The organism is Actinoplanes sandaracinus, assembly GCF_030009775.1.
GTDB classification, from domain to species: Bacteria; Actinomycetota; Actinomycetes; order Mycobacteriales; family Micromonosporaceae; genus Actinoplanes; species Actinoplanes sandaracinus.
This window is the reverse complement of sequence record NZ_JASCTH010000024.1, coordinates 1-115343: the sequence shown is the minus strand read 5'-3', so window position 1 is coordinate 115343 and position 115343 is coordinate 1. Positions and strand designations below refer to the sequence as shown.

General features: G+C 71.0%; 95 protein-coding genes, 6 tRNA genes and 2 pseudogenes. 61 read left to right on the top strand and 42 right to left on the bottom strand.

What is annotated here, in order from left to right; genetic code table 11:
* Window positions 1–83 precede the first annotated feature (83 nt).
* Window positions 84–635 carry a hypothetical protein gene (locus tag QLQ12_RS31980; protein ID WP_282764249.1) on the bottom strand — a complete coding sequence of 184 codons (552 nt, stop codon included), beginning with the start codon at window positions 633–635 and terminating at the stop codon, window positions 84–86.
* A gap of 1212 nt (window positions 636–1847) precedes the next feature.
* Here QLQ12_RS31980 and QLQ12_RS31975 point away from each other — a divergent pair.
* The 3 genes from QLQ12_RS31975 (at window position 1848) to QLQ12_RS31965 (ending at window position 4282) form a co-directional block, all read left to right on the top strand.
* Complete coding sequence (locus tag QLQ12_RS31975; RefSeq protein WP_282764248.1) at window positions 1848–2195, top strand: histone-like nucleoid-structuring protein Lsr2; 348 nt, start codon at window positions 1848–1850, stop codon at window positions 2193–2195.
* A 66-nt stretch (window positions 2196–2261) separates the two neighbouring features.
* Window positions 2262–3002: an SDR family NAD(P)-dependent oxidoreductase gene (locus tag QLQ12_RS31970; protein WP_282764247.1), complete on the top strand. Its 741-nt coding sequence runs from the start codon at window positions 2262–2264 to the stop codon at window positions 3000–3002.
* A gap of 203 nt (window positions 3003–3205) precedes the next feature.
* Window positions 3206–4282, top strand: coding sequence for an NAD-dependent epimerase/dehydratase family protein (locus tag QLQ12_RS31965; RefSeq protein WP_282764246.1), 1077 nt, complete (start codon window positions 3206–3208; stop codon window positions 4280–4282).
* Between the two features lie 185 nt (window positions 4283–4467).
* Here QLQ12_RS31965 and QLQ12_RS31960 read toward each other — a convergent pair whose 3' ends face one another.
* Window positions 4468–7497 carry a putative bifunctional diguanylate cyclase/phosphodiesterase gene (locus QLQ12_RS31960; RefSeq protein ID WP_282764245.1) on the bottom strand — a complete coding sequence of 1010 codons (3030 nt, stop codon included), beginning with the start codon at window positions 7495–7497 and terminating at the stop codon, window positions 4468–4470.
* An 83-nt stretch (window positions 7498–7580) separates the two neighbouring features.
* Between QLQ12_RS31960 and QLQ12_RS31955 the strand changes: the two genes are divergently transcribed.
* Window positions 7581–8210, top strand: coding sequence for a class I SAM-dependent methyltransferase (locus tag QLQ12_RS31955; RefSeq protein WP_282764244.1), 630 nt, complete (start codon window positions 7581–7583; stop codon window positions 8208–8210).
* Between the two features lie 159 nt (window positions 8211–8369).
* On the opposite strand, the gene QLQ12_RS31950 is transcribed toward QLQ12_RS31955, so the two are convergent.
* The 4 genes from QLQ12_RS31950 to QLQ12_RS31935 all read right to left on the bottom strand — a co-directional run bounded on the left by QLQ12_RS31950 (window position 8370) and on the right by QLQ12_RS31935 (window position 12116).
* Window positions 8370–9086 carry an HAD family hydrolase gene (locus QLQ12_RS31950; protein ID WP_282764243.1) on the bottom strand — a complete coding sequence of 239 codons (717 nt, stop codon included), beginning with the start codon at window positions 9084–9086 and terminating at the stop codon, window positions 8370–8372.
* 44 nt (window positions 9087–9130) lie between these two features.
* Entirely contained in the window at window positions 9131–9889 is a 759-nt protein-coding gene (locus QLQ12_RS31945; protein WP_282764242.1) for an ROK family protein, read from the bottom strand.
* 56 nt (window positions 9890–9945) lie between these two features.
* A complete protein-coding gene (gene bioD / locus QLQ12_RS31940) occupies window positions 9946–10653 on the bottom strand; it encodes a dethiobiotin synthase (protein WP_282764320.1) in 708 nt (235 codons plus the stop codon).
* A 329-nt stretch (window positions 10654–10982) separates the two neighbouring features.
* A complete protein-coding gene (locus QLQ12_RS31935) occupies window positions 10983–12116 on the bottom strand; it encodes an 8-amino-7-oxononanoate synthase (protein WP_282764241.1) in 1134 nt (377 codons plus the stop codon).
* Between the two features lie 84 nt (window positions 12117–12200).
* Here QLQ12_RS31935 and bioB point away from each other — a divergent pair, with 84 nt between their 5' ends.
* Entirely contained in the window at window positions 12201–13196 is a 996-nt protein-coding gene (bioB, locus tag QLQ12_RS31930) for a biotin synthase BioB (RefSeq protein ID WP_282764240.1), read from the top strand.
* Window positions 13196–13366: a biotin synthase auxiliary protein BsaP gene (gene bsaP / locus QLQ12_RS47415; protein WP_456049091.1), complete on the top strand. Its 171-nt coding sequence runs from the start codon at window positions 13196–13198 to the stop codon at window positions 13364–13366. Before bioB ends, bsaP begins: the two co-directional genes overlap by 1 nt.
* 56 nt (window positions 13367–13422) lie before the next feature.
* Here bsaP and QLQ12_RS31925 read toward each other — a convergent pair whose 3' ends face one another.
* Together QLQ12_RS31925 and QLQ12_RS31920 are read right to left on the bottom strand one after the other, a co-directional pair.
* Entirely contained in the window at window positions 13423–14463 is a 1041-nt protein-coding gene (locus tag QLQ12_RS31925; RefSeq protein ID WP_282764239.1) for a GNAT family N-acetyltransferase, read from the bottom strand.
* Window positions 14464–14593: 130 nt separating this feature from the next.
* A complete protein-coding gene (locus tag QLQ12_RS31920) occupies window positions 14594–15304 on the bottom strand; it encodes an ACT domain-containing protein (protein WP_282764238.1) in 711 nt (236 codons plus the stop codon).
* A gap of 316 nt (window positions 15305–15620) precedes the next feature.
* Here QLQ12_RS31920 and QLQ12_RS31915 point away from each other — a divergent pair, with 316 nt between their 5' ends.
* From QLQ12_RS31915 to QLQ12_RS31845, 15 genes are all read left to right on the top strand, one after another.
* Window positions 15621–16376, top strand: a complete 756-nt coding sequence (locus tag QLQ12_RS31915) for a pyrimidine reductase family protein (RefSeq protein ID WP_407651655.1) — start codon at window positions 15621–15623, stop codon at window positions 16374–16376.
* A 131-nt stretch (window positions 16377–16507) separates the two neighbouring features.
* On the top strand, window positions 16508–18295 hold the full coding sequence (locus tag QLQ12_RS31910; protein ID WP_407651646.1) for an ATP-binding protein: 1788 nt from the start codon (window positions 16508–16510) through the stop codon (window positions 18293–18295).
* A gap of 21 nt (window positions 18296–18316) precedes the next feature.
* A complete protein-coding gene (locus tag QLQ12_RS31905) occupies window positions 18317–19471 on the top strand; it encodes an exonuclease SbcCD subunit D (protein ID WP_282764236.1) in 1155 nt (384 codons plus the stop codon).
* Window positions 19468–21960 (top strand): AAA family ATPase, encoded by a 2493-nt coding sequence (locus QLQ12_RS31900; protein WP_282764235.1) that lies wholly within the window; start codon window positions 19468–19470, stop codon window positions 21958–21960. The genes QLQ12_RS31905 and QLQ12_RS31900 overlap by 4 nt, the downstream gene beginning before the upstream one ends.
* Entirely contained in the window at window positions 21957–22925 is a 969-nt protein-coding gene (locus QLQ12_RS31895) for a hypothetical protein (protein WP_282764234.1), read from the top strand. Before QLQ12_RS31900 ends, QLQ12_RS31895 begins: the two co-directional genes overlap by 4 nt.
* Window positions 22926–23604: 679 nt before the next feature.
* The gene (locus tag QLQ12_RS31890; protein ID WP_282764233.1) at window positions 23605–24285 is read left to right on the top strand and encodes a sigma-70 family RNA polymerase sigma factor; all 681 of its coding nucleotides are present in this window, start codon (window positions 23605–23607) and stop codon (window positions 24283–24285) included.
* Entirely contained in the window at window positions 24282–25061 is a 780-nt protein-coding gene (locus QLQ12_RS31885; RefSeq protein ID WP_282764232.1) for an anti-sigma factor family protein, read from the top strand. The genes QLQ12_RS31890 and QLQ12_RS31885 overlap by 4 nt, the downstream gene beginning before the upstream one ends.
* Before the next feature lie 198 nt (window positions 25062–25259).
* The gene (locus QLQ12_RS31880) at window positions 25260–25973 is read left to right on the top strand and encodes a hypothetical protein (RefSeq protein ID WP_282764231.1); all 714 of its coding nucleotides are present in this window, start codon (window positions 25260–25262) and stop codon (window positions 25971–25973) included.
* A 32-nt stretch (window positions 25974–26005) separates the two neighbouring features.
* Window positions 26006–26782: a DUF4142 domain-containing protein gene (locus QLQ12_RS31875; protein ID WP_282764229.1), complete on the top strand. Its 777-nt coding sequence runs from the start codon at window positions 26006–26008 to the stop codon at window positions 26780–26782.
* A 40-nt stretch (window positions 26783–26822) separates the two neighbouring features.
* The gene (locus tag QLQ12_RS31870; protein WP_282764228.1) at window positions 26823–28160 is read left to right on the top strand and encodes a Pecanex-like protein 1; all 1338 of its coding nucleotides are present in this window, start codon (window positions 26823–26825) and stop codon (window positions 28158–28160) included.
* A gap of 290 nt (window positions 28161–28450) precedes the next feature.
* Window positions 28451–29353 carry a DNA-3-methyladenine glycosylase family protein gene (locus QLQ12_RS31865; protein ID WP_407651645.1) on the top strand — a complete coding sequence of 301 codons (903 nt, stop codon included), beginning with the start codon at window positions 28451–28453 and terminating at the stop codon, window positions 29351–29353.
* 58 nt (window positions 29354–29411) lie between these two features.
* Window positions 29412–30695, top strand: a complete 1284-nt coding sequence (locus QLQ12_RS31860) for a hemolysin family protein (RefSeq protein WP_282764226.1) — start codon at window positions 29412–29414, stop codon at window positions 30693–30695.
* Window positions 30696–30742: 47 nt separating this feature from the next.
* Window positions 30743–31309 (top strand): GAF domain-containing protein, encoded by a 567-nt coding sequence (locus QLQ12_RS31855; protein ID WP_282764225.1) that lies wholly within the window; start codon window positions 30743–30745, stop codon window positions 31307–31309.
* Window positions 31310–31336: 27 nt separating this feature from the next.
* Complete coding sequence (locus QLQ12_RS31850) at window positions 31337–31537, top strand: hypothetical protein (protein ID WP_282764224.1); 201 nt, start codon at window positions 31337–31339, stop codon at window positions 31535–31537.
* A 34-nt stretch (window positions 31538–31571) separates the two neighbouring features.
* Window positions 31572–32474 carry a diacylglycerol/lipid kinase family protein gene (locus tag QLQ12_RS31845; RefSeq protein WP_282764223.1) on the top strand — a complete coding sequence of 301 codons (903 nt, stop codon included), beginning with the start codon at window positions 31572–31574 and terminating at the stop codon, window positions 32472–32474.
* Window positions 32475–32644: 170 nt separating this feature from the next.
* Here the strand turns inward: QLQ12_RS31845 and QLQ12_RS31840 are convergent, their stop codons facing one another.
* Window positions 32645–33748 (bottom strand): MBL fold metallo-hydrolase, encoded by a 1104-nt coding sequence (locus QLQ12_RS31840; protein WP_282764222.1) that lies wholly within the window; start codon window positions 33746–33748, stop codon window positions 32645–32647.
* An 89-nt stretch (window positions 33749–33837) separates the two neighbouring features.
* Between QLQ12_RS31840 and QLQ12_RS31835 the strand changes: the two genes are divergently transcribed.
* Together QLQ12_RS31835 and QLQ12_RS31830 are read left to right on the top strand one after the other, a co-directional pair.
* Window positions 33838–34416 carry an LURP-one-related/scramblase family protein gene (locus QLQ12_RS31835; RefSeq protein ID WP_407651644.1) on the top strand — a complete coding sequence of 193 codons (579 nt, stop codon included), beginning with the start codon at window positions 33838–33840 and terminating at the stop codon, window positions 34414–34416.
* An 11-nt stretch (window positions 34417–34427) separates the two neighbouring features.
* Complete coding sequence (locus QLQ12_RS31830) at window positions 34428–35894, top strand: deoxyguanosinetriphosphate triphosphohydrolase family protein (RefSeq protein ID WP_282764221.1); 1467 nt, start codon at window positions 34428–34430, stop codon at window positions 35892–35894.
* Window positions 35895–36073: 179 nt separating this feature from the next.
* Here QLQ12_RS31830 and QLQ12_RS31825 read toward each other — a convergent pair whose 3' ends face one another.
* The 5 genes from QLQ12_RS31825 to QLQ12_RS31805 form a co-directional block, all read right to left on the bottom strand.
* Window positions 36074–36796: an SDR family oxidoreductase gene (locus QLQ12_RS31825; protein WP_282764220.1), complete on the bottom strand. Its 723-nt coding sequence runs from the start codon at window positions 36794–36796 to the stop codon at window positions 36074–36076.
* 29 nt (window positions 36797–36825) lie between these two features.
* Window positions 36826–38481: a GMC oxidoreductase gene (locus QLQ12_RS31820; RefSeq protein WP_282764219.1), complete on the bottom strand. Its 1656-nt coding sequence runs from the start codon at window positions 38479–38481 to the stop codon at window positions 36826–36828.
* Between the two features lie 39 nt (window positions 38482–38520).
* Window positions 38521–40119: a phospholipid carrier-dependent glycosyltransferase gene (locus QLQ12_RS31815; protein ID WP_282764218.1), complete on the bottom strand. Its 1599-nt coding sequence runs from the start codon at window positions 40117–40119 to the stop codon at window positions 38521–38523.
* An 83-nt stretch (window positions 40120–40202) separates the two neighbouring features.
* On the bottom strand, window positions 40203–40652 hold the full coding sequence (locus QLQ12_RS31810; protein ID WP_282764217.1) for a peptidase associated/transthyretin-like domain-containing protein: 450 nt from the start codon (window positions 40650–40652) through the stop codon (window positions 40203–40205).
* 105 nt (window positions 40653–40757) lie between these two features.
* The gene (locus tag QLQ12_RS31805; protein ID WP_282764216.1) at window positions 40758–41633 is read right to left on the bottom strand and encodes a CDP-alcohol phosphatidyltransferase family protein; all 876 of its coding nucleotides are present in this window, start codon (window positions 41631–41633) and stop codon (window positions 40758–40760) included.
* 313 nt (window positions 41634–41946) lie between these two features.
* Here QLQ12_RS31805 and QLQ12_RS31800 point away from each other — a divergent pair, with 313 nt between their 5' ends.
* Window positions 41947–43233, top strand: a complete 1287-nt coding sequence (locus tag QLQ12_RS31800; RefSeq protein ID WP_282764215.1) for a sensor histidine kinase — start codon at window positions 41947–41949, stop codon at window positions 43231–43233.
* On the top strand, window positions 43185–43823 hold the full coding sequence (locus tag QLQ12_RS31795) for a response regulator transcription factor (RefSeq protein ID WP_282764214.1): 639 nt from the start codon (window positions 43185–43187) through the stop codon (window positions 43821–43823). Before QLQ12_RS31800 ends, QLQ12_RS31795 begins: the two co-directional genes overlap by 49 nt.
* Before the next feature lie 125 nt (window positions 43824–43948).
* Here QLQ12_RS31795 and QLQ12_RS31790 read toward each other — a convergent pair whose 3' ends face one another.
* From QLQ12_RS31790 to QLQ12_RS31780, 3 genes are all read right to left on the bottom strand, one after another.
* Window positions 43949–44992, bottom strand: a complete 1044-nt coding sequence (locus QLQ12_RS31790; RefSeq protein WP_282764213.1) for a WD40/YVTN/BNR-like repeat-containing protein — start codon at window positions 44990–44992, stop codon at window positions 43949–43951.
* 98 nt (window positions 44993–45090) lie between these two features.
* Window positions 45091–45282 carry a hypothetical protein gene (locus QLQ12_RS31785; RefSeq protein WP_282764212.1) on the bottom strand — a complete coding sequence of 64 codons (192 nt, stop codon included), beginning with the start codon at window positions 45280–45282 and terminating at the stop codon, window positions 45091–45093.
* Window positions 45283–45377: 95 nt separating this feature from the next.
* Window positions 45378–47111, bottom strand: coding sequence for an alpha/beta hydrolase (locus QLQ12_RS31780; protein ID WP_282764211.1), 1734 nt, complete (start codon window positions 47109–47111; stop codon window positions 45378–45380).
* A 192-nt stretch (window positions 47112–47303) separates the two neighbouring features.
* On the opposite strand from QLQ12_RS31780, the gene QLQ12_RS31775 reads away from it, so the two are divergent.
* The 3 genes from QLQ12_RS31775 to ligD are packed head-to-tail and all read left to right on the top strand — an operon-like array spanning window position 47304 to window position 51848.
* Window positions 47304–49112, top strand: a complete 1809-nt coding sequence (locus QLQ12_RS31775; protein WP_282764210.1) for a diguanylate cyclase domain-containing protein — start codon at window positions 47304–47306, stop codon at window positions 49110–49112.
* Window positions 49113–49171: 59 nt separating this feature from the next.
* Window positions 49172–50893, top strand: coding sequence for an acyl-CoA dehydrogenase (locus QLQ12_RS31770; protein ID WP_407651654.1), 1722 nt, complete (start codon window positions 49172–49174; stop codon window positions 50891–50893).
* Between the two features lie 10 nt (window positions 50894–50903).
* On the top strand, window positions 50904–51848 hold the full coding sequence (gene ligD, locus QLQ12_RS31765; protein WP_282764208.1) for a non-homologous end-joining DNA ligase: 945 nt from the start codon (window positions 50904–50906) through the stop codon (window positions 51846–51848).
* Between the two features lie 68 nt (window positions 51849–51916).
* Here ligD and QLQ12_RS31760 read toward each other — a convergent pair whose 3' ends face one another.
* Window positions 51917–52951 carry a LacI family DNA-binding transcriptional regulator gene (locus tag QLQ12_RS31760; protein WP_282764207.1) on the bottom strand — a complete coding sequence of 345 codons (1035 nt, stop codon included), beginning with the start codon at window positions 52949–52951 and terminating at the stop codon, window positions 51917–51919.
* Window positions 52952–53256: 305 nt separating this feature from the next.
* Between QLQ12_RS31760 and QLQ12_RS31755 the strand changes: the two genes are divergently transcribed.
* The 12 genes and pseudogenes from QLQ12_RS31755 (at window position 53257) to QLQ12_RS31705 (ending at window position 66738) form a co-directional block, all read left to right on the top strand.
* On the top strand, window positions 53257–54552 hold the full coding sequence (locus QLQ12_RS31755) for an ABC transporter substrate-binding protein (protein WP_282764206.1): 1296 nt from the start codon (window positions 53257–53259) through the stop codon (window positions 54550–54552).
* Window positions 54552–55484, top strand: coding sequence for a carbohydrate ABC transporter permease (locus QLQ12_RS31750; RefSeq protein WP_282764205.1), 933 nt, complete (start codon window positions 54552–54554; stop codon window positions 55482–55484). Before QLQ12_RS31755 ends, QLQ12_RS31750 begins: the two co-directional genes overlap by 1 nt.
* Complete coding sequence (locus tag QLQ12_RS31745; RefSeq protein ID WP_282764204.1) at window positions 55481–56326, top strand: carbohydrate ABC transporter permease; 846 nt, start codon at window positions 55481–55483, stop codon at window positions 56324–56326. The genes QLQ12_RS31750 and QLQ12_RS31745 overlap by 4 nt, the downstream gene beginning before the upstream one ends.
* Window positions 56327–56417: 91 nt before the next feature.
* Window positions 56418–57944, top strand: a complete 1527-nt coding sequence (gene arfA, locus QLQ12_RS31740) for an arabinosylfuranosidase ArfA (protein ID WP_282764203.1) — start codon at window positions 56418–56420, stop codon at window positions 57942–57944.
* 289 nt (window positions 57945–58233) lie between these two features.
* A complete protein-coding gene (locus QLQ12_RS31735) occupies window positions 58234–59700 on the top strand; it encodes a pyridoxal phosphate-dependent decarboxylase family protein (protein ID WP_282764202.1) in 1467 nt (488 codons plus the stop codon).
* Window positions 59700–60980: a lysine N(6)-hydroxylase/L-ornithine N(5)-oxygenase family protein gene (locus QLQ12_RS31730; RefSeq protein WP_282764201.1), complete on the top strand. Its 1281-nt coding sequence runs from the start codon at window positions 59700–59702 to the stop codon at window positions 60978–60980. The genes QLQ12_RS31735 and QLQ12_RS31730 overlap by 1 nt, the downstream gene beginning before the upstream one ends.
* On the top strand, window positions 60977–63178 hold the full coding sequence (locus tag QLQ12_RS31725; RefSeq protein ID WP_282764200.1) for a GNAT family N-acetyltransferase: 2202 nt from the start codon (window positions 60977–60979) through the stop codon (window positions 63176–63178). The genes QLQ12_RS31730 and QLQ12_RS31725 overlap by 4 nt, the downstream gene beginning before the upstream one ends.
* Window positions 63175–64938 (top strand): annotated as a pseudogene (locus QLQ12_RS31720) (penicillin acylase family protein); the annotation flags it as partial. The gene QLQ12_RS31725 and the pseudogene QLQ12_RS31720, both read left to right, overlap by 4 nt.
* 39 nt (window positions 64939–64977) lie before the next feature.
* The gene (locus QLQ12_RS47180) at window positions 64978–65532 is read left to right on the top strand and encodes a GNAT family N-acetyltransferase (RefSeq protein ID WP_407651653.1); all 555 of its coding nucleotides are present in this window, start codon (window positions 64978–64980) and stop codon (window positions 65530–65532) included.
* A 109-nt stretch (window positions 65533–65641) separates the two neighbouring features.
* Window positions 65642–65845 carry a hypothetical protein gene (locus QLQ12_RS31715; RefSeq protein WP_282764198.1) on the top strand — a complete coding sequence of 68 codons (204 nt, stop codon included), beginning with the start codon at window positions 65642–65644 and terminating at the stop codon, window positions 65843–65845.
* Between the two features lie 9 nt (window positions 65846–65854).
* Complete coding sequence (locus QLQ12_RS31710; RefSeq protein WP_282764197.1) at window positions 65855–66256, top strand: PIN domain-containing protein; 402 nt, start codon at window positions 65855–65857, stop codon at window positions 66254–66256.
* 32 nt (window positions 66257–66288) lie between these two features.
* Window positions 66289–66738, top strand: coding sequence for a YdeI/OmpD-associated family protein (locus QLQ12_RS31705; protein WP_282764196.1), 450 nt, complete (start codon window positions 66289–66291; stop codon window positions 66736–66738).
* A gap of 220 nt (window positions 66739–66958) precedes the next feature.
* Here the strand turns inward: QLQ12_RS31705 and QLQ12_RS31700 are convergent, their stop codons facing one another.
* A complete protein-coding gene (locus QLQ12_RS31700) occupies window positions 66959–68113 on the bottom strand; it encodes a hypothetical protein (protein WP_282764195.1) in 1155 nt (384 codons plus the stop codon).
* 115 nt (window positions 68114–68228) lie between these two features.
* Here QLQ12_RS31700 and QLQ12_RS31695 point away from each other — a divergent pair, with 115 nt between their 5' ends.
* Window positions 68229–68876 (top strand): SemiSWEET transporter, encoded by a 648-nt coding sequence (locus QLQ12_RS31695; protein ID WP_282764194.1) that lies wholly within the window; start codon window positions 68229–68231, stop codon window positions 68874–68876.
* Window positions 68877–69245: 369 nt separating this feature from the next.
* Here QLQ12_RS31695 and QLQ12_RS31690 read toward each other — a convergent pair whose 3' ends face one another.
* From QLQ12_RS31690 to cbiE, 6 genes are all read right to left on the bottom strand, one after another.
* A complete protein-coding gene (locus QLQ12_RS31690; RefSeq protein ID WP_282764193.1) occupies window positions 69246–69983 on the bottom strand; it encodes an SDR family oxidoreductase in 738 nt (245 codons plus the stop codon).
* A gap of 174 nt (window positions 69984–70157) precedes the next feature.
* Complete coding sequence (locus tag QLQ12_RS31685) at window positions 70158–70739, bottom strand: hypothetical protein (protein WP_282764192.1); 582 nt, start codon at window positions 70737–70739, stop codon at window positions 70158–70160.
* Window positions 70736–71497: a hypothetical protein gene (locus QLQ12_RS31680; RefSeq protein WP_282764191.1), complete on the bottom strand. Its 762-nt coding sequence runs from the start codon at window positions 71495–71497 to the stop codon at window positions 70736–70738. The genes QLQ12_RS31685 and QLQ12_RS31680 overlap by 4 nt, the downstream gene beginning before the upstream one ends.
* A gap of 53 nt (window positions 71498–71550) precedes the next feature.
* Window positions 71551–72276: a cobalt-precorrin-6A reductase gene (locus QLQ12_RS31675; protein ID WP_282764190.1), complete on the bottom strand. Its 726-nt coding sequence runs from the start codon at window positions 72274–72276 to the stop codon at window positions 71551–71553.
* A complete protein-coding gene (gene cobM / locus QLQ12_RS31670; RefSeq protein WP_282764189.1) occupies window positions 72273–73061 on the bottom strand; it encodes a precorrin-4 C(11)-methyltransferase in 789 nt (262 codons plus the stop codon). The genes QLQ12_RS31675 and cobM overlap by 4 nt, the downstream gene beginning before the upstream one ends.
* Entirely contained in the window at window positions 73013–74221 is a 1209-nt protein-coding gene (gene cbiE / locus QLQ12_RS31665) for a precorrin-6y C5,15-methyltransferase (decarboxylating) subunit CbiE (protein WP_282764188.1), read from the bottom strand. Before cbiE ends, cobM begins: the two co-directional genes overlap by 49 nt.
* 155 nt (window positions 74222–74376) lie before the next feature.
* Between cbiE and QLQ12_RS31660 the strand changes: the two genes are divergently transcribed.
* The 3 genes from QLQ12_RS31660 to QLQ12_RS31650 are packed head-to-tail and all read left to right on the top strand — an operon-like array spanning window position 74377 to window position 77308.
* On the top strand, window positions 74377–75993 hold the full coding sequence (locus QLQ12_RS31660) for a ferredoxin reductase family protein (RefSeq protein ID WP_282764187.1): 1617 nt from the start codon (window positions 74377–74379) through the stop codon (window positions 75991–75993).
* 41 nt (window positions 75994–76034) lie between these two features.
* A complete protein-coding gene (locus tag QLQ12_RS31655; RefSeq protein ID WP_282764186.1) occupies window positions 76035–76538 on the top strand; it encodes an FMN-binding protein in 504 nt (167 codons plus the stop codon).
* Between the two features lie 32 nt (window positions 76539–76570).
* Entirely contained in the window at window positions 76571–77308 is a 738-nt protein-coding gene (locus QLQ12_RS31650) for an FAD:protein FMN transferase (protein WP_282764315.1), read from the top strand.
* Between the two features lie 163 nt (window positions 77309–77471).
* On the opposite strand, the gene QLQ12_RS31645 is transcribed toward QLQ12_RS31650, so the two are convergent.
* Window positions 77472–78044, bottom strand: coding sequence for a GNAT family N-acetyltransferase (locus QLQ12_RS31645; RefSeq protein WP_282764185.1), 573 nt, complete (start codon window positions 78042–78044; stop codon window positions 77472–77474).
* 109 nt (window positions 78045–78153) lie between these two features.
* Here QLQ12_RS31645 and QLQ12_RS31640 point away from each other — a divergent pair.
* From QLQ12_RS31640 to QLQ12_RS31630, 3 genes are all read left to right on the top strand, one after another.
* Window positions 78154–78226: transfer RNA gene (locus QLQ12_RS31640), tRNA-Gly, on the top strand.
* 29 nt (window positions 78227–78255) lie between these two features.
* Window positions 78256–78326: transfer RNA gene (locus QLQ12_RS31635), tRNA-Cys, on the top strand.
* Between the two features lie 27 nt (window positions 78327–78353).
* Window positions 78354–78428 (top strand) — tRNA-Val (locus QLQ12_RS31630).
* A 468-nt stretch (window positions 78429–78896) separates the two neighbouring features.
* Here the strand turns inward: QLQ12_RS31630 and QLQ12_RS46920 are convergent.
* The 4 genes from QLQ12_RS46920 to QLQ12_RS31610 form a co-directional block, all read right to left on the bottom strand.
* Window positions 78897–79466 (bottom strand): hypothetical protein, encoded by a 570-nt coding sequence (locus QLQ12_RS46920; protein WP_328518327.1) that lies wholly within the window; start codon window positions 79464–79466, stop codon window positions 78897–78899.
* Between the two features lie 290 nt (window positions 79467–79756).
* On the bottom strand, window positions 79757–80425 hold the full coding sequence (locus QLQ12_RS31620; RefSeq protein ID WP_282764184.1) for a response regulator: 669 nt from the start codon (window positions 80423–80425) through the stop codon (window positions 79757–79759).
* Complete coding sequence (locus QLQ12_RS31615; protein ID WP_282764183.1) at window positions 80422–81684, bottom strand: sensor histidine kinase; 1263 nt, start codon at window positions 81682–81684, stop codon at window positions 80422–80424. The genes QLQ12_RS31620 and QLQ12_RS31615 overlap by 4 nt, the downstream gene beginning before the upstream one ends.
* A gap of 52 nt (window positions 81685–81736) precedes the next feature.
* On the bottom strand, window positions 81737–82324 hold the full coding sequence (locus tag QLQ12_RS31610; protein ID WP_282764182.1) for a class I SAM-dependent methyltransferase: 588 nt from the start codon (window positions 82322–82324) through the stop codon (window positions 81737–81739).
* A 369-nt stretch (window positions 82325–82693) separates the two neighbouring features.
* Here QLQ12_RS31610 and QLQ12_RS31605 point away from each other — a divergent pair, with 369 nt between their 5' ends.
* Both QLQ12_RS31605 and QLQ12_RS31600 read left to right on the top strand, forming a co-directional pair.
* Window positions 82694–83728 (top strand): alpha/beta hydrolase, encoded by a 1035-nt coding sequence (locus QLQ12_RS31605; protein WP_282764181.1) that lies wholly within the window; start codon window positions 82694–82696, stop codon window positions 83726–83728.
* A complete protein-coding gene (locus tag QLQ12_RS31600; protein ID WP_282764180.1) occupies window positions 83725–84858 on the top strand; it encodes an acyltransferase family protein in 1134 nt (377 codons plus the stop codon). Before QLQ12_RS31605 ends, QLQ12_RS31600 begins: the two co-directional genes overlap by 4 nt.
* Here QLQ12_RS31600 and QLQ12_RS31595 read toward each other — a convergent pair.
* From QLQ12_RS31595 to QLQ12_RS31585, 3 genes are all read right to left on the bottom strand, one after another.
* Window positions 84848–85642, bottom strand: a complete 795-nt coding sequence (locus tag QLQ12_RS31595) for an SGNH/GDSL hydrolase family protein (RefSeq protein ID WP_282764179.1) — start codon at window positions 85640–85642, stop codon at window positions 84848–84850. The two genes, QLQ12_RS31600 and QLQ12_RS31595, sit on opposite strands and share 11 nt — an antisense overlap.
* 173 nt (window positions 85643–85815) lie before the next feature.
* Window positions 85816–86694 (bottom strand): M23 family metallopeptidase, encoded by an 879-nt coding sequence (locus tag QLQ12_RS31590; RefSeq protein ID WP_282764178.1) that lies wholly within the window; start codon window positions 86692–86694, stop codon window positions 85816–85818.
* Window positions 86691–87182 (bottom strand): ArsR/SmtB family transcription factor, encoded by a 492-nt coding sequence (locus QLQ12_RS31585; protein WP_282764176.1) that lies wholly within the window; start codon window positions 87180–87182, stop codon window positions 86691–86693. The genes QLQ12_RS31590 and QLQ12_RS31585 overlap by 4 nt, the downstream gene beginning before the upstream one ends.
* A 155-nt stretch (window positions 87183–87337) precedes the next feature.
* Here QLQ12_RS31585 and QLQ12_RS31580 point away from each other — a divergent pair, with 155 nt between their 5' ends.
* The 4 genes from QLQ12_RS31580 (at window position 87338) to QLQ12_RS31565 (ending at window position 91928) form a co-directional block, all read left to right on the top strand.
* Complete coding sequence (locus tag QLQ12_RS31580) at window positions 87338–88246, top strand: glycoside hydrolase family 19 protein (RefSeq protein WP_282764175.1); 909 nt, start codon at window positions 87338–87340, stop codon at window positions 88244–88246.
* A 100-nt stretch (window positions 88247–88346) separates the two neighbouring features.
* Window positions 88347–89297: an NAD(P)-dependent alcohol dehydrogenase gene (locus tag QLQ12_RS31575; RefSeq protein ID WP_282764174.1), complete on the top strand. Its 951-nt coding sequence runs from the start codon at window positions 88347–88349 to the stop codon at window positions 89295–89297.
* A gap of 117 nt (window positions 89298–89414) precedes the next feature.
* Window positions 89415–90572, top strand: a complete 1158-nt coding sequence (locus tag QLQ12_RS31570) for an oxygenase MpaB family protein (protein WP_282764173.1) — start codon at window positions 89415–89417, stop codon at window positions 90570–90572.
* Between the two features lie 198 nt (window positions 90573–90770).
* A complete protein-coding gene (locus tag QLQ12_RS31565) occupies window positions 90771–91928 on the top strand; it encodes a dipeptidase (protein WP_282764172.1) in 1158 nt (385 codons plus the stop codon).
* Between the two features lie 488 nt (window positions 91929–92416).
* On the opposite strand, the pseudogene QLQ12_RS31560 reads toward QLQ12_RS31565, so the two are convergent.
* Both QLQ12_RS31560 and QLQ12_RS31555 read right to left on the bottom strand, forming a co-directional pair.
* Window positions 92417–94795, bottom strand: a pseudogene (locus QLQ12_RS31560) (BTAD domain-containing putative transcriptional regulator); the annotation flags it as partial.
* A 289-nt stretch (window positions 94796–95084) separates the two neighbouring features.
* Window positions 95085–97160, bottom strand: a complete 2076-nt coding sequence (locus QLQ12_RS31555; protein ID WP_282764171.1) for a methyl-accepting chemotaxis protein — start codon at window positions 97158–97160, stop codon at window positions 95085–95087.
* Between the two features lie 80 nt (window positions 97161–97240).
* On the opposite strand from QLQ12_RS31555, the gene QLQ12_RS31550 reads away from it, so the two are divergent.
* Entirely contained in the window at window positions 97241–97663 is a 423-nt protein-coding gene (locus tag QLQ12_RS31550) for an acyl-CoA thioesterase (RefSeq protein WP_282764170.1), read from the top strand.
* Window positions 97664–97724: 61 nt separating this feature from the next.
* On the opposite strand, the gene QLQ12_RS31545 is transcribed toward QLQ12_RS31550, so the two are convergent.
* Window positions 97725–100016: a putative bifunctional diguanylate cyclase/phosphodiesterase gene (locus QLQ12_RS31545; RefSeq protein ID WP_282764169.1), complete on the bottom strand. Its 2292-nt coding sequence runs from the start codon at window positions 100014–100016 to the stop codon at window positions 97725–97727.
* Window positions 100017–100212: 196 nt separating this feature from the next.
* Here QLQ12_RS31545 and QLQ12_RS31540 point away from each other — a divergent pair, with 196 nt between their 5' ends.
* The 4 genes from QLQ12_RS31540 (at window position 100213) to QLQ12_RS31525 (ending at window position 100818) form a co-directional block, all read left to right on the top strand.
* A complete protein-coding gene (locus QLQ12_RS31540) occupies window positions 100213–100401 on the top strand; it encodes a hypothetical protein (protein WP_282764168.1) in 189 nt (62 codons plus the stop codon).
* Window positions 100402–100533: 132 nt separating this feature from the next.
* Window positions 100534–100606: transfer RNA gene (locus QLQ12_RS31535), tRNA-Gly, on the top strand.
* A gap of 38 nt (window positions 100607–100644) precedes the next feature.
* Window positions 100645–100715 (top strand) — tRNA-Cys (locus QLQ12_RS31530).
* A 28-nt stretch (window positions 100716–100743) separates the two neighbouring features.
* Window positions 100744–100818: transfer RNA gene (locus tag QLQ12_RS31525), tRNA-Val, on the top strand.
* Between the two features lie 186 nt (window positions 100819–101004).
* Here QLQ12_RS31525 and QLQ12_RS31520 read toward each other — a convergent pair.
* From QLQ12_RS31520 to QLQ12_RS31510, 3 genes are all read right to left on the bottom strand, one after another.
* Entirely contained in the window at window positions 101005–101400 is a 396-nt protein-coding gene (locus QLQ12_RS31520) for a hypothetical protein (protein WP_282764167.1), read from the bottom strand.
* Window positions 101401–101431: 31 nt separating this feature from the next.
* A complete protein-coding gene (locus QLQ12_RS31515) occupies window positions 101432–103441 on the bottom strand; it encodes a hypothetical protein (RefSeq protein WP_282764314.1) in 2010 nt (669 codons plus the stop codon).
* A gap of 129 nt (window positions 103442–103570) precedes the next feature.
* Window positions 103571–106930, bottom strand: coding sequence for a TIR domain-containing protein (locus QLQ12_RS31510; RefSeq protein ID WP_282764166.1), 3360 nt, complete (start codon window positions 106928–106930; stop codon window positions 103571–103573).
* Between the two features lie 237 nt (window positions 106931–107167).
* Here QLQ12_RS31510 and QLQ12_RS31505 point away from each other — a divergent pair, with 237 nt between their 5' ends.
* Both QLQ12_RS31505 and QLQ12_RS31500 read left to right on the top strand, forming a co-directional pair.
* Complete coding sequence (locus QLQ12_RS31505; RefSeq protein ID WP_282764165.1) at window positions 107168–107437, top strand: type II toxin-antitoxin system Phd/YefM family antitoxin; 270 nt, start codon at window positions 107168–107170, stop codon at window positions 107435–107437.
* Complete coding sequence (locus QLQ12_RS31500) at window positions 107434–107703, top strand: Txe/YoeB family addiction module toxin (protein WP_282764164.1); 270 nt, start codon at window positions 107434–107436, stop codon at window positions 107701–107703. The genes QLQ12_RS31505 and QLQ12_RS31500 overlap by 4 nt, the downstream gene beginning before the upstream one ends.
* Window positions 107704–107768: 65 nt before the next feature.
* Here QLQ12_RS31500 and QLQ12_RS31495 read toward each other — a convergent pair whose 3' ends face one another.
* Entirely contained in the window at window positions 107769–110006 is a 2238-nt protein-coding gene (locus QLQ12_RS31495; protein WP_282764313.1) for an MMPL family transporter, read from the bottom strand.
* Window positions 110007–110230: 224 nt separating this feature from the next.
* Here QLQ12_RS31495 and QLQ12_RS31490 point away from each other — a divergent pair, with 224 nt between their 5' ends.
* Window positions 110231–113647: a PQQ-dependent sugar dehydrogenase gene (locus QLQ12_RS31490; RefSeq protein ID WP_282764163.1), complete on the top strand. Its 3417-nt coding sequence runs from the start codon at window positions 110231–110233 to the stop codon at window positions 113645–113647.
* Between the two features lie 27 nt (window positions 113648–113674).
* On the opposite strand, the gene QLQ12_RS31485 is transcribed toward QLQ12_RS31490, so the two are convergent.
* Window positions 113675–114268: a GNAT family N-acetyltransferase gene (locus tag QLQ12_RS31485; protein ID WP_282764162.1), complete on the bottom strand. Its 594-nt coding sequence runs from the start codon at window positions 114266–114268 to the stop codon at window positions 113675–113677.
* A 167-nt stretch (window positions 114269–114435) separates the two neighbouring features.
* Window positions 114436–114591 (bottom strand): hypothetical protein, encoded by a 156-nt coding sequence (locus QLQ12_RS31480; RefSeq protein ID WP_282764160.1) that lies wholly within the window; start codon window positions 114589–114591, stop codon window positions 114436–114438.
* Between the last annotated feature and the right edge of the window lie 752 nt (window positions 114592–115343).

Sequence of the window (115343 nt, the reverse complement as noted above, 5' to 3'; positions counted from 1 at the left end):
ACGGGCGGGCGGCTGACGGGCGGGCGGCTGACGGGCTGACGGGCGGGGCTGGCCGGGCAGATGGGCGGGGCTGGTGGGCCGTGTCAGGCGTCGGGGCCCCGGCGGCGGAGCTCGTCGACCTGGGTCATGGCGGTGCGGAGTTCGGTGAGCCAGTCGTCGGTGTGGCGGGCGACCAGCTTGACGCACCAGCCGAGAGCCTCTGAACGGGAACGGGCCACACCCGCGTCGACCAAGGTGTCGAGAACCTGGCGCTCGGGCTGGCGGAGGCGGGTCATGACTGGAGCGGACAGGTGGGTGAAGAGCTCAGAGGTGTCCCCGCAACGAGCGCCCCAGGCGACCTTGCGCTGGTAACGGTGCTCGACCTGGCGCGCCACCCGGATGCGGGCGTCGCGGGTGTCCTCGCGGAACTGCGTGATCCGGCCGAGTTGGGCGGCGGCCTCATCGGCCTCGGTGGTGTCGTCGCCCAAGTCGGGGCGGGGCAACCGGCCCCAGATGATGATCTCGTCGCGGTCGACGACTACTTCAGGCTGCTCGGTGAACCACCCGTCCGGAATCGCGCCGGTGATCCAGGCACCGGCGTCGTCAGCGGCTGGTGGCTCAGTCCGCCCACCGGGCGGAGCTATACGGACTCGCATGTCATCCTCCTTTGCTTACCTGATTACATGCTTACAACCTTTCGGACCCAGTCGGCCACCCTCATTTCGCGATTGGCGTACAGCCTTCGAGGGACTGGGACCTCAGCGACTCCTGACGCTGCGGCGGAGAAAGACGCTGCCGGTCGCGAGACCGCAGGGCGAGCCGCTCACCCTGCCGACGCCCCGTCCCCGCCGAAGCCATCCGAGTCGACAGCCGGCCAGCGCGCCGCAAGACAGCTTCCGCCGCCTGAAACGCCTGCTCAGGTCAGCGCGAAGGCGGCGGTATCCAGCCGCGAGATCGTCTTCGAGGAGAGTCGCCACCGAGGCGGGCCGGAGGGAGCTGCCACCGAGACGAGCCGGAGAGAGCTGCCACCGAGACGAGCCGGAGAGAGCTGCCACCGAGACGGGGCGAAGAGAGCCGCCACCGAGACGGGGTGAAGAGAGCCGCCACCGAGAGGGGCCCAGTGCGATGCGGGACGCGGCAGTGAGGGGCCGGCGCCACGGTGACGGCGCAGTCGTCGCCCACGCGAACAACGACCCGATCTCGGTCGCCGACGCCGGCCAGGTCTTCTACCAGGGTCTTCAGCCAAGGTCTTCAGCCAGTCGCGCGGTGGGCGGTGAAACGGCGAACCGCCCCGGCACCGGAGAATCGGCGACGAGGCGGCTCGGGTTCGAGGGCCACGAGATGGTGGCTTCGGTGCGGAAGGTCAACTACGCTGCGGGGTCAGCGCAGGGGGTCGGCCTCGGGGCGTCCAGGGTCAGGCGCTGTGGACTCCGGCTGTTCGGGGGACTGCCGGGCGTTGCGAGTAGGGACTGCCAGGCCGCGCGTAGGGACTGCCGGGCGTTGCGGAGTGCTGAGTACCGGTGTTGCGGTGCTCGAGTCGTCGGGTGAAGAGGCTGTTCGGGTGACGATGATCGCGGTGGCCGCCGCGACCGCCACCAGGACGATCAGTGTCAGGACCTGCACGGTGCGTCCCCTCTCCGCCTCCAGGAGGAGTGGGAGCGCTCCCACCGCGGACGTTACCGCATATTCACGCCGGCGAAAAGACCTTCCGGCCAGATCGCACCCGGCAATTGCGACATGCCAGAACGGGCAATTTGCACTCGCTGCCATCTGGGCGACAGAATGAATGCGATGACGAGCATTCGCGAGCTGGACTGGCGTGTGCGTGCGAACGTCAGCCGAATACCTCGCCGTAGGAGCGAACAACCATGGCCAAGCAGATAATTACCGTGCTGACCGACGACCTCGACGGGACGGAAGCGGATCGCACCGTCGAATTCGGCCTCGACGGCGTCAACTACACGATCGACCTGTCCGAGAAGAACGCCGGGAAGCTGCGGAAAGCATTGGAACCGTTCCTCTCCGCAGCCACCCGGCTGGGCCGGAACGGTAACGTTGCGACCGCGGCGCGGCGTGCAGTTCCGGCTGTCTCGAGCCGTTCCAGCCGTGACCAGAATCAGGCTATTCGGGAGTGGGCCAACAAGAACGGCTACACCGTCTCGGAACGCGGCCGGATCCCCAGCGACGTCGTCGAGGCGTACCACAACAAGCGCTGAACCGACACGGAAACGGCGTCGCCTGGTCGGACCGGGCGGCGCCGTTCACCGTCGAAAGGGAGTCTCGTGGCCGTCGTCGTCGTGACCGGTGCGTCCAGCGGGATCGGCCGGGCGATCGCTTTGCGACTCGGCGCGCGGGGCGACACCGTGGTGCTGGCCGCCCGTCGGGCTGCCGAGTTGGAAGCGGTGGCCGCGCAGATACCCCGTGCCCTTCCGATTCCTACCGACATTTCCGACCCGTCCGCGGTGGACGCGCTGATCGAGCGGGCCCTGGCGGTGAACGGCCGGATCGACGCGCTGGTGAACAACGCCGGGGTGGGCGGTGACGCCTCCGTCCTGGCCGGCGAGGCCCAGGTGCGGACAATCGTCGAGGTGAATCTGTTGGCCCCGATCCGGCTGATGCGCGCGGTCGTCCCCATCATGCGGGAGCAGCGGTCCGGGTCGATCGTGAACATCGGCTCGGTGGCCGGCGAGATCGGAGTCGGCGGCGCCTATTCGGCGAGCAAGTTCGGCCTTCGCGGGATCAACGACTCGGTGCGGCGGGAACTCGCCGGCACCGGAATCGGCGTCACTCTCGTCGAGCCCGGATACATCGCCACCGACCTGACCGCGCACCGTTCCGGGCTGCCCGGGCCGGAAATCGTGGCCGCCGCGGTGGAACGCGCGCTGACCCGGCCACGACGCCGGATCGTCGTTCCCGGGAAGTATCGGGCGGCGATCCTTCTGGCCAATGCGCTGCCGTTCGTCCCGGACCGGGTCTATGCCGGGCGGGCCGCCCGGAAACGGGACGGGATAAATTCCGGATAGCCGGCGCCCGGCGGCGCCGTCCGGCGAAAGCCCGCCCGGCACCGGCATTCATGGCCCCGGACCGCTGAATTCGCGGTGCGGCCGGTTCACAGGAATGCCGCCCGGCCTGCCGCGGAAACCGGCCGCCCGGCCGACCGCGGAAACCGGCCGGCCGAAGAAAGGCACGGCGGTTCAACCCCGCCGCCGGGGGTACCGGACACCCCATGCGTGTAGTCATCGTTGGCGCCAGCGGCAATGTCGGCACCGCCCTGCTGCGCCGCCTCCACGCCGAGCCCGACCTGGAGATCACCGGGGTGGTCCGCCGCCCGCCGGAGCCCACCGGGCCGTACGCGAACGTGACCTGGCACCCGATCGACGTGGGCGCCGACGACGCCACCGACCGCCTCGCCGAGGTCGTGCGGGGCGCCGACGCCGTGGTGAACCTGGCCTGGCAGATCCAGCCCAGCCACGACCAGCGCCGCCTCTACCGGACGAACGTGCTCGGCAGCCGCGCCGTCTTCCGTGCCGCGATCCGGGCCGGCGTCCCGGCCCTGGTGCACGCGTCGTCGGTCGGCGTCTACGCGGCCGGCCCGAAACGGGCGTTCGTCCGCGAGACCTGGCTGCGCACCGGCATCCCCGAGTCGTCCTACAGCCGGCACAAGGCGCTGGTCGAACGGATGCTCGACGAGATCGAGTCCGACCACCCGACGCTGCGGATCGTCCGCCTCCGCCCGGGACTGATCTTCCAGCGTGACGCCGGCACCGAGATCGCCCGCTACTTCGCCGGCCCACTGCTCCCCGGCAGTCTGCTGCGTTTCGGCCGGATCCCCGTGGTCCCCCGCAACCCCGGGCTCCGGATGCAGGCGGTGCACGCCGACGACGTCGCCGACGCCTACCTGCGGGTGCTCCGCGCCGACGTGCGGGGCGCCTTCAACATCGCCGCCGGGCCGGTGCTCGACGCCGACGTCCTCGGGCGCGCCTTCCACGGCGTACCCGTGCCCGTGCCCGGTCTTCTGCTCGAAGGCGCCGCCGCGCTCACCTGGCAGCTGCGTCTGCAGCCGGTCGACCGCGGGTGGGTGCGGCTGGCGCTGAAAGCGCCGCTGATGAGCTGCGACCGGGCCGCCGCCGACCTCGGCTGGCGCCCGGAGACCGACGCGGTGAACGCGCTGCGCGAGCTGCTCGCCGGCATCGCCGGGCACGCACACACCGAAAGCCCGCCGATGGCGGACGACGCGCGACTTCCCGGACGGTGGGGCGGCCTGCTGCGCGGCCGGCTTCCCGGCACCGGAAACCCTTATTGATCTTGTACGACCCGGGCCGTCCCGGAAACCACCCGTCCCGTCGGCCACGACGCGACGCCCGGCCCGCTCCCGCGCCCAGCGCGACCGCCGGGCTGCTGCCCACTCGCCGATGGACCGCACCGGGCACACGATCGGTCGGTTCACCGTGCCGATCGCCGGGGTGAAGCGGAGCCTGCGAGCCCCGCTCACACGGCGATGGGCTGGGAGTTGCGGAGGAACGCCAAGACTTCGGTGGGGCCCAGCGGACTGGAGAACAGGAAGCCCTGACCGAGCGGGCAGCCGAGGCGCACCAGCAGTTCCCGGTTGGTGGCGCTCTCGATGCCCTCGGCGATCACGACCAGGCCCAGCGACTGCGCCAGGCTGACGATCCCGCTGACCAGGGCCATCGGCTGCTGGGCGGTCGCCATGTCGTCGATGAACGTCTTGTCGATCTTGATCACGTCGATCGGGCGCTGCCGCAGATAGCCGAGCGACGAGTAGCCGGTGCCGAAGTCGTCGATGGCGATCCGGATGCCCATCTCCCGGAGGGCGCCCAGATCGGTCCAGATCCGCTCATCGTCCTTGACCAGGAGCGTCTCGGTGATCTCCAGCATCAGGGCCTGCGGTGGCACGCCGGTGTGGGCCAGCGCGGCGCGCACCTGGTCGACGAACCCGCTCTCCCGGAACTGCCGGACCGAGACGTTGACGCTGACGTAGGGCACCTGCCCGGGCGGCAGGATGCGCCGCCACTCGGCGACCGTGCGCAGCGCCTCCTCCAGCACCCAGCGGCCCATCGACAGGATCAGCCCGCTCTCCTCGGCCACCTCGATGAACTGGTCCGGCGTGATCACCCCGCGCTTCGGGTGGTGCCAGCGGACCAGCGCCTCGAAACCGACCGCCGCCCCCGACGGCAGGTCCACGATCGGCTGGTATTGCAGCAGGAAATGACCCTCGTTGACCGCGTGGTTCAGCGCCGACCGCAGTTCGAGACGTTCCACCATCTCGTTGTGCAGGTGCGCCTGGTAGCGCCGCCACTGGTTCTTGCCGGCCCCCTTGGCCACATAGAGCGCCAGGTCGGCCTGCCGTAGCAGCTCGTCGGCGTCGCTGCCCTCGGGCGTGGTGGTGATGCCGATGCTGGCCATCGCGTACAACGGCTTGGCGTCGGTGACGATCGGCTCGGCCAGAGCCGCGAAGATGCGGTTGGCGGTCTCCTCCACCGCGCCGGGGTCGTTGACGTTCTCCACCAGGGCCGCGAACTCGTCACCGCCGAGCCGGGCCGCGGTGTCGTCGGCCCGCAGCGCTCCGGCGATCCGTTGCGCCACCGCGATCAGCAGTTGGTCACCGACCGCGTGGCCGAGAGTGTCGTTCACGATCTTGAAGTCGTCCAGGTCGATGAAGAGCACACCGATCACCGAACCGTCCCGGGCGCTGCGGGCCGCCGCGTGCCGCAGCCGGTCGTTGAAGAGCACCCGGTTCGCCAGGCCGGTCATCGCGTCGTGGAACGCCTGATGGGTCAGCTCGTTCTCGAGGCGGCGCTGCTCGGTGACGTCACGCATGGTGATGACCACGCCGGCCACGGTCGGTTCGGCGCGCAGGTCCCGGCAATGCAGTTCGAGCAGCACCTCGGACCGCCGGTTGCCCCGTGCCCGGAAGTCGAGCTGCTGGTCCAGCTCGTGGCCGCCACGGACCGCGTCCAGCACCTCGGACAGCCTGGCCCGCTCGCCGGGATGGATCACCTCGGGCAGCTGCACCCCGGTCGGGTCGCCGCCGAAGACACCGACCGCGGACGGGCTGGCGTACCGGATCCGGTCGGACTCGTCGATGATAGTGATGACGTCGGCGGTGTTCTGGATCAACGTCCGGAAGTAGGTCTCGCTGTTGCGCCGCGCCACCTCGTGACCGAGCACGATCCGTTCCAGGGCCAGCGCCACCTGCCCGGCCAGCACCTCCACCGACCGCTGCAGGTCCAGCAGCGCCCACGTGGGCGCGCCGACGTGCAGCACACCGACGAGCGGGTCGCCACCCGGCCGGTCCTTGAGCACCATCGGGCAGCGCAGCGTCTTGGTGAACTGGGTCAGGCGGACCGCCACCGCCCAGTCGACCTCGCGGGTCGTGACCAGGCGGGCGGCCGTGCCGGTGGCCCGGTCCACGGCAGCCTGCACGGCGGCCTCGGGCGACTGCGGTTCGGACTGCGCGATCGCGATCGCCAGGACCACGCCGTGCGGCACGTCGCCGGGGATGAGCTGGGCCACCGCGGTTCGCACGGCCAGCCCGACCGCCTCGCTGTCGGCGGCCGACACCAGGGCCGCCGACGCCTCCCGCAGCGCCCGCTCCCGCGACATCGCCTGCCGGTGGCTCGCCATGATCCCGGCCATCCGGGCCAGCACCAGCGCCAGCATCAGGGTGCTCAGCGCGGCCACCACGGTGAGGCCGGGGAACTGGCCGTCCCGGAACATCTTCGCCAGCAGCACGGTCGGCGCGACCATGGCCGCCACCCCGAGCAGCGCCAGCCGGGCGTGGCTGGTCTCGGCGGGCGGCTCCTCGGCTGGGCGGGTCAGCTCCGCCATCGACGGGATCAGCGCCGCCAGCCCCGCCGCCGTGTAGAGGGCGAGCTGCCCGAACCCGGACGCCCGCCCCACGTCGGCGGCGAGCAGCGCCACCACCCCGGCGCCGAGCAGGTAACCGGGCGCCACCAGACGGCCCGGCATGGTCGCCAGCCGCACCAGCAAGCCGAGGCAGAGCAGATCGGCGACCGGCATGGCGATCTCGGTCCACCCGGTGGCGACCGAGCCCTCGATCCGCGGCCCGACCACGAACGTCCAGATCAGCAGCGCCACCCCGGAGGTGACGGTCAGGGCGTCGAGCAGCCCGGCCCGGTCCCGGGACGAGCTGGTGCGCCGGTCCACGAACCCGGCCAGAGCGACGGCGAGGGCGGCGTAGGCGACCAACAGCAACGCTGTGCCCGCCGACTCCAGCCAGGTCAGCCAGTTGGCGATGAAGGCCGGGGCGTCCACGGCCGCGCCTCCGACCGCGGACAGGACCACGGCGCCGGCCAGCACCCACCACGGTTTGACGTCGTCGGGGCGGCTGCGGCGGATCCCGAGAGACAGCGCCACGACGGCTGAGATGCCGCCCACGAGCCGTAACGGGGCCTGGAGGCCCGGCTGCAGCCCGAAGGCCACGGCGAGCACCACCATCCAGGCGCCGAAGATGGTTGCCGGCCATCGTGTCGGCATCGGCGCTCCCTCCCGATGTACCCCTTGTCGTCACTGATCGGCCCGGTGGCCGGGCATCTGAGCGGCAACGGCACAATCGGGACGTGCTTCTGGAGTTCGTTCGTGCCCATACCGTGCTGGCGCCGGTCCCCTTCGTGCCCGAGGTCTCGCTCTACCAGGCCGAGGACCTGATCACGCTCTGGGAGGCGGCCGAGTCGGCCGCCGGCGCCCAGCCCGCGCCGTTCTGGGCGTTCGCCTGGGCGGGCGGGCAGGCGCTGGCCCGCCACATCCTCGACGACCGCGACCTCGTCGCCGGCCGCAGCGTCCTCGACCTGGCGACCGGTTCCGGCCTGGTCGCGGTCGCGGCCGCCCACGCGGGCGCGCAGCCGGTCACCGCCAACGACATCGATCCGCTGTCGCTGGCCGCGGCGCAGGCCAACGCCGAGGCCAACGGGGTACGCGTGCGAACCGTCGAGGCCGACATCCTGGACAGCGACGAGAGGTTCGGCGTCGTCCTGGCCGGTGACGTCTTCTACAGCCGCGAGATGGCCGGGCGGGTGCTGCCGTTCCTGCGCCGCGCGGCCGGCCGGGGCTCCCTGGTCCTGGTCGGTGACCCGGGTCGCGCCTACCTGCCGGAGGGCCTGATCCGGCGGGCCGTCTACGACGTCCCGGTGGTCGAGGACCTGGAGAGCATGCCGATCCGCCGCACCACCGTCTGGCAGGTCACCGCGTAGACCTCTCACCCCCGCCGCTGGATCAGCCGGGTTGATCCGCCGCGCGGAGCCGGCCGGGGGTGAGGGTGACGTAAGCGCATGAGCCGGTGGCGGCGGACGGCGGCGACGGATCGCCTGCCTCGTCCGCCGGGAGGTGGGGACCGGACCAGCCGTACAAGATCAGGGTTTGAGCAGTTTCAGCAGGCCGAAGCCGTCGGTGACCGTGACGTCCGGATCGGGCTGTTCCCCGCCGCTGTCGGCGCGCCCGGACGGCATCAGGACGGCCGTGCCGATGTCGGCGCGCCGGGCGCAGACGATGTCGCGGCGGCGGCTGTCGCCGACGAACCAGCAGGCGGACGGCGAGACGCCGAGGGCGTCGGTGGCGTTCCAGATCATCTGTGGGTTGGGTTTGCGGACGCCGGCCTCGTCGCTGTAGATCTGCGCCGCGAAGAGCTCGCCGACGCCGGCCGTGGCCAGGAAATCGCGGTGCGCGGCGCCGCACAGGGTGTTGCTGACCACCGCGAGCGGAATGCCCGCCCCGGCGCACGCGGTCAGAAACTCGGCGATGCCGGGCCGGAGCGCCCAGCCCTCGCGCCATGCCCAGTCGTAGCTGAGCTTCGTCACCGAACCGCGCACCCGGGCCTGGGCCAGCGGTGGCCAGTCGTGGATCACGAACCGTTCCCACACGTCGAGGTGCGGGAGTTCGTCGGGCCAGTCCTCGTCGCGCCAGCGGGCGTAGGCGGCGGCGCCGTCGATCAGCGAGCGCTGGATCAGCCCGGGGGCGAGCGCGCCGCCGGTCAGGTTGTAGAGGCGCAGGACCAGCTCGGGCGGGTCGGCGCGGAACGGGGCGTCGGCGAGGACGCCACCGAAGTCGAGAAGGACCGCGGCGGGCCTCATCAAGCCTCCCGGCCCAGGGCCGGGGGGCAGGACGGTGGTGGGGGTCACCGGACCTCCTGGCCCAGCGCCCAGGCGCGGACGCCGCCGACGATGCCGGCGGTGTTGGGCACGACGACCACGTCGTCACCCATCCGGGCCAGCTGGGTGGGGGTGATCAGGCGGGAGTTGCCGCCGCCCAGATAGACCCGGTCCCAGAGGAACACCGGGCGCAGGCCGTCGACCACGTTGCGGACCCGCCGCGACCAGAGCGCGTCGCCGAGCCGGCGGCGCTCGTGCTCACCGATGTAGGTGTCGTAGGACATCCCCCAGCGGACCGGGGCCTGCGACATCTCCAGGTGCGGGGCGAGCTCGCCGCCGTCGAAGAGGGCGCAGCCCAGCCCGGTGCCGAGAGTCAGGACCAGCTCGCAGCCGGTGCCGGCGACGACCCCGGCGCCGTGCACCTCGGCGTCGTTGAGCACCAGCGTGGGCAGGCCGAACGCCTCGGCCAGCGCGGTCCGCGCGTCGAACCCGTGCCACGCCTCGACCAGTTCGGGGTCGACCCTGGTGCGTGGCCCGGAACGGGTCACGTAGTGCGGGGTCGCCACCACCACGCCGTGCCGGATCATCCCGGGCATCCCGACGGTGACCCGGTCCGCGGTCGGCAACTGCTCACCGAGCCCGACCAGCGTCTTCACGAACAGGTCGGGCGGCAGCGGATAGGGGGTGGGCACCCGGATCGGCTGGGCCCGCATCGTCCCGGCCTCGTCGAGGACCGAACCCTTGATTCCTCCGCCACCGCAGTCGATCGTCAGGGTGAAAGTCACGCCGCCATTCTTCATGCGGTTCACCTCCCCGGACAGTAATTGTGCCGGGTGTCCGATCAACCCGCCTCTTCGGCCCAGACGCGCCAGTTGTCCAGAACGCCGTGCAGAGCCGGGGTCAGCCAGCCGGGCGCGGACCGCCGGAACACCCCGGGATCCATCGAACCGGCGCCCGAGGGCAGCGCGCCGACCAGGTGCGGGACCAACTCGCCCAGGTTGGCCCAGTGAACCAGCTCGGGATCGGCCGGCCAGGCGCCGAGGATCACCTTCGCCGGAACACCGCGGCGGTCCAGCGCCTCCAGCGTGAGGGCGGTGTGGTTGAGAGTGCCGAGACCGGCCCGGGTCACCACGATCACCCCGGAGCCCAATGTGGTCGCCAGGTCGGCGAACGTCCACGCCTCGCCGGACGGACGCAGGCCCATCGGCACCAGCAGCCCGCCGGCGCCCTCGACCAGCACCAGATCGTGTTTCTCGGCCTCGGCGCGGACCGCGTCGACCACGTCGAACAGGGCGAGCGCGGGCAGGCCGGCGACCTTGGCGGCGGCCAGCGGGGCGAGCGGCTCGGGGTATTCGGCGAGGGTGCGCACGGTTTCCGGGCCGGCCAGGCGGGTGACCACCTCGGCGTCGGTCGGCGCGCCGGTGGCGATGCCGGTCTGACCGGGTTTGATCACCGCGACGCGGAGACCGGCGGCCTGGGCGGCCGCGGCCATCGCCGCGGTGGCGACGGTCTTGCCGACCTCGGTGTCGGTGCCGGTGACCAGCACGATCCCGTGCCACTCACGGTGGTCGGCCCGGTGCGGCTTGGCCGCGGGCCCGGAGCTCTCGGCCGGTGGGGTGGCGGGTTCGCCGAACCAGGTGGGCCGGGCGGCGGGTGGTTCCGGTTGTTCTTCGGACTCTTCCTCCACCGGGTCCACCGCCGGTGGGAGCACCGGCGGCGGTGTGTGACCGCCACCGTGCGGGGGAAGCGGGCCGGGAGCCGCCGCGGCCGGTGGCGGGCCCACGGGCAGCCCGTGGCCGCCGCCGCTGCGCTCCTCGCGGGGCGGTGGCACCACCGCCGGGGGCCGGCTGGGGTCGGACGCTTGAGGGGGGTCGGCGGTCATGGTGCGCACTCCAGGATCACGGTCATGGCTCGGGCGAAGTCCTGCTCGGGGACGCCCGCGTTCACGGTCAGCCGCAGGCGCGAGCTGCCGTCCGGTGTCGACGGTGGCCGGAAGCAGCCGACCGCGACGCCACGGTCGCGGCAGTCGGCGGCCCAGGCCACGGCGGGTTCCGGCCCGGGCGCCGGCACCGACAGCACCCCGGCGGCGGGGTCGCGGGTGGGGAAGCCCGCGCCCCGGAGAGTGGCGGCGAGGAGCGCGCCCCGCCGGAAGAGCACGGCCCGCCGGTCGCCGGCGGCCCGGGCGACCTCGACGGCGGCGAGCACCCCGGCGACGACGGCCGGTGGTGGCGCCGTGTCGTAGATGAAGCTGCGGCCGGTGTCGACCAGGTGCCGGATGAACTGCCCGGGCCCGGCGACCACACCGCCGGCGCCGCCCAGCGCTTTGGACAGTGTGGCGGTGACGATCACGTCCGGGCGGCCGGCCAGGCCGGCGGCGGCGACACCGCCCTCACCGGACGGGCCGAGCAGGCCGAGCGCGTGCGCGTCGTCGACGATCAGCAGAGCGCCGTGAGCTGAGGTGATCTCGTGCAGGGCGGCCAGCGGCGCGAGGTCGCCGTCGACGGAGAACACCGACTCGGTGACGACCGCCGCCCGGCCGGGATGTGCGGCCAGGACAGCGGCGACGGCGGCCGGGTCGTTGTGCGGGACGACCCGCACCGGCAGCCCGGAGATCTTGCAGCCGTCGATCAGGGAGGCGTGGTTGTACGCGTCGGACACCACCAGGTCGCAGACCGCCCCGGCGGCGCGGACCACGGCGAGGTTGGCCAGATAGCCGGAGGAGAAGACCAGGGCGGCGTCGGCGCCGAGCCAGCCGGCCAGGGAGTCCTCGAGGTCGGTGTGCGCGCCGGTCGATCCGCGGACCAGCCGGGAGCCGGTGGCGCCCAGCCCGTACGCCTCCAGGGCCTGCCGTGCCGCGCCGATCACCCGCGGGTGATCGGAGAGGCCGAGGTAGTCGTTCCCGGCCAGATCGACGACGCTGTCGCCGGCGGCCCGCGGCCGCAACTGACGGGTCAGCCCCGCCTTGGCCCGGTCGTGGGCCAGCCGGTCGAGTGCCTCCAACCAGTCCGCCAAGACGCCCCCATTGATCACTAGGCTGGCAAACTATCACCCAACTCTGACAGTCCTACCGCGCTGGGAACTCTGTAGGGTACGGGCATGCCAGAGATCCTCGACCGAGCGCGTGCCCGGGTCCTCGATGACGGTGCCGGCCTCGATGAGTCGGACATCCTGGCGGTGCTCCGCCTGCCTGACGAGGACCTTCCCGACCTGTTGCAGCTGGCCCACGACGTGCGGATGAAGTGGTGCGGCCCGGAGGTCGAGGTCGAGGGCATCGTCTCGCTGAAGACCGGCGGCTGCCCCGAGGACTGTCATTTCTGCTCGCAGTCGGGCCTGTTCGCGTCTCCGGTGCGGTCGGTCTGGCTCGACATTCCCTCCCTGGTGGAGGCCGCCAAGCAGACCGCGGCCACCGGCGCGACCGAGTTCTGCATCGTCGCCGCCGTCCGCGGGCCGGACAAGCGCCTGATGGACCAGATGCGCGCCGGCGTGAAAGCGATCAAGGAAGCGGTCGACATCCAGGTCGCCGCGAGCCTCGGCATGCTCAGCCAGGAGCAGGTCGACGAGCTGGCCGCGATGGGCGTCCACCGGTACAACCACAACCTGGAGACCTGTAAATCGTACTTCCCCAGCGTGGTGACCACCCATTCGTGGGAGGAGCGCTGGAGCACCCTGACGATGGTGCGCGAGTCCGGCATGGAGGTCTGCTGCGGTGGCATCCTCGGCATGGGGGAGACCCTGGAGCAGCGCGCCGAGTTCGCCGCGCAACTGGCCGAGCTCGACCCGCACGAGGTTCCGCTGAACTTCCTGACCCCTCGCCCCGGCACGCCGTTCGGCGACCGCCCGGTGGTGGAGGGCAAGGACGCGCTGCGCGCCATCGCCGCCTTCCGGCTGGCGTTGCCCAGAGCCATCCTCCGGTACGCCGGTGGCCGGGAGATCACCCTCGGCGACCTCGGCACGCGGGAGGGCCTGCTCGGTGGCATCAACGCGATGATCGTCGGCAACTACCTGACGACGCTGGGCCGCCCGGCCACGGCTGACCTGGAGCTGCTCGCCGATCTGAAGATGCCGGTGAAGTCCCTGTCCGCGACGTTCTGATGGCGTACTGCGACCGGTGCGGGGAGCCCGGCTCTCACGCGGCCTGCGTGGCGGCCCGGGAACTGGAACCGCCGCGTTACTGCCCGGACTGCCGCCGCCGGATGAAGGTGCAGGTGGTCCCCACCGGGTGGACCGCGACCTGTGTCGAGCACGGCGAACGCCGCGGATGACGGCCCCTGGGTGACGGCGGGCCCGAACCGGAACCCGCCGCCACCCTTTCACCCGGTCACCCGAAGGTGGCGGGAGTCTCGTCGCCGACCCGGGGGCCGGTGGTGCGCAAGGTGAGGGTCACCATCGCGCCGTCGCGCTCGATCGGGCCCGCGCCGACCCGGCGCAGGGTGCGCAGCATCGCCACGTTACCGGCGCCGGTGTGCGCCTGCACCGCCGCGACGCCGGTTTTCGCGGCGTGCGCGTGGAGCCGCCGCAGCAGGGCCGTGCCGAGCCCGCGGCGTTGCCACTCGTCGGCCACCAGGACGCGGACCTCGCCCAGATCGCCCTCGGTCATCAGGATCGCCATCGCCACCACGGCGCCGCCGGGCGCCACCGCGAGCAGGGTCAGGCCGCCGGCGGGCTCCAGCAGGCGGCGCAGCCGGGAACCGGCCGGGACGCCACCGGGGTAACGCTGGCGCAGCGCCGCCGGGGAGCAGTCGTCGTGGAACTCGCCGACGGCGGCCAGGTCGTCGGGCGCGCCGGCGCGCAGGACCACCTCGGCGCCGTCGGGCAGCAGCAGCGCCACCTGCTCGCGGTGCTGCCGGTGGACCGTCGCGGCGACCTCGACCAGGGCCTGCGCCCGGGCGAACTCGGCAGGGGTGAACGCGGGCAGTGCCCGGAGCACCTCGAGCGCGCCGCCGGCCGGGTCGGCCAGGGTCATCCGGCCACCGTGGAAGCCGGCCTGCTCACCGCTCGCCGGGCGCCAGCGCACGTCGGTCGCGTCGAGCAGGGCGACCAGGGCCTCGCCGAGCGACTCCGGCTCGTGCACCAGGCGGCCCGCCAGGGCCAGCGCGCGGGTCGGCTGGTCGGCCAGTCCCTGCGCCTCGGCCCGGGCGACGAACGCCTCCCGCCCCCGGCCCTTGGCGACCGCGGCGAGCAGATCCGTCTCGGTCAGGGTGTCGGGAGCGTCCACCAGGAAGTCGTCGACCGCGCCCTCCTCGGTGGTGTGCACCTGGACGGCGAGGATGTTGACCGACCGCAGAGCCAGGCTCGCGGTCAGCACCGAGAGGTAACCGGGACGGTCGTCGACCGTTGCCCTGACACGCCACAGCGCCATGCGGGGCACTCCTTTCCTCCTGGCTCAAGAGTGCACCGGCGTTGTTGCGGGGGTATTGCCTTCGGCCCCGGTTGCCGGGCCGGGTTCTGTCTCGTGGATCACGTGGGGCCGCGAGACGGCACCGGAACCGTCACATCTGGGCCGCCGTGGCGGGCGTGCCGAGGGTGTCCAGGCGGTCGCCGAGGATGACGGCGGCGGCCCGGACGAGCTGGGCGAGGCGGTCGACCTCGGTCACGTGGAAGGCGGCGGCGGCCAGGTCGTCCTCGTCCGTCCGGGCGACGACGAGCACGAGCCCGGCCCGGCCGAACGGGGCGACCGCGTAGCGGGGGCCGCCGGGCTCGGCCATCGGGCGGGCCCGCAGCGGGGTCACCTCGGGCAGGTGCAGCGGGGACGGGACGCGCCAGCTCGCGTAGGCCACGGACGGCTCGTTGGCGCCGCCGGAGCCGCTGCGCGCGGCCCAGTCGGCCGGCACCGTCGCGGCCGCGGCCCAGTCGGCGGCCAGCAGGCCGGGCATCGCGTCGACCAGGGTGGCCAGACCGTCCGCCGGGTTGGCCGCGACCTGGGCGAGCAGCTCGGCGTCGTGGCCGCCGTTGACCGGGGCTCCGATCGCCTTCCACACTCCGTCGACCTGCACGCCGGGAATGGCGGCCAGGCCGGCGAGGAGCCGCTCGACCCGGGTGGCGCCGGGCCACACGACGGTGAAGTCGTCGACCGCCCGGCCGCCCAGCCGTTCCAGCACCACGACCTGGACGATGTCGGCACCAGCCACACCGAGGGTGCGCGCGACCTGACCCAGGGCACCGGGACGGTCCGGCAGGGTGACTCGAACCCGCAGCAACATGAAACTCCTCCCGTTGCGACGGCCGGTGGCGCCGTCTGAGTCAACACCCTGCCGACCCGGCGTTTCGGACCCGTTGCACCGCCGTGTCCCGGTCGTCAAGCAGTGGCGATATGCCCGGAATCACATGTCAGCGTAGGTGCCGAGGTGTTCGCGGCGCCGTGCCGGTCGGGTGTCGGACAGTGCCTTCCTCCCGGCGAGTGGATCGACGTCCCGGTATTCGGGAGGACCCGCGGTTCTGTACTAGGGTCGGAGGCATGATCTGCGACGCCTGCCGGAAACGGCGGCACGACGAGTGCCGGGGCGGGTCGTGGTGCGACTGTCAGCACCGCAGACCCGAACCGACGCCGCCGGTCACCGGCCCGCCCGGCCCGTGAGCACACTGCCGTCCGCGGCGGACGAGCTGGTCGACCGCTATCCGCGGCTCGACCGCCCGGCCCTGCGGGTGAACTTCATCGCCAGCGCCGACGGCGCGGTCTCCGTCGGAGGCCTCTCCGCCGGCCTTCAGGGCCCCGGTGACAAAGAGGTCTTCGACACCCTGCGGATGGTCTGCGACGCCCTCGTGGTGGCGGCCGGCACGGTCCGCGCCGAAGGCTACGACGCGTTGCGCCTGACCGCGCCGGCCCGCGCCTGGCGGGTGGCGAACGGCCTGCCCGAGTTCCCGCTCATGGTGATCGTCTCCGGCTCCCTCGACCTGGACCCCGAGCAGCTGATCTTCTCGGACGCGCCGATCCGCCCGATCGTGCTGACCCATCGCGCCGCCCCCGCCTCGCCGATCGCGGAGGTGGCCGAGGTGATCGCGCTCGGCGACGACCGGGTCGATCTGGCCGCCGGGGTGGAGGCGCTGCACGCGCGCGGCGCCACCCAGCTTCTCTGCGAGGGCGGCCCCGGCCTGCTCGGCTCGATGATCGCCGCCGACCTGGTCGACGAGCTGTGCCTCACGGTCGCCCCGCTGTTGGTGGGCGGTCCGGCCGGCCGCATCGCGCACGGCCCGCCGGCGCCACCCCGGCGGATGTCGCTGCGGCACGCGCTGACCCGAGACGACATGCTTTTTCTCCGGTACGCCCGAGGCTAGCCCCCGCCGATCGGCCCGGGTCAGGGCGCGCCTCCCCGAGGGGATCAAGATCTTGTGCATAACTCTGTGGATGGACACCAGAAGTTGTGGACAACGGAGGCCGCGGGCATTTGTCGTACCTCTGAGGCAACATGATCCCCGTGTCTGACGAAACTGGGTCTGCCCGCGGCGGAAAACTGAATGCACAACCGGACGTGGGCCCCGTCGGACGGGTGCTGGGCACTGCGGACGCGACACCGCTGCAGTTCTGGACAGCCGTCAATCCGGGCAGCTATCTCCAGCTCGACGACGTCGTGGTGACGAAACGCGACCTGCCCGACCGCGAGCCGGTGACGATCGCCGGGGTGGTGACGCAGGTGCGGGCCCGGCACGAGGGTGCCCAGTTCGACTCCGACGTGTTCGCCATCGCCGACGGCACCCTGCCCGCGATGGTCCAGGAGGCGGCCGAGATCACCACCACCCGGGTCGACCCGGAGCTCTACGTGCCGCCCGCCCCCGGCGCCGTGGTGCACCGGGCCACCGGCGACGCCCGTGACGCCGCGCTGCACTTCGACCGGATGGAGCGCCGGGTCCCGATGGGCACCGGCCGTGACGGGGTGCCGGTCTTCCTCAACGCCGACTTCCTCGACGGCACCCGCGGCGCGCACGTGTCGATCTCCGGCATCTCCGGGGTGGCGACGAAGACGAGTTTCGCGACGTTCCTGCTCTACTCGGTGTTCCGCTCCGGTCAGCTCGGCGCCGACGGCACCAACGCCCGCGCCCTGATCTTCAACGTCAAGGGCGAGGACCTGCTGTTCCTCGACCACCCGAACACGAAACTCGACGACAGGACCCGCGAGGCGTACGCGCTTCTCGGCCTCCCCGCCGCGCCGTTCCCGGACGTCCGGGTCTACGCGCCGCCGCGGGCCGGTGACTCGTCCGGCGCTCCCGACGTGAGCAGCCGGCTGACCGGGGTCGACGCGTTCTACTGGACCCTCGCCGAGTTCTGCGACACCAAGCTGCTGCCCTACGTGTTCGCCGACGCCGACGACGAGCGCCAGCAGTACACGATGGTGGTCCACTCGGTCACCGCCCACCTCAACCGCTACGCGGTCCCCGCCGAGGGCGGGATCAGCATCGACGGCAAGCGGATCAGCTCGTACCAAGACCTCGTCGACCACATCGTCGAGCAGCTCACCGACGACGACACCCGGTCCACCTGGGCCGGCAGCGCGGTCAACATGGGCACCGTCAACGCGTTCGCCCGGCGGCTGATCAACAGCAAGCGCGACCTCTCCCGGCTGATCCGCGGCGATCTCGCCCAGCGCCGCCCGCACCAGATCAAGACCGCCGATAGCGCGCAGGTCACCGTGGTCGACCTGCACAACCTGCCGGACCGGGCTCAGCGGTTCGTGGTCGGTGTGACGCTCAAGACCGAGTTCGAGGAGAAGGAGAAGTCCGGCACCGGCCGCCCGCTGCTCTTCGTCGTCCTCGACGAGCTCAACAAGTACGCCCCCCGCGAGGGCTCCTCCCCGATCAAGGAGGTGCTGCTCGACATCGCCGAGCGCGGCCGTTCGCTGGGCGTGATCCTGATCGGCGCCCAGCAGACCGCCAGCGAGGTGGAGCGGCGGATCGTCACCAACTCGGCGATCCGGGTGGTGGGCCGTCTCGACCCGGCCGAGGCGTCGAGGCCGGAGTACGGCTTCCTGCCCCCGGCCATGCGCCAGCGGGCCCTGCTGGCCCGCCCCGGCACGATGTTCGTCAACCAGCCGGACATCCCGGTCCCGCTCTGCGTCGAGTTCCCGTTCCCCGCCTGGGCGACCCGCAAGTCCGAGTCGGGGCCGCCGCCGGCCGAGACACTCCGCTCGATAGTGCAGGGCGCCGATCCGTTCGCCGTGGTCGGCGGCCGGTCCGGCGCCGACGACGACATTCCGTTCTAGGTCTCGGACTAGGGTTCAGCGATGCGCATCCTGCACACCTCCGACTGGCACGTCGGTAAGGTCCTCAAGGGCCACAACCGCAACGAGGAGCACATCCGTGTCCTCGCCCAGGTCGTCGAGATCGCCCGTGCCGAGCGTCCCGATCTGGTGATCGTGGCCGGCGATCTGTATGACACGGCCGCGCCGACCGCCGAGGCGACCAGGCTGGTGACCCGGGCGCTCTCGGCGCTGCGCAAGACGGGCGCGCGGGTCGTGGCGATCGGCGGCAACCACGACAACGGCGCGGCCCTCGACGCGCTGCGGCCCTGGGCGGACGCGGCCGGCATCGAGCTGCGCGGGTCGTACCCCAAGGGTGATCTCACCGATCTGCTGATCGAGGGGACCACCGAGGGCGGCGAGCGGTGGCGGCTGGTGGCCCTGCCATTCCTCTCCCAGCGCTACGCGATCCGTGCCGCCGAGATGTACGAGCTGACCGCCGCCGAGGCCAACCAGACCTATGCCGACCTGGTCGCCCGGTTGATCGCCAAGGTGAGCGAGCCGTTCGCCGAGCCCGGCGTGGTCAACCTGCTCACCGCCCACCTGACGATCGTCGGCGCGAGCACCGGCGGCGGCGAGCGCGAGGCGCACACCATCATGGGCTACGCGGTCCCCGCCACGGTCTTCCCGCCGAACGCGCACTACGTCGCTCTCGGCCACCTGCACCGCTCGCAGACGGTCGTCTCCCCGTGCCCCACGAGGTACTGCGGCAGCCCGCTCGCCGTCGACTTCGGTGAGGAGGAGAACGTCTGCTCGGTCGCCGTGGTGGACGTCTCCGCCGACCGCGCGGCGAACGTCCGGGACGTGCCGGTGACCTCGGCCCTCACCTTGCGGACGGTGCGCGGCACCCTGGAACAGCTCGCCACGGTGAACCTTCCGGACGCCTGGTTGCGTGTCCTGGTGCGCGAGGCGCCCCGGCCCGGCCTTCGCGAGGACGTGCAGGAGCTCCTGCCGAACGCCCTGGAGGTGCGCATCGACCCGGACATGCTGCCGGCCCGCTCCGGCGCCCGCAGCGCCGAGCGCGCCGGCCGGTCCCCGCGTGAACTCTTCGGTGACTACCTGGACAGCCGCGGCAACGCCGAGGACGGCGTGCGCGAGCTGTTCGACGAGCTGTACGACGAGGTGAGCAGCAACCAATGAGGCCACTCAGGCTCGACATGGCCGGATTCACGGTCTTCCGCGACCCCACCACCGTGGACTTCACCGACGCCGACTACTTCGCCCTGGTCGGTCCGACCGGCTCGGGCAAGTCGACCGTGCTGGACGCGATCTGCTTCGCCCTCTACGGCACGGTGCCGCGATGGGGTGGCGCCCGGGGCATCGTCAACGCGCTCGCCCCGTCGGCGGCGGAGGCCCGGGTGCGACTGGTCTTCGAGTCGGCCGGCGACCGGTTCGTGGCGACCCGGGTGGTCCGCCGGGACGGCCGGGGCAACGTGAAGACCGCGGGAGCCGGGCTGCAGCTGATGCCGCCCGGCTTCGACGTCACCAAGCTCGACACCGGCATGGACCTGGAGGACCTCGGCGAGGTCCTGGCCGGCACCCCCGCCGAGATGGACGGCGCCGTGCTCGACGCGGTCGGCCTGCCCTACGAGCAGTTCACCAGCTGTGTGGTGCTGCCGCAGGGCCAGTTCGCCGACTTCCTGCACGCCAAGCCGGCCACCCGGCAGCAGATCCTGGTCAACCTGCTCGGCCTGCACATCTACGAGGACGTCCAGGGCCGGGCCGCCGAGCGCGGCAAGACCGCCGAGGTCAAACTGTCGATGGTCGAGCAGCAGCTCGGCGCCCTGGAAGACGCCACCGACGAGGCGGTCGAGGGCGCCGCCGCGGTTCTCGCCCGGATGCGGGGGCTGACCGCCGCGGTCGAGGCCGCGGTGCCGGAGCTGCGCAGTGCCCGGGAGGCCGAGGCGGCCGCCGCCGCCGCACGGGACGCGGTGGACGCGGAACTGGCGGCGCTGGCCTCCGTGCGTACCCCGCCGGGGTTGGCCGAGGCGACCGGGGCGGTGGTCGCGGCGCGCGACGCGGCCGCCGGCGCGGCCGACGACGTGCACGCGGCCGAGGAGGCCGAGGAGAAGGCCCGCGGTGAGGTGTCCGCGGCCGGCGATCCCGGTCAGCTGCGGGTGGCGCTGGACCGGCACACCGAGCTGTCGCGACTGGTCGAGCAGGAGGAGTGGTTCGCCGGCAAGGTGTCGGTCGCCGAGGTCGAGCACCGTGACGCGCTGGCCGCCGCCGAGCTGGCCCACGCCCACCATCTCGGTGCCCAGCAGCTGCTGGAGCAGGCCCGCCAGGACTACCGGGACGCCCAGCAGCGGGACCGCGCGACGGCGCTGCGCGGCCATCTGAAAGCCGGGGACGCCTGCCCCGTCTGCGAGCAGACCGTCGCCGTGGTGCCCGAGGTGCCGCAGGAGTCCGCGGTGCGGCTGGCCGAGCAGGCCGGCAACGCGGCCCGTGAGGAGGCGGAGGCGGCGCAGGCCCGCTGGCGCGAGCGCGACGCGGTGGTCCGCGACCTGGCCAACGACGTGGAGCGCAAGCGCGGCCAGTACGAGCACCACCTCACCCGGCTGGCCGAGGTGCGTAAGGCGGTGGAGACGCTGCCCGCCGTGGAGGTGCTGGAGCGGCGGCTGGCCGAGCTGGCCGAGTCGCGGCGGCGTCTGGAGGAGGCCGGGGCGGCGGTGCGTGCCGCCCGCGACGCGTACCGCAAGGCGCAGGCGGCGGTGCAGACCGCCGAGGAGCGGCAGCGTTCGGTGTGGCGCACCTTCGACGCGACCCGGGACGGCCTGGCCCGGTTCGGGCCGCCGCCGGCCGACCGGGACGACCTGGCCGCGGCCTGGCAGGCTCTGGTCGACTGGGCCGCCGGTGAGCACGGCAGACGGCAGGTCGCCCGGGTCGAGGCCGGGGCCGCGGTGGCCGCGGCACACCAGGAGACGGTCCGCGCGTTCGCCGACGTCGCTGACCTGTTCGCCGCGGCCGGGACGCCCCTGGAGAGGCGCACCTCCGACGAGTCCAGCCTGATCAGGGCGGCCGCGGTCGCCGCCGAGCGGGCCGAGGCGGCCTGGCAGCGGCTGACCGAGCGGCGCGAGCAGGCGCGGGCCGCCGCCGAGCAGCGGGAGACGCTGCTGCGGGAGAGCCGGGTGGCGAAATCGCTGGCCGGGCACCTGCGGGCCAACAACTTCGAGCGCTGGCTGCTGGAGGAGGCGCTCGACCTGCTGGTCGACGGCGCCTCCCGGATCCTCCGGGAACTGACCGGCGGGCAATACGAGTTGATGCACGACAAGGGCGAGTTCTTCGTGGTGGACCACCACGACGCGGGGCTCCGGCGCGGCGTGCGGACCCTCTCCGGCGGTGAGACGTTCCAGGCGTCGCTCGCTCTGGCGCTCGCCCTCTCCGAACAGCTCGCCGGGATGAGCACCACCGCGGCCAGTCTGGAGTCGATCGTCCTGGACGAGGGGTTCGGCACCCTGGACGCGGCCACCCTCGACGTGGTCGCCGCCACCCTGGAGAACCTGGCGGCCCGCGGTGACCGGATGGTCGGGATCGTCACCCATGTGCACGCGCTGGCCGAGCGGGTGCCGGTCAGGTTCGAGGTGCACAAGGACGCGCGTACCGCCCATGTCGAGAGGGTCGGCCTGTGACCAGGATGTTCGTCGACGCGTGGGACCCGTCCTACGGCTCGTCGTTCGAGGGTGACGGCGCGGACGGGCCGGGCTCGTCCAGCAGCGCCCAGGTCGACCTCGATGTGGAGGTGCCGGCCGCCGAGTGGGCGCCGATGGACGTCTCCGCCGGCGCCCGTGTGCCGGACGTGGTGTTCCTGGTCGACGGGGTGCGGCGTAACGACGCCGGGCTGTGGACGGCCGAGGAAGACGGCACCACCTATGCGGGGCTGGCGGCCTCGTATGCCGCCGGCGTGGTCCGCTGCGATCTGGCCCGGGGGGTGGCCGAGTTGGCCGGCGCCCGGGTCTCCCGGGGCCTGTTCACGGCCAGTCCGTCGGCGACCGACGTGCAGGCCGGTTCGGTGCGTTACGAGGTGCACCGGATCAGCGGCACGGGGGAGGCGAGCAAGCTGCCGGCCGCCGTGCAGGGTCCGCTGACCGCGCTGGAGATCGAGATCTCGGCGGCCGCCCGGGACGGTGGCTCGGACGGCACCGACCTGCTGATCGTGGACGGGCCGCTGCGGAACCGGCGGCAGCTGCCGCGCACGATCGGTTATGTGAAGACCCAGCAGAAGCACTATCTGCCGGCCGCGCAGGAGGCGATCGTGCCGCGTTTGCGCCCGGGCCAGCGGACGCCGGTCTTCCACCTGGGCACGGTCTGGGGCGGCTGGTCGTGGTACCTGCGTCTGCCCGGCTCGTCGGGAGCGCCGTGGTCGGGGATCGTGCGGGTGGAGTGCTCGCCGGAACTCTCCCCGGACCAGGCGATCGAGCTGGCCGGGGTGTCCGTGGCGACGCTGCCGAGGTTCGCGTCGTCGGCGTACAAGGATCCCCGTGCCCCGCAGAACCTAGTGCCGATCGCGGGCCTGGAGCGGCGGCTGCGGGGCATGCTGGGCGACGCTCGGGTGCTGCACCGCGCCCTGTCTCTGGCGACCAGTCACGGTCGCTGAGGGTGACGCGGCTGCCCATGTGGGGTCGTTGGCGGCACCGATCGGGCCAGGTGACTGTGCTCGTTCACACACGGTTGCCTGGAGAGCGCCCCGTCCGGCGGGAAGGGCGATCCCAGAAATGGTCGCGTCGTCCCGCTCGTTGAGACAGGGCTCCTGATCGCGGGGCGCCGCGTCGCCGGCGGGGTCTCAGGAGCGGCGCACCCGTGCCGGAAGCTGGGAAACTGAGTGTTTCTTCCCGGCCCCGAAGCCACCCGAACAGGACGATCAGGGAATGGGAGCGCTCCCTGTCGAGTGTCGCCCGAAAGGGGCCGACCGGAATTCTCGCATCCCCCGATCGGTTCGCCGGCGAGGCTATTCACCGCGCATTACGCGCCTGTGACGACGCTGCGGAATCGCTCGTTCACGCTGCGAGATCACGCTCTCCGGTCTCCGCTGAGAATTATTCTCGGGGACATGTCCAGGGTCGATTGTCACTGAGTATCATTCCGGCTTACCTGGCACCCCAATCGTCGTTGATCAATACGGAGGGTGATCGGCGGCCGGGGCGCCATCTCGATCGCGAACGCAGCGGAGGACCGTTGAGACCAAGAGGCCCGGAAATTCTCGCCCCGGCTTTGATCCCGGCAGGGCTCCCCGGCCGTATCTCAGGCGACGGGGAAAGCTCCGGGCGGAGGTATCGATGCATGCGGTGGCCGAGGATCGGCTCGCGCCGGAGAGGGTGCGCGTGATGGCACGGCAACACTCCGGTGGAAGGTGGCAGGCTCTTGACGGTGGCAGCCACCGGGATGAAGGCACAGTGATCCCGCGTCAAGGTCCGCGGCACGAGGCCGCTCCGAACAACACGCCCAGCCACGAGGACACCCTCGTGAAGATGCTGTACGAGGAGCACGCCGGGCCGCTGCTGATGTTCGTGCTGCGACTGACCGGCGGTGACCGGCAGCGCGCCGAGGACATCGTGCAGGAGACCCTGCTCCGGGCCTGGCGCAACGCGCACCGGCTCGGCGCGCAGGGCCAGCAGTCGCTGCGGCCCTGGTTGGTCACGGTCGCCCGGCGGATCGCCATCGACGAGCATCGCAGTGCCAACGCCCGTCCCGCCGAGACGTATGATCGGGAGCTGGAGAGCTTCCCGACCACGTCTGACGAGACTGACAAGGTCCTTCAGTCGATGACCGTGTCGGACGCGCTCCGGCAGCTCAGCCATTCGCATCGGGAGATCCTCATCGAGACGTACTTCCGCGGTCGCACCGTCCCGGAGGCCGCCGAGTCGCTGAACCTGCCGCTCGGCACGGCCAAGTCGCGGGTGTACTACGCGCTGCGCGCCCTGCGCACGGCGCTGCAGCAGCGGGGGGTGACGGAATGACCCAGCAGGACCAGCACTACGACGTCGCGTCGTATGCCCTCGGCATTCTCGACGACCGCGACGCGGCCGCCTTCGAGGACCATCTGATCGACTGCGCCCAGTGTGCGTACGAGTTGGAGTCCTTCGTCCAGGTGGCGGATGTTCTCGCGACCGTCGACGGGGAGGCCTTCGTGGCCGCCGAGCGCGCCGAGCGCGACGGCCTCGTGCTCAACAAGATGCTCCGCGAGGTCGGTGTGGAGCGGCAGCGGGCCAACAGCCGCCGGCTCTACTCCCTGGCCGCCGCGGTGGTGGTCTTCGCCATGCTCTCCATCGGCGCGCTCTTCGCCGGGGGAAAGTGGCTGGCCCCGGACGCCCCGGCCGCGCCGGACAACACCGCGAAGGGCAGCACCCAGCTCGACCCGCTGCCCGCGGCGGACGGCGTTGCCATCGGTGGCACGAAACTGCCCGGCGAGAACTACAGCGGCACCGACAGGCGGACCAACGTCAGTGCCGTCGTGGGCCTGCTGAAGAAGGACTGGGGCACCCAGGTCTCCTTCGCGGTCGGCGCCATCAGTGGGCCGAAGAAGTGCGGGCTGTTCCTGGTGCGGCGCAACGGCACCACCGAGAAGGTGGCCGAGTGGACCGTGGGCGAGAAGGGCTGGGGCACGGCCGCCAACCCGGCGCCGCTGATGCTGCAGGCCGTCACGTCGACTCCGCCTGAGGACATCCCTCACGTGCAGGTGCAGGAGATCGGTGCCAACGGCGCGCCGGGGGAGACCCTGGTTCGCGTTCCGTAACCCTACGAACACGAGAACGGCCCGGTCGCTCATGCGGCCGGGCCGTTTTTCGTGCGGCGGATCTTCTATTTACGTGCCGGACGGCCGGAAGGTTCAACCGAAAAATCATTGATTTGATCGGCCCAAATGTTCAACCCTCTCCGGCCCCCCTCCGTACTACAGGCCGGAATGCAGAGCCATGAATCAGTTGGAGGACCCGTGGCATCGGACAAGCGAAAGTTGAAGGTCATCGGTGTAGGGCTGGCGGCGGTGGTCGCGCTGACCGCATGCGCCCCGGCCGGATACAACGCCGCCGACTACGGAAACGCCGCTCAGCCGGCTTCCAACAACGTCGCGGCCACGCCCGACGCGACCGGGACCGCAGAGCCCGAGGCCGACCCGACCGCCGAGTCGACGGCGCCGGCCGCTCCGTCGGGCGGCGGCGAGGCGAACAAGGCAGAGATCAGCGACGAGGTGGCCACCACGGAGCTCAACGCCCGGAAGGTCGCCCGGATGGGCACGACCGTCCAGGACGAGGACGGCTTCGTCCTCTACCGGTTCGACGAGGACGAGGACAGCCCGGCCAAGTCGAACTGCAACGGCGACTGCGCCAAGGTCTGGCCGCCGGCGCTCACCGGCAACGGTGAGCCGAAGCTGGACGGCGTGGACGAGTCGCTGGTCGGCACGGTCACCCGCGCTGACGGCACCAAGCAGCTCACCCTCAAGGGCTGGCCGCTCTACCGCTACATCGGCGACAAGAAGGCCGGTCAGTGGAAGGGCCAGAACGTCGGCGGCAAGTGGTTCGTGATCCAGCCGAACGGCACCAAGAACCTGACCTGTCTCCCCGCCGTCTCCAAGCCGGTGGCGCCCCCGGCCGACGCCGCCGGCGAGGCCGAGAAGGACTCGGACTCGGGCAGCGACATCAGCTACTGATCTGGCACGGCACCGGAGGTTAGAGGAGAAACATGAAGACCCGCCGTAGTTCCCGATGGCTGGTCGGCACCCTGGCCCTGTCCCTGGCATTCATGGTGACGCCGACCGGAGTGGCTCACGCCGAGGAACCCGTGCCCGTGCCGCCCAGCAACATGCTTACCGACAAGGGCACCGGCACCGTCAGTGCCGCCGACCGGGACTTCGTGATCAAGGTCCGGCTCGCCGGCCTGTGGGAGGTCCCGGCCGGCAACATGGCCGCGGAGAAGTCCGAGAACGAGACGGTCCGGAAAGTCGGCGCGGAGATCGCCAAGCAGCACGTGGCGCTCGACAACCTGGACCGGGCGGTGGCCAAGAAGCTGGGCATCAGCCTGCCGAACAAGCCCAACGGGGACCAGGAGGTGTGGCTGAACGAGATGCGGACCGCCGCGACCCCGCAGGAGTTCGACCAGATCTTCATCGACCGTCTCCGGGCCGCCCACGGCAAGATCTTCCCGGCGATCGGCACCATCCGCGCCACCACGCGCAACGACTCGGTCCGCAAGCTCGCGCAGCAGACCAATCAGTTCGTGGCAACGCACATGACCTTGCTGGAGAGCAGCGGCATCGTCGACTACGCCGCGCTGCCCACAGCGCCGGCCCCCGGGGCCGCCCCGGGTCAGGGCCCCGTGCCCATCGACAACCAGATGCTGGTTGCCGCCGAGCGGGGCGAGAACATGCCCGGCCTCAGCAACACCGTGATCCTGTTGGTCCTCGCTGCCGCGCTGGTTGTCGGGGTCGTCACCACCATGCGCATCTTCCGCGCACGGTAGGTCAAACATCGCCCACGGCGACAGAGAAAGGTGTCAACCCATGCGAAGGTCCAAGTACCGGCGCGCTGATTCCACGGCGTGGTTCAGCGGTCGGCGCCGCATCATCGCCGTTGCGGCGGCGTCACTGGCCGCGTTCGGCGGTGTCGTGACGGTCACGCAGATCTCCAACGCCGGCACCGAGAAGAACACGGTCCGGAACCGTGCTCTCGCGGCTTGCGACAATCTGCAGGCGCCCGCGAACTCGAAGCTCTCCACCCAGACCCGGAAGGGCACGTACACCACGGACAACGGCCAGGTCACGCAGCACGCGGACGACGGGGCCGGCAACGTGGCGACGACTGACCAGGTTCGGTCCCGCTGCCGGGACTGGGTGCTGAAGAACGTCTCCGAGAACGCTGTCCAGGCGACCACCCAGGCCCGCCGTGGCAACAACAACGGCGGTAACCAGGCCAACACCGGCAAGCCCCAGGCGAGCGTGGCGGCGACCCAGCAGGGTGGTCAGCAGCAGGGTGGTCAGCAGCAGGGCGGTCAGCAGCAGGGCGGTCAGCAGCAGGGCGGTCAGCAGCAGGGCGGTCAGCAGCAGGGCGGTCAGCAGCAGGGCGGTCAGCAGCAGGGTGGCCAGCAGCAGGGTGGCCAGCAGCAGGGTGGCCAGCAGCAGGGTGGCCAGCAGCAGGGCGGTCAGCAGCAGGGCGGTCAGCAGCAGGGCGGTCAGCAGCAGGGCGGTCAGCAGCAGGGCGGTCAGCAGGGCGGTCAGCAGCAGGGCGGTCAGCAGCAGGGCGGTCAGCAGCAGGGCGGTCAGCAGGGTGGAGGGGCAGTCACCCCGCCGCCCGGCGCGGGCCTCGGTGTCATCGCCAACAGCTGCGACAACTCCAACCTGCCGCCGCACGACGGTTTCCAGAAGGGCAACCGCTGTGTCTCGACCGAGTTCGGTGAGGTAGCCGCGGCCGCCAACAACGCGACCCTGCTGATCACCAACGCGCCCAAGCAGGTCAACCGGAACCAGCCCTTCACGCTGCAGGTCAGCACCCGCAACCTGATCCGTGACCGCTTCCTCGCGGCCGGCCAGGGCGGTTACTACGTGGAGAGCAGCGTCCTCCAGGGCGGCCTGGTCCGCGGCCACTTCCACACCGCGTGCCGGATCCTGGACAACCGCAACGCGGCCCCCGCTCCCGACCCGGTGCCGGCGTTCTTCGTCGCCACCGAGGACAACAAGGGCGGCGCCGCCCCGGACACCGTCGCCATCCAGGTGCCGGGCCTGCCCCAGTCGGGCGAGTTCCAGTGCTCCTCGTGGGCGGGTGACGGTTCGCACCGTACGCCGATGATGGAGCGCGCCAACCAGACGCCGGCCTTCGACTCGGTCCGCATCCGGGTCCGCTGACCGGCGGCACAACCACCGCGGAGCCGGACGCCGCTCCACCGGGACCGAACCGGACCGGGTCTCCCAACCCGGTCCGGGCCCCCCATCGGGACCGGTGGCCGTCCAACCCCCTGCCGGACGAGTACGCGGCAGACAACCCGGCCACCACCGGGTAACGGTTCCGCAAAGGTGACCGGACCTTTCTCGGGTGTCCGGTCACGGCCCGATGGCCCTGACCCCGGAGCAAGGTCAGGGCCATCGGCGTGCCCGGATGTTCCCCCCGGAAGCCGGACCGGTGGCATAGTGGCGCGGTGACGGTGACCCGCAGGCTGACCCCGCCGGAGCGATACTCCTTCGGCGCCTCGGTGCGGCCGCTGCTGGTGCCGAAGTCGGATCCATGCGGCCTGGTCCGCGAGGACGGGTTCTGGCTCGCCATGCGGACCCCGGAGGGCCCGGCCACGCTGCATCTGGCCCGCTCGGCGGGCGAACTGGTCGCGACCGGTCACGGGCCGGGCGCCCGGTGGGCCGCCGACCGCGCGGACGCGATCGCCGGCCTGCGCGACGACCTGAGCGGCTTCCCGGCGCTGGCGACGCGGCATCCGCTGGTCGAGCGCCTGGCGAAGACCTTCTCGGGGGTACGCCTACCGGCCACCGGACACCTCTTCCCGCGCCTGTTGCGGGCGATCCTGGAGCAGAAGGTCACCGGCAAGGAGGCGCACCGGTCGTACCGCGCGGTGTGCCGTCATTTCGGTGAGCCGGCGCCCGGCCCGGTGGAGCTGGTGTTGCCGCCCGATCCGGCTGTCGTGGCGGCCACCGCCTACTGGGTGTTCCATCCGTTCGGCGTGGAGCAGCGCCGCACCCAGGCTCTGCTGCGTGCCGCGCAGGTCGCCGCCCGGCTGGAGAGCTGTGCCGGCGCGGCCGAGGCGACGGCCCGGCTGACCGCCCTGCCCGGCATCGGCCCGTGGACCGCCGCCGAGACGGTCCGGTACGCCTTCGGTGATGCCGACGCGGTCAGTGTCGGCGACTTCCACATCCCCAACACGGTCGCCTACGCCCTGGCCGGCGAGGCCCGAGGCACCGACGAGCGGATGCTGGAGCTGCTGGAGCCCTTCCCGGGGCACCGCGGCCGGGTCTGTGGCCTGCTCGCGTTGGGCGGCATCGCGGCGCCGAAATTCGGGCCACGGATGCCGCTGCGGTCGTTCTCCCGGTTCTGATCCGGTCGAGTCGCTAAATTGTTCGGGAATTTGTGACTTTTTCCCGAAGGGTGCGTTGATGGATGGCATCGGTGGGCCGATCCTCCTGGTTTTCCTACTGATCCTGGTCAACGCCGTGTTCACCGGCAGCGAGATGGCGCTGATCTCGCTGCGTGAGGGCCAGGTGCAGCGACTGGAACGGGAGTCCCGGTCCGGCCGGGTGCTGGCACGGCTGACCCGTGATTCGAACCGTTTCCTGGCCACCATCCAGATCGGAATCACCCTCGGCGGTTTCCTGGCGTCCGCGGTGGTCGCCATCTACCTGTCCCAGCCACTGGTCGAGCGGCTCGAGTTCCTGGGCGCCGCCGCCGAGCCGGCCGCCACCGTCCTGACCACCGTGGTGCTGACCTTCGTCACCCTCGTCCTCGGGGAGCTCGCGCCGAAGAGGATCGCCATGCAACGGGCCGAAGGCTGGGCGCTGCTCGTGGCCCGGCCGCTGGACATGCTGTCGAACATCTCCCGCCCGGCCGTCTGGCTGCTCGCCCACGCCACCAACGGGGTGGTCCGGCTGGCCGGCAGCGACCCGCACGCCCAGCGCGACGAGGTCACCCCTGAGGAGATCCGCGACCTGGTCGCCGCCCAGCAGGAGTTCTCCGCGGAGCAGCGGACCATCATCTCCGGTGCCTTCGCGATCGCCGACCGCATCCTGCGGGAGATCCTGGTGCCCCGCCGCGACGTGCTCACCCTGGCCAGTGGCCGGCCGGCGCCGGAGGCCCTGCGCACGCTGATCGACGGCGGCCACTCCCGGGCGCCGGTGATCGGCCCGGCCGGGCTGGACGACGTGATCGGCGTGGTGCACCTGCGCGACCTGGTCGGCGCCACCGGGCCGGTCGACGACGTGGCCCGGCCGCCGCTCTTCCTGCCGGAGACGCTGCGGGTGTCGGACGCTCTCATGCAGCTGCGCGCCGAACGCCAGCCGCTCGCCCTGATCGTCGACGAACGCGGGGCCATCGACGGCATCGTCACCATCGAGGACCTGGTCGAGGAGATCGTCGGGGAGATCTACGACGAGACCGACTCCGATGTGGCGGCGACCGTCCGGGAGCCGGACGGCGCCCTGCTCATGCCGGGTTCGTTCCCCATCCACGACCTGCCCGACGTGGGTTTCCACGGGGATCCGCCGGAGGACGGCGACTACACCACCATCGCCGGGATGGTGCTGGCCCGGCTCGGGCACATCCCCACCGAGCCGGGCGAGGTGGTGACGCTGCCCGAGTTCACCGCCGAGGTGACCGAGGTGACCGGCCGGGCCATCACCGAGGTACGAGTCCGCGCACTGCCCGCGGAGACCCACGGCGACTGACGTTCTGTGCGACGTCGCCGGGCGGTGTGAGCAATAGGCTGCCGTCCATGACAGAGTCGTCGAGCGCCTACGAATACCTGGACAACGTGGATCCGCGGGAGCAGGCCCGTCTCGCGGCGGTGCGCCGTTACCGCCTGGTCGACCAGCCGGTGGAGGACGCGTACGACCGGATCGCCTTCGTGGCCGGCGCTGTCTTCGGCACACCGATCGCCACCGTGTCCCTGGTCGAGCAGGACCGGGTGTGGCTGGCGGCCTGTCAGGGCCTGACCGGCGTACGGGAGGTCGGCAAGGAACCCGGCCTGTGCGCCTCGGTGATCGCCCAGGACGACGTCTACGTCATCAACAACGCGGCCGTCGACCCGCGCACGCTGGAACATCCGCTGGTCCGCGGCGAGCTGGGCCTGCGCTTCTACGCCGCCGCGCCGATCCGCACCCATGACGGTTACCGCCTGGGCACCGTCAACGTGATCGACAGCGTGCCCCGGGAGGCGAACCCGCGCCAGCTCGAGGCCCTGCAGCACCTGGCCTCGATCGTCGCCGACGAGCTGGAACTGCGGCTCATGGTGATCCGCAGCGCGGCCGCCGAACAACGCATGCGGGAAACCGTGAACTGATCACGCCAGGTGGGTATGTCTCCAGGCATGATCTGGAACCTCATCCGCAGAATCGTCCTGACCGCTGTCCTCGTCCCGCTCGGCGTCGCCGGAGCCCGCAAGCTCAGCGACACGGTCGAGCGCCGGCGTGGTCCCAACAATCGCGCGTCGCGCCTGCTCCGCCGGGGCGCCGACACCGCGCAGACCCTGTTCGGCCGCAAGAAGCGGCGCCGGTTCAGCTTCCGCTGATTGGTTTCTTCCCGGACCGGGTAACGGCGGCGACATGCGTACCCCCCGCACGATCGCCGTCGTTGCCCACCAGCGGAAAACCCTCGGCGGCGGACTCGACGAGCTGCGCCGGCTCCTCACCGGGCGCGGCGTCGAGAAGCTGCTCTGGTTCGAGGTCCCGAAGAGCCGCAAGGCCCCGAAGAAGGTCCGTAAGGCCGTCGAGGCCGGCGCGGACCTGCTCGTCGTCTGGGGCGGTGACGGCATGGTCCAGCGCACCCTCGACACCCTCGCCGGTTTCAAGCGCGGCAAGCGCGTTCCGGTCGCCATCATGCCCGCCGGCACCGGCAACCTGCTCGCCGGCAACCTCGGCATCCCCACCGACCTGGAGAAGGCCGTCGACATCGCCTTCACCGGCGAACGATGCCACTTCGACCTCGGCGAACTCGGCGGTGAACACTTCGCGGTGATGGCCGGCGTCGGCTTCGACGGCGCCATGATCAAGGACGCCGACGGCGCTCTCAAGGACCGCCTCGGCAAGCTCGCCTACGTCTGGACCGGTCTCCGGCACGTCAACGGCGAAGCCCCGCACGCGAAGATCAAGGTCGACGGCACCGACTGGTTCGACGGCGAGGCGAGCTGCGTCCTCATCGGCAACGTCGGCACCATCACCGGCGGCATCCGCGCCTTCGACGACGCGGTCCCCGACGACGGCTGGCTCGACGTCGGCGTCGCCACCGCCCACAACGCCCTCCAATGGGCGCGTGCCCTCGGCACCATGGCGGTCAGCCGCTCCGACAAGTCCCCGTTCGTCCGCACCACCCGCGCCCGCCGCATCGACGTCGAACTCGCCGGCAAACTCGTATACGAACTCGACGGCGGCGCCCGCTCCAAGACCAGGAAGTTCACCGCGTCCGTGGTCCCGGCCGCTGTCCAGATCTGCGTTCCCGCTTCGGTCTGACCTTTCTTGTACGCGACTCGCACCCCTCAACCGCACCATCGCCGTCCCGCGCCCCGGGCGCAGCGTGGTGGCCGGCATCGGGCGCTCTGGCGGAGCGCGGTCCGGTGCGAGGCCCCGGGGTCAGCCGGTGTGCTGGCACCGGCTGACCACCCCGGGCCGCGAGCGGGAGGTCAGACGATCTGCTGCCACCAGCCGTCGACGGAGGGCGGATTGTCGACGTCGACCCGCTCACCGGGACGCGGCACGGCCAGCTTCACGTCGCGGGCCTTGGCCTCCCGCCAGGTGCGGTCGGCGGGTTCGGCCCAGTCGTGCAGGGCCAGGTTGAAGGTTGCCCAGTGCACCGGGATCATCAGGCCGCCGCGCACGTCGACGTGGGTGGCGACGCCGTCCTCGGGCGTCATGTGGATGTCCGGCCAGTCCTCGCCGTACGCCCCGATCTGCACCAGGGTGGCGTCGAAGGGGCCGTGCTCCGCGCCGATCTCCGCGAAGCCCGGGAAGTACCCGGTGTCGCCGGAGTAGAAGACCTTCCGGTTCGGCCCGTTGATCACCCAGCTGGCCCAGAGTGTCTCGTCCCGGGTGAGGCCTCGCCCGGAGAAGTGCCGGGCCGGCGTGGCCACGAACTCGATGCCGCCGACCGTGGCGCGTTCGTTCCAGTCGAGTTCGACGATGCGGCCGGCGGGGACGCCCCAGCGCTCCAGGTGCGCTCCGACGCCGAGCGGCACCAGGAACCTGGCGGCCTGCAGGTCGGCCAGGTTCTGGATGGTCACCATGTCGAGGTGGTCGTAGTGGTCGTGGGAGATCAGCACGGCGTCGATCGGGGGCAGCTCACGCAGCGGCACCGGGGGCTCGTGCAGCCGGCGCGGGCCGGCCAGCCGGGACGGGGAGCAGCGATCGCTCCACACCGGGTCGAGCAGGACCCGCCGGCCCTCGATCTCGATCAGGGCGGACGAGTGGCCGTACCAGGTGATGTGCAGTCCGTCGGCGTCGCCGCCGGGAGCGGCGGTGACCAGCGGGACCGGCAGACGCGGGCGGCGGGCCTCCCGGCCGGTGGCCGCCGCGACGGCCAGCCGCGGCACCGAGGCCGCGACGACCTCGGTGGCGGGCACGGTGTTGCGGAACTTGCCGCCCGCGAACTGCGGCGACGACTCGACCCTCGTCCGGCGGGCGCCGCCGGCGCGGCCACCGATCTGCGCGGGCACGTCACGGGCGGCCCACACCGCCGCGGCGGCAAGCGCCAGAGCCATCACGGTACGTGTACGCGTTCGCTTCGCCATGGTCTCCAGTCTGGCCTGCCCGGGTTCATGTCGGCCAGCGTGCCCCTCAGTAACTCCTCAGCAAGTGACCGGTATGACACACTGCCGCGGTGACGCAAGACACCCTTCAGGCGCAGACCCATCTCATCGTGCGCCAGCGCATTCGTCTCATGGTCAACCAGTACGAGGTCCACGCCGTCTCCCCGGACGGTCAGGAGGCCGGCATCCTCGCGTTCGCCCAGCAGAAGCGGCTGGCGTTCAAGGAACAGGTGACGCTCTACACCGACGACACCAAGCAGGTTCCGCTGCTCGGTTTCAAGGCCCGTCAGGTCATCGACCTGGGCGCGACCTACGACGTGACCGACGCGAACGGCCAGCCCATCGGACTGTTCCGGAAGAACTTCGCGGCCTCGCTGCTGCGGTCCACCTGGATCGTGGAGCAGCCGGGCTACGGCGAGGTGACCGGGCAGGAGCGCAACCAGTGGGTGGCGATCCTGCGCCGGTTCATCGACTACCTGTCCTGGCTGCCGTACCACTTCGACTTCACCATTGCGGGCCGCCCGGGCTTCTCGGTGATGCGCAAGTGGGGTCTGCGGGACACGTACCAGGTGAGCATCCACGACCCCTACCTGGACCGCCGCCTCGTGGTTGCCATGGCCGTCGCGTTGGACGCTCTGCAGAGTCGGTAGATTCTCCGGGCATGGATGATCCACGTGCCCAGCGCCTCTTCGGTGACAGTCTGGTGGCCCCCGGAGATCTGGCGCAGAGCCCGTTCCGGGTGGACCGGGACCGGATCGTCAGTTCACCGTTCCTGGCCCGCCTCGCCGGGGTCACCCAGGTGATCAGCCCTGGCGGGTCGGGGCTGCTGGTGCACAACCGCCTCACCCACAGTCTCAAGGTGGCCCAGGTGGGCCGGGCGATCGCCGAGCGGGTCCGGGCCGCGCACCCGGATCTGTCCGAGAAGCTGGGCGGCTGCGACCCGGACGTGGTGGAGGCGGCGGCGCTCGCCCACGACCTGGGGCATCCGCCGTTCGGGCACCTCGGCGAGCGGGTGCTGGACAGGCTGGCCCGGCAGCGGCTCGGGCTGCGGGACGGGTTCGAGGGCAACGCGCAGTCGTACCGGATCGTCACCAGCACGGAGATCCGCGGTCAGGCGACGATCGGGCTGAACCTGACGAACGCGGTCCGCGCCGCGATCCTCAAGTACCCGTGGACCCGCACCACCCACCCGGAGCCGCACCCCCGGTTCATGGACCCGCCGCCGCGCGGCGCCGCCGGGGTGCCCGACGACCCGGACGGTGGCTCCCTCAAGTTCGGCGCCTACTCCACCGAGGTCGGGGACGTGCGCGCGGCCCGGGCTCCGTTCGCCGGCCGGGTCGCCGACTGGCAGCAGACCGTCGAGGCCTCGGTGATGGACACCGCCGACGACATCGCCTACGCCATCCACGACCTTGAGGACGTGCACCGCGTCGGCGTGCTCCAGCAGGGCGCGGTCGCCTCGGAGTTGATGGCCTGGCAGCGCTGGGGCAGCGAGTCCGACCCGGCCCGGGCCGGCGGCGCCATCGAGTCGCTGCGCCGCCAGCTGCACCGCAAGGACGGGTGGATCGCCGACGACGAGGCCTTCGCCGACGCCGTCGAACTGGTCCGCGCCGAGCTCGTCGACGGCCTGCTGGCCCGGCCGTTCGACGGTTCGCTGGAGTCGGAGGCCCGGGTCGCCGCCTTCTCGGCGAACTGGACCCACCGCCTCGTCATCTCGGCCGAGATGATCGGCCAGCCGGCCGTCCGCAGCGGTCACGTCCAGTTGTCCCGCGCCCAGTGGCACGAGGTGCAGGTCCTGAAGTTCGTGCAGAACCGCTTCGTCCTCGAACGGCCCGACCTGGCCCTGCACCAGCGCGGCCAGGCCCGCCTGCTCGCTTCCCTGGTCGAGGCCCTGCTCGCCTGGCTGACCGACCCTGACGAGGAGCAGCGCCTGCCCCGCCGCCTCCGCGACCTCGTCGAACTCGCCGAATCCGAACTCCCCGCCGGCACCCCGGAACGCCTCTCCCGCGCCCGCGGCCGCGCCGTCGTCGACTTCGTCGCCGGCCTCACCGACGGCCAGGCCGTCGGCCTGATGGAGGCCCTCTCCGGCCGCTCCCGCCAGCTGTGGACCGACGCCCTGGTCCTGTGACGGGCCGCTTTCCTCTTTCTCGTACGGCCACCCCGCCCCGGGATCCGCCCGATCGTCGCGGTGGGGCCGGGAGTGGCAGCGGCGTCGCGCGGGAGCCACGGGACGGGTGTGGTGCGGTTGAGGGGCGCGACGAGCGTACGAGAGAGGGATCCGGGTTTTGACCTTCCCCGCAGGCCGTCTCAGATCAGCAGCCCGCCGGTGGCGCGGATGTTCTGGCCGGTGATCCAGGCGGCGTCGGGGCCGGCGAGGAAGGCGACGACCGCGGCGATGTCGGCGGGCCGGCCGAGGCGCTGGAGGGCGGTGAGGGCGACCGTCTGCTGGATGGCCTCGGCCGGGTTGGCGGCGTGCAGCATCTCGGTGTCGGTGGCGCCCGGCGAGACGGTGTTGACGGTGATGCCGCGGGGGCCGAGTTCACGCGCCGCGACGGCGGTCACCTGTTCGAGCGCGGCCTTGCTGGCGCAGTAGAGGGCACCACCGGCCGGGGGCACGGCGGTGTTGAGGCTGGAGACGCTGACGACCCGGCCGCCGTCGCGCAGCAGCGGGATCGCCGATCGGAGTGCGAAGAGCGGAAACTTGGTGTTGACGGTCAGGACCCGGTCGAAGTCGTCCGGGGTGAGGTCGGCGATGGTTCTGCTGAAGCTGATCCCGGCGTTGTTGACCAGGATGTCCAGGCCGTCGCGGACCGGTTCGAAGATCGCTGGGAGGGTGGCGAGGTCGGCCTGGTCGCAGCGGACCGCCTCGGCGCCGATCTCGTCGGCCAGGGCGTCCGCGGCGTCCTTGGCACGGTGGTAGGTGAACACGACCCGGGCTCCGTCGGTGGCGAGCCGCTGCACGACGGCCCGCCCGATTCCGCGTGAGCCCCCGGTGACGAGCGCCGTCTTGCCGGTGAGTGGAAGCGTCATGCCCGTCGATGCTATACGCGGGGAAGGTGTCAGGTCCGGGTGCGGGGAAAGGGCAGGCGCAGCGCGCCCGGCGCGTGGGCGGGGACCGCGGGGGAGCGCGGGGCCACCGGCGACAACCGCTGGTAACCGGCGCCGACGGCCGGCCGGGGGTCGGCTTCGCCTTTGTTGGGCCAGAGGGCGATGGCCCGTTCGGCCAGGGCGGTGATGGTCAACGACGGGTTGACCCCGAGGTTGGCGGGCACCGCCGACCCGTCGATCACGTGCAGGCCGGGGTGGCCGAAGACCCGGTGGTAGGCGTCCACCACGCCGGTCGAGGCGGATTCGCCGATGGTGGCGCCGCCGAGGATGTGGGCGGTGAGCGGGATGTTGAAGAGGTCGCCGACGGTCCCGCCGGGGTAGCCGCCGATCCGGTCGGCCATCCGGCGGACCGCCTCGTGCCCGACCGGGATCCACGTGGGGTTGGGTTTGCCGTGCCCGATCGAGGTGGTCAGCCGGCCTCGGCGGGTGCGGCGGACGGTGAGCGAGTTGTCGACCGACTGCATGACCAGGGCGATGATGGTCCGTTCGCTCCACCGGCGGACCGACAGCGAGTGCCCGAGCACCACCGGATGCCGCAGCGCCTGCCAGAGGAACCGCAGTGGCCGCGGCATCCGCCCGCCGCCGTCGACCAGGATCGTCGACAGCAGGCCCATGGCGTTGCTGCGCGGCCCGTACCGGACCGGTTCGATGTGGGTGTCGGGGTCGGGGTGGAACGACGACGTGATCGCGATGCCCTGCGAGAAGGGTTGTGCGGGCACGGTCTTGGTGGCGGCGCCGAGCAGCGCTTCGGAGTTGGTCCGGGTGAGCCGGCCGACGCGGTCGGAGATGCCGGGCAGCACCCCGGTGTCCTTCATGGCGTGCAGCAGCCGCTGGGTGCCGAGCGCCCCGGCGGACAGGATCACCTGCCCGGCGGTGAAGACGCCGCGGGTGGTCTCGACCCGCCATCCGTCGCCGTCCGGCCGCAGCGTGGTGACCTCGGTGTCCGGGTGCACCACCGCCCCGGCCTGTTCGGCGAGGTAGAGGTAGTTGACGTCGAGCCGGTTCTTCGCGCCGATCTTGCATCCGATCATGCAGTTGCCGCATTCGACGCAGCCGGTCCGTTCCGGTCCGGCGCCCCCGAAGTAGGGGTCGGGCACGGTCTTTCCGGCTTCGCCGAAGAACACCCCGACGGGGGTACGCCGGAACGTGTGCCCCACGCCCATGTCCTCGGCGACCTGTTTGATGACGAGGTCGGACGGTGTCATGGTGGGCTGTTCGGTGACGCCGAGCATCCGGGACGCCTGGTCGTAGAAGGGCGCCAGCTCCTGCGCCCAATCGGTGATCCCGGCCCAGTGCGGATCGGCGAAGAACGGCGCCGGCGGCACGTAGAGGGTGTTGGCGTAGACGAGCGAGCCGCCGCCGACCCCTGCCGCGGAGAGCACCATGATGTCTTTGAGCAGGGTGATCCGCTGCATGCCGCGGAGCCCGAGCTTCGGTGCCCAGAGGAAGTTGCGCAGGTCCCACGAGGTCTTCGGCAGAGTCTCCGGGGTGAAACGCCGGCCGGCTTCCAGCACGCCGACCCGGTAACCCTTCTCCGCCAGCCGCAGAGCGCTGACGCTGCCGCCGAAGCCGCTGCCCACGATCACGATGTCGAAATGCGCCGCCATCGTGTTACCTAAGCATTACCGGTGAGTAACGTTCAAGAGTCAGCGTCGATAGATCCTGATCGAATGGCCTACGTGGTCTATCTCCTGGGAAGTGGCGATCATCCGTTTCAGGCGGGGTCCGGGGATCGCCACCCGCGAGTCGGAGACCACCAGCAGGCCGCGCACCTGGTCCTCCGGCACCGAGTACGGATCCCGCGCCGGGATTCCGTAGTAGGCGGGCACCCCGGAGCCCTTGTAGGCCAGCCAGACCTGCTCGCCCGGGTACGCGCTCCGGAGATGCTGCCCGAGCCGGGCCAGGTCCTGCCCCCAGTCGACGTTGGCGTCGTGCAGGTTGAGGTGGGTCCGCGCGGTCCCGCCGAACGCCTCGTTGGAATAGGGGAGATAGAACGGGAACGTCAGAAGCGAGCTGACCGCGACCCAGAGCACGAGCACGCCCGCCGCGATCCTCGACCACTTCAGCTCGATCAGCGCGACGGCCCCGGCGGCGACGCCCAGGAAGAGCGGCAGGAAGATCGCGTACCGGGTGCCGTAATTGCGTGACCCCAGCATGCTGACCAGCAGCAGCGCCGCCGAGACGGGCAGCAGGTAGAGCAGCGCCACCCGCAGCCGCGGGACCACCAGCATGGTGAGGACGCCACCCACCCAGAGCGCCAGCATCGCCAGCGGTGTCTTGATCAGGATCGCGACCGGCATGTAGTACCACCGCGACCCCTTGTAGGGCTCGCCCAGCAGGAAGCCGTTGAAGGTCCGGTCCTCGAACCGGAACTGGATCAGCATCCCGTCCCGGTAGGCCTCCGGGAACGGCAGCAGGCTCACCGCCAGCCCTTTCAGCCCGCGCACGTCCGGCAGGCCGGGCGGAGTGCTCCAGCGCAACCGCGGATCCACCGCGAGGTAGGCGAGCCACACCACCACCACCGCGACCACTCCGGCGCCCAGCGCCGCTCCCGCGGCGATCAGCAGGCGTCGCTTCAGCTCATCCGTCCGGGCGCGCCAGACCGAGAGCGCGACGACACCGACCAGCAGCGGTACGGCGGGAAGCATGCTCGCCCGGGTCGCGAGCGCCGCTCCCAGCGCCGCCCCGGCGAGAGGCGCGTAGGGCAGGGGGCGGCCCCGGGCACGCCAGGCCAGCCAGAAGGCGGTCAGCAGCATTCCGGCCGCCGGCACGTCCAGGGTGGCGAGCGAGCCGTGCGCGATCACGTCGGGGGAGAAGCTGTAGAGCGCGAGGGCGATCAGCCCCGCCACCGGCCCGGCCACGTCACGGGCGAAGGCCAGCACCACCAGCCCGAAGAGCAGGGTGAGAAGGATGACCGGCAACCGGGCCAGCAGCATCACCTGGAACGGGTTGTTGCCGTTCTCGTAGAGCAGGTGCCGGCCGAGCAGGGTCTGGTTGCCGTTGAAGCCCGGGTCCAGCTCGGGGTCGGCGAACGCCGTCCCGGCCGCGATGATCAGCTTGCCGAGCGGCGGGTGTTCCGGGTTGTAGCGCAGGCTGTGCTGCTGCCGGTAGACCTCGGCGGTCGCCACGTAGACCGGCTCGTCGATCGTCGGTGACTGCTGGATCGCCGTGGTCACCATGGCGAAGGCCATCTGCCCGAGCATCGCCACGACCGCCAGGATGAAGATCAGGCGTCGGCGCTGCATCGGGCCAATCTATCCGGGGCACAGCGCCGGTCCGCTGAAGGGGCGAGTCGCGGCGTGGCGTCCCTCGGCGGCCCGTCGCCCGGTCAGATGCCGACGGTGCGGGTGGCGACCAGGCCCCGGGAGGCGTCGCCGGTCACCGACGGTATCTCCAGCGCCCACCCACCGGTGAAGCATCCGTCGCCGGCCAGGCTCAGCCCGTCGAGCTGACGGCGCTCGGCCGCGCAGTACGCCTTGGTGCAGGCGTCGCCGGGCATCGCGAGCTGGGCCGCGTGCAGCAGGCCGTCGTCGTCGCCGTCACGGTGCACCGCGAAGTGCACGTGCGGCCAGTGCCCGGTGTGCGCGCCGGGGAACGCGCTGGTGAACGACACCCAGCCGGCCGGATCCACGGCCTGCCGTCCCCGGGAACGGTGGCCGCCGCAGTGCCAGAGGCTGACCGCGCAGCCCGTCCGCGGGCGCCCGGAGTTGGCGCTCACCAGCCGCAGTTTCACGGTGAGTGGCACACCGCGTACGACGTCGTCCCGGTGCTCTGTCATGGCAGCCTGTTCGGCACGGATGAGGATTCGTGAACCCGATCCCGGTAGCAGAACAGGAGCACCCCGGCCCTCCGGTGGGCGGGGGTGCTCCTGGTGTGTTTCGGCTCAGACGGCGGACGGGATGCGGTCCGGTTCCTGCTCGTCGTAGGCGGCCTGGGCGGCCGCGAGCTTGCCGGGGAACTGCTGGCAGGTGCGGTACAGCTTGAAGATCAGGAACGCCTCGAAGGCGAGCAGGCCGGCGCCGGCCGCGATGGTGACCGGGAAGATCAGGCCGGTGATCGGGGCGATGATGAAGACCGACATCTCGTACTCGATACCGCTGATCAGGTGCGTGCGGATGCGGTTGCGGCGCAGCGTGGCGCCGATCCGCCGCTTCAGCGAGGTGTTGCCCGGGGCGGTGACGGCGGGCTCCGGCATCTCGTCGGCCGGCTCGCCCATCCCGGCGGCGGGCTCGGCCTCCACCGGGGTCGGGACGCGGAAGGCGGCGATCTGGTCCTTCATGCTGTTGCGGACCTTGGTCATCTGGGCGCTGTTCAGGTAGCGGAACAGGTCCAGGAAGATCGCCACAGCCATCAGCCAGAGGAACGCGACGTCGTGCGTCTTCGCGTACTGCCCGCCGAACAGGGCCAGCGCGATGAAGAAGACCCGCACCCGGTCGAGGACGAAGTCGAGCCACTGCCCGAACATCGTGCCCGTCCCGTTCAGCCGGGCGATCTTCCCGTCCATGCAGTCGACCACGAAGCTGATGTGGAACAGGATTCCACCCGCGACGAGGGCCCACCGGTCACCGACGGCGAAACAGGCGGCCGCGCCGAATCCGAAGATCGACGCGATCAGGGTCAGAACATTGGGCGTGATCCATCGGTACGGCGCCACGAGGCGCACCAGTCGCGACGCCAGCGGGTCGACCAGAAGCACGGTCCACCACGCGTCGACCGGCTTATAGGTCCGTTCCCGGATCTCCTGCAAGGTCACCTTCACGCGCGGCACTTTAGACCTTAATCCCATGAAAACGCCACGTGGCCCGCCGGTGAACCAAGGTCACTACCTGCGGTAATGCTTATCAGGGCGGCCAGTAGTCGAATTCTGACGAATTTATTGCAATTGTGTATCGATCGGGCCGTTCCCATGTCGGATCGCCCGGCCCAGCAATTGTACGCCCCACCCCGAGATCCGCGACCGGAGCGCTATTGATCGACTTCGTCACCGTCGCCGCGCGTGGGTGCGCCAGGCCCCCTGACGGGGTAGGGCTGGCACTACCGACAACGTGGCGCCCGATGGCCAGGATGATGACATGGACTCGCGTGACTGGATCCGTGACGGAATCCGCGCCGTGGCCGGCGGGGTGCTCGCCATCCCCCTCGCCATCGTCAACATCCCCCTGTTCGTCTTCTTCGTGGTCAGCCTCGTGCTGACCCCGGTGCTCGGGCTGGGGCTGGTGCTGCTGCCGCTGGTGACGCTGCTGATCCGGGCCCGCGCCGACCTGGCGCGCCGCCTCGCCGCCGGCCGGGGCGTGACCATCGCCCGGCCGTACCGGCCACGCCCGGAGAAGGCGATCTTCGGAGGCCTGCGCTACTACCACTGGCTGATCACCGACCCGGCGACCTGGCGCGACCTGGCCTGGCTGCTTCCCGGCGCGGTCGGTGGCCTGGCGCTGGGCGTGCTGTCGCTGGCCGTCCCGGTGTACGGGGTGGAGGGCATCCTGCTCATCCCGCTCTGGGTCTGGCTCGGCACGGACAGCTACGGCTACGGCATGATCTGGCCGATCGAGACCCTCGGCGAGGGCTTCCTGTCCCTGCCGCAGGGCGCGCTGATCCTGTCCGCCGGCATCGCCGCGGCCCCTCACCTGCGGCGCGCCGACGCCCTCCTCTCCCGGGTGTTCCTGGCGCCCACCCGCGCCGCCGAGTTGCGCCTGCGGGTCAGTCAGCTGACCGTCACCCGGGCCGACACGGTCGACGCCCAGGCCGCCGAGCTGCGCCGGATCGAGCGCGATCTGCACGACGGGGCACAGGCCCGGCTGGTGGCCCTGGGCATGACCATCGGGCTGGCCGAGGAGATCGTCGACGCCGACCCGGCCACCGCCCGCAAGTTGATGGCCGAGGCCCGGGAGACCAGTTCGGCCGCCCTGGTGGAGCTGCGGCACCTGGTCCGCGGCATCCACCCCCCGGTGCTCGCCGAGCGCGGCCTGGAAGGCGCGGTCCGGGCCCTGACGATGGCCCTGCCGGTTCCCTCCACGGTGACCGCGTCCCTGCCGGGCCGGCTGGACACGCCGGTCGAGTCGGCCGCCTATTTCGCCGTCGCCGAGGCGCTGGCCAACGCCGTCCGGCACAGTGTGGCCCGTCACACCGCCGTGGAGATGTGGCACACCGGCGAGACGCTCTGTCTGCGGGTCAGCGACGACGGCCAGGGCGGGGCCGATCCGTCCGCCGGCACCGGGCTGCGAGGCATCGAGCGCCGTCTAGCCGCCTTCGATGGCACGATGAGCCTGTCCAGCCCGCCGGGCGGACCGACTGTCGTGACCATGGAGCTGCCGTGCGTGTTGTCCTCGCCGAAGATCTCGCCCTCCTCCGCGACGGGCTGACCCGGCTCCTGGAGGCGTTCGACTTCGAGGTGGTCGCGGCGGTCGACAACGGACCGTCGCTGCTGCCGGCGTTGCTGGAGCACCGCCCGGACGTGGCGGTGGTGGACGTGCGGCTGCCGCCCACCTTTACCGACGAGGGTCTGCAGGCGGCGATCGAGGCCCGGCAGAAGGTGCCCGGCATGCCGGTGCTGGTCCTCTCCCAGCACGTCGAGCCGCTCTATGCCCGCGAACTGCTGACCGACCGGGCCGGTGGGGTCGGCTATCTGCTGAAGGACCGGGTGGCGAACGTGGCCCAGTTCATCGACGCGGTGCGCCGGGTGGCGGCCGGTGGCACCGCGATGGACCCGGAGGTCGTCGGTCAGTTGCTGGCCCGCAACCGGTCACCGCTGGCCGGGCTGACCGTCCGGGAGCGTGAGGTGCTCGGGCTGATGGCCGAGGGCCGGTCGAACGGGGCGATCGCCGCCAAGCTGTTCGTCGGGGAGAAGGCGGTCAGCAAGCACATCAGCAGCATCTTCACGAAACTGGCCCTGCCGCCCTCGGACGACGACCACCGCCGCGTCCTAGCCGTCCTCGCCTACCTCGACGTCTGACAGACGCCTGATCCGGTTCGCGCGCGTGGGTTGCGGCGCGCTCCGCCGCGGGCCGTTCTCCCGGCCGCCGGCGGCGGCACGCTTCCGCTCGCGGGCGGGCGGAAGCATGCCTGGTCCGGACTGGCTCAGTGGTTCCAGCGGAGACGGGCGATCCGGCCGTCCTGTCCGGAGGCCCAGCAGGAGCCGTCCGCGGTGCACTCCACCGCGTCGAAGCTGCCGGTGTCGAACCTCCGCCAGGAGACGCCGCCGTCGTAGGAGATGTCGCTGCCGGTGGGGCCGACCGCCAGCGCGGTGGTGCGCCCGCGCCACGCCGCCCCGGACCGGTACTCGCCCGGCACCGTCTTCGACACGGTCCAGTGCCGCCCGCCGTCCCGGGTGACCGCCGAACCGTCCGGCGCCGCGGCCGGGGTGTTGTAGTCGCCGCCGACCGCGAGCCCGTGCCGGGGGTCCCGGAACGCCAGCGAGTAGACGCCGGCGGTGGCGCCGCCCGGAACCGGCGCGGCGGTGACCGACCAGGTCCAGCCGCCGTCGCGGGAGCTGAACACCCGGGCCGTGGGGTTGCCGCCGGTCGCGAACCAGGCGTGCCGGCCGGCCGAGACCAGGCAGGTCCCGCTGGCCGCGAACGCGAACTCGCCGGGCAGCGCGTCGGGCATGCCGCCGGTCGGGCGCACCTGCCAGGTGCGGCCGCCGTCCCGGGTCGCCAGGATCCGGAACTTCCCGTCGACCGGGTCGGACAGGGCCAGGCCGTGCCGCCGGTCGAAGAAGGTCAGGCAGTCGTAGAAGGCCGCCGGGTCGGCGTTGCGGAACGTCTCGGTCCAGGTGGCGCCGCCGTCGGAGGTCGCGTAGATCCGGGAGTCCGGGCCGTTCCCGATGGTGAGGGCCGTCGCGTGCCGGGAATCGGACGCCTCGATGTCACGGAACTGGAGCCCGGCCGCCTCCGGTGGCCCGACCGAGGCCCAGGTGCGGCCGCCGTCGACGGTGCGCAGCACCGTTCCGGCGGATCCGGCCGCCCACGCGACCTTCGCGCTGACCGGGGCGAGCCCGCGGAACCGTGCGGTGGCGCCGGTCTCGGTGAGCTGCCAGGACGGACCGGAGCCCGGGGTGAATCCGGTTCCGCCGACCATGACGAGGGCAAGCACTGCGATGGACAGTTTTCGATGCAACGTCATGTCGGCGAACCTACCGCCTCCGGCAGCCGATCACGACGGGCCCGGGACGGGAGGCGGCCTCCGGCGACGGATCACGACGGGCCCCGGACGGGGTGTTCTCAGACGGCGGACCTCGACGGGCCGGGTGAGGGGTCCGGCGCCGGTCCCCCGTCGAGGAGCCAACGGCCGGCCAGCAGACCGCAGGCCAGGATCAGGACGGCGGCGATCATGGCGGCCACCCCCTGGGCGACGGGCCGTGGCCGCCGCCCGGGGGGTGGCAGACGCTGGAACCCGCTCAGTGATTCGGCCATGGCGTCCCCCCTCGTCGCGCCCCCCGAATCTCAACGGATCGACCCCTCGATCCGGTCGTCACCCGTCCCGGGTCGGCCGCCCGGCCGCCCCGGGTTCAGCCGTCCAGCAGGGCACGCAGACGGACGCTGTCCGCGAAGGTCCAGCCCGGCGGCGGGGCGATGGCGGCCCACCCGTCGACCGTCGCGGACTTGTAGGAGTGCCCGTGCCCGGTCGGCACCTTGTTGGAGAAGACCAGATCGCAGGTGATCTGCCAGAACGTGATGCCCGGGTACCAGTGCATGTCGGGGGTGACGTCGGGCGCCCGCTTCCCGGTGAGCCACGTCGGCTTCTGCCAGAGCAGGTCCCAACTCCACCACACCACCGGGTCGGTCGCGTTCTGCAGATAGACGACCTTGGGCCGAGGGCCGGACAGGCCACGCAGTTCGGCGGCGTCGTCGGCGAACTCCACCGGCAGGCCCGGATAGGTCGGGTCCCAGATCGGGCTGCCCGGCGCCCGCCGCTCAGTGAGCAGCCGGTGGGTCGGGTTGGCGAAGGTCGGTCCGAGCAGCAGGGCCCCGTCCGCCCCATCGACCAGGCCCTCGGGCGTGCCGAAGGTCTTCTCCATGCCGTAGGTCCCGAGGCTCTCGCCGAACAGCAGCAACCGCGGCCGGTCCCCGGGCGGCAGTTGGGCCCAGCGGGCCCGCACCGCGCCGATCAGCGCGTCGGCCGCGTCCACCACCTCGGACCGGTTGCCCATGAAGGCGAAGAAGCTCGGCAGGTAGGAGTACTGCATGGACACCAGCGCGGAGTCCCCGGCGTACATGTACTCCAGGGAGCGGGTGACCCTGTTGTCGACCCAGCCGGTGCCGGTCGGGGTGACGACGGCCACCACCGCCCGGTCGAAGGCGCCGGTGCGCTCCATCTCGCGAACCACCAGCGCGGCGCGCTCCTGGAGGGTGTCCGCCGAGGTGAGGCCGGCGTAGACGCGGATCGGCTCGGCCGCGGGCCGCCCGGCGAACTTGCTCAGTTCCTCCCCGGTCGGCACGCCGGCCACGAACGCCCGGCCCTGGCGGCCCAACGTGTCCCAGGGCACGAGCGACTGTGGGCCGCCCGAGCGTAGGGCGGACGAGGGGACCGTCACGCCGTTGCCCGTCCCGCTGTTCTCCACGGCCGCCGACCGGTCGGCCATCGCGAACAGGTTGGCGACCAGCAGGCCGTCGAAGGCGCCGTAGGCGAGCACGGCCACCACGAGGGTGCCCGCGCAATAGGCGGCCGGGTCCGGTGCGATCCGGCGGAACAGCCAGGCGCACCCGTAGGTGGCCAGCCGCAGGAGACGGGCGATCAGTAGCAGCATGCCGAAGGTGAGCAGGCTGATTCCGACGGTCCGGGCCACGTCGTACTCCGGCGCCGGTGGCATTCCGAGGCGGACCCGCAGGTCGCGCTGCCACCGGGTGCCGAGCCAGAGGAAGACCGCGACCAGCACCGGGACCGCCACCGCCAGCAGGCCCCACGCGATCAGGGTGGTCCGGGACCGGAACGGGCCCCGGAAGCGGCGGACCAGCGCGCCCGCGGTGGCGCCGAGTGCGTACCCCATGGCCGCGGTGATGCCGGCCACCACGCCCTGGAGGAACCAGGCGCGCGGCAGCAGGGAGGGGGTGAAGGAGAGGCAGTAGAAGAGGGCGGCGAAACCGGCGCCGGTGAGGCTGAGACCGGAGAGGACGATGCGCCGGCGGGATCGCGGCGCCACGACCGCGAGGGAGGTCTGTTCGGACGAGCGGCGAGGGGCGGGGATCCGGGTACGCAGCGGCGCCAGCCAACCGGGTGGGGGCGCCACCACCTGTCTGCGCATCCGGTGCTCCGTTCCGTCGGGCCGGGATCCGTACCAGGTGTGACCAAACCGCCCCGGTACGTGGCTCCTCCATCATCGTGGTTCGATGCCGGAAAGCGCCGCCCCATTTCCCTCGGGGTATTCCCCGGTTTCCTTCCCCGGGTTGGTTCACTCGGCCCTCGTCCTGCCGATGACAACCGGTGAGGAGGAACAATGCGGCTGCGTAACTGGATCGCGGTGCTGATCAGCGTGTTATTGCTGGCAGGCGCCGGGGTCGCCGGCTTTCTGGTGAACCGCTCGACCGTCCAGGCGGTCGAGAAGGTGCACCGGACCGACACCACCGCGCTCGGCGACAACAACGCCGAACTGACGGGACAGCTCCAGTACTACTCCACCGCTGAGCTCGGCAAGGTCGCAGGCCTGCTGGCCGGCGGTGGCACGGCGAGCGCGGACCAGGTCCGGGTGGCGCTCGCCGCAGCGGCCAGGAAGACCAACACCTTCACTTACGGGTTGATGATCGCGGACGCGAACCGTGGCTTCCAGATCGCGAGCCGGGAGTCCGGCACGCCGTCCACCGGCGACGCCGGATGGCAGCGGATGTGGACGCAACTGGAGAGCAACGACTTCGGCTTCTCCGACGTCATGCGGGTGGCCGGCGGCGACGCGGAGGATCCCGCCTCCTATGTGGCGGCGGTCGCCGTCCCGATCACCAAGGTGGACGGCACCCGCAGCGGTTACCTGATCGGGCTGAACCACATCGCCGCGACGTCGCTGCAGGGGTACATGGGCGAGCTGCAGAGCGACGCCCACCGGACGACCATCGTCGACCCCGACGGCCGGGTCGGCGCGGCGAGCGTCACCGACCTGATCGGCGACGCCATCAACCCGGACATCCTGCGGAACCGGGCCGGGTCCTCGGACCCGTTCGTGGAGTACACCGAGAACGACACCAAGATGATCGCCGTCGTCATCCCGATCACGCCCAGCGGCTGGTCCTATGTGCGGACGCAGACCAAGGCCTCCTTCGACGGCGTGATCTACAACCGCAGTCAGACGCTGAACCTGACGCTGCTGGCGATGCTGGTGATCGGTGTGGTCGGGATCAGCATGCTCGGCTATCGGACCCAGATCCAGCGCCGCCGTGCCGACGAGCGGTTCCAGGCCCTCTTCCAGCACGCCCCGGATCTGGTGTCGGTGCTGGACGGGGACGGGCGGATCATCTTCAGCAGCCCGAGCACCACGGCGGTGCTCGGCTTCAAGGCCGGCTCGCTGGCCGGGCACAGTGTCTTCGACGTGCTGCACGTCGACGACCAGCCGCAGATGCGGGAACGGCTGGGCGCGCTGCTCGCCGACCCGTCGGCGGTGCTGCGCCTGCAGGGCCGGGTGCGGACCGCCGGCGGCGAGTACCGGTGGTTCGACTTCACCGCCTCCAACCAGATGCACAACCCGGCCCTGAACGGCGTGGTCATCAACGCCCGGGACATCTCGGAGAACCGGGCGTTCCAGGAGCGCCTGGAGCACGAGGCGCAGCACGACCCGCTCACCGGCCTGCCGAACCGGCGGCGGATGCAGGACCGGCTCGGCGCCTCGCTGAGCTCGGACGCGGTGGCGGTCCTCTTCGTCGACCTGGACGGGTTCAAGCCGGTCAACGACGTGCACGGGCACGAGGCCGGCGACGAGCTGCTGCGCCAGGTGGCCGATCGGCTCAGCGCGTGCGTACGCTCCGACGACGTGCTCGCCCGGGTCGGCGGTGACGAGTTCGTCATCCTGATGCCGGGGGTGATGGGGCCGGACGACGCCCTGGCCATGAGCGCCCGCGTGCGGTACGTGCTGGGGCTGCCGTTCCGGATCGACGGGCAGGAGATCGCGATCGGCGCCAGCGTCGGGGTGCACCTGGCCGCGGCCGCCTCCGACGCGGACGAGGCCCTGCGCGCCGCCGACCACGCGATGTACGAGATCAAGCACTCGAGCCGGGCTCCGGCCGGTGCGGTCCGGGTCGGCCGGCACCGCGCGATGGACTAAACTTCGTGCACCTGGAGTGCAGTAAGTTGAGTGCACCAGGTTTTCCCGGCTGAACGGTGGTGGATGCGGTGTCCAAGGTGCTCTCCCGGCGTGACCTCGACTTCCTGCTCTACGAGTGGCTCGGCGCCGAGTCGCTTACCGCCCGCGAGCGGTTCGCCGAGCACTCCCGCGAGACGTTCGACGCGTTTCTCGACGTGTCGCAGCAGATCGCCGAGCGGGACTTCGCGCCGCACAACCGGGCCGGCGACCTGAACGAGCCGACCTTCGACGGCGAGCGGGTGACGATCATCCCGGAGGTGAGCCGGGCGCTGAAGGTGTTCGCCGAGTCCGGCCTGCTCGCCGCCGGGATGAACGCCGAACACGGCGGCCTCCAGCTGCCGCACGTGCTGCAGCGGGCCTGCTTCCTCTGGTTCCAGGCGGCCAACACCGCCACCTCGGCGTACGCGATGCTCACCTCCGGCAACGCGCACCTGCTGCTGACCCACGGGACCGAGGAGCAGATCCAGCGGTACGTCCTGCCGATGCTCGAGGGCCGGTTCACCGGCACCATGTGCCTCTCCGAGCCGCAGGCCGGGTCCTCCCTCAGCGACGTGACGACGAAGGCCGTCCGGAACGACGACGGCACGTACTCGGTCACCGGCGGCAAGATGTGGATCTCCGGCGGCGACCACGAGCTGAGCGAGAACATCATCCACCTGGTGCTCGCCCGGGTCGCCGGGGCGCCGGCCGGAGTCAAGGGCCTGTCCCTGTTCATCGTCCCGAAGCGGAGCCTGACGACCGGCGCGTCCAACGGCGTCGTGCTGGCCGGGCTGAACCACAAGATGGGTTACCGGGGCACCACCAACGCGGTGCTCGCCTTCGACGGCGCGTCCGGCGAGCTGGTCGGCGAGGAGGGCCGCGGCCTCCAGTACATGTTCCACATGATGAACGAGGCCAGGATCGGCGTCGGCGCGGGTGCGGTCGCCCTCGGCTACACCGGCTACCTGCACGCCCTGGCGTACGCCCGCGAACGCCAGCAGGGCCGCCCGGTCTCCGGCAAGGACCCGCTGGCCCCGCCGGTCGCCATCGTCGAGCACCCCGACGTCCGCCGCATGCTGCTCGCCTCCAAGTCGTACGTCGAGGGCGGCCTGGCCCTGGTCCTCTACGCGGCGAAGCTTCTCGACGAACCGTCCGAGGAGAACGACCTGCTCCTCGACGTGCTCACGCCGATCGTGAAGGCCTGGCCGGCGCAGTGGTGCCGGCTCGCCGACGACCACGCCATCCAGATCCACGGCGGCTACGGCTACACCCGCGAGTACCCGGTGGAGCAGTTCTACCGCGACAACCGGCTGAACTCGATCCACGAGGGCACCGACGGCATCCAGGCCCTCGACCTGCTCGGCCGCAAGGTCACCATGAAGGGCGGAGCCGGCCTGGCCCTGCTCCTCGACCGGATCAGGGCGACCGCCGCGAAAGCGCCCGAGGAACTCGGTGTCCCGGTGCTGGCCGCCGCTGACCGGCTGGCCGCCACCACGGCGAAGCTCTGGGCCACCGGCGATCCGTCGGCCGCCCTGGCGAACGCCACCGCCTACCTCGACGCCGCCGGCCACCTGGTGATCGCCTGGCTCTGGCTGGAGCAGCTGCTCGCGGCCGAGGGCAAGGAGGGCGACTTCTACCGGGGCAAACGGCTCGCCGCGCGGTACTTCGTCACGCACGAGCTGCCCCGCGTCGGCCCCATGCTGGATCTGCTCGATTCGGGCGACACGCTGCTTCGGGACATGGACGACGCCTGGTTGGGCTAGTTTGGCGTTCATGGCCGGTAAAGCCACGATCATCGAAGTCGGCGACCACGAGGTCCGGGTCTCCAACCCGGACCGGGTCTACTTCCCGGAGCTCGGCGCCACCAAGCTCGACCTGGTCGAGTACTACCTGGCGGTGAGCGATGGGATCGTCCGGGCGCTGCGCGAGCGCCCCTGCATGCTGCACCGCTTCCCGGACGGCCTCGCGGGTGAGAAGGTGCATCAGAAGCGGGTGCCGAACGGCGCCCCGCCCTGGCTGGAGACGGTCCGGGTGACGTTTCCGCGCTATAACCGGCACGCCGACGAGCTGTGCGTGACGAAACCGGCCGACGTGATCTGGGCGGTGCAGATGTCCACCGTGGAGTTCCATCCGTGGAACTCCCGGCGCGCCGACACCGAGCGGCCCGACGAGTGGCGCATCGACCTGGACCCGATGCCGGACTGCCCGTTCGACACCGTGCGCCGGGTCGCGCCCGTCGTCCGGGAGGTCCTCGGCGAACTCGGCATCACCGGCTACCCGAAGACCTCCGGCGGCAAGGGCCTGCACGTCTACGTGCGCATCGAGCCACGGTGGGGATTCTCCGACGTCCGCCGGGCCGCGCTCGCCTTCGCCCGTGAGGTGGAGCGGCGCGCCCCCGACGACGTCACCACCACCTGGTGGCGGCGTGACCGCGACCCGCGGTCGCTGTTCATCGACTACAACCAGAACGCGCGCGACCACACCATCGCGAGCGCCTACTCGGTCCGTGGCGTGCCCGCCGCCACCGTCTCCACCCCGGTTACCTGGGACGAGATCCAGGACCTGGACCCCGGAGACTTCACCATTCGTACGGTCCCCGCCCGCTTCGCGAAGCTCGGCGACCTGCACGCGACGATCGACGACCACGCCCACTCCCTGGACACCCTGCTGGAGTGGGCCGACCGTGACGAGAAGGCCGGCCTGGCCACGCCCGAATAAGCCCGCGATCTTGTTGCTTGCTGGCGCACCGTCGTCGTGGAATTCCACAAGATCGAGATGGCGGCGAATCAGGCTGTTGCGGTGGTGCGGCCGGCGGTGCTCTCCCGGATGATCAGCTTGTGCGGGGCCCGCATCTCCAGGCCGGGCGGCGGAGTGTCGCTGGCGATGCGCAGCAGCAGCCGGTCCACGGCGGTGGTCGCGATCATCTCCTTGTCCGGCGAGATGGTGGTGACCGTCGGGTTCGAGTACGCGCCGTCCTCGATGTCGTCGTAGCCGATCACCGCGACGTCCTCGGGCACCCGCAGGCCGCGCGAGACGATGGTGCGGATGGCGCCGAGCGCGACCAGATCGCTGTAACAGAACACCGCGTCCGGCGGTTCCGCCAGGTCGAGCAGGTGGGCCATGGCCTGTGCGCCGTCCGGGCGGTTGAACCGGGGCGTACTGATGATCAGGTCTTCACGGGGGACGAGGCCGCGTGCCTGGTGGGCCAGGCGGAAGCCGCGGGTGCGCCGCTGTGCGGCCTCGCCGGTGGCGTACGGCTGGTCGCCGATCGCGGCGATCCGCTGCCGTCCCAGGTCGAGCAGGTGGTCGGTGGCCTGCCGGGAGGCGGTCACGTCGTCTATGCCGACGTGGTCGAACCCGCCGTCGCTGGTCCGCTCGCCGAGGACGACCAGGGGCAGGGCCGGGTCGCGGTCGGCGAGGGCCTGCTGGTCGAGGCCGAGCGGACTGAAGATGACGCCGTCGAAGAGGAGCCGGCGCGAGCCGTGTGCGATGAACGCGCGCTCGTGTTCCGGGTCGCCGTCGGTCTGGTCGATCAGAACGTTGTAGCCGCGTGCCCGGGCCGCGCGGATCACGCTCTGCAACAGCTCGGAGAAGTACGGCGTGTCGAGGTAGGGGACCACCACGGCGATCTGCCCGGACCGGCCCTGTGCCAGGTTGCGGGCGAGCACGTTGGGCCGGTACCCGAGTTCGTCCACGGCGCGCTGAACGCGTTCTCTCGTACGTTCAGTGACGTTCGCATAACCGTTGACCACATTGGAGACGGTTCGGCTGGATACGCCGGCCAGCTCCGCGACGTCACGCAGAGTGACTTCTCGACGCATTGTGCCCCCCTCTGCCCGCCCCAAGTTTCCGGCAGGTTACCCCTTGCCGTCGTTCAGGCGTCCGTGCATGCTGTCTTTTGCAGCGCTGCAAAAGCGTAGCAACATCGCCCGTCGGACCGTGGAGAACCGTGTGGCGTGCGAAGTCCGGCCTTATGGCCGACCCCCGGTGTGCCAGCACCGGAGGCCGGCTCTCTGAGCCTCGAAACGGCTCAGAACTGATCAACTGGATACGCATCTAACTTGTCTGTGAGGACCCAGTGAACATCAGTGAACTTAGCGCACGGCGGGTCAGTCGGCGATCGGTTGTGGCGGCGGTCGCGGCCTCCGCCCTGGCGCTCACGGGTTGCAGCAGCGGCGACGACAAGACGGCCGAGAAGCCGACCGGCCCGGTCACCGTCAAGGTCTGGGCGTGGTACCCGGAATTCCAGGGCGTCGTCGACCTGTTCAACAGAACCCACAGCGACATCAAGATCGAGTGGACGAACGCGGGCACCGGCCAGGACCAGTACACCAAGCTCCAGACCGCGCTGAAGGCCGGCAAGGGCGCGCCCGACGTGGTGATGCTGGAGCTGCAGGAGATCCCCACCTTCCAGCTCACCAAGCACCTCGTCGACCTGGGCAAGTATGGCGCCAACGCGGTCAAGGGCGACTACGTCGACTGGGCGTGGAAACAGGTCAGCACCGGTGACTCCGTCTACGCCATCCCGGTCGACGCGGGCCCCATGGCGATGATGTACCGCGAGGACATCTTCGCCAAGTACGGCCTGACCGTGCCGACCACCTGGGACGAGTACAAGGCGCAGGCCGAGAAGCTGAAGGCCGCGTCCGGCGGTAAGTCGTTCATCACCGACTTCGGCGCCAACGACGGCGGCTTCATGACCGGCCTGATGTGGCAGGCCGGCGCCCAGCCCTACACCTACGACATCGCGAGCCCGTCGAACATCGGCGTCAACATCAACAGCCCCGAGGCCAAGAAGGTGATCGAGTACTGGGAGGGCATGGTCGGCGCCGGTCTGGCCGACTCCACGGCCTTCCACACCACCGACTTCTACAGTGGCCTCGGCTCGGAGAAGTACGCCACCTACCTCGCGGCGGGCTGGGGCCCCGGCTACATCCAGGCCAACGCCGCCGGCTCGGCGGGCAAGTGGAAGGTCGCCCCGCTGCCGCAGTGGACCGCCGGCGCCAACGCGCAGGGTGACTGGGGCGGCTCCTCGTTCGCGGTGACCGACCAGGCGAAGTACCCCGACGTCGCGGCCAAGGTGGCCATGGAGATCTTCGGTGCGAAGAACACCGAGGCCTGGAAGATCGGTATCGACAAGGCGTTCCTCTTCCCGACCGCGACCCCGGTCCTGGAGTCGGAGGCCTTCATGAACAAGGAATATGAGTTCTTCGGTGGCCAGAAGGTCAACGAGGTCTTCGTCCCGGCGTACAAGGCGATCGGCCCGTTCGCGTGGAGCCCGTTCAACAGCTACAACTTCAGCCAGCTCACCACCGGCCTGAACCAGGCGATCGAGAACAAGACCTCGTGGGGCGCGGCGCTGGACACGGCGCAGGCGAACGTCAAGACCTACGCCACCCAGCAGGGCTTCAAGGTTCAGTAATGACCGAGGTGCAGACTTCCCCCGCGGCCGCTCCGGCGGCCGCGGGACCCTCGCCGAAGGCGCCTGCCCGGCGGGCGACCCACCTGCGGGAGGCGGCGACCGGATGGCTGTTCGTCCTGCCGTTCGTGGTGTTGCTGGTCGCGTTCCTGCTGCTGCCGATGGCGTACGCCTTCAAGATCAGCCTGTATCGGTCGACCCTGATCGAGGGCGAGGTCTTCGCGCTCTTCGACAACTACCGGCAGGCGATCGACGATCCGCTGGTCCGTGAGGGCGTGGTCCTGGTCCTGGTCTTCGGGCTGGTCCAGACCCCGGTGATGATCGGGATCGCACTGGTCGCGGCCCTGTTGATCGACGCTGCCACCTCGCGGTTCTCCCGGTTCTTCCGGCTCGCCGCCTTCGTCCCGTACGCGGTGCCCGTCGTGATCGGCACCCTGATGTGGGGCTTCCTCTACAGCGACAGCGTCGGCCCGTTCTCCGCGCTGGGCGTCGACTTCGTCTCCGGCGACACGGTGCTGGCGTCGCTCGGCAACATCGTCACGTGGCAGTGGGCCGGCTACAACATGATCGTGCTCTACGCGGCGCTGCAGGGCCTGCCCCGGGAGACCTACGAGTCGGCCAGGATGGACGGCGCGGGCGAGGTGCAGATCGCCCTCCGGATCAAGACGCCGATGATCTCCTCGGCGCTGGTCCTGGCCACCCTCTTCACCATCATGGGCACGCTGCAGTTCTTCACCGAGCCGCTGATCCTGCAGCCGCTCAACCCGGGCGCGATCACCCAGCACTACACGCCCAACGTGTACGCCTACCACCAGGCGTTCTCGTTCCAGCAGCACAACTACTCGGCGGCGATCTCGTTCCTGCTCGGCGCGGTGGTGTTCGTCGGGTCGTACATCTTCCTCTTCGCCACCCGGAAACGGAGCGCGCTGGCATGAACGTCAAGAAGGGCAGCGTCGCCGCGCACGCCGTCATGGGACTGATGGCGGTCTACTTCCTGCTGCCGTTCTGGTGGCTGCTGGTCGCCGCGACCAAGAACAACGACGGACTGTTCCAGTCGAACGCGCTCTGGTTCGCCGACTTCCACCTGATCGACAACCTGACGCTGCTGTTCGACCAGGAGAACGGGGTCTTCCTCACCTGGATGCGGAACTCGGCGTTCTACGCGGTGGTCAGCGGTGTCGGCGCGACCGCCGTCTCGGCCCTGGCCGGTTACGCCTTCGCCAAACTGCGCTTCCCCGGCCGCAACAAGCTCTTCGCGCTGCTCCTCGGCCTGATCATGGTGCCGGCGACGGCGCTGGTGCTGCCGACCTACCTGCTGATGTCGCAGGCGAACCTGGTCGACACGATCTGGGCGGTGATCCTGCCGTCGCTGCTCAACCCGTTCGGCGTCTACCTGCTGCGGGTCTACGTCCACGACTCGATCCCGGACGAGATGCTCGAGGCGGCCCGCATCGACGGGGCCGGCGAGTTCCGGGTCTTCACCAGCGTGGCCCTGCCCGCGATGCGGCCCGCCCTGGTCACCGTCCTGCTGTTCAGCATGGTCGGATCGTGGAACAACTTCTTCCTGCCGTTGGTGATGCTGAGCGACGACCAGCTCTACCCGCTCACCGTCGGGCTGCGGGCCTGGTACATGTCCGCGATCATGGGCAACGGCGGAGCGGCTACGTTCAATGTGATCGTGACCGGGGCGCTGGTGGCGATCGTCCCCCTGATCGTGGCCTTCCTGATGTTGCAGCGGTACTGGCGCGGTGGCCTCACCATCGGAGCCGTCAAGTGAGGCTCGTCCACCACAGGCCTCGGGTTCCGCCGCGGCGCGGGTGACGACCAGCCCGCGCATCTCCTCTTCTTCTCGGTAAAGGGACACAACAATGCTCCGTGCGCGTGTCGCATTGAATCCGGCCGCCGTCGTGGCGCCCGTCAGCCGCCGTACCTTCGGCTCGTTCGTCGAGCACATGGGCCGCTGCGTCTACACCGGCATCTACGAGCCGGGCCATCCGCTCGCCGACGAGGACGGTTTCCGTACCGACGTGCTGGCGCTCGCCCGTGAACTCGGCGTCACGATGGTCCGTTACCCCGGTGGCAACTTCGTCTCCGGTTACCGCTGGGAGGACGGCGTCGGGCCGGCCGAGCGGCGGCCCCGCCGCCGGGATCTGGCGTGGCGCAGCATCGAGACCAACGAGGTCGGCATCGACGAGTTCGCCAAGTGGGCGGCGAAGGCCGACGTCGAGATCATGTACGCGGTCAACCTCGGCACCCGCGGCGTGCAGGAGGCGCTCGACGTCCACGAGTACGTCAACCACTCGGAGGGCACCGCGCTCTCCGAGCAGCGGCGCGCCAACGGCGCGGAGAAGCCCTACGGCATCAAGATCTGGTGCCTCGGCAACGAGCTCGACGGCCCGTGGCAGACCGGGCACAAGACCTCCGAGGAGTACGGGCTCCTCGCGGCCAGCACCGCGCGGGCGCTCCGCTCGGCCGAACCGGACCTCGAACTGGTCGCCTGCGGCAGCTCCAGCTCGACCATGCCGACCTTCGGCACCTGGGAGTCGACGGTCCTGGAGCACGCCTACGACGTGGTCGACTACGTGTCCTGCCACGCGTACTACGAGGAGCACGACGGTGACCTGGGCTCCTTCCTGGCCAGCGCGGTCGACATGGACTTCTTCGTGAACAGCATCGTGGCCACCGCGGACGCGGTCGGCGCCCGGCTGAAGAGCACCAAGAAGATCAACCTGTCGTTCGACGAGTGGAACGTCTGGTACCTGTCGCGGTTCCAGAGCGCGCCCCTGCCCGAGGAGTGGAAGGTCGCCCCGCGGGTCATCGAGGACCAGTACAACGTCGCCGACGCCGTCGTGGTGGGCAACCTGCTGATCTCGCTGCTCCGGCACAGTGACCGGGTCACCGCGGCCTGCCAGGCGCAGCTCGTCAACGTGATCGCGCCGATCATGACCGAGCCGGGCGGCCCGGCCTGGCGGCAGACCATCTTCCACCCGTTCGCCAAGACCGCCGCCCTGGCCAAGGGCGACGTGCTCCGGCTGCACATCGACGCCCCGACGTACGAGACGGCGAAGTACGGCGTCGCCCCGCTGATCGACGCCGTCGCCACCCACGACCCGTCCACCGGCGACGTGGTGCTCTTCGCGGTCAACCGGGACCTGGCGAACCCGGTGGAGTTCAGCGTCGACCTGAGCGCGTTCGGGGCCGGACTGACCGTCGCCGAGGCGTGGACGCTGACCGACGACGACGTCTACGCCGCCAACACCCGGGAGAACCCGGAGCGGGTGACCCTGCGCCCGACCGCCGAGGTGCCGGGCGGTGCGATCACGGTCGACGGCGGCATCGTCACGGCGACCCTGCCGCACGTCTCCTGGAGCGCCGTCCGTCTCGCCCGCTCCTGACCCCCGGCAGCCGGCCCGCGCTTTTTCAGCGGGGGCCGGCGCGGATCTTCCGATCTTGTATATCGATGAATCCCTCTCTGGAAGAGGGGGCTTCGTGCATCATGTGGCACTCGTCACTCGACGTTCGTCGAAGCAGTTCTCAAGAACACTTTCGCAGGTCGGGCCGTGCGTGGAGGGTGCTGGACCGGGTGTGAAATCCCCCGAGGTTCCGTGCGTAAGTTTCCTTCCCGTGTCCGGCCAGTTAGCCTCCCCTCAGTTAGGTAAGGTTTACCTTATTTGGAGGCCCCCGTTGGAGCGGTCCGAGTCCCCGCATCTGTTTTCCGGGTCCACCCTGGACGGTTACACGTCCGGTGTGTGGCACGCGTCGGCGCTGCTAGCCGACCGGGTGAAGGCGGTGCGGCAGCCGTACTCCGGCGCAGGAGTCGCCGAGTTGCAGGAACAGGTCGACGCCGTCGACCTCGACCGGCCGCTCGGTGACACCGGTGCGGCACTGCACGAAGTCGCCCGGCTCTACCTCGACAACGCGGTCTGGTTCCACGAGCCGACCTACGTCGCTCACCTGAACTGCCCGGTCGCGATCCCGGCGCTGAGCGCCGAGGTGCTGATCTCCGCGGTCAACTCCTCCGTGGACACGTGGGACCAGAGCACCGCGGGCACCCTCATCGAGCGCCGCCTGATCGACTGGACGGCCGGGCGGATCGGCTTCGGGCCGGACGCCGACGGCATCTTCACCAGCGGCGGCACCCAGTCCAACCTGCAGGCCCTGCTGCTGGCCAGGGAAGAGGCGCTGGTCGGGCTGGACCGGAAAGACGCCATCCCGCAGCTGCGGATCTTCGCCACCACGGAGAGCCACTTCAGCGTGAGCAAGTCGGCCGGCATCCTCGGCATGGCCGCCGACGCCGTGGTCGGCGTCGCCACCGACGGCACCGGCCGGATGGACCCGGGCGCGCTGGTCGCCGCGATCGACGGCGTGCGCCGCGACGGCGGCATCCCGATGGCCGTGGTCGCCACCGCCGGCACCACCGACCTGGGCCGCCTCGACCCGGTCGACGCCATCGGCGCCATCTGCGGCGACCAGGGCATCTGGTTCCACGTCGACGCCGCGTACGGCTGTGGCCTGCTCGTCTCCCCTCGCCGCCGGCACCTGCTCGACGGCATCGAGAAGGCCGACTCGGTGACCGTGGACTTCCACAAGAGCTACTTCCAGCCGGTCAGCTCCAGCGCCATCGTGGTCCGCCGGGGCGAGACGATGCGCCGGATCGCGGTGCACGCCGACTACCTGAACCCGCGTACCGCGGCGGTGCCGAACCAGGTCGACAAGAGCCTGCAGACCACCCGCCGGTTCGACGCGCTGAAGCTGTGGATGACGCTGCGGACCATGGGCGCCGAGCAGATCGGTGACATGTTCGACACCGTCGTCGACCGGGCGCACGAGACCTACCTGCAGATCGATGACGACGCGGATTTCGAGGCGGTGGCCGCGCCGACGCTGAGCACGGTGCTGTTCCGTTACCGGCCGGCCGGCATGAGCGTCGCCGAGTGTGACGAGCTGATGCCGAAGCTGCGGCAGCGACTGTTCTACGGCGGCCAGGCGATCGTCGCCGGCACCACCGTCGGCGGCCACTACTGGCTGAAGTTCACCCTGCTCAACCCGAACACCACGATGACGCACATCCGCAGCGTGCTGGACCTGATCCGCGGGATCGGACAGGAGATGACCGGCGAGCGCGACCAGGCCGCGGCGGTGATGGCCTGATGCGCACGCACGACTTCGTGGCCATCGGGGTCGGCCCGTTCAACCTGGGCCTGGCCGCCCTCACCGCGGACCTGCCCGACGTGGACGGCGTCTTCCTGGAGCAGCGGGCCGAGTTCGACTGGCATCCGGGTCTGATGCTCGACGGGGTGACCATCCAGGTCCCGTTCATGGCCGACCTGGTCACCATGGCCGACCCGACCAACCGCTTCTCGTTCCTCAACTACCTCAAGCAGGTGGGCCGGCTCTACCCGTTCTACATCCGGGAAAGCTTCTACCCGCTGCGCGCGGAGTACAACGAGTACTGCAAGTGGGTGGCGCGGCAGCTGCCGTCGATCCACTGGAACACCCGCGTCGACACCGTCACCCACGACGGCGAGGCCTACCTGGTGCACACCGGGGGCCAGACCTACCGGGCGCGCAAGCTGGTGCTCGGCATCGGCACCGCCCCGCGCGTGCCGGCCGCCGTCGACCAGGGGCCGTACGTGCACAGCGCGGACTACCTGCCCAACAAGGAGAAGCTCCAGGGCCTCGACTCGATCACGATCATCGGCAGCGGGCAGAGCGCCGCCGAGATCTACCTCGACCTGCTCAACGAGATCGAGACGTACGGCTACCACCTGAGCTGGATCACCCGATCGCCGCGGTACTTCCCGATGGAGTACACCAAGCTGACCCTGGAGATGACCTCGCCGGAGTACATCCGGTACCACCAGGGGTTGCCGATGGAGGTGCGCGACCGGCTCGGCCGTGAGCAGCGCAACCTCTACAAGGGAATCAGCGGCGACCTGGTCGACACCATCTACGACACGCTCTACGCCAAGAGCCTGGCCGGGCCGGTCCCGACCACCCTGCTGACCGGAACCGCCCTGGAGGGCGTGATCTGGGACGGCGAGCGCTGGACGCTGGCGCTGCACCACCGGGAACAGGAACGCTCGTTCACCGCGACCAGCCAGGGCCTCGTGCTGGCCACCGGGTACGCCCCCCGCGTCCCGTCGTTCCTGGACCCGGTCCGGGACCGGATCAGCTGGGATGCCCGCGGACGCTTCGACGTGACCGTGGACTACGCCGTCGACAAGTCCGGCAACGAGGTGTTCGTGCAGAACGCGGCCGAGCACACGCACAGCGTGACCGACCCCGACCTGGGCATGGGCCCCTACCGCAACTCGGTGATCCTCAAGGGCATCACCGGCCGCGAGATCTACAAGATCGAGGAGTCCATCGCGTTCCAGCAGTTCGGAGCGCCGAAGGCCGACATCCCCCGACAGTTGGTGAACCGATGAGACTCGTACCCCTCGACCTTGATCGTGATCTTGATCTTCTGCACACCTGGGTGACCCACCCGCGCTCGCACTACTGGGGCCTTCAGGGCGCGACCACCGACCGGGTGCGCGAGGAGTACCAGAAGATCGCCGACAACCCGCACCACCACGCGTGGCTCGGGCTGGACGACGACGGCGCCCCGCTGTTCCTCGCCGAGACCTACGACCCGGCGCACAGCGAGCTGGCCTCGCACTACGACGTGCGGCCCGGCGACATCGGCATGCACGTGCTCGTCGCGCCGCCCACCGGCCGGCCGCGATCCGGCGTCACCTCCGCGGTGATGCGGGCGGTCATGGACTTCTGCTTCGCCGACCCGCGGATCGAACGGGTCGTCGTCGAGCCGGACGTGCGCAACGAGGCGATCGCGCGGAAGAACGCCGAGGTCGGCTTCGTCGAACAACGCCACGTCCGGCTCCACGACAAGGTGGCGCGGCTCAGTCTCTGCACGCGGACGGCGTACGAGATGAGCGTCCCGCACCTGCGGCCGGAGGCCATCGAGTTCGCGCACCGCAGGCTGATCGCGAAGGCGATCGCCGAGTTCAGCCACGAGCGCCTGATCACGCCGGTCGCTCTCGGCGACGGCCGGTTCCAGTTCGGTGAGAACACGTTCGCCGCGAAGCGGTACCCGCTCGAACACTGGGTGATCGACCCCGAGTCGCTGGACGGGCCGCTGGACTCGCTCGACTTCATCGCGAACCTCCGGGAGACCCTCGGCATCCCGGAGAAGCTGCTCGGGACCTATCTCGAGGAGATCTCCGCGACACTGGCCGGCACCGCATGGAAGTTCGCGCACCGCCGGGAGACCGCCCAGGACCTCGTCCACGCGAGCTTCCAGACCATCGAGGCCGCGATGACCGAGGGACACCCCGGGTTCGTGGCCAACAACGGGCGCATCGGTTACGGACTCTCCGACCATGCCGCCTACACCCCCGAGGCCGGGCGGCCGGTCCGCTTGCGGTGGGTCGCCGTCCGCAAGAGCGAGAGCATCTTCGTGTACGACGGCGACGAGCTCGCGCATTACCGGGCGGAACTGGGCGACCTCCTGGACCGGTTCGAGTCTCAGTTGCGCGGGCACGGGCTGGACCCGGCGGACTACCGGTACCTACCGGTGCACCCGTGGCAGTGGGAGCACAAGGTCACCGTCACGTTCGCTCCCGACGTGGCCCGCCGGGCTGTCGTCCCGCTCGACGCCGGCGACGACCGTTACCAGGCACAGCAGTCGATCCGGACGTTCTTCAACCTCGACCGGCCCGAGCGGCACTACGTGAAGACCGCCATCGCGGTGCAGAACATGGGTTTCCTGCGCGGGCTGTCCCCGAAGTACATGAAGGCCACGCCGCCGATCAACGACTGGGTCGCGTCCGTCGTGGAGGGTGACGAGGAACTGCGGGCCTGCGGGTTCGGGGTGCTCCGCGAGCTGGCGGCGATCGGGTACACCGGGGACGCCTACCACCGGACGGGCACGCCTTCGGCGTACACCAAGATGCTCGCCGCCCTGTGGCGGGAGAGCCCGATGCCGCGCCTCGCCGAGGGCGAGCGGCTCGCCACGATGGCCAGCCTGCTGCACCGCGACCGCGCCGGAGACTCCCTGGCCACCGCCCTGATCCGGGAGTCGGGAGTGACGCCGGCCGAGTGGGTCGCGTCCTACCTGCACGCCTACCTGCGGCCGGTGGTGCACTGCATCCTCAAGCACGACCTCGCCTTCATGCCGCACGGCGAGAACCTGATCCTCGTGCTGGAGAACCACGTGCCGCGCCGGGTCTTCATGAAGGACATCGGCGAGGAGGTGGCGGTGATGAACGACCAGCCGCTGCCGCCCGAGGTGGAGCGGATCCGGGTCGACGTCAGCGACGAGTTCAAGGAACTCGCGATCTTCACCGACGTGTTCGACGGGTTCCTGCGGCACCTCGCCGGAATCCTCGACGCCGACGGGGTGCTGACCGCGGGCGAGTTCTGGGCGCTGGCCGGGGACTGCGTGCGCGGGCACGCGAAGGACCACCCGTCGCTGACCGGGCGACTCGACCTGCTGCGGCCCACGTTCAAGCACTCCTGCCTGAACCGGCTCCAGTTGCGCAACACGCTGCAGATGGTGGACCTCACCGACCAGGCCAGCTCGCTGATCTTCGCGGGCGAGCTGGAGAACCCGATCTCGGCATGAGGGTCTATCGCGACGATCACGGGATCCCGCACCTGCGAGCCGGCTCGGTCCTCGACCTGGCCTGGCTCCAGGGGCGGGTGACCGCCGCCGACCGTGGCCGCCAGATCGAGGTGGAACGGCGCCGCTCCGAGGGCCGCCTGGCCGAGGTGGCCGGGATCGCCGAACTCGGCTGGGACCGGTTCGCCCGGCGGGCCCGGCTCGACGACACCGCCCGGCGGTGCTTCGAGAATTCGGACCAGCCGACCCGGGACTGGGTCTCCTCCTACGCCGCCGGTGTCCGCGCGGGCGGCATCGAGTGGCACCCGTGGTCCTCGTACGGCGTGTTCCTGGTGCAGCACATCCTCTTCGGGACGTTCGGCAACAAGATGTGGCGTGCCCACGTCGAACGCACCCTCGGGCCCTCCGCGATCGCGTGGTTCGCGATCGAGGGCCCGGGCGGCTCCGGAAGCAACGCCTGGGCCGCTGACGCGCACATCGCCGGAGATCCGCACCGCCTGCTCGAACTGCCGGGCGTCTACCAGCAGATCCGCCTCGCCTGCCCGTCGTTCGACGTCGCCGGGCTCACCTTCCCCGGCGTCCCCGGCGTGCAGCACTTCGGCCACGCCGGGTCGGTGGCCTGGGCCATCACCAACGCCATGGCCGATTACCAGGACCTTTACATCGAGGAACTGCGCGCCACCGGCGACGGGCTCCAGGCCCGCGGCGCGACCGGCTGGGAGCCGGTGGTCACCCATCAGGAGACGATCGCCGTACGCGATGACGATCCGGTCGTGGTCGACATCGTGGAGACCGCCCGTGGGCCGATCATCGACGGCGACCTGAGTCTGCGTACCCCCGCTCGCGCCGGTTTCGATCTGGGTTTCGACGCCCTGCTGCCGCTGCTGCACGCGTCCACGGTGGACGACGTGGCCGACGCCCTGTCCCGGTGGGTCGAACCGGTCAACAGCGTCCTGACCGCCGACTCCACCGGCCGCACCCTGCAGCTCACCGTCGGCCGGGTGCCGGAGCGCGACGAGCGCAACCGCCTCGTGCCGGTTCCCGCCTGGAAAACCCGGTACGAGTGGAAACCCGGCTGGGCCCCGATGTTCCGCGCCGAGGTCTCGTCCGCCGTCAACGCCAACGACCGCCGGCCCGACACCGCGCCGTACGGCGTCGACTTCGCCCCGCCCGCCCGTGCCCGCCGGATCCGTGCCCTGCTCGACGCCGGCGTCGAGCACGAGAAGATCCACATGGACACCGCGCTGCCCGCCGGCTCGATCGACGCCGGCCACGCGATGGCCCGGCGGTCGGCGCTGGCACGTGCGCTGTGCGACCTGCCCGCTCTGCGGCCTCTCTTCGAGCCGTGCGGCCACGACCCGCTCTTCGCCCCGTGGACCGATCCGCGCGCCCGCATCGGGATCGCCCTGGACGGGGTGCTGGGCGGCCTCGGCCTGGACCCGTCGGCGCTGGCGACCCTCCCCGCCGACGGGGAGTCCTGGGGCTCGCGGCACCTGCTGCACCCACTCCAGCTGCCGGGTCTCTCCGTCGCCGTCCCGCAGGTGGAACTCGGTGGCTCGGCGGCCTGCGTGCTCAACACGTCCAGCGTGCCCGGGGTCAGCGACCTGTGCTGGCGCGGCCCGGTCGCCCGGTACGTCTGGGACCTCACCGACCGGGCACGAAGCCGATGGGTCGTGCCGTTCGGCGCCTCCGACGACCCGGCGTCACCGCACTTCCTGGACCAGCTGCCGCTCTGGGCGGCCGGCTCGCTCATCCCGCTGGTCACCGACTGGGACCTCCTCGCCTCCGATCGGAGTCTGTCCATGATCGTTCTCTCGGAGAAGCTGCCCGGCCTCGGCGAGCTCACGATGATCCCGCTCGACCCGGCCGCCCACGCCCCGGTCGTGCACACCTGGGTGACGAAGGAGCGCAACCGCTTCTGGGGCATGGCCGGGCACACCGTCGAGAAGGTCGAGGAGATCTACGCCTTCGTCGACAGTCTCGACAGTCACCACGCCTACCTGCTGCTGCTCGACGACGGGCCGATCGGGATCTTCCAGACGTACGAGCCGTCGCTGGACCCGGTCGGCGAGTGCTACGAGGTCCTCCCCGGCGACTTCGGCCTGCACCTGCTCCTCGACGCCGGCGACCGGAACCTGCCGCACCTGACCAGCGCGGTCTTTCCGGCGCTGCTGCGCCACCTCTTCACCGAGCCGTCCCGCGAGCGCATCGTCGCCGAGCCGGACGTCCGCAACGAGCGCATGATCAACCGCCTCCGGCGGCTCGGGTTCACGCTCGGCCCCGAGATCGATATGGGTCACAAGAAGGCCCAGCTCACCTTCCTCGACCGCGTCCGCTTCGAGGGCTCCGCGGAGTAGCTCCGGGCGTATCCTTGCTCCAGGACTAGAAGCTGACGAGCTATTGCTCCATATCAAGTAGCGTGGGTAACCTGGCCGCATGACTAGCAGACTCCTTCGGGAGGAAACCATGAGCGCAACCAATGCCGACGATGTCCCGGCCGTCGAGGGCCGAGGCTTCACCCCCATCGACGAGTTGATTCGCCAGATGGGTCGGTCGCCGATGACATTCGAGCAGTGGGCCACATCGGCCCCTGACGTCTTCGAGTCAGACGAGGAGCTGGACGAGTTCCTTCTCTGGTACCGCGCCGAGCGTCAGCGCAACCTCGGTTGATCAAGGCTGATGCGACGCATTGTTTTCGACACAGATGTTGCTTCGGCGCACCTCAAGGATCGGATGCCGCCGGTGCTCGCCGCTAAGGTCGCTGGCTTCGAGCCAGTAATCACCTTCGTCGGCCGTGCGGAACTTGCAAAATGGACATATAAACGAGACTGGAGCACCTGGAGACGTGCCAGGCTCGCCAGGTGGCTCGCCGCATGTCCGCTGTTGCCGGGGGAGGATGCGGTAGCCGACATGTACGGCATGCTTTCGGCTTCCGCGGAGTCGCGGGGCCGACCGCGGCCGATGAACGACATGTGGATTGCGGCCTGCTGCCTGGTGCACGGCCTGCCGCTGGCGACACTCAATGTGAAGGATTTCGACGAATTTCGAATCCATCACGGGCTCACCCTCGTGACGGCCTGACGGCTTCCTCCCGGTTGGTTATCGTCTCGGGCATGGAGTTCCGGGGTGAGTTGCAGAAGACCGGGGGGAACACCACCGGCTTCCAGATTCCCGACGAGTTCGTGACCGCCCTCGGTGGGGGCGGGCGGCCCAAGGTCGTCGTCCGGGCCGGCGAGTTCGAGTTCCGGTCGTCGATCGCCAAGATGGGCGGCTCCTACTGGCTCGGCGTCAGCGCCGAGCGCCGCACCGCCGGTGGCCTCGAAGGAGGCCAGGTCTACGACCTCGACATAACCCTGGACGAAGCTCCACGGGCCATCGAGGTTCCTGAAGATCTCGCTGCGGCCCTCGCCGCCGAGCCGGAGGCCAAGGCCTTCTGGGACGGCATGTCCTTCAGCAATCAGCGGTGGCACGCCGAGCAGTTGACCTCGGCCAAGACCGCCGAAACCCGGGCCCGGCGTCTCGCGAAGTCCCTCGACCTGCTGCGAGCCGGCAAGGCCCGCTGACCCCGGCCCGCCGCCGCAGGCCCGCTGGCCTCAAGCCGCCTGGCCGGCTGCTCGTCAGGCCGCGCCGGGACCGGCGGAGAGATCTCCCGGGCGGTGTGGCGAGGACGCTCGCCGGGTCGAAGGGATGTTCGGCCGGATCGACATCCGGCCAGGTCAGAAGGCGCGGGCTGATGCGTTTCCCGGACTCCTCGTGAACCATCGGGGAGCATCATCCCCGGCGTCACCGCGGGCGGTAGGCCACCTCGGGGTCGAGCACGCGCACCCACGACGGCCGGTAGGCCGGCAGGCGGGCGTCCACCTCCTCCTGCAGGTTCGTGCGCCACGGGCCGGAGACGCCGTCGTCGTGCCACCAGGACGGCCAGGAGTCGTACCGTCGCTCCACCCGTACGCCGGTCGCGGTCGTCTCGATCCGCAGGAACAGCCACCTGCCGTACCGCGGATCCGATTCGGCCCGGCGCAGGGCCCGGACCAGTTCGGTGAGCCGCCGGAACGCGGCGTAGCGCTCCTCGCCCGGCCGGTCCGCGGGCGGGTGATCGCCGGGCTGCACGCTGAAGCTGGTGGCGTCCGCGTACGCCAGCAGGGTGCACCGCCCGTCGGAGCGCGGCGCCCGGTCCTGGAGCCAGCCGACCAGCTCGTCCAACTCGGCGGTGGCCGGCGGGGCCGGCCGGGAGATCTCGGGGGAGTCCCGCATGGCGGCCCAGACGAGGCGGTCGTGCTCGCCCTGACTGAGCCGGCGGACCCGGCGCATCGGCGGCCGCTTCCCGGGCTCGATCCGGGGCACGGAACTGCCGGGCACGATGCCACCCCGCGCGGCGGTGGCCATCGCCGCGCTCAGATCGGGCGTCTCCCCGGTCAGGAGTTCGGCGAAGTGACCGCCGGTGACCTCGGTGCGCACAGCCGCGGCGAGCAGGCGCTCGGCGGCCGGCCGGGGGCCGAGCCGGGTCAGCGCCCGCAGCGTGCTCTCGGCGGTCAGCAGCGGCCCGGCCAATCGGGTCATGCCGTCGCCGAGACCGTCGCGGTATCGGACCCGGGACCACCGGCCGCTCTCGTGCCAGACCACGAAACCGAGCCGGTCTTGTTCGGCGAGCGACGACAGCGTGTCCCAGGGCAGCCAGTCGGGAGCGCCGGTGAGCAGGTCGAGCGCCGGGTCGGCCCGGGTGGTCTCACGGTGTTCGTGATCGTGGCCGTAGAGCACCGCGCGGCGTCCGTCGAGCAGCGCGAAACGGGCCCAGCTTCCGTCGTGGTGGTCGCGCCCGGCTCCACGGCCGTCGATCGACCACATGCCGGTGCGCCCGACGGCGGCGCAGGTGGCGCTCAGCGTCACCCAGCGGGTCCAGAGCAGTCCGGGCGCGGGCAGGTCCACGTCGGTCAGCATCTGTCCACTGTGCCAAAAGGATGTGGGTGTCCTCCAGGGTGCCTTGTGGGTGCGGTCGGTAGCGGGTCGGGTGCGAGCGGTCAGCGGTCGCGGGGGCGCGCCGAACGGCTCTGCGATGCTTACCCACGCCTTTGGCCTCCTCGGTGCCGTCCTGTCCATGTCCATCGCCTGGCCCCAGGTCTACCGGTCCTGCGTGCGCCGCCGTACCGGCGGCCTGTCGGCCACCGCTTGCATGCTGAGTGTCGCGATGCCGCTGGGCTGGGTCACCTACGGGCTGCTGATCGGCGACCGCTTCCAGGTGGTGACGAACACGGTCAGCGCCTCGACCGGCCTCGCCATCCTCATCGCGCTGCTGGTCACCCGCCCGGCCGTGCGTGCCCGCCGTGCGCTCCTGGCCAGTGCGGGCGCCGCCGCGGGTGTGCTGCTCGTGGTGCTGGGCACCGCCGCCTCCGCCGCGCTGCCGCAGGTCTCCGGGCCGCGGGCGGCGGCGATGCTGGGCACCGCCCTGGCCGCGATCTCGCTGGTGTCGGCGGTGCCGCAGCCGCTGGCCCTGCTCCGCGACCGCAACCAGGACATCTCCGGGCTGTCGCCGGCGCGCTGGACCCTGGCCGCGTCTGCCTGCGGTTCGTGGTTCGTCTACGGCGTCGGCGTGGGCCAGCCCGCGGTGTGGGCGTCCGCTCTGGTGGGCCTGACCAGTGCCCTGATCGTCTGCGGTGTGCTGTTCGCCCGTCGGGGCGGCGCTCTGGTGCCGGCCACCGCCTGATCCACAACGGACTACCCGGCGCGGGGGGGGGGGGGGGGGGGGGGGGGGCCCGCCGCCGGGTGGGGGGGCACCCGCCCCCCCCCCCGCACCCCCGGGCGGGGCCGCCCCGCGGGCGCCTGGGGGCCGCCCCCGCTTCGCCGTAAGCCCCCTCCAACGGCGCGCGAGCCGTCGCTCACACGCGTTCCCAGCGCGTGATGGCGCGCCGGCGCTACGGCTGGATGGCCGGGCCGTGCCGCGGGCCGTCGTTCGCGCGCGTTTCGGGGGCGTGGTGGGGTGGTTGGGTTACGGCTGGTGGCTGGCCGGGCGGGTGAGCCGTCGTTCCCGCGGGTTGTGCGTGTGTGGCGGGGTGCTTGAGATACGGCTGGGGTGTCAGGCCGTGCGGGCGGCGAGCCACTTCGCCAGGGTTGTCGGGGCGAGATGGGCCGTCGGCCCCGCGACGAGGGCGTCGACCGGGATGTCCGCGCCGAAGAACGGCTTGCCGTCGCTGATCACCTGTCGGCCGGGAGCCGCCAGGCGGCGACCAGCCTCGTCGAGGGTCAGCGCCTCCGGGCCGGCCACCTCGACCGTGCCGTCGGCCGGCTCCGACTCGGCGATCCTGGTCAGGTAGTCGACGAGGTCGGACAGGGCGATCGGCTGGAGCCGCAGCGGTGAGAGGTGGATCTCGTCACCTCGGGTGTTGGCCTGGATCAGCACGTCCAGGAACTCGAAGAACTGAGTGGCCCGGACGATCGTCCAAGGCACCCCGCCAGCGCGGACCGCCGCCTCCTGGGCCAGTTTCGCCCGGTAGTAGGCCAGGTCCGAGGCCTCCTCCAAGCCGATGATCGACAGCACCACGTGGTGCCGGACGCCGGTCTTCGACCCGACGGCGGTCAGGTTCGCCGAGGTGGTCCGGAAGAACGCCGTCGCCTCGGCCTCGTCCTGTGACGGCGGGTTGGTGACGTCGATCACCACGTCGGCGCCGGTGAGGGCGTCCTCCAGGCCGGCGCCGCCGAAGGCGTCTACACCGGTCGATGGTGACGCCGGCACCGCCTCGTGGCCGCGTGCGCCCAGGGCCTCGACCAGCAGTCGTCCGGTCTGCCCGGTGCCGCCCACCACAACGATCTTCATTCGTGCTCCTTCGGTCGCCGTTACTCGAAGGGGACGAACGAGCCGATCCGAAGGTGACAGCCGCGCCCGCGGCGACCCGGCTGCGGCGACCCGTCGGGGCGGGTTCGGCGCCGGTGGCGGCCTTTGGGGTTGGGTCTGTGTGGCGGCTTGGCGGTGATGGCCTGTGGAGTGGGTTCAGCGGCGGTGGAGTTCGCTCTGTGCGGCGGCGAGCCAGTCGAGGGCGTACTCCAGGTCGATCGCGGCCGCCCGGTGGCGGTGCGACCGGTGGTGGCGGGCGGTGGCGGCGCAGGCCTCGATGCGGCGGCGGAACGCGGCGTACCGATAGGGGTCGTCGATCGGCGCCGGACCGGCGGTGGCGGTGCGGTCCCAGCGGCGGCGCAGGTGACGCAGCACGGCGACGGCGGTCAGCGCCGCCCACAGGCCGGCGACGGCCGTGAGTGCCAGAGGCAGCGGCCGGACCCCCGGGGCGCCGGCGGCGAGCAGCACCGCGCCGGCCGTCAGACAGCCGGCCGTGACTCCGGTCAGGACCGCGACCGGGTCGGCCGGCGGGCGTGGCGTCCCGCGCCGCCCGGCGGCCGACCGCACCTGATGCCGGGTCTGCCCGAGGCGGGCGAAGACCACCCGGTCCGGGCGGTCCGCCGACCAGTCCCGGCTCTGCGCGTCGGTGATCACGGCGTCGAGGTCGCGGTCGAGGTGGCGCAGCCGGGGCCGGGCTTCGCCGGAGAACGGATCATGGCGGACCAGAGCACGCGTCACAGCAGGTCCTTCCTCCGGTCGCCGAGACAGCGCTCGACGCAGTCGATCGCCTGGCAGAGCAGTTGGTCGGCGTGGGCCAGGCGGCGGGTCACCGGGTCGGTGCGAATCGCCCGGCGCAACTGAGGAGCCGTCCAGCTGTCGGCGCCCACGTGCCGCAGAGCCGCGGAGACCAACCGCACCCGGGCATGGAGAAGCGCATCCGGCACATCGGCCAGCCCCGGCACATCGGCCGGCGTCGGCGGGTTGGCTAGGTCGGGTATATCGGTCGGCCTCGGCGGATCGGTCGACGTCGGCGGGTTGGCTAGGTCGGGCGGATTGGGCGGCCTCGGTGGACTGGCCAGTTCCGGCGCGTCGGCCGGTTCTGGCGCGAGCGCCGCCGGCCGGGGTGTGAGGGCGAGCCGCCGCCGGCCGACCAGGGCGAACACCCGGCAGCCGGCCGATGGCATCGCCGCGGCTCCGATCACCAGGGCCAAGCCGGACGCCACGAGAACCCCGGCGCCGCCGAGACCCATCGCCGTGGCGAGTGCCGCCGGCCCCGCCACCACCAGAAACGTCATCACCGTCAGCGCGGCCACCCGCACCGGCGCGGCAGGCACTCCCGCCGCCTCGGCGAGCAGCCCGTCGAGCGCGTTCAGCCGCGCGCACGCGGTGCGGATCCAGACCTGACCGGTGTCCTCCGTCTCGGTGATCCCGGCCCGCGCGCCCGCCACCAGCGCGCGCACCGCGGCGAGTTCGGCATGCAGCGCGCGTCCGGACATGTGTCGAGCGTCGCACCGTGACGCCCGCCGCGCAGCCCCCGCGTTGTCGTGTTTCAGCGGCCCCGGGCACGTAACCACGACACTGCGGCGTCCGCTGTGGACACCGTCGTGGCCGGCGGCGCCGGTGGCCGGTTGACCATCAGCACCGGAACGCCCAGCTCACGAGCAGCCACCAGCTTGGCGTCGGCTCCGCCGCTGTCCTTGGTGACGAGCACGTCGATGCGATGCCGGGTGATCAGCTCCCGTTCCCCCTCGACGGTGAACGGCCCCCGGTCCAGCAACACCTCCAGGTGACGCGGCATCACCCCGGCCGGTGGTTCCACCGAGCGGGCCAGGAACCAGCATCCGTCCAGCCCGGCGAAGAGCGCGAGGCCCTGCCGTCCGGTGGTCAGGAACACCCGGCGGCCGAGCCGGGGCAGCGTCTGCGCCGCCTCCGGCAGCGACGCGACGCGGTGCCACTCGTCGCCCGCCCCGGCGGTCCAGCCGGGCCTTCGCAGGATCAGCAGGGGTACGCCCAGCGCAGCGCACGCGTCGAAGGCGTGCCCGCTCATCGTCGCCGCGAACGGATGGGTCGCGTCGACCACCACGTCGATCCGCTCGTCCCGCAGATAGCCGGCCAGCCCGTCCACTCCGCCGAACCCGCCGATCCGCACCTCGCCGGCCGGGAGCAGCGGATCCGTGGTCCGCCCGGCCAGAGACGTGACCACGGTGAACTCGCCGGCGACCAGTCCGGCCAGCCGCCGCGCCTCGGTGGTCCCGCCGAGCAGCAGGACCCTCATGACCGGCAGCGGTCCGTGGAGTACAGGTGGCTGTCCGGGAACTGCCCGGCGGTCAGGGCCGCTCCGACCACGATCACCGCGGTACGGCGTACCCCCGCCTGATCGACCTTGGCCGCGATGTCGGCGAGCGTGCCGCGCAGGATGAGCTCGTCGGGCCGGGAGGCCCGTGCGACCACCGCGACCGGGCAGTCCGCGCCGTAGTTGCCGATCAGCTCGGCCACCACCGGGCCGATCCGCTGGACCGCCAGGTGCAGCACCATGGTGGCCCGGCTGGCGCTGAGGGTGGCCAGATCCTCGCCGGGCGGCATGGCGGTGGCCCGTTCCGCGGTGCGGGTCAGGATCACCGTCTGCGCGACCTCGGGCACGGTGAACTCGCGGCCCAGCGAGGCGGCCGCCGCGGCGAACGCCGGCACGCCGGGCGTGACGTCGTAGGGCACACCGGCCGCGTCGAGGCGGCGCATCTGCTCGGCGACCGCGCTGAACACCGACGGGTCGCCGGAGTGCAGCCGGGCGACGTCCGCACCGGAGGAGTTCGCGGCCACCATCTCGGCGATGATCTCGTCGAGGTTCAGCTTCGCGGTGTCGACCTTGCGGGCGCCGGGCGGGCAGGCCTCCAGCAGTTCCTCCGGAACCAGGCTGCCGGCGTAGAGGCAGACCGGCGACGAGGCGATCAGCCGGTGCCCGCGCAGGGTGATCAGATCGGCGGCGCCCGGGCCGGCGCCGATGAAGTGCACGGTCATCGCGGCACCACCGACCAGATCGTCACCGGCATGAACGAACGCCACCCGGTGAAACCGCCGACCGGCGAGCCGCGCTGCACGGTGACCCGGCTCAGCTCACCGCCGAGCCTCGCGTACGCGGCCGCCAGCACCGCCTCCGACTCGACCGTCACCGCGTTCGCCACCAGCCGGCCGCCGGGGCGCAGCGCGGCAAGGCAACGGTCCAGCACTCCGTCGCGGGTCAATCCGCCTCCTATGAAGATCGTGTCGGGCTGGGGGAGTCCGTCGAGGGCTTCGGGGGCACGGCCGTGCACCACCCGCAGCCCGGGCACACCGAGCGCCGCCGCGTTCGCCGTGATGGTGGCGACCCGCTCGGCCGACGACTCGACGGCGACCGCCCGGCAGGCGGGGTGGGCGCGCATCCACTCGACGGCGATGCTGCCGGAGCCGGCGCCGACGTCCCAGAGCAGTTCGCCGGGCGCCGGGGCGAGCGTGGCCAGGGTGACCGCCCGCACCTCACGCTTGGTCAGCTGGCCGTCACCCAGGTATGCGTCATCCGGCAGCCCGGGCACAGCCGGCGAAACGGGGCCGTTCCCGCACTCGATCGCCACCACGTTGAGCGGGTCGCCGTCCGGCAGCGCCCACCCGTCCGCGGTTCCCGTGACCAGTCGCTCACCGGGGCCGCCGAGCTGTTCAAGAACGGTCATCGTGGCCGACCCGTACCCGTGAGCGGCCAGCCACGCGGCCACCGCTGCCGGGGTGCGGGCGCCGGCCGAGAGCACCAGGATTCGCCGTCCGGGATTGGTCACCCGGCCCAGGATCTCCACCGGCGCGGTGACTAAGCTCACCACGTCTGCCGAGGTCAGGTCCCAGCCGAGCCGGGCGGCCGCGAGTGACACCGACGACGGGTGCGGCAGGACCCGGAGCCGGTCCGCGCCCAGGATCCGGGTCAGCGTGGCGCCGATCCCGTGGAACATCGGGTCACCGCTGGCGAGCACGCACACCCGGCGGCCGGTCTCCGCCTCCAGCAGCCCGGGAAGGGCTGTGACCAGCGGAGACGGCCACGGGACGCGGCGCGCGGTGACCGTTGGCGGCAGCAGATCGAGCTGGCGCGCGCTGCCGAGCACCACCTCTGAGTCGGTCAGGATGCTCTGTGCCGCACCGGAGAGGTCCGGCCACCCGCCGGCGCCGATGCCGATCACGGTGACCAGATGTTCGGAACGCATGCGGTGAACCTAACCTCTGGGATTTTTCTGATCTCGTTGAGCCAACTCCTCGCGATGCGCGTACCCAACTGTGACGGCCTTTCCGCACACCGGCCGTCACGTCGGCCGCATGGGGTGGCAGGCGCCGTAGGACGACTGCTGAGCAGGTGAGGACGTTGGCTATTCCGGCCTTCCAGGATCAGCGAGAGCTGCCCGAGGACGACGGATACTTCTCCGGCCTCCGGGCCGACCCGCGCCCCGGCTGGGACAACCCGTCCCTGCCGCCGTGGCCGGAGGCGCAGGAGGGCTCCCAGCAGTACGCGCAGCCGCAGTACGGTCAGCAGCCGCAGTACGGCGACCCGTACGGCCAGCCGGACAACTACCGTCGCGGCGACATCGTGGTCGAGTCGGAGACCGACCCGACCGGCTGGAAGGCCGGCACCGGCGTCCCGATCCGCGACGACCGTCCTCCGGGCGAGTCGACCAGCGGCAACCGGCTCCTCACCGTCATGCTGTTCTTCTCCGGCCTGGCCACCAGCGTCGCGCTCTGGCTCTTCAACACCCAGGCCGGCGCGGTCGGCGACACCGCCACCATGATGATCGCCGCCGGCCGGGTCACCGGCCTGATCGGCGGCTACCTGCTCTTCATGCAGCTGCTGATGATGAGCCGGGTCTCCTGGCTGGAGGAGTGGGTCGGCTCCCGCGACCTGCTGCGCTGGCACCGCTGGCTCGGCACCTCGCTGCTGACTTTCGTGGTCGCGCACATCGTCTTCATCGTGTACGGCTACGCGCTCACCGCCGGCACCGGCGTCGTCGACCAGGGCTGGACCGTGATCACCACGTTCCCCCAGATGATCAGCGCGACCATCGCCACCGGCATGCTGGCCTTCATCGCGCTGGTGTCGATCCGGTTCGTCCGCAACCGGCTCAACTACGAGCTCTGGCACCTGATCCACCTGACCAGCTACGGCGTGCTGCTCCTCGGGTACGGCCACCAGATCGCCGCCGGCGCCGACATGAGCGGCCGTTTCGCCTCCGTCTTCTGGCCCGCGCTCGGCTGCATCACCATCGCCGCCCTCTTCTGGGGCCGGATCGTCGAGCCGGTCTGGCTCAACGCCCGGCACCGGTTCACCGTGGCCGAGGTGGTCGGCGAGGGCGCCAACACGTTCTCGATCTACATCGAGGGCAAGCGGCTCGACAAGCTGCCCGTGCAGGCCGGCCAGTTCATGCGCTGGCGGTTCCTGACCGCCAACGGCTGGTGGCAGTCGCACCCGTTCTCGCTGTCGGCGGCCCCGAACCCGCGGTGGCTGCGCCTCACCGTGACCATCGCCGGCGGCCACACCCGCAAGCTGGCCACGCTCCGCCCCGGCACGCCGATCTGGGCCGAGGGACCGTTCGGCACGTTCACCGCCGAACGGCGTACCCGCCGCCGGGCCCTGTTGATCGCCGGCGGCAGTGGCATCGCCCCGATCCGCGCCCTCCTCGAGGACATGCCGGCGGACACCATCGTGATCTACCGGGCGAGCCGCCCCGACGAGCTGGTCTTCCGCTCCGAGCTGGAGGACCTGGCCGAACAGCGGGACGCCTGGGTGCGCTACATCGTCGGCGGCCGCAACGACCCCGGTCCGCGCCGTCTCTTCACCCCCGACGGGCTGCGCGGCCTCGTGCCGGACGTCAACCGGCGCGACGTCTACCTGTGCGGTCCGCCCGGACTGGTCAACGCGGCCGTCGACACGCTCAAGCAGCTCGACGTGCCGGACAGCCAGCTTCACCTCGACCCGTTCGAGTTCTGACGTTTTGCCTAGTCAACCCCTACGACCTGGGAGTTCTCGCGATGCGACGTAGTACCGCAGCAGCCGTCGGCACCCTCACCGGCGCGGCCCTCATCCTCGGGGTCCGCCTGAGCGTCCAGCCCGCGGCAGTCCCGGTCCCCGCCGCCGCGGACAGTGGCCTCGAGGAGCCGGAGACCGGCGAACCGGCGCCGTCGGGCAGCAAGAAGCCCTCCGGCAAGAAGCCCGGCGACTCGGCCGACGCCGGCGGCGCGCAGAACGAGCAGGCCGGGCTCAAGGCCGGCACCTACAAGGGCAAGGCCGTGCAGAACCCGTACGGCACGGTCACGGTCACCATCAAGGTCGCCGACGGCAAGATCACCGCGGCGGACGCGACGTTCCCGAACAAGGACTTCAGCGGCACGATCAACCCGAAAGCCGTCGCCACGCTGAACTCGTCGACCCTCAAGGCGCAGAGCGCCAAGGTCGACGCCGTCTCCGGCGCCACGTTCACCAGCCAGTCCTACGTCACCTCCCTTCAGGCGGCACTGGACAAGGCCGGCGCGTAGGGTCCAGGTTCGTGCGCCACGTCGAAGAGGTCATGGGTACGGTCGTCAGCATCGAACTGGCCGACGACCTGCCCACACCCCGGCTCCAGGCTCTGATCGACTCCACGTGCGCGTGGTTGCACGAGGTCGACGCCCGGTTCAGCACCTACTCCGACGACAGCGAGGTCTGCCGGTTCCGCCGCGGCGCGCTCACCCTGGAGGACTGCTCGGCCGACCTGCGCCTGGTCCTGGACCGGTGCGCTGATCTGTGGCGCGACACCGGCGGCTACTTCGACGCGTACGCGGGCGGGCCGCTCGACCCGTCCGGATACGTCAAGGGCTGGTCCGTCGAGGTGGCGTCACAGCGCCTCGCCGACGCCGGATCGACCCGGCACCACATCGGCGCGGGCGGTGACCTGCGGATGCGCGGCAGCGGACCGGGCGGCCGGCCCTGGCGCGTCGGCGTTCGTCATCCCTGGGAGGCCGACAAACTCGCGTGGGTGCTGTCGGTCACCGACGGTGCGGTCGCCACCTCCGGGACGTACGAGCGGGGCACGCACGTCTGGAACCCGGTCGCCGGGAAACCCGCGAGCGGCCTGCGTTCGGTCACCGTGGTCGGCCCCGACCTGGCCGTCGCCGACGCCTACGCGACCGCGGCCCTCGCCATGGGCGAACCCGGGCTGACCTGGCTCGCCGAGCGCGTCGCGGAGGGCTACGAGTCCGCCGCCGTCACCGACGACGGGCGCGCCTTCACCTCCCCGGGCCTCCCGATAGCCTCCGACAGCGAGTAGTCCCCGCCGCCTCGCCGACCGACCGCGCGCGCCCGCCCTGCCGCGTCCGCCCCGGGTACGGCTCGCACCGCGACCACCGCATGAGCCCGGCGGGCGCGCTGGATGCCGGAGGGGCAGCCACCTCGCGTGGGGAGCCACGGCACTCGTTCGTAGCCGTACGAGATCAGGGTTTTGGTCGGTCCGCGCCCGGCCACGGACCGGGAGCTTGCGGCTGAGAGTCGCCGGGCCGGGTCTGCGTGCGAACGACGCGCAAGCCGCGGGCCTGATAGTTGGCCAGGGCGGCCGGGCCGTCGAGGCTGCACGTGTTGAGGGTGACGCGCCGGACCGGCGGGAGGGCGGGATGGCGTTCGGACAGGCTCCAGGCGTGCCGCAGAACCACCGTCAGCAGATGGCCGCCGACGCCCTGCCCGGCGAACCGCGGCAACAGGCCGAAATAGGCGATCTCCACCTCGCCGGGCCGGTGGCCGTCGAGTTCGGCGTAACCGGCCGGCGTACCCCGGACCGAAGCCACCCACGTCTCCACGCCCGGCCGGTCCAGCCAGTCGTGCCACTGCCGCCACGTCCAGCCGAGCCGGTCCGACCACGACCAGTCACCGCCGACGGCCGTGTAGAGGAAGCGGTTCAGTTCCGGACTCGGCAGCTCTGCCCGGACGATCTCCACCGGCCAGGCCGGAGGGCGAGCCGGACGGATCCCGGCCGGGTCGTCCTGTTCCAGGTACCACGTGGTGATCTCCACCCGGCCCATGATGGCGGGAATCCGTCGCGACACGCGGGGACCCCGGTTTGGCGGCGGGGCGGTCGACCAGATAAAGTTCTGTCGTCGCCGGGGAAACCCGGGGGGACAAGCGGACGTAGCGCAGCTGGTAGCGCATCACCTTGCCAAGGTGAGGGTCGCGGGTTCGAATCCCGTCGTCCGCTCGGAGAGGCCTTCTACACGGGGTCAGCTCGGTGGAGTGGCCGAGAGGCGAGGCAACGGCCTGCAAAGCCGTGTACACGGGTTCAAATCCCGTCTCCACCTCGCACAACGCTTCTCGGGAAGCGATCGGGGCGATTGGCGCAGCGGGAGCGCGCTTCCTTGACACGGAAGAGGTCACTGGTTCGATCCCAGTATCGCCCACCAGAGTTTATGCAGTTCAGCGGTCCGTTACCGGTTGCTCGGTGACGGACCGTTTGCGTTGGGGTCCTTGCGGTGTGACCAGCCGGGGAGCGCAAGATCAATGTCAGTGGCTGACCGTGCCGGTGCCCGTGATGCCGGTGGCCGCTGGAGTGGGTTGATGTTGCTACGGGCTGGTTGGGTCAGACCGCGTGAAGGCGGCGGTGTCGGCTGGTGGCGGTGTGGGTGGCTTGCCATCGACTGCGCAGGCTGTTGGTGATGCCGCGACCATCCTGGGGGTGACGTGGCTGTAGATGTCGCGGACGCCAGGTAGGCGGGGGCCGAGCCGGCGGGCTTGGGCTACTTCGGGGATGTCGTCCTCGATTGGTCGTGGCTGTCGATCACCAGTTGAATGCAGAGTGAAGGGCGGACCGATATGCGATCCGCCCTTCGCGCAAGGTGAGCAAGACGTCCCCTCAGTGAGTGTTTGAACCCTTACGCCGCTCCGGCATCGGGACGGTTCTGCAACACCTCGCCGACGAGCGTGGAGGCGTCCGCCCACCGGGCCGTGAAGACCTCCCGGGCCTCGGCCTCCGCCAGGAACCACCCGGAGTAGAAGGTTCCTCGGCGCCACCGCACCTGCTCACCCGTGCCGGCCGCCCGCAACGCCGCCCGCAGGCGCGGCTCGGCGTCCTCGACCAGATCCTCGCACTCCTTGCGGAGCAGCGGAATCCGGTCCTTGGGGATGCTCTCACGGTCGGGATACCCGAACCATTCATGCCCGTGCGAGTCGAATGTGTGCCTCCACCGCTCCTCGACCAGGTTGTTGTGCCTGACCGTGTCGGGGTCGTCGCCCTCCTTCTTCTTCAGGAAGTCGCCGCAGCCGATGTTGTGCACCAGGACCGGGGCTGTGCCCGCGACCACGTAGTACGTGTGGATGTCGGCGACGGTGAGGTTGTGAACGACGGCTTGTGCGGCGTGGTGCCGAACAGCGGAAACCTGCGCCTGAGTGCCCGCGCTGGTGCGGAGCCACTGCTGGGGTGCGAGTTTTCGGCTTCGATCCACTCGGACAGGCTTGGCACCAAGAAGGGGTGGTTGTGGGTGGCGGTGATAGTGGCGATACCCGCCGCGGACTGCCGTGCCGCAGCCGCGGCGTTGACCGCGATCTCGGCTGACGCTTCGGCCTTGTCCGCCGCCGCGTCGGCGGCTGCTGCCGCGGCCCGCGCCTTCTGTGCGGCGGCCCAGGCCCGGTCAGCAGCATGGGCACGCTGATTGGCGGCGACAGCGGCGGCGGCCTGTGCCGTCCGGTTTCCGGGACTGGCCACCGTAGTCGTGCATCTCGGCGGCCGGCTGGTCTAGCGGCCCGGGACGACGAGGCCCGTCTCGTAGGCGAGGACGGCGGCCTGGGTCCGGTCGCGCAGGCCCAGCTTCATCAGGATGCGGCTGACGTGGGTTTTCACGGTCTGTTCGGCGACGGTCAGGTGGATGGCGATCTCCGCGTTCGACATGCCGCGGGCGACCAGACCGAGGACCTTGATCTCCTGGTTGGTCAGGGCGGCCAGGCGGCCGGACGGCGAGCGGGGCGCGGCCGACCGCTGGGAGAAGTCGTCCATCAGCCGCTTCGTCACCGACGGCGCGAGCACGGCGCCGCCGGACACGGTGGTGCGGATGGCGTCGGCGAGCTGGTGCGCCGACGAGTCCTTGAGCAGGAAGCCGTTCGCGCCGGCCCGGATCGCCTCGTGAACGTACTCGTCCTCGTCGAAGGTGGTCAGCATCAGCACTTTGATCGCGGGGGTGTGCGCCAGGATCCGCCGGGTCGCCTCCAGACCGTCCAGGACCGGCATCCGCACGTCCATCAGCACCACGTCCGGGAGCAGGTCCCGCGCCTGCCGGACGGCCTCCTCGCCGTTCGAGGCCTCGCCGGCGACCACGATGTCCGGCTGGACGTTGAGCAGGACGGCGAAGCTCTCCCGCAGCATGCGCTGGTCGTCGACGACCAGCACCCGGATCGGCATGGTGCTCATCGGTCCGCCACGGCCAGCGACATGGTGACCTCGTACCATCCGTCGTCGCGGCGTCCGGCCCGCAGCCTCGCCCCGAGGACGGCCGCCCGTTCCCGCATGCCGGTCAGGCCGTGACCGGCGCCCGCCACCGGGGAGTGCCGGCCGGTGGCGGGGGAGGGGCTGTTGGAGACTCGCAGGCTGAGGTCGGCCCGGCCGTACTCGATCTCGATCTCGACGTCGGCGCCGGGCGCGTGGCGGATCGCGTTGCTCAGCGCCTCCTGGATCACCCGGTAGGCGATCAACTCGACCTGCTCCGGCAGGGCCCGCACGTCGCCCCGGATGCCGGTCGTCAGGGTGAGCCCGGCACTGCGGCAGTTGCCGAACAGTTGATCCAGGTCGGCCAGGGTCGGCTGGGGAGCGTACCGGACATCGCTGTCGTGATCGGAGCGGAGCATGCCGAGAATGTGCCGCATCTCGGTGAGCGCCGCCAGCGCGTTCTGCCGGATCGAGGTGAAGCTCTCGGCCGCGACCGGGTCCAGCGCGCTCGCCCGGTAGGGCGCGGCCTCCGCCTGGACCGCGATCACCGACATGTGGTGGGCGACCACGTCGTGCAACTCGCGGGCGATCCGGGTGCGTTCCTCCAGGACGCTCCGCTGGAGGCGTTCCTGCTCGGTGAGGCCGACCTGATGGCGTAGTTCCCGCCGGACGTCACGCAGCCAGCGGGCGATCGCGATGCCGGCGAGCCCGACGGCGTACAAGCCGGACAGCACCAGACCGGTGTTGATCTGCGTCTGCCCGGGGAAGAACACCTCCGCGGCGGCGGCCACGCCGGCCGTGATCAGCCACTGGGCCAGATAGACCGGCGGTGGCGCCTGGTAGGCCACCACCAGTCCGACGAACAAGTGCGCGAGGATCCCGGCCGGGCTCCACGGCCAGAGCGCCTCCACCGCCACCGGCCCGGTGGAGAGACCGATCAGCATCAGATAGGGCAGCGCGGCGAGCAGCGAGAGCCACCATGCGGCGATCGGCCGGTAGATCAGCAGAACGACCGGCACGGCCTGCGCCACCGCCAGAAGGACGATCACCGGTGTGCTCTGCGGCAGTGTCTCGGCGAGCACACCGATGCCGAGGGCGGCCGAGTACAGGGCCAGCAGCGACACCCCGATGAACCGCAGCCCCCGCATCAGCGTGGGACGTTTCGGGTCGGCGCGTTCCGGGCGCGCCGACAGGGCGAACAGCCGCCGAACGGACGTGCCCGCGGCGCGGAAGGAAGGCGCCACCCGTACCTCCAGATCGATGTCAGCCCTGTCATGTAAGCACCCGGCCGCGAGTTCACGGCATCCGGAAGAACAGCATGGGATCGTCGCGGCCGTCGTGGACGGGGCTCAGCAGGCCGAGCTGCTGCTTCAGATCCTTGAGCTCTCGGTTGACGGTCGCGGCGGCGAGGCGGGACGGGGTGAAGTATCCGGCGTCGTTGTCCGCGAGCCAGGACAGCACCACCCGGCCCTCGCTGACCGGCCAGGGCCGGCGTCCGTGGAAGACGTCGTGGACGCTCACCGTGGTCCCGGCCCGGACCGTCGGGAAGAGATCGCCGACGAACCAGCGGGCGAAGGACGCGGTGTGCGCGGCGTCGATGAAGAGGTGGTCGATGCTGTGCCGGTGGCCGCGTAGCGTCTCCCGGGCGTCGCCCGGCACGAACGTCCAGCGTCCGTCGGCGAGTTCGGCGGGCACGTTGCGCCGGGCGTTGTCGATCAGGTCGTGGGTGACGAGCGTGCCGGCCCGGTTGTCGCGCAGCGCCCGCAGGATCCACGTGGTGGACCAGCCGTGCAGCGATCCGATCTCCACCACGGTCGCGGGCCGCTCCTCCCGCATCAGCAGGTAGGTGATCTCCGCCTCCAGATCGTCGAGTTGAGTTCTCATCCCCGGACACGTGGTCCGCAATTCGCGCTGTTCTTTTCGTACCGTGCGGAGGTCGTCCTGATATTTGCGGTACAGAGAGGAGACGTGCTGCAGGGTGATGTGCGCACGCGACGATCTCGCGGCCGCCGATGAATGCGTCAAGCTTCCTCCTTCTGGCGAATGGTTCGGCAACGAATATATGCAGCGGTTGATCTCGCGTCGTCACTCTCCAGTACGATCTCCGGACCGTCATAAACCCCAGCTCAGAGCGGTCTATGCAAACCCCTAACTCTGAAGTACTACGGGCCCGACCCCTCTGTGGATGGACGACACCAATCCATTCCGCGCCTACCTTCGTCTTCATCAGAAGAGGCCGGAGGAATTGATCCGATGACTGTGAAGCGGTTCATCGCCGCACTGTTCGCCATGACCGTGGGGGTGCCCGGGGCGTACCTTTTCGGACCTGCCCAGCCGAGCCCGGCACAGACGCCCGCGGGACAGGACGCGTGGCTGGCCGACCCGGCGCGCCTCCCGGATCTGAGCGCCGCGCCGGCGGAGAGGGTGGCCGCGTTCTTCGCCGGGTTGCCGGACGGGCGGGCCGACGAACTGGCGCGCGCCCATCCCGGCGTCGTCGGCAATCTCGACGGCGCACCGATCGAGTTGCGTTACGAGGCGAACCAGCGGCAGAGCCCGCGGTGGGCCGGCCGGCAGATCCTCGCCCTGGACCCGCGCGGCGACGGCCGGATCGCCGAGGTGCTCGGCGATCTGCACAGCGCCACCCGGGTCACCGTCCTGGTTCCGGGCGTCGATGACACCCTCGGCAACTTCGACACCGGCCACGGCGAGGTGCGCCGGCGGTCGCCGTCGCTGCAGGGCCGCCGGCTCTACGAACAGATGCGCGCCGACCGGCCGGGCGCGCACGTCGCGGTCGTCGTCTGGCTGGGCTACGACTCACCCGAGGGGGTACGCCGGGAGGCGTTCCGTGAGGAGCGGGCCACGGCCGGCGCGCGAGCCCTGGACCGGTTCGTGGACGCGCTGGCCGTCGGCCGTCCCGAGCTCGCGATCACGGTGGTGGGCCATAGTTACGGCTCCACGGTGGTGGGTGTCGCCGCCCACGGCCTGAACGATCAGGTCACCGACATCGTGGCCCTCGGCAGTCCCGGCATGGGTGCGGACAGCGCCGCCGACCTGCGGACGTCCGCCCGCGTCTGGGCGGGCACCGCACCCGGTGACTGGACCCGGAGGCTACCGGGCGTACGCCTGTTCGGCGCCGGGCACGGCCGGCTGCCGATCGATCCGGCGTTCGGCGCGATGCCGCTGCCGTGCGGAAACGTCGACGGTCACGACGGTTACTTCGAGCCCGGCTCGGCGGCGTTGCGGGCGATGGCGTCGATCGGCTCGGCCCCGGCGGGTGATCCGCGATGATCACGGCAGCGTGGGCGGACCGGATCGCCGCCGGCACACCGCCGGAGCGGGAACGGGTGGTCGACGGGCTCCGGGTGATCGCCATGCTCGGTGTGGTGGCCGGGCACTGGCTCGTCACCGGCCTGACCATCGGCCCCGGCGGGGATCTCCACCAGGCCAGCCCTCTGACCGGAATGCCGGCTCTCACCCCGCTGACCTGGGTGCTGCAGACGCTCGGCCTGTTCTTCTTCGTCGCGGGCTTCGCCGCGGCCCGCGGCCTGGGCCGGGCCCGGCAGCGTGGCGGTTCGGCCCGGTCCTGGCTGGCCGGCCGGGCGCGCCGGCTGCTGCCGCCGGCAGCCGTGTTCCTCGGCGTGTGGCTGCTGATCCTCACCGCGCTCCGGCACGCCGCCACCGACCCGTGGACCCTCCACACGGTCGGCACGATCGCGGTCAGCCCGCTGTGGTTCGTTCTGGTGCTCGCCCTGCTGCTGCCCCTCACCTCGCCGGTGCTCGGCGCCGTCGACCGGTTCGGCGCCGCGGCCGCCCTGCTGCCGCTCGGCGCGCTGATCACGATGGACGCGCTGCGGTACCTGCTGTGGCCGACGATGCCCGGCTGGCCCGCGTACCTGAACTGTGTGACCGCCTGGCTGGTGCCCTACGTGCTCGGAGCGGCCGCGGCGCGGGGCCGGCTCGCCGGACCGGGCTGGGGCCGGGGCCTGCTGCTGGCGGGTCTGGCCGGTGGCGCGTGGCTGATCTCGGCGGGCTATCCGGCGAGTCTGGTCGGTGTTCCGGGCGACGGCCGCTCGAACCTCGACCCGCCGTCGCTGCTCACCGCCGCGCTGTCGGCGGCGCAGATCGGCCTGGCGTTGCTCCTGTGGGCGCGCCTGGACCGCTGGCTGCGCCACCCCCGCAGGTGGGCGGCCGTGGCCGGCCTCAACCTGACGGCGATGACGATCTTCCTGTGGCACCAGAGCGCCCTGCTCGGCGTCGCCGTGCTCGGCCACGCCCTGGCCAGCGCTCCCGCCGGTCTGATCGGCCCGCCGGACGCGGCCGGCTGGATGACGCACCGGCTGCTCTGGCTGCCTGTGGTCACCGTCGTCCTGGCCGCCCTCTGCCTGTTGTTCCGGCGGGCCGAGTCGCTCAGGAAGTGATCATCGTGAGGTCGACCGCGTTGGCCATCGCCTGCATGCGGGCATCGTTGGGGTGCAGCTTGTCGGAGTGGGCGTACGCCGGCAGCATGGCCGACGGGTGGGCCGGATCGCGCAGGGCGGCGTCGAAGTCGACGACCCCGTCGAACGCCCCGCTGGTGCGGATCCAGTTGTTGAACGCCTGCCGGGTGGCCTCCCGGGCCGGGGTGCGCTGGAGGGATCCGCCGTACGGCAGGAGCGTGCCGCCGTACACCTTGACCCCGGTGGCGTGCGCCGCGTCGATCATCGTCTGGTGTGCGGCGCGGAGGTCCCAGGAGGTGACCGGTGGATTGCGCGTGGTGTTGATGTCGTTGACGCCCTCCATGAGGATCACGCCCTTGACGCCCGGATGGCTGAGCGCGTCGTGCGCGAATCTCTTGACGGCACTGAGGCCGGTCACGGCTCCTCCGTCGACGAGCACCGAGTTCCCGGCCAGGCCGGCGTTGACGACGCCGAGTGCCGGCGCGCCGGAGGATGCCGTCCAGAGGCGGCGCGCGAGGTAGTCCGGGTACCGGCGGTTCGTGAGCGGAGTCGACGAGTACCCGTCGGTGATCGAGTCACCGAACGCCACGATGGTTCCGGTGGCGCTCGCGCTGACGACGTCGAGTCCACTGAGGAAGAACCATCCGTCGGGCCGTAGCGGATAGTCGGTGCTCGCGTCGTCGGCGGCGAAGTCGCCGGCGTGGGACAGGTAGGTTTCCATCAGGGTGTGCGGGTGGCGCGTGGACGGGCCGGTGGTGCCGGGCACGTAGACGCTGACCAGCAGGTGTGGACACCACGCCCGCGCGCAGCGCGTCCCGCCTGCTCAAAGAACTCATGAATGCCACTTCCCCCGTGTGCTTGGACTGTCGCCAGCCAAGGTCCACAGAGGGTGCGACGATCGTCGTCGATCGGCGACGCCGAGTATTCGGTCAAGCGGCGTCAGTGACGACAGGCGCGCGGCTGGACCACCTCGAGGACCTGGCCGTTCTGCGGGAAACCGGGTTGGGCGGTGGGCTTGGGCTCGCCGGTGGCCCAGCGTGGGTCCCGGTCGTCGCCGTCGGTGATCAGAGCCGGCCAGCGCATCGGGATCCCGGCGGCGGCGGGCGGATGTGGATCGTCCATGAGCTGAACGTGCAGGTGCGGCTCGGAGGTGTTCCCGGTGTTGCCGACCTCCGCCAGCTGCCGGCCGGCGGTGACGCGGTCGCCCGGGCGGACCTGGGCCGAACCGTGGCGCAGATGGGCGTAGGCCGCCCAGGTGCCGTCGTCGTGCTCGACGATCACGTGGTTGCCGAGGATGCGGGACACGCCGGCCAGTTCCCGGGCGAAGGCCTCGACCGTCATCATCCAGAGCAGCGCCGGCCAGGTGTCGCGGCTGCGGTGGTCGCGCTGGGTGTCCGTCGCCCGGATCACCGTTCCCGGCGCCATGGCGAGGACCGGGGCGCCGAAGCAGGGGTACGACTCCGGCGGGCGGGTGCGCAGTGACCAGCCGATCGTCGCCGGCGCGCCGGGGGAGGGCCGCAGCAGGTCGACGGCGTAGGTCTGGCCGTACGCCCGGACGCCGTGGCTGGGGACGGCGGTGCCGGGGCTGTTGAGCGCCACCCAGCGGCCGTGCACGGGTGGCGCCAGATCGACCGCCGGCCTCGGCGAGCGCGGGGCGCGCACGAAGGCCAGCACGAGCGGCACGGCCGTCAGCGCCAGATCCCACGGCCGGGGAACGGGCAGAGGCACGACGGTGGAAACGAGCACGGTGAGCACGAAGAGCCGTATCCACCAGGTTTGCCATCGGGCGATCGCGCGCTTCACCTGCGGGTTTTTCATCGGCGGGCTCCCAGAAGTGTGGTGAGGAGGGGGACGACGCGGGCGACGGGAACCTCGTAGCGGCCTCCGCCCAGAGTGTGCAGCCAGCCCGCGGCGACCAGTTGGCGCAGGTGGTGATAGACCTGCCCGCTGGTGCCCATGCCGTCGATCCGCGTCAGGTCGCTCGCGGTGGCGGCGCCGCGGAGCACCTCGCCGAGCAGGCGGATCCGGGCCGGGTGGGCGAGCGCGGCGAGCGAGGCGACGTGCTGGGACCAGTCGCCGTCCAGGAGGTCCGCGGTGCCGGCGCTCTCCTGCCATCGCGCGACCCGGCCGTCGGGCAGCGTCACGTGGCCGGTGATCAGGACGGCGCCGGGGTCGCCCACCCGGGCCAGGAGGCCGTCGAGCGCCCAGAACACCTCCTCGTCGGGCACGGAGGGCGGGACCTGCGATCTCTTCTCCAGAGCGGCCACGCGTCGTTCGAGCGCGGCGAGACGATCGGCGTCATTCACTCGCCCACTATAACGTAATTACGTAAAAGCGTAAGAGAGAAAATTTTGAGGTTTCTTTACAGATAGCTTGACGCGGGGCCGGGGGATCTAGTTGAGTCGATGTACCTCTCGTCCCCCTCATTCCAGTACGTCCCCCGGCGTACGGAAGGTGAGCCATGCCCAGAAAACGTCTTCTGTCGATGGTGGCCGCGGTCGGCGTGGCCGTGGCCGGCGCCGCCACCGCGATCCTGCCCATGACGGCGTCCAACGCGGCTGAGGCCTGCGCCGCCGCGTACCACAGCTCGACGGTTTACACCGGCGGCACCCGCGCCTCGTTCAACAGCCACAACTGGACCGCCAAGTGGTGGACCCAGGGTGAGGCGCCCAGCGCCGGCGGCTCCGGAGTGTGGAGCGACAACGGCGCCTGCGGTGGCGGCACCACACCGCCTCCGGGTGGCGGATCAGGCTCCTTCCCGGTCAGCGAGGCGCAGTTCCACCAGATGTTCCCGAACCGGATCCCGTTCTACTCGTACGCGGGCCTGATCGACGCGATCAAGAAGTTCCCGGCGTTCACCGCCACCGGCAGCGACACGGTCCGCAAGCAGGAGGCGGCGGCCTTCCTGGCGAACGTCAACCACGAGTCCGGCGGCCTGGTCTACGTCGAGGAGATCAACCAGGCGAACTGGCCGCTCTACTGCGACCGTAGCCAGCCGTACGGGTGCCCGGCCGGGCAGAGCGCCTACCACGGTCGCGGGCCGATCCAGCTGAGCTGGAACTTCAACTACAAGGCGGCCGGCGACGCGCTCGGCATCGATCTGCTGAACAATCCGGACCGGGTCAAGAACGAGTCCTCGGTCGCCTACCAGACCGCGATCTGGTACTGGATGACCCAGCGCGGACCGGGCACGATGACCCCGCACGACGCGATGGTCAACAGCCGGGGTTTCGGCGAGACCATCCGCAGCATCAACGGCTCGCTCGAGTGCAACGGCGGCAATCCCGCCCAGGTGCAGAGCCGCATCAACGCCTACCACCGGTTCACCGGCATCCTGGGCGTCGCTCCCGGCGGCAATCTCTCCTGCTGAGAGAAAGATCGAACAGCCGCGGGGGTACGGCCGTCGGCCGCGCCCCCGCGGCTGTTCCCGCTCGCTGACCGAGGTTGTTCCCGCCTGCTACCACCAAGGGATGAGAGCCGTCGTGTACGACCGGTACGGGAACCCGGACGTGCTGCGGGTCGAGGACGTTCCCGTGCCGTCTCCGGCAGCCGGGCAGGTGCTGCTCCGCGTCGTGGCCACCTCGGTCAACCTGAGCGACTGGGAGACGCTGCGCGGGTCGCCGGCATATTCCCGCATCGGCGGTCTGCGCACGCCGGCGCGCCGCACGCTCGGCTCCGACATCGCGGGGCGGGTCGAGGCGGTCGGTCCGGGCGTCACCGCCTTCACGAGCGGTGACGAGGTGTACGGCGACAACCTCGACCTCAAGGGCGGCTTCGCCGAATACGCCGTCGCTCCCGCGCGGGTGCTCGCGCACAAGCCCACGGCCCTGAGCTTCGCCGAGGCGTCCACGATCCCGCAGGCGGGAGTGATCGCCCGGCAGGGCGTCGACGGCGCCCGGCCCGGCCAGCGGGTCCTGATCAACGGGGCCGGCGGGGGTTCGGGCGCCTTCGCGATCCAGCTCGCCAAGCGGCTCGGCGCCGAGGTGACCGGCGTGGACAACGCGGGCAAACTGGACTTCATGCGGTCACTCGGCGCGGACCACGTGCTCGACTACCGCCGGGACGACTTCACCCGTCACGGGCCGTACGACCTCGTCCTCGATCTGGTCGCGCACCGGTCGGTGTCCGCCTGCCGCCGGTCGCTGGCGGGCGGCGGTCGGTACCGGTGTGTCGGTGGATCGGTGCCGACCCTGCTGCGCGTGCTCACCGCCGGGACGTTGACCGGCCTGGTGACGGGCCGCAGGCTGGGCGTGCTGGTGGTCAAGGCGGGGCCGGCCCGATTCGCGCCGGTGGCGGATCTCTGCGTGTCGGGCGATCTCACCGTGCACATCGATCGCACCTTCACCCTCGACGAGGTGCCCGAGGCCCTCGCCCACGTCGGCGAGGGCCGGGCACTCGGCAAGGTCGTCGTGGCCGGGTAGGACGTGATCGGCGCGGGCGATGGTCACCATTCGTCAGCGCGCGGGTCGCCCAGGTGGCCGCCGGAAGCCGCCGATTCGAGCCCCCGTGGTGGGTCGACGGCGATCTATCGTCGGAGTATGAACACGCACACCGATCCGCGGGTGCCCAGCCGGTTCGCGGCCGACCGGACATGGTCCGAGCGGGCCGCCCGGCCGCTGCGGCTGGTCGCCGGGCCCGGTGCCGACCCGACCCCTGCGGAGTCGGCCGCGCTGGCGGCCGGTCTGCTGCGCCGCGACGAACTCGCGGCCGAGCTGGTCCGGGCCGTGCGCCCCGGCGAACTGCATCGGGCGCTCGTCGCCGGTCCGGCCGCCGACGCCCCTGAGCCGGTGCGGGCGTTCTTCGACGCGGTGTCGCGGCGGCCGTCCTGGGTGGACGACGGTCTGCTCGCCCGGGGCGCCGAAGCGTGCCGGGCCTTCGGGATGGACGCCGGCCTGGTCCTCGCCTACGGTTCGCTGCTCGGCGGCTACCGTACGTCGGCCGCCCTGGAGCCACTGGTCCGGACCGGGCGGCTGGCCGGTGGCGAGACGCTGCGGCGGATTCAGGAGACCTCGCTCTGGTGGCGCGCGGTCACCGCCCCCGGCGGGCTCGCGCCCGACGGCGAGGGATTCCGCCTCACCCTGCACGTCCGGGTCATGCACGCCGTGGTCAACGCCCGGCTGGAGGCCGACCCGACCTGGGACAGGGCGCTGCGCGGCCTCCCGGTCAACCAGTACGACCAGGCCAGCACCCTGGGCGTCTTCAGTACCAGCTTCCTTCTCCACCTGCGGCTTCTCGGGGTACGGGTGTCCCGCGCCGACGCGGCCGCGGTCATGCACCTGTGGAGCTACGTCGGCTGGCTGATGGGCGTCGACGAACAGTGGCTGCCGCACACCGAACGGCGGGGCCGCCGCCTGCTCTACCACTTCCTCGCCCACGATCCGCCGCCCGACCGCAACAGCGTCGCCCTGGCCCGCGCCCTCATTCACATGACCGACGACGTGACGGACGGCCGGCGGCGGCTCTACGAGCGGGAGCGGGCCCTGTCGGTGAGCTGCTGGCTGCTCGGCCCGGCGGCGATGCGCGATCTCGGCCTGCCCTACCGCCCGCCCTGGTACGGCCTGGCCCGGGTCGCCGCCAACCTGCTGGTCAGCCACGGGCTGGGCCGGTTGCCCGGCGGCCGGGCGCGTCTGCTGGCCCGGTCCGAACGCCAGGCCGAGGCCCAGTTCCGGCGCTGGGGAGCCACGCTGCGGAGCTGACAGAAACGTGCCAGAAAGACGGCAGGTGCGGCTGCCACGGTAGGGACGGCGCCGGACACCGACGGCGACGCGGCGCGCTGGCGGGCGCCCACTTCGAGGTTCCTCGCCTCAGAACGCGGGAAGTGCGGGATCGGTAACAAAGGGGGGATCCCGCACCTTCCGCGTTCTGCATCGACCTGACCAGGGTGTGACCAACGGATGTGGCCGATCGACGAGTCAGCGGCTGACGAGGGGCCCGGCGACCGGGTCGCCCGGCTGCTGGCGGAGAACCCGCTGATCGACGGGCACAACGACCTCCCCGACTCGCTGCGGACCCTGTCCGGGATCGCGGTCTCGCCGGAACAGCTGGAGGAGTTCGCCCTGGACCGGCACCAGCCGCTGACCCGTACCGACCTGCCACGGCTGGCGGCCGGGCGGGTGGGCGCCCAGTTCTGGTCGGTGTACGTGCCGGGCGACCTGCCTCCGGCCGCCGCCGTGGTGCGCACCCTCCAGCAGATCGACCTGGTCCACGCGATGCACCGGCGGTATCCCGGCCGGCTCGAACTGGTCGCCACGGCCGACGGTGTGGATCGGGCGTTCCGGTCCGGGCGGATCGCCGGGCTGATCGGCGCCGAGGGCGGGCACAGCATCTGCGACTCGCTCGCGGTCCTGCGCATGCTCGGCGAGCTGGGCGTGCGGTATCTGACCCTGACCCATAACCGGAACGTCGCGTGGGCGGACAGCGCCACCGACACCCCGCGACTCGGCGGGCTCAACGATTTCGGCCGCGAGGTGGTCGCCGAGATGAACCGGATCGGCATGCTGGTCGACCTGTCGCACGTCGCCGACACCACGATGCGCGACGCCCTGGCCGCCACCGCCGTGCCGGTGATCTTCAGTCACTCGTCGGCCCGGGCTCTCTGCGGGCATCCCCGCAACGTGCCCGACGACGTGCTCACCCGGCTGCCCGGCAACGGCGGGGTCTGCATGGTGACGTTCGTGCCGGCGTTCCTCTCCGCCGAGCGCTGGGCCTGGACCCGCGACCCGGACGGGCCGCCGCCCCCGGTGACCGTGGAGCAGGTCGCCGACCACGTCGAACACGTCCGCGAGACGGCCGGCATCGCGCATGTCGGGCTCGGCGGCGACTTCGACGGCTGCGACGAGACACCCGCGGGCCTCGACGACGTGTCCTGTTATCCCCGGCTGTTCAGCGAGCTGGCGGCACGCCGGTGGTCGGACACCGAACTGGCCGCGCTGGCCGGCGGCAACGTGCTGCGGGTGCTGCGGGCCGCCGAGACCTTCGCCGGCTCGCAGGAACAACCGAACCTCGCGCGCCAGGCGGTCAGCTCGTCGTTCTCCCGTACCCCGAGGGTTTGAAAGATCTCAGCGGCGGCGGACCAGTGGGCGTGCGCCGTCGCGTGATCGCCGGCCGCGCAGCGGACGGCGCCGAGATCGCGCAGTGTGCGCGCCCAGCCGAGGTCCATGCCGATGGCCCGCCACTGGGCCGCCGCCGACGTGAGCCACTCGGCCGCCTCCGCCAGGCGCCCGGCCGCCAGATGCAGCTCCCCGAGGGTGCGCGTGACCAGGGCCGTCCCGTGCCCGTCGTGCCGTCCGGTGGTGGCCGCCAGCGCCACCCGCAGCGGTTCCAGCCCCCGGTCCGGGTCGCCTTCCCGGATCCACACCTTGGCCAGCGCCTGCGCGGTGTACGCGGCGAGATGCGTGTCCCCGATGCCGGTCGCGATCGTGTGCGCGGCGGTGCAGTGCCCGGCCGCCTCGCCGAGTTCGCCACGCGCCCGGTGCACCAGGCCCATGCCGCGGATCGCGATCAACTCGCCGCGCCGGTGGCCGAGCCTGCGGTAGAGGGCGAGGGCGGACTCGAAGTGTTCCAGCGCGCGGTCGTCGTCGCCCAGCTCGCGGTGGGCGAAACCGAGGCTGTAGTGCGCGTGTGCCGCCCCGGCGTCGTCGCCGAGCCGGTCCAGCATCTCCAGCGCCCGGTTGATCTGCGGCAACGCGATGGTGTGCTCGCCCAGTTCGCGGCTGACCGTGCCGAGACCGTTGAGCGCCACCGCCTGGCCACGGTCGTGGCCGGCCGCCTCGAACAGCTCCGCCGCTCTCTCGAAGTGCCGCCGCGACTCCGGGAACCGGTCCTGCGCGTACCGCAACTGGCCGATACCGCACTCCATCGCCGCCTCGGCGAGCGTGTCGCCGGCCCGGCGGGCGGCGGCGCTCGCGGCGCTGTGCGTCCGCTCCCAGCCGTCGAAGTTGTTCCGGGCCGCGAACGACGCGAACACCAGCGCGTCGGCCAGCCCGCAGGCCGGCGCCACCAGGTCCAGGGAGGCGGCCCGCTCGACCGCCGCGATCAGCACCGGCTCCTCGTTGTCGAACCAGCGCGCCAGATCGACCCGGGCGATCGTGGCCGCCCAGTGCTCCGGCGGCTCGGGCAGCCCGGCCGGGTGGTAGAGCCGCGGCGTGGCCACCGGCAGCTGCTGCGCCAGATGCTCCACCAGCCGCAACAGCGCCGCCAGCGCCCCGGTGACGGTGGCCCGGACGCCGTCGGGATCGGCCCTGGCGAGCTCCCCGGCATAGAGCCGGACCAGGTCGTGCATGCGGTAACGGGTGCACGGCCCGTCCGTGCCCACCACGTCGAGAAGCCGCGCGTCGGTGATCTCCTCGACCAGGTCGTCCGCCTCGTCCAGCCCGGTGTCGAGCAGCGCCGCCACCGTGAGCGCGCTCAGCACCGGCGGATCCAGGCAACCGAGCGCCCGGAAGGCCACCTGCGCCCGTGGGCTCAGACCGCGATAGCCGACCGCCAGCCCGGCCCGCACCTCCAGGTCGTCGACGGCCAGCTCGTCGAGTCGCCGCCGCTCGTCGTCGAGCCGGTCGGCCAGCTGGCCGACCGTCCAGTGCGGACGCGCCGCCAGCCGGGCCCCGGCCACCCGGACCGCGAGCGGCAGCCGGGCGCACAGGCCGATCAGGCGGGCCGTCTGGTGCGGTTCGGCGTCGGTCCGCGCCGCGCCGATCACCCTGGTCAGCAGCGCCCACGCCGCACCGGGCGACATCGTCCCCAGCTCCACCCGGTCCGTCGCGGGCACCGTGACCAGCCGGTTCCGGCTGGTCACCAGCAGCGCCGAACCGGCGTCACCGGGCCGGAACGGCAGGACCTGGCGGGCGCCGACCGCATCGTCGACGAGCACCAGCACCCGGCGGCCGGCCAGCTCGGCCCGATAGCGGGCCTCCCGCTCCCGCAGGTCCGCGTTGCCCTGCGCGTCCGCGTCGGTGACACCGAGCATGCGCAGCAGCCGGCTCAGCGCCTCGCCCGGCTCCAGCGGGTCGGCGCCGCCCACGTTGAGGAAGAGCACGCCGTCCGGGTAGTGGTCACGGACGGCGTGCGCCACATGCACCGCGAACGCGGTCTTCCCGGCGCCGCCCTGCCCCGAGACCACCACGACCGGGCTGGCGGCGGGGGCCCGCAGAGCCCGCGCGGCATCGGCGACCTGCTGGCCGAAACCGGTGTAGTCGGGCAGGTCCGGCGGCAGCAGGAACGGCCGCGAGCTTCGCTCGGCCGCCGGGGCGGACGGCTCCCGCAGCACGCTGGTGTGCGCGTCGCGCAGCAACGGACCGGGCTCGGCGCCCAGTTCGTCGACGATCCGGTTGCGCGACCGGGCAAAGAGATCAAGAGCTTCCACGGTACGGCCGGAGGCGTGCAGCGCCCGCATCATCGCCGCGATCAACGGCTCACACAGCGGGTCCCGGGCCAGCGCCACGGCCAGCCGGTCGGACGCCTCCGCGTGCCGGCCCCGGGCCACCGCGGTGAGCGCCCACTCGGCCAGGGCCGCGAGCCGGTGCTGCTCCAGACTCTCCCGGGTGCGCTGGGCCCACTCGCCGGGCAGACCGGCCAGCGCGTCGCCCCGCCACAGGCCGAGCGCCTCCTCCAACACCGGCAGCCGCTCGTCCGGCGCCGCGGAACGGGCCGCCTCCAGCAGCTCACGGAAACGGAACAGGTCCACCGAACCGGCCGGGACCTGGAGTGTGTAGCCACCGGACCAGCGGACCAGGGTGACCCCGGTGCTGTCCTTGACCACCCGGCGCAGCCGGGCGACATAACCGTAGAGCGCGCCGCGGGCGTCGGCGGGCGGCTCGTCGCCCCAGAGCCGGTCGATCAGGGTCTCGAAGGTGACCGGATGCCCGCCGTCGAACAGCAGGGCGGCGAGCAGGTGTCGCTGTTTGGAAGCGCCCAGCGGCACGACCTGGTCCTCCTCGGCCGCCTCCACCGGGCCCAGAAGCCGGAACCGCACCACTCTCCCCTTCGGACGCGGGGCGTCGTGCCCGGGGCCGGACGCGGGGTGTCGTGCCCGGGCCGGACGCGGGCTTCGTGTCCGGACCAGCCTAGGGGTGGGAGTCGTCACCGTCTATGTCGATCGCGCCCGCGGGGAGCCGCCGGCGGCAGCCGTCCGGCGGCGTCGACCGGTCAGCCGGCTCGGCGCCAGACGGTGTGCGGTTCAGTGCCGGGCGGCGTCCGGCCGGGCGGCCGGCTCAGTGCTGGGCCGCGTTGATCAGCTGGTCGGCCAGGGTGGCCAGGCGATCGGCCAGGGCCGTGTCGGTGATCAGGAACTGCAGGCCGATCTCCTGCCCGTCGCGGCTGTCGGCCGAGTTCACCACCCGCGCGTGCACGGTCATCTGCTCGTCGCCGCTGTCCAGGTCGACGTCCAGGCTCGCGCCCTCGCACAGGAACCGGTAGTCCTCGTGGGAGATCAGGCAGCGCATGCCGCCGGCGCTCACGTTGACCAGGGGCGCCGAGACGGCCGGCCGGCCGGGGCAGCGCAGCACCGCCTGCCCGGCGGTGCTGATCCGGTCGTGCTCGCGGCGCTCCAGGCGGGCCGCGAGGTCGTCCATCTCCTCGACCCGCCCCAGCGTGGCGGTCATCTGCGCGGTCAGCCGCCCCATCAGCGTCGCCTGATCGGCGGCGACGGCACGCAGCGAGGTGGCGGCGTCACCCACCCCGGCGATGCCCTCGATCATCGTGGTGATGGTGCGGGACATCGCGGTGGTGTCCCGCTCCAGGTCGTGGATCGTCCGGGTGATCTGGTCGGTGGACTCGGCGGTGTGGGTGGCGAGCTGCTTCACCTCATCGGCGACGACCGTGAAGCCGTACCCCAGATCGCCCGCCCTCGCCGCCTCGATGGTGGCGTTGAGCGCCAGCAGCCGGGTCTGCCCGGCGATACCGGTGACCAGCGCCGCGGTCTCGGCGACCCGGCGCAGGCTCAGCTCCAGGGAGGAGATCACCTGCTCCGCCTCGCGGGCCTGGGCGACGATCGCGCTGGTCGCCATGTCGGCCACGGTGATCCGATCGTCGATCACGTCGGACGAACTCTTGACCTCGCCGACCTTCTCGGTCACCTGGCGCAGTTCCTCGGCGATCACCCCGGTGGACTCGTCGATGATCTCCTGGGTGCGGCGGCGGAACTGCACCTCGGCCTGCCGCTGGTGCAGGAACCCGGACCGCAGTTGCTGCTCACGGGCGGCCTCCGCACTGGCCAGCGCCTCCTCCTGGTCCTGCAGCCGGGTACGCGCCACGATCAGCGCCCGCCCGATGTCACCCATCTCGTCGCGCCCCTCCGGCAGCGGGCGCGGGGCCAGGTCGGACCCGGCGATCGCGGTCACCGCCGCGACCGTCTGGCGCACGTCGTGGTTGGTCCGCCAGAGCACCGCGGCAGCGAACCAGAGCGCCAGCAGGAACCCCCCGAGCGAGATGATCAGCACCACCGCGCGCTCCATCGCGAACGTCCCGATGCGCTCGTCCAGCAGCGCCGACAGCGCGTCGTGCAGCGGCTGGACGGCCGCGGCCGCCGCCGCGGCGGCAGCGGCCGGATCAGCCGGGCCGGGCGTGCTGAGCGTCGTGGTGAGCTGCTCGGCGAGCGCGTCGATCCGGTCGGCGAGCTCCTGCACGGGCTGGGTGATCACGCCGGACAGCTCCGGGTCGCCGGTGTTGCCGACGGCGGTGGTGACGTCGTTGCGCAGGGCGCCGGCCGCGCTGGCCAGCCGGCCCGCCAGCACCGCCTGGGCCGCCACGGCCGCCTGTGTGTCCGCGCCGGCCGGCACCGGCAGCGCCGCCTGCAACGCGGTCAGCATCGCCTGTGGCAGCTGCACCACCTGGGCGTCCATCACATAGAACGAGTCCAGATCGGGGTCGAGGATGAGGTTCGAGTTGTTGCCGATCGCCGTGATCAGGGCGGCCAGCGCGGTGGCGGTCGCGATCCGTGCCTCGACCGAGTCGTCCGCCACCGCCGGAACCGCCGAGACGGCCTCGGCGATCCCGAGCGCCGGGTGGGCGTCCGCGGCGGCGCGGACGGCGGCGAGATCGGGGGTACGCCCGGCGACCGCGTCCGTCAGCGCGAGCAGCACCGAGCGCAGGGTGTCGGCGCCGTCCCGCTCACGGGTGCTGAAAGTGATGTCCGCGGTGGTCTCCGCGGTGTACATGCCGGTGGCCAGGGCGCCGGGGACGAGCAGGGCCAGCACGACCACGCCGAGTCGGGTCGCGGTCCGGATCCGGTCGGTGATCCGCAGCACCGGACGCAACACCGTGGGCGGCGACCCAGTGCCTAGTGCCATTCCAACCTCCCCACTTATGCCCTTTTATACGGCAGTTGCGGGAACCTGTCCGGCATTCGCTTCTGTGCCAGGATCAGGGGATGGCAGACGTGTTCCAGGTACGCATCGCGGTCCGCGGCTACGAACTCGACCTGCAGGGACACGTGAACCAGGCGGTCTATCTGCAATACGGGGAACACGCCCGCTGGCAGTGTTTCCTCGCTGCCGGGCTGGGGCCGGACGTGCTGGTCGAAGCCGGGATCGGCCCGGTCGTGCTGGAGACGACGATCCGCTACCTGAGAGAGTTGCGGGCCGGCGACGAGGTCGACGTGACCTGCCGTTTCCGCTGGGAAGGCGGCAAGACGTTCCGGGTCGAGCAGGACTACACCCGTGCCGACGGCACCCCCGTGGCGCACGTGACCGGGGTGGCCGGTCTCCTGGACCGGTCCACCCGGCGGCTCGTTCCCGACCCGGTCGAGCGGATGCGCGCCCTCGCCACCGACCCGTCATGGCTCGGCCTGTGAGCCCGGGCCGGCGGCCTCGGGCCTCGGGCCGGGCGGGCGCCCGGCCTTCGGCCCGGCCGGCTCAGGCCTCCGTCAGGGCGGGCGCCCGGTGCTCGATCCAGCCGGTGAGGTTGGCGGGCAGATCGGCCTTGCTGTAGAGCCAGCCCTGCACCAGGTCACAACCCTGTTCGCGGAGCCAGTCGCGCTGCGCCTCGGTCTCCACGCCCTCCGCCACCACCCGGTGGCCCATCGCCCGGGTCATCGCCAGGACCGCGCGGACGATCGGCTCGTTGGCGCCGTTCTCACCGACATCCGAGACGAACGACCGGTCGATCTTGACGATCCCGACCGGGAGCCGGTGCAGATAGCTCAGCGAGGAGTAACCGGTACCGAAGTCGTCGATACACAGGGTGACACCCATCGTCCGCAGCGCGTTGAGGGTGAGCAGGGCGGTTTCGAGATCCTCCATCACACCGGACTCGGTGATCTCCAGCCACAGGGCGGACGGCGGCAGGTCGTTCTCCCGGAGCGCCTCGTCGACGAGCCGCACCAGGGAGCCGTCGCGCAGCTGGCGCACCGCGACGTTCACCGACACGTGCAGCGGGCGGGCGTGCGGGCCGCGCTGGGCGATCCACTCGCCCAGCTGCCGGACCGACTCCCGCAGGAGCCACGACCCCATCTCCTCGATCATGCCGGTCTCCTCGGCGATCGGGATGAACTCCACCGGCGAGACGTGCCCCAGCACCGGCGAGTGCCACCGCATCAGCGCCTCGAAACCGTCCAACTCGCCGGACGCCAGATCGATGATCGGCTGGAAGTGCGCGGCCAGCTCGCCACGCTCCACCGCCCCACGCAGCGCCTGCTCCAGACGGACCCGGTCCTGCACCTGGGCGTGCATCGAGGAGTCGAACAGGGCGTACACGTTGCGGCCGTTGCTCTTGGCCTTGTACATCGCGGTGTCCGCGTCCCGGATCAGTTCCAGGGCGTGCGCGCCGGCGGCCGACTTCGCCACCCCGATCGACACGGACGTGACCACGTCACCGATGGAGAGCGAGAACGGCCGGTTGAACTCGGCCAGCAACCGCTCGGCCAGTGACTCGGCCAGCCGCTCGTGCGGCGGACTGGCCAGGGCGACCACGAACTCGTCGCCACCGATCCGGCTCACCACGTCACCGGGCCGCACCTGCTCGGAGAGCCGGCCGGCGACAGCTCGCAGCAACTCGTCGCCGACCGAGTGGCCCCAGTTGTCGTTGATCATCTTGAACCGGTCGAGGTCGAGGAAGAGCAGGCTGATCTCGAGACGCTCCGCGGCGGCCCGGCCGGCCCAGCCGGCGACGGTCTCGGTGAGCAGCTCCCGGTTGGGCAGGTCGGTGAGCGTGTCGTGGGTGACGCGCCGCCGGCTGATCCGCTCGGCGTGGGCCCGGGAGTTGTTGGAGCGGATCACCCTGATCAGCACGGTCAGGACCAGCAACACGCAGAGAACGGCCCGGATCACGTTGCTGGCCGTCGTGCCCGCCGGCATGAGGGCGGTCAGCGCGACGGGGATGATCACCATCGAGCCGATCGAGACGGTCCGTGCCCGGCTCAGATCCCGCACCACGACCTGCTGCGGCTCGGTCAGGGTGCGCATCGACGGGTGCAGCGAGGCGCCCGTCAACAGGACGAACATCAGCAACAGCGATGAGTCGATGAGTTGCTCCGGCACGCCGACCAGCAACGCCACACGCAGGCAGTAGAGCAGGTCGCCGGTGAACAGCACCCCGCACGCGAGAACCATCATCCACAGCGCCGGCTGCCGGGCGCCACGGCCCAGCAGCAGCCGGAGGGCCAGGACCAGCACGGCCACGTCGATGATCGGGAAGAGCACGTTGATGAACTGGGCTCCGCTGAGCTGAGCGCTCACCCTCGGCGCGATCAGGAACATCCAGGTGAGGAACGCCGTACCGAGCCCCATCAGCAGCGCGTCGATCCGCGCCGCATCGTCATCCGTGTCATGCCGCCGCCGCAGCATGATCGAGAAACAGAGCCCCACCAGGAGGTACGCCGGAATGGTGAGCAGATCCGGAAGGAGCGTCAGCTGGTCCGGCAGCCCACCGGCGTCACGCACCACCCGCAACAGGCTGCAGACGACGAAGAAGTAGGAGGCGGTGCGGATATGCCGCCACGGTGAGCCGTCGACCGGCCGATGCCGGCGCGGCCCCCGGTGGATGGCCACCAGTCCGAGCAGCAGGAGCAGGCCCATGGCGGGCGCGGCGGCCCACTCCGGGCCGGCCAGCAGAGTGACGAGCAGGGCCGCGCTGAGGCCCAGGTGCAGCCGGAACTCGAACGGCACCGGAATGGCGTGCCCCTGATCGGTGGCCTCGACGTGGGTCATGACCCTCCATCGGCCGAACGGGGGCCCGTCTTATCGAACCGGCGAAGAGCGACCCGAGTCACCAGCCGTTCGTCCGGCCACGGCCGCTGCCCGGTCGGCAGCCGCCGAGAAACGGAGCGCGGCCACTCCGGCGGACGACCGGTACGCCCCGGCTCTCCGGCGTGCGACATTGTCGCGCGTGTTCGAGGAGGCCCCCATGGAGGAAGCACTACAGGCGTACACCGCCGGTCACACCGACGGCTCCGCAGGCGTCCGCGACCAGTCGCGTGCCGATGACCCGGAGACCGGCCAGGACTACCGGGTCGGCGTGGTCGACGGCAGCGTGGCCACGTTCCAGTCCGAGTTGATCGCCGAAGTCCGCCGGCTGCTGGACGAGACCCGCTGAGCCAACCCCCCCTGCCGAGGTCCGGCAGGGGGTCTGAGCAGGTGCGGAGCGCCTGAACCGGGGGGCGCTTTGGCATCAGGCCGGAGGCTCGGCTAAGGTTTCATCCGTCGCCAGGGAAACCTGGGGGGACAAGCGGACGTAGCGCAGCTGGTAGCGCATCACCTTGCCAAGGTGAGGGTCGCGGGTTCGAATCCCGTCGTCCGCTCGGAGAAGGCTGTTGCTGATCCTTGCATCAGCCGCCTCGGTGGAGTGGCCGAGAGGCGAGGCAACGGCCTGCAAAGCCGTGTACACGGGTTCAAATCCCGTCTCCACCTCGCTTAGCTTCTTCGGAAGCGGTTGCAAGGGCGATTGGCGCAGCGGGAGCGCGCTTCCTTGACACGGAAGAGGTCACTGGTTCGATCCCAGTATCGCCCACCAGCAGTAGTTATCGAACCGGATGCCCTTTTGGGAATCCGGTTCGCTTCCTTTGAGGGCCTTCTGACCCGCGATGGCGTGGAAGATGAGGGTGGTGCGGTTCGACCGCACTGCGCTCGTGATGTCGACCGAGGGCAGTGCGGTACCCGAACCGCGTGGGGACGCCAGTAGACGTTGATCGTCGGCGGGCTACAGGTTGTTGATGCGGGCCAGCAGCTCTTCCTCGGTCAGGTTTTCCAGGACCGCGTCCTGCTTGCGGCCCAGCACCGCCAGCAGCTTCTCCTTCTCCAGCTTCTTGGCCGCCACCGCCTTCGCCGCCTCGTCCTCCGCGAGGCGGATGGCGATGACGTGCTTGACGACCTCCAGCTTGGTCTCCAGGGTCGCCTTGGCCGGATTGGTCTCGGTGGCCACGAACGACTCGGTGTCGATGGCCTTGAGTTCGGCGTTGACGGCCTTGGCCACGTCATCGAGGCTGAAGCCGGACTTGGCGGTCAGCGGAAGCTCCCACAGCTGTTCCGTGGTCAGCAAGCCCTTGGTCGACGGGTAGCGGAATTTCTCCCGCGTCGCCTTTTCAAAAATGGTCACGGTGGCCTCTTCCGGATGTCGGGGCAGGGGATCAGAACTGGATGCTGACGAGGTGGCGCCGGCCGCCCGTCATGGTCACCTTGGCGACCACAGAGCTGCGGACCGTGGAGCTGAAGCCGAGGCCGGACAGCTGATCCTCCGACGGCTCGCACTTGGTGCGGTCGCCGAGAACCTCGAACACCTTGCGGTGCGGTTGCAGATCGCCGCGGAGGAACTCGTTGTAGATCCCCCGGGTCGGCTGGTCGTTCACGCACCCTTTCAGGATGAAGAAGTAGTGGCGGTTGCCGACCTCGCTGTCGTCGAAGTAGTTCGGCGAGTACATGATGGTGGACACCGGTACGAACTGTTCGGTGGTGATGCCCCACAGGTCCTTGCCGGCGCTGCCCGCCCGCATGTCCTCACCCGGCCGGAAAGCGGTGATCACCTCGCCGGCGACCGTCATCCGGCCCACCTCGACGGTCTCCTTCTGGCCGACCGCCCTTTCGTAGCTGTAATGCTCGATCTTCCCGTTGCTCTCGGTCTCGATCACGAAGCCGACCTGGGTGCTTTCCCGCTTGTTGTACTGGTTCACCTCGATCCGGTACTCGCCGTCGGGGATGTGGTGGGCCCAGGTGACGTTCTCCACCGGCTCGCGTGAGAATGGCCCGCCCGCGTTCATGTCGACGTCCAGCTTGTTGCGCTTGTCCTGGTACCAGATGTGGTCGCCGTTAGGTTCGAACACGTGCAGGTCGAGGTCGTCGTGGTTGAACCAGGACAGGCTCACCCGCAGCTTGCCGGTGACGTTGCCGCCGGCCCGCTTGACCCTCTCCTTGATCGAGTCGGTGACGTTGCCGTTGTAGGACCAGGCGAAATCGTTGTCCCAGGTGAACAGCCGCGGGGCAGTCGGGTGCCGGCCGGTGGTGAGACTGACGAGGTGCGGTTCGTGGCTGTTGGCGACCCACAGGTCGATGGTCGCGGCACCGGGCAGGATGTCTTTCATGAAGGCGACCACGGGGATCTCCTCCGGCTTCGCGTCACGAAGGCGCGCACCTGACGACCTGGTGGTGGCCGCCTGCATGAGCAGCCCTTCGATGCCGTCCTTCATCCGCGACTGTGTGTCGTTGTCGACCCACAGCACGTTGGTGACCGATACGTCGGACAGCCGGGCGAACCGGCGCTGCAACGACTCCTCGATGCCCAGCTCGTCGATGGTCTTCATGGCGGCCTTGACCATGGCCGGGGTGATCAACGCCGTGGGGCGCTGGTAATTCTGCGGTGCCACCTTCGTCTCGAACGACCGGACCGCCTGCTCCAGGTCGACGCCCGCGGAGAGATCCTGGACGAGGGTGCCGATCACCGTGTTGCGGAACCGGGCCGCCGGGTTCATGGCGTTGGCGAAGACGAAGGCCCGGCGGTCGGCCGCCTGCGTCCACCGGTTCTGCAGCGACCGGAACTCGGTCACCGCCCGGCGATGCTCCGTGCCGCGGTAGAGGGCGTTGTCGTCGATGAGGTCGACGACGGTGTCCAGAGCGTGCTGGCTCAGCTCGGCCAGGCCACGCTGGAACACCTGCACCGCGGCGTCGAAGGTGCCCCGTGCCGCGCCGACGTCCTTGATGCGATGCCGCTTCTCCACCCGGCCGTGCAGATGGTGCCACACCTCGACCTGGCCGTCGCGCAGCGTGCGGGTCGTCGGTGTCCCGTACTGCGCCTCGCTGGACCGGAAGATGCTGGACAACGGCAGCGTGCCGACGAATTCGTCCATTGCGGCGGCGACGACGGAGAAGACCGGATCGGATGCGGACACCCCGGACCAGACGGTGCGGACCTGTCCGTCGTGGATCTCGACGACGTTTCCGAAGTTCTTGACGAACGCGCGGCAGGTCGAGCAGTCGTACTCGGACCGCTCACGGAACCGGAGATTGGTGCCGGCGGGGAAGGAATCGAGAAAGGTGAGCCAGAGTGAGTCCCGGTCGAGGCCGTCGCCGACGACGTACAACTCGCCCTTGGACATCGCGGACAGACGTGTAGTTACATCCGACACGAACTGCTGGAAATCGCCCACCGTGTCATCTCCTTTGATCACCGGAGATCCTATGGAGCGCACGCGATCGGAGAAACGCATTTCCGGCCGTCCGCGCGGTCACGGCCGGCCTTTGGTGAAGGGTTCGCTCCGGGGCGCCGCCCGGCGGAGTCATCGGATGCGCCCTCCCGTGGCCGTGCCCGCAGATGCCCGCGGATCGCCGGGGCAGGACGGCTCGTACGGGAACTCAGGAACGTAGCGCGTCCACTCCTCCACACTGAGGCCGCGGCCGGCCATGGCGCACGCCTGCCCGACGGGATCGGCGCGGAGATCGTTGAGAGCAGCGATGTCCCAGAGGATCGACCGTGCTCCGGCGTACGCACTTCCTCCGGTGAACAGGGTCCGTCCGTCCGGGCCGAAAGCCACCACTGCGCGCCGGATCTGGTTGTTCGGGAACGCGACGAGTCGGGCCGGCTTTGTCCAGTCCGAAAGGTCCCACAGCACCATCCCCGTGTCGACGACGGCGGCCAGGGTGTGGTCGTCCGAGCTCAGTGCCACCGACCTGACCGGGGTGGCGATGGTGGCCAGACGGCTCGCGTGAGTGAGGTCGGTGATGTCCCACAAGTTCACCGTGTTCTCGCTGCCCGTCACGAGCTTCTTGCCGTCCGAGCTGAAGGCCAGCCCGACCACGTAGTCGTCGGGTCCGGGCAACGTTGCGGCGGCAACCGGTTTCGTCCGGTCGCGCAGGTCCCACAACCGGACCGCACCGCTGCCGCTGACAGCGACGGCCAGCGACCCGCCGTCCGGCGAGAACCTGACGGTTTCCACGGTCGCGTTCCCCTGTGTCAAACGCGCGATCGGGGTCATCCCGCGACGGTCGGTTATGTCCCACAGCGTCACGACCGCCCCGGAGGTGCCGACGGCCATGGTTCGTCCGTCGGAGCTGAGCGACACCGTGTTGACGAAGTCTCCCGCGTCGATCTCACCCAACGGCCTCGGCGACGCAGGGTTCGCTACGTCGACCAACCTCACCTTCCGGTCTCGCCCGGCCAGCGCGGCGAGGCTCAGATCCGGACTGAATCCGGCTGCGATGACAGGCGCGCCACTGGGCCAGGTCGCTCGCGGCGCCGGCCTGCCGGGCTGGGAGGTGTCCCAGAAGCTCACCTCGCCCGAATGGTGTACGGCAGCCATCAAACGCCCGTCCGCCGCGAATCCCACTGCCCGCGGAGGCTCGTTGTCGGCGAGCGCCTTCACCAACTGCGGCTCGCCGGGCCCCTTCAGCGTCCACAGCGTCAGCCCTTGGCCGGCTCCCGCCACCGATCGACCATCCGGCGTGAACTCCACCGAAAAGACACTGTGGTCGCCAAGCAAATCGGCCTTGCGCAGCGGAACGGGCGGTGACGTGACATCCCACAAGGTGATTCCCCGGGCGTGTCCCACGGCGAGAACGGTGCCGTCGGCGTTGAACCTGACCGTCCCGATCTGACTGTCACTGACCTTGAGCGTCGTCAGCCGCCGAGGGCTGAGCAGATCCCAGAGGGAAACGGTGCCGTCACTCGCGCCAATGGCGAGGATCCTGCCGTTCGGGTGCAACGCGGGCCGGCTGACCCCTTCATCTTCCACCACGTGCATCTTGAATGGCCGGCTTCTATATGTCAGGTCCCAGATGATCGTGGGCCCATACCGGGTGGCCACGGTGCGGCCGTCTTTGCTGAACGCCACTTCGGGAACACCCATCGGACCATGGCTCAAACTCGACAGCAAGACCGGTCGATCTCGTTCACTCACATCCCAGACCGTGGCCTTTCCGTCGTCCGATCCGGCGACGACAGTTCGTCCGTCAGGGCTGAAAGCGGTCGAGTAGACCCGCACGGGAAGGGCGAGCGGCGCCAGGGGAACCGGCTGCGCCGGGTCTGCGACGTCCCACCGGCGAACGTCCGGCGCCCCGGCAGCGGCGATCAACGTGCGGCCGTCGGGGCTGAACTCCAGGGCTCTCAGCAAACCGGCCTGGGGAATCGTCGAGAGTCGGCGGGGGTGCGCCTGATCGTGAAGGTCCCAGAGGGAGATCGTGCCGTCGGCGCCGGCAGTGGCGGCGACGTCGCCGGGGCCGTGGGCGACCAGCCTGATGTCCCTCATGACGGCGGCGGCGTACCGCGTCGACGTCGTAAGAGAGGTCAGCCCGATCCGGCTCTCCGCATCGGCCTGGACGCCCTCGGACGCCAGCCCGAGTCTCAATGCCGTTGCGGGCTCGCCATTCGCGCCGGCCTTCGCCTCGTTCATCAACTGCCGGCCCACCGCGATTCGTTTCTGCCGCTCGGCCTCCGTTGCGGCCTCCAGCGCGAGTTGCTTCTGTTCCCGGGCGATCCGACTCTGGCGCTCGGCCTCCGCCGCGTACTCCTCCGCCAGGCGCTGTTGCTCTTTCGCGATCCTCTCCTGTTGACGAGCGGTTTCGGCTGCGGCCTCCGCATTGCGCTGCTGCTGGGCCAGGATCTCCTGCATTCGCTTCGTCTCGCCCGCCGATTGTTGCGCCGCCGCCTTCTGCTCTCGGGCGATCTGCTCGAAATCGGCCGCTCGCTGGGCCGCCCGGTCCGCGATCTGCCCTTGTCGCCGGGCATTCTGCTGCTCCCGGGCAGCGTCCGCCGCTGCTTGCTCGGCCGCTGCCCCCTGCTCCTGAGCCAGCCGTTCTTGGCGCTGTCGCTCGACGCCGGCCAGGCGCGCCCTCTCGCCTTCTTGGCGTGCCGCCTGCTCCTGCTGTCGGGCTTCCGCCGCGAACCGTTCAGCGGCCGCTCGATTGTTCTCGGCAGACTCCTGCTGGCGGCGCACCTCGGCCCCGGCGGCCGCGGCACGATCACCGTTTCGAACAGCGACGGCTCCCATCGATGCCGCGGCCGCTGCCAGTATGAGCAGCATGGACAGGGCCGAAGACCACAGTCGGCGTGCGCGACGGTGCTGGCGGACGTCCTCACCTTCAAGGTCGTCCTTGGTCATTCCGTGCATCGGTGCAGCGAGGCGGGCGATCGCATCTCGGAAGCGGGGATGCCTCAGCGTCAGTTGGGTTTTGTCACGCGCCCACCGCAGATCGAGATGCAACGGTTCCTCGGCGAACACCCCTCGCAGTGCGGGCGGGACCGACGTCGAATCGGCGGAGAAATCGTGCTTCACGGCATCCCACTGCCAAACGCCGTCAGTCACCACTGGCAGGATCCGAGCCGGGGATTTCGTGTTCACCCAATGCTCGATCTCACGATTGACCCACAGCGATCCGGCCGCCTCCGGCGAGGCGAGAAGCACGAAGTACTCCGAGTCATCCAGTGCATCCTGGATGGAAGACCACAACGTCGGCGTCACCGACAGACCGGTCTGATCGCGGAATATCCACAGCGCGCGACGCCGGTGCCACGGCCGGGCCATGAGGTGCAGGCCACGCTGCACACACGGGGCGAGTCGCCCATCGGCGGCGTGACTGTACGAGATGAAACCGTCGAAACCCATGGCACCGGCCCCCGCAGACAGTTGATAGCCGGCGATCATTGTGCACGGCCTGCTCATGGGTCCGAAGCCGGAGCGCCCGCACCGAAGCCGTGATCGACGGACCGTGACAGTAGTGACGCCCTTGCGCACCTGGGTGTGGGTGAGGACGTCGCCGGCCCTCACCTCGTCCTTCTCCAGCGGATCTCCATGGCAACCTCTTCGCGTGCTCGCCCGGCTTCGGCGTGGCCGAAACCGCTGCGATGCTTGTACGATATGACGTACAACTTAGGGGGGGTCATGAAGGTCATCACCGCATCTGACCTGCGCGCGAATCTTGCGAACGTGTTCGACGCCATCGAGGATGACGCTGAGCATCTGGTGGTCACCCGCAGTGGGCACGAGCCCTTGGTCGTCATGCTCAAGAGCGACTATGACGCCTGGCGGGAGACGGAGTACCTCTCTCGTGGTGCCAACGGCCGTGAGCTGCGCCGCCGCAGGGCCGAGATGGAGACGGGTGCCCAGGTCCAGCACGAGCTTGCCGAACTCGACGACGAAGGCGCGGCGTGAAACTGGTCTGGCACCCGGACGCGTGGGACGAGTATGTGAGTTGGCAGTCGAGTGATCGGAAGATCCTCAAGAGGATCAACGCTCTCATCAAGGACGTCCAGCGGGGCGAAGACGGCGGTATCGGCAAGCCGGAGCTCCTCAGGGGCGACCTGTCGGGCTGGGCGTCACGGCGCATAACCGAAGAGCACCGGCTCGTGTACCGCGTTACGGACGCCTTGGGCCAGGTGGAGATTCTGTCCTGCCGCTACCACTATGGGGACCGATAGCGACCGTGGGTTGAGGCGGGCGTCGGAAGCCGCGAGCGCCGTCACCGGTTCGCGTCAGGCGGCGGCTACCGGTGCGTGTGCTCCTTGTGCGGCGCGCGGACGGCCGGGTCTGGTGCGGCCGCCGGCTCCGGGCCGCCGGCGCGCGGCGAGAACCAGCGCTGGTGCAGCCGGTTCAGCGGTGCCGGCGCCCACCAGTTCCATTCGCCGAGCAGGCTCATCACCGCCGGCAGAAGCAGGCCGCGGACGACCGTGACGTCGAGCAGCAGCGCGACCGCCATCGCGAAACCGATCTCCTTGACCGCGATCAGGTCGCCGAGCAGGAAGCCGAGGAACACCACGCCGATGCACAACGCGGCGGCGGTGACCACCGGCCCGGACTTCTCGATGCCGGCGCGGACGGCGTGGTCGCCGTCCGGCGTGCGGCGCCGGGACACCGGGCGCCCGTCCCACTCCTCCTTGATCCGGGCGAGCAGGAACACCTCGTAATCCATCGAGAGCCCGAACACGAACACGAACAGCAGGACGGGCGTGGTGACGTCGATCGCGCCCCACGAGTCGAAGCCCAGCAAGGCGTCGCCGACACCCCACTGGAACACGACGACCAGCGCGCCGAGCGTGGCGAGCAGGGTGAGCGCGTTCATCAGCAGGGCCTTGACCGGCATCACCAGCGAACCGGTCAGCACGAACAGCAGCACCGCCGTGGACAGCACGACGATCAGCAGCGCGAGGGGGAACCGGCTGACGACCGAGTCGCGGTAGTCGGCCAGCTCCGCGGCGGCGCCACCGACGAGCACCGGGAACGGCGGATCCAGGGCCCGGATCGCGCGTACGACGTCGCGGGAGGTCCGGCCGGCGGTCTCGCCCTCCGGGGTGACGTCGATGATGGCCGCCGGCCCGGCGACGTCGGGGCGCGGTTCCACCCGCAGCACGCCGTTCAGCGTGTTGAGCACGTTCATGAAGTCGCGGGCCGGGTCGCCGGCCGGGTCCGCGTCGACCACCACGACGATCGGGTCCGCCTGACCGCCGCTGAAGTCACGCTGCACCGCCTCCTGCAGCCTGCGGGCCTCGGCCGAGGCGGGCAGCGCGCGGGCGTCGGAGTTCTCCAGATTGACCGCGAACAGGAACGGCAGCGACAGCGCGAGCAGGCCGGCCGTGACGGCGAGCGCGACCGGCGCCGGGCGGGCCTGCGCGAACGCGGCGAGCCGCGCGAGCAGACCCGGGCCGGGCTCGGCCCGGCGCCGTGAGACGGCCGCGACCGCGCGGCGGAAGGTGAGCACCCGGGCGGTGTCGCGGGCCCCGGGAATGCGGCGGTGTGCCGTGGCGATGAGCGCGGGCACCGCTGTCAGGCCGGCCAGGGTGGCCAGCAGCACCGCGACCGCCCCGCCCAGCGCCATCGCGCCGAGCAGCGGTTCGGCGAACGCGAACAGGCCGGCCATCGCGGCGCCGACGGCGAGCCCGGAGATCAGCACGGTGCGGCCGGCGGTCGCGGTGGTACGGGCGACCAGGTCCGCGACCGGGGCATCGGGGTCGGCCTCACGCTCCTGGCGGAACCGGGCGATCACCAGCAGCGCATAGTCGACGGCGAGCCCGATGCCGAGCAGGGTGACGACGTTGACGGTGAACTCGCTGACCCCGGTGAACGCGGTCAGCCCGAACAGGCCGAGCAACGTCACCGACACGGTGGCCAGCGCGGCGGCGAGCGGGATCGCGCCGGCCACGAAGCCGCCGAGGATCAGCGCCAGCACGAGAAGCAGGACGACGATCGCGACCGACTCGCCGAAGGCCGCGTCCGCGATGGCCTGGTCGGCGAACGCGCGCTCGGCGAGCTTCTCGCCGCCGACCAGCACCTCGGGCGCGTGGATGCGGTGCAGAGCGCCGGCGACCGCGTCCTCCACCTGCTCGCGCCGGTCGTCCGGCAGGCCTCGATCCAGCTCGACCCGGATCAGCGAACTCCGGTTGTCGGCGCCGATCCGCCCGCCCGGGGCGCTGTACAGGTCCTCGACCTCCGTGACGCCGTCCATGGCGCGGATCTCGCCGGTGACCGCCGTGATGTCGTCGACCAGCGCCCGGTCGTACACCTCATGTCCGCCGACGACGGCGACGACCACCGGGCCCTCGGGCCGCAGGCGGTCGACCTGCCGGTCCGCGAGCTGCGACTCGGCGTCCGGGCGAAGGCTGCCGGTGGTGGCGAGCCGATCGAAGACCTGGCCTCCCAGGACCAGCCCGGCGGCGGTCAGGACGAGCCAGACACCGAGAACCGGCCACCGCCGGCGGGCACACGAACGGCCGAGCGCAGCCAACATCACCGGGACATGCAAGCACCATCGTGTGTGGAACGCCAGCCATAGATGGAAGCGCATCCTCCGGACGTACGGCCAGTTCTGACCGGTCGGTGGGCGGTCGAGTCGGACAGCCGACGCTGCGGACGCTCCGTATCCACTTAGGATCGGTCGGTTACTGGGGGGTTCCGCGAATGGGGAGGGGAATGCCCGTGCTTCGGCGTGCGCTGAGTGGGTTTGTCGCGTTGGTGACCGTGTTCGCGATGTCGTCGTTCGTCGGTCCACGGCCCGCGACCGCCCTCGCGCTGCCGAGCGGCTTTCAGGAGCAGATCGTCTACGGCGGCTTCAACGCCCCGGTCGATCTGGAGTTCGCGCCGGACGGGCGCGTGCTCGTCGCCGAGAAGGGCGGCCGGATCAAGGTCTTCGACGACCTCGCCGACACCAGCCCGACGGTGCTGGCCGACCTGTCCGCCAACGTGCACAACCAGTGGGATCGGGGCCTGCTCGGGATGGCGCTGCCGCCCGATTTCCCGGCCGACCCGTATGTCTACGTGCTGTACACCTACGACGCGCCGCCCGGCCAGACCGCCCCGGTCTGGAACGACGTCTGCGCCAACGCGAACGACGGGCGCTGCGTGGTCACCGGCCGGCTCTCCCGTCTGCAGGTCAGCGGCAACACGATGACCGGCGGCGAGCAGGTGCTGCTGCACGACTGGTGCCAGCAGTTCCCGAGCCACTCCATCGGTGACATCGCCTTCGGCGCCGACGGGATGCTCTACGTCGCCGCCGGTGACGGCGCGAGCTTCAGCGCGGTCGACTACGGCCAGTTGCCCTCCGGGGCGCCGACCAACCCGTGCGCCGATCCGGCCGGCGAGGGCGGGGCGCTGCGATCGCAGGACATCCGCACCGCCGACGACGAGACCCAGCTGGACGGCACTCTGCTGCGGCTCGACCCGGCCACCGGCGCGGCCGCGGCCGGCAACCCGGGCATCGGCTCCGACGACCCGGACACCCGCCGGATCGTCGCCAACGGCCTGCGCAACCCCTACCGGATCACGATGCGGCCGGGCACCAGCGAGGCCTGGATCTCCGACACCGGGTGGAACGCCTGGGAAGAGGTCAACCGAGTGGCCGATCCGACCGCGGGCGTGACCAACTTCGGTTGGCCGTGCTGGGAGGGCAGCGCCCGGCAGCCCGGGTACGACAGCGCCAACCTGCCGGTCTGCGAGACCCTCTACAACGCGCCGGCGGGCACGCACACCGCGCCGTTCGTCGCCTGGGACCACGCCGCCAAGCTGGTCGCGGGCGAGGCCTGCCCGACGGGTAGCTCGTCGTCCACCGGCGTGGCGTTCTACCCGACAGCCGGCGGTCCCTACCCGGCCGCGTACAACGGCGCGGTCTTCTTCGCCGATTACTCGCGCCGGTGCATCTGGGCGTCGCTGCCGTCCACGCCGGGCGGCCTGCCCGACCCGGCCAACCTGCAGACGTTCGTCTCCAACGCCGCCGGGCCGGTCGATGTCGAGGTCGGCCCCGGCGGCGAGGTCTACTACGTCGACCTGGGCGGCACCATCCGCCGGGTGCGCTACTTCCCGGGCAACCAGCCGCCGAGCGCGGTCATCGAGGCGTCGCCGACGCAGGGCCCGGCGCCGCTGACCGTGACGTTCAACGGCACCGGCTCCACCGACCCGGATCCGGCCGACGAGGGCCGCCTGCGGTACGCCTGGGACTTCACCAACGACGGGGTGACCGACTCCACCTCGCCGACGGCGACGTTCACCTACGACACGGCGGGCTCGTACACCGCGCGGCTGACTGTGACCGACACGTTGACCACGACCGGCACCAGCACGATCGCCATCACGCCCGGCAACGAGGCGCCGACGGCGGTGATCGACACGCCGTCCATGGGCACGACCTGGAAGGTCGGCGACACGATCGCCTTCAGCGGCCACGCCACCGATCCGCAGCAGGGCGCCCTTCCCGCGTCCCGCCTCGACTGGAGCCTGGTCATGCACCACTGTTCCGCGCCGGACAACTGCCATGAACACGACATCCGCAAGTGGGCCGGCGTGGCGTCCGGGTCGTTCGAAGCGCCCGACCACGAGTACCCGTCCTATCTGGAACTCAAGCTCGTGGCCACCGACCAGGACGGTCTCCGGCACACCGTGGCGCGCCGGCTGGATCCGGAGACGGTCGATCTGACCTTCAACACCGTGCCGTCCGGACTCCAGCTCGCCGTCGGCTCGTCGTCGGGCACCACGCCGTTCTCCCGGACGGTGATCCAGGGCTCGGCCAACTCGGTGTCCGCGCCGTCGCCGCAGGATTCCGCCACGTTCGGGTCGTGGTCCGACGGCGGGGCGCAGACCCACGTCATCACCGCGCCCACGGCGGCGACGACGTACACCGCGACCTACGCCGTCGGCCCGGCGCCGCAGCGGATCGGCCACACCCAGGTCGGCGCTTCGCTGGACACCGACGACATGAACCACATGAACGGCTCGCGGTTCGTCACCGGGCCCGACCCGGTGACGGTCACGTCGATGTCGGTGTACATGAAGGCGGTCCAGGCGGCGCCGAACAACCAGTACCAGCTCGCCGTCTACGCCGACGCGAACGGATCGCCCGGCGCCCGGGTGGCCACCAGCACGACGGGCACGCTGACCGCGGACTCGTGGAACACCCGGCCGATCACGGCGACGCTGGCCGCCGACACCCCGTACTGGCTCATGTACAACACCAATGGCGACAACAACTTGAGTTTCGACGCCGGAACGGCCAACCAGAGCGCATGGAGCGCGTCCACGCCGTTCGGCGCCTGGCCGACGACGTTCGGCACGTCCAGCCGGTGGAACGCCAAGTTCTCCATCTACGCGACCATGGGCGCGGACACCGCCGCGCCGACGGTGACCTCCACGACCCCGGCCGACGGCGCTACCGGGGTGGCGCCGAACGCGCCGATCACCGTGCGGTTCAGCGAGGGCATGGCGGCGGCCGCCATGACGCCGGCGAACCTGGAACTACGCGGTCCCGGCGGCACGCTGGTCGATCGGAGCGTCACCTATGACGCGGCCGGCCAGGCGGCGACGATCACGCCGTCCACGGCGCTGGCCGTCTCCACCCCGTACACGATGACCGTCCGGGCGGGCGTGACCGACGCGGCGGGCAACGCGCTCGCGGCCGACCACCGGTTCTCGTTCACCACGGGCGGACCGAGCGCCCCGCGGTTCGGGTACGACCAGGTGGGCGGCTCACTGGACTCCGACGACATGAACCACATGAACGGCTCACGATTCGTGAACGGCCCCGACGAGCTCACCGTGAGCCAGATCTCCGTCTACCTCAAGACGGTGCGGGCCGCGCCGGCCGACCAGTACCAGGTGGCGATCTACACCGACGTGGACGGCTCGCCGGGCACGCTGGCCGCGTCGAGCACATCCGGCACGCTGAACGCCGACTCGTGGAACAGCCTGCCGGTCACCGCGACACTGGCGCCGAACACGGCGTACTGGCTCATGTACAACACCAATGGCGACAACAACATGAGCTACGACACCGGCAGCGCGGACCAGGGCGCCTGGAGCCAGTCGCTCCCGTTCGGGTCATGGCCGTCGTCGTTCGGGACGTCCACCCGCTGGACCGCGAAGTACTCGATCTACGCCTCGTAGCGGCGCTCCGGCGGCTGAACGAAACGGTCAGGGCGCGCGGCGGCGCACGGCCGGGGGTGTCGCGTCCGGCTCGGCCGGCCGCCACTCCCGCCGGATCAGCCCGTAGACCCACGAGTCAGAGACGTCGCCGTTCACGACGCAGTCTTCCCGCAACGTCCCTTCACGCACGAATCCGAGCTTCTCCAGCACCCGGGCGGACGCCACGTTACGTGTATCGGTCTCCGCCTGGACGCGATTGAGGTCCAGTGTGTCGAACGCCCACCGCAGCAGACCGCGCGCGGCCTCCGTCGCGTAGCCGTGGCCCCAGGCCGCAGCGTCGAAGCAGTAGCCCAGGGCCGCGCTGCGGTAGTCCGGATTCCACCGGCTCAGGCCGCACCAGCCGATGAACGCTCCGTCGGACACACGATCCACGGCCAGCCGCGCCCCGGTGCCGTCCTCTGCCATCTGCCGGCAGGCCGCGATGAACCGCTCGGCGCGCACGCGTTCGCTCCACGGTGGCGCGTCCCAGTAGCGCAGCACGTGGGCGTTGCTGTGCAGGGCGAAGAGATCGTCCGCGTCCGCGTCGTCGAAGCGGCGCAGTCGAAGGCGGGCGGTGTGCAGCGTGGGGGTGGGCAGCGTCATGTTCCGTCCCGTGATCGGTGGCCGGTCAACCAGACATCCGATGCCGGCCACGCGCAACGGGTTTCTCGGCGGACGGACGGAACGCCGTGCCCCACCCTGAGCCGACGGTCACGGTCGGTCACCGTCGAACCGGGTCCGTTGTCGTCGGGGCCCGGATCGCAGCTGTGTCAGGGGCGTCGCCGCGCCCGCCGTACAGCGAGAGCGAGTGCTCCCAGGACGAGCACGGCGCCCAGGAGTTGCAGGCCGGGCGAGTCATCGGCGCCGCCGTACACGAACGCGGCGACGCCGGTCACGCAGACCAGGATGACGAGGACGTATGTCATGGGAGGATCCTGGGCCGGCGGCCGCCGCCTCCGGAAGGCCCGCCACGGAACCTCCACACGATCTCCCTGGCGCCTTCACCGGGAGTGGTTCGCTGGGAAGCGTGTGAGGGCGATGCCGCGATCGGCAACCGCTGGTCGCGGCGTCGCGCTCTCTACGGGAACGTGCCGGGCCGAGCGGTTCTACTGCCGGATATATGTTTCGGAACCGCATGCGCCGGTAGCCAGATTGCAAACGCGGAAATGCCGGAATGTGCCCTCAGGCGGGTAGAAAGTGGCGCAACCGCCGGGCCGGCCGGTGAATGATCCACCCATCTCATACCCGGTCACCCGGGCGTAGGCATACCAGACCTTGACTGTGGAGCCTGGACCGGCGCAGGCGCTGCCTGAGTGAGGGGACAGGTTGGCCCTAGCGCCGGGAACCTCGTTGGCCTCGGCATGTGCCGGGCCGCCGAAAAGGGTCAGCGACGCGACGGTCCCCATGGCGGCGCCGACTGCCAACTGCTTGAGGAACTTACAAGCGGGATTCTTCCTGGAACAGATCCCCCATTCTGCGGAAGTGACGGCGCGCTCGTCGGGTGAGGCCACCGAGGGCGGTGAGCACTGGCAACGCCCTGCCGGTTCTCGGTGAACTGATCTCAGCAAGATCCGGATAGGTATTTGTATTCGTAGTGGGTCAGATGCAGTGCGGCGGCGACGATGTCGCCGATCCGGCGCGGGCTGACGGTGGCGTACCGCGGTGTTTTCCATCGGCC

What these genes read in the sequence shown, in the direction of transcription:
- QLQ12_RS31980 (WP_282764249.1), bottom strand. Translation starts at nt 635, where the DNA reads ATGCGAGTCCGTATAGCTCCGCCCGGTGGGCGGACTGAGCCACCAGCC.
- QLQ12_RS31975 (WP_282764248.1), top strand. Translation starts at nt 1,848, where the DNA reads ATGGCCAAGCAGATAATTACCGTGCTGACCGACGACCTCGACGGGACG.
- QLQ12_RS31965 (WP_282764246.1), top strand. Translation starts at nt 3,206, where the DNA reads ATGCGTGTAGTCATCGTTGGCGCCAGCGGCAATGTCGGCACCGCCCTG.
- QLQ12_RS31960 (WP_282764245.1), bottom strand. Translation starts at nt 7,497, where the DNA reads ATGCCGACACGATGGCCGGCAACCATCTTCGGCGCCTGGATGGTGGTG.
- QLQ12_RS31950 (WP_282764243.1), bottom strand. Translation starts at nt 9,086, where the DNA reads ATGAGGCCCGCCGCGGTCCTTCTCGACTTCGGTGGCGTCCTCGCCGAC.
- bioB (WP_282764240.1), top strand. Translation starts at nt 12,201, where the DNA reads ATGCCAGAGATCCTCGACCGAGCGCGTGCCCGGGTCCTCGATGACGGT.
- bsaP (WP_456049091.1), top strand. Translation starts at nt 13,196, where the DNA reads ATGGCGTACTGCGACCGGTGCGGGGAGCCCGGCTCTCACGCGGCCTGC.
- QLQ12_RS31925 (WP_282764239.1), bottom strand. Translation starts at nt 14,463, where the DNA reads ATGGCGCTGTGGCGTGTCAGGGCAACGGTCGACGACCGTCCCGGTTAC.
- QLQ12_RS31920 (WP_282764238.1), bottom strand. Translation starts at nt 15,304, where the DNA reads ATGTTGCTGCGGGTTCGAGTCACCCTGCCGGACCGTCCCGGTGCCCTG.
- QLQ12_RS31910 (WP_407651646.1), top strand. Translation starts at nt 16,508, where the DNA reads ATGATCCCCGTGTCTGACGAAACTGGGTCTGCCCGCGGCGGAAAACTG.
- QLQ12_RS31905 (WP_282764236.1), top strand. Translation starts at nt 18,317, where the DNA reads ATGCGCATCCTGCACACCTCCGACTGGCACGTCGGTAAGGTCCTCAAG.
- QLQ12_RS31900 (WP_282764235.1), top strand. Translation starts at nt 19,468, where the DNA reads ATGAGGCCACTCAGGCTCGACATGGCCGGATTCACGGTCTTCCGCGAC.
- QLQ12_RS31890 (WP_282764233.1), top strand. Translation starts at nt 23,605, where the DNA reads ATGCATGCGGTGGCCGAGGATCGGCTCGCGCCGGAGAGGGTGCGCGTG.
- QLQ12_RS31885 (WP_282764232.1), top strand. Translation starts at nt 24,282, where the DNA reads ATGACCCAGCAGGACCAGCACTACGACGTCGCGTCGTATGCCCTCGGC.
- QLQ12_RS31875 (WP_282764229.1), top strand. Translation starts at nt 26,006, where the DNA reads ATGAAGACCCGCCGTAGTTCCCGATGGCTGGTCGGCACCCTGGCCCTG.
- QLQ12_RS31870 (WP_282764228.1), top strand. Translation starts at nt 26,823, where the DNA reads ATGCGAAGGTCCAAGTACCGGCGCGCTGATTCCACGGCGTGGTTCAGC.
- QLQ12_RS31860 (WP_282764226.1), top strand. Translation starts at nt 29,412, where the DNA reads ATGGATGGCATCGGTGGGCCGATCCTCCTGGTTTTCCTACTGATCCTG.
- QLQ12_RS31855 (WP_282764225.1), top strand. Translation starts at nt 30,743, where the DNA reads ATGACAGAGTCGTCGAGCGCCTACGAATACCTGGACAACGTGGATCCG.
- QLQ12_RS31850 (WP_282764224.1), top strand. Translation starts at nt 31,337, where the DNA reads ATGATCTGGAACCTCATCCGCAGAATCGTCCTGACCGCTGTCCTCGTC.
- QLQ12_RS31845 (WP_282764223.1), top strand. Translation starts at nt 31,572, where the DNA reads ATGCGTACCCCCCGCACGATCGCCGTCGTTGCCCACCAGCGGAAAACC.
- QLQ12_RS31840 (WP_282764222.1), bottom strand. Translation starts at nt 33,748, where the DNA reads ATGGCGAAGCGAACGCGTACACGTACCGTGATGGCTCTGGCGCTTGCC.
- QLQ12_RS31830 (WP_282764221.1), top strand. Translation starts at nt 34,428, where the DNA reads ATGGATGATCCACGTGCCCAGCGCCTCTTCGGTGACAGTCTGGTGGCC.
- QLQ12_RS31825 (WP_282764220.1), bottom strand. Translation starts at nt 36,796, where the DNA reads ATGACGCTTCCACTCACCGGCAAGACGGCGCTCGTCACCGGGGGCTCA.
- QLQ12_RS31820 (WP_282764219.1), bottom strand. Translation starts at nt 38,481, where the DNA reads ATGGCGGCGCATTTCGACATCGTGATCGTGGGCAGCGGCTTCGGCGGC.
- QLQ12_RS31815 (WP_282764218.1), bottom strand. Translation starts at nt 40,119, where the DNA reads ATGCAGCGCCGACGCCTGATCTTCATCCTGGCGGTCGTGGCGATGCTC.
- QLQ12_RS31810 (WP_282764217.1), bottom strand. Translation starts at nt 40,652, where the DNA reads ATGACAGAGCACCGGGACGACGTCGTACGCGGTGTGCCACTCACCGTG.
- QLQ12_RS31800 (WP_282764215.1), top strand. Translation starts at nt 41,947, where the DNA reads ATGGACTCGCGTGACTGGATCCGTGACGGAATCCGCGCCGTGGCCGGC.
- QLQ12_RS31790 (WP_282764213.1), bottom strand. Translation starts at nt 44,992, where the DNA reads ATGACGTTGCATCGAAAACTGTCCATCGCAGTGCTTGCCCTCGTCATG.
- QLQ12_RS31785 (WP_282764212.1), bottom strand. Translation starts at nt 45,282, where the DNA reads ATGGCCGAATCACTGAGCGGGTTCCAGCGTCTGCCACCCCCCGGGCGG.
- QLQ12_RS31780 (WP_282764211.1), bottom strand. Translation starts at nt 47,111, where the DNA reads ATGCGCAGACAGGTGGTGGCGCCCCCACCCGGTTGGCTGGCGCCGCTG.
- QLQ12_RS31775 (WP_282764210.1), top strand. Translation starts at nt 47,304, where the DNA reads ATGCGGCTGCGTAACTGGATCGCGGTGCTGATCAGCGTGTTATTGCTG.
- ligD (WP_282764208.1), top strand. Translation starts at nt 50,904, where the DNA reads ATGGCCGGTAAAGCCACGATCATCGAAGTCGGCGACCACGAGGTCCGG.
- QLQ12_RS31760 (WP_282764207.1), bottom strand. Translation starts at nt 52,951, where the DNA reads ATGCGTCGAGAAGTCACTCTGCGTGACGTCGCGGAGCTGGCCGGCGTA.
- QLQ12_RS31750 (WP_282764205.1), top strand. Translation starts at nt 54,552, where the DNA reads ATGACCGAGGTGCAGACTTCCCCCGCGGCCGCTCCGGCGGCCGCGGGA.
- QLQ12_RS31745 (WP_282764204.1), top strand. Translation starts at nt 55,481, where the DNA reads ATGAACGTCAAGAAGGGCAGCGTCGCCGCGCACGCCGTCATGGGACTG.
- arfA (WP_282764203.1), top strand. Translation starts at nt 56,418, where the DNA reads ATGCTCCGTGCGCGTGTCGCATTGAATCCGGCCGCCGTCGTGGCGCCC.
- QLQ12_RS31730 (WP_282764201.1), top strand. Translation starts at nt 59,700, where the DNA reads ATGCGCACGCACGACTTCGTGGCCATCGGGGTCGGCCCGTTCAACCTG.
- QLQ12_RS31725 (WP_282764200.1), top strand. Translation starts at nt 60,977, where the DNA reads ATGAGACTCGTACCCCTCGACCTTGATCGTGATCTTGATCTTCTGCAC.
- QLQ12_RS47180 (WP_407651653.1), top strand. Translation starts at nt 64,978, where the DNA reads ATGATCGTTCTCTCGGAGAAGCTGCCCGGCCTCGGCGAGCTCACGATG.
- QLQ12_RS31715 (WP_282764198.1), top strand. Translation starts at nt 65,642, where the DNA reads ATGAGCGCAACCAATGCCGACGATGTCCCGGCCGTCGAGGGCCGAGGC.
- QLQ12_RS31710 (WP_282764197.1), top strand. Translation starts at nt 65,855, where the DNA reads ATGCGACGCATTGTTTTCGACACAGATGTTGCTTCGGCGCACCTCAAG.
- QLQ12_RS31705 (WP_282764196.1), top strand. Translation starts at nt 66,289, where the DNA reads ATGGAGTTCCGGGGTGAGTTGCAGAAGACCGGGGGGAACACCACCGGC.
- QLQ12_RS31700 (WP_282764195.1), bottom strand. Translation starts at nt 68,113, where the DNA reads ATGCTGACCGACGTGGACCTGCCCGCGCCCGGACTGCTCTGGACCCGC.
- QLQ12_RS31695 (WP_282764194.1), top strand. Translation starts at nt 68,229, where the DNA reads ATGCTTACCCACGCCTTTGGCCTCCTCGGTGCCGTCCTGTCCATGTCC.
- QLQ12_RS31690 (WP_282764193.1), bottom strand. Translation starts at nt 69,983, where the DNA reads ATGAAGATCGTTGTGGTGGGCGGCACCGGGCAGACCGGACGACTGCTG.
- QLQ12_RS31680 (WP_282764191.1), bottom strand. Translation starts at nt 71,497, where the DNA reads ATGTCCGGACGCGCGCTGCATGCCGAACTCGCCGCGGTGCGCGCGCTG.
- QLQ12_RS31675 (WP_282764190.1), bottom strand. Translation starts at nt 72,276, where the DNA reads ATGAGGGTCCTGCTGCTCGGCGGGACCACCGAGGCGCGGCGGCTGGCC.
- cbiE (WP_282764188.1), bottom strand. Translation starts at nt 74,221, where the DNA reads ATGCGTTCCGAACATCTGGTCACCGTGATCGGCATCGGCGCCGGCGGG.
- QLQ12_RS31655 (WP_282764186.1), top strand. Translation starts at nt 76,035, where the DNA reads ATGCGACGTAGTACCGCAGCAGCCGTCGGCACCCTCACCGGCGCGGCC.
- QLQ12_RS31650 (WP_282764315.1), top strand. Translation starts at nt 76,571, where the DNA reads ATGGGTACGGTCGTCAGCATCGAACTGGCCGACGACCTGCCCACACCC.
- QLQ12_RS31620 (WP_282764184.1), bottom strand. Translation starts at nt 80,425, where the DNA reads ATGAGCACCATGCCGATCCGGGTGCTGGTCGTCGACGACCAGCGCATG.
- QLQ12_RS31610 (WP_282764182.1), bottom strand. Translation starts at nt 82,324, where the DNA reads ATGAGAACTCAACTCGACGATCTGGAGGCGGAGATCACCTACCTGCTG.
- QLQ12_RS31605 (WP_282764181.1), top strand. Translation starts at nt 82,694, where the DNA reads ATGACTGTGAAGCGGTTCATCGCCGCACTGTTCGCCATGACCGTGGGG.
- QLQ12_RS31600 (WP_282764180.1), top strand. Translation starts at nt 83,725, where the DNA reads ATGATCACGGCAGCGTGGGCGGACCGGATCGCCGCCGGCACACCGCCG.
- QLQ12_RS31590 (WP_282764178.1), bottom strand. Translation starts at nt 86,694, where the DNA reads ATGAAAAACCCGCAGGTGAAGCGCGCGATCGCCCGATGGCAAACCTGG.
- QLQ12_RS31580 (WP_282764175.1), top strand. Translation starts at nt 87,338, where the DNA reads ATGCCCAGAAAACGTCTTCTGTCGATGGTGGCCGCGGTCGGCGTGGCC.
- QLQ12_RS31575 (WP_282764174.1), top strand. Translation starts at nt 88,347, where the DNA reads ATGAGAGCCGTCGTGTACGACCGGTACGGGAACCCGGACGTGCTGCGG.
- QLQ12_RS31570 (WP_282764173.1), top strand. Translation starts at nt 89,415, where the DNA reads ATGAACACGCACACCGATCCGCGGGTGCCCAGCCGGTTCGCGGCCGAC.
- QLQ12_RS31565 (WP_282764172.1), top strand. Translation starts at nt 90,771, where the DNA reads ATGTGGCCGATCGACGAGTCAGCGGCTGACGAGGGGCCCGGCGACCGG.
- QLQ12_RS31555 (WP_282764171.1), bottom strand. Translation starts at nt 97,160, where the DNA reads ATGGCACTAGGCACTGGGTCGCCGCCCACGGTGTTGCGTCCGGTGCTG.
- QLQ12_RS31550 (WP_282764170.1), top strand. Translation starts at nt 97,241, where the DNA reads ATGGCAGACGTGTTCCAGGTACGCATCGCGGTCCGCGGCTACGAACTC.
- QLQ12_RS31545 (WP_282764169.1), bottom strand. Translation starts at nt 100,016, where the DNA reads ATGACCCACGTCGAGGCCACCGATCAGGGGCACGCCATTCCGGTGCCG.
- QLQ12_RS31540 (WP_282764168.1), top strand. Translation starts at nt 100,213, where the DNA reads ATGGAGGAAGCACTACAGGCGTACACCGCCGGTCACACCGACGGCTCC.
- QLQ12_RS31510 (WP_282764166.1), bottom strand. Translation starts at nt 106,930, where the DNA reads ATGATCGCCGGCTATCAACTGTCTGCGGGGGCCGGTGCCATGGGTTTC.
- QLQ12_RS31505 (WP_282764165.1), top strand. Translation starts at nt 107,168, where the DNA reads ATGAAGGTCATCACCGCATCTGACCTGCGCGCGAATCTTGCGAACGTG.
- QLQ12_RS31495 (WP_282764313.1), bottom strand. Translation starts at nt 110,006, where the DNA reads ATGTTGGCTGCGCTCGGCCGTTCGTGTGCCCGCCGGCGGTGGCCGGTT.
- QLQ12_RS31485 (WP_282764162.1), bottom strand. Translation starts at nt 114,268, where the DNA reads ATGACGCTGCCCACCCCCACGCTGCACACCGCCCGCCTTCGACTGCGC.
- QLQ12_RS31480 (WP_282764160.1), bottom strand. Translation starts at nt 114,591, where the DNA reads ATGACATACGTCCTCGTCATCCTGGTCTGCGTGACCGGCGTCGCCGCG.